Annotated in this window: 97 protein-coding genes and 2 riboswitches (2 of these 99 running past the window's edge); of the genes, 52 read left to right on the top strand and 45 right to left on the bottom strand. The window is 74.4% G+C overall.

Translation table 11 applies throughout. The features are described 5' to 3' along the window. Together IF45_RS0106575 and IF45_RS0106570 are read right to left on the bottom strand one after the other, a co-directional pair. Positions 1 to 1349: the 5' portion of an MFS transporter gene (locus IF45_RS0106575; RefSeq protein ID WP_030306160.1), read on the bottom strand. The gene continues 169 nt to the left of window position 1, outside the view; the window shows 1349 of its 1518 coding nt (coding positions 1-1349); its start codon is at positions 1347 to 1349; its stop codon lies off the left edge, out of view. A 171-nt stretch (positions 1350 to 1520) separates the two neighbouring features. Next, positions 1521 to 2120, bottom strand: a complete 600-nt coding sequence (locus IF45_RS0106570; RefSeq protein WP_030306158.1) for a TetR/AcrR family transcriptional regulator — start codon at positions 2118 to 2120, stop codon at positions 1521 to 1523. Positions 2121 to 2453: 333 nt separating this feature from the next. Next, positions 2454 to 2627, top strand: a riboswitch (cobalamin riboswitch). A gap of 187 nt (positions 2628 to 2814) precedes the next feature. On the opposite strand from IF45_RS0106570, the gene IF45_RS0106565 reads away from it, so the two are divergent. From IF45_RS0106565 to IF45_RS0106545, 5 genes are read left to right on the top strand one after another with little or no spacing between them, the layout of a single operon-like run. Then, complete coding sequence (locus tag IF45_RS0106565; protein ID WP_015506714.1) at positions 2815 to 4338, top strand: CoA-acylating methylmalonate-semialdehyde dehydrogenase; 1524 nt, start codon at positions 2815 to 2817, stop codon at positions 4336 to 4338. Between the two features lie 5 nt (positions 4339 to 4343). Next, positions 4344 to 5492 (top strand): acyl-CoA dehydrogenase family protein, encoded by a 1149-nt coding sequence (locus IF45_RS0106560; protein WP_008414799.1) that lies wholly within the window; start codon positions 4344 to 4346, stop codon positions 5490 to 5492. After that, on the top strand, positions 5489 to 6556 hold the full coding sequence (locus IF45_RS0106555; RefSeq protein WP_008414797.1) for an enoyl-CoA hydratase/isomerase family protein: 1068 nt from the start codon (positions 5489 to 5491) through the stop codon (positions 6554 to 6556). Before IF45_RS0106560 ends, IF45_RS0106555 begins: the two co-directional genes overlap by 4 nt. After that, entirely contained in the window at positions 6553 to 7449 is an 897-nt protein-coding gene (mmsB, locus tag IF45_RS0106550; RefSeq protein WP_018468824.1) for a 3-hydroxyisobutyrate dehydrogenase, read from the top strand. Before IF45_RS0106555 ends, mmsB begins: the two co-directional genes overlap by 4 nt. Then, the gene (locus IF45_RS0106545) at positions 7446 to 8249 is read left to right on the top strand and encodes an enoyl-CoA hydratase (protein ID WP_008409089.1); all 804 of its coding nucleotides are present in this window, start codon (positions 7446 to 7448) and stop codon (positions 8247 to 8249) included. Before mmsB ends, IF45_RS0106545 begins: the two co-directional genes overlap by 4 nt. Before the next feature lie 111 nt (positions 8250 to 8360). Here IF45_RS0106545 and IF45_RS0106540 read toward each other — a convergent pair whose 3' ends face one another. The 3 genes from IF45_RS0106540 to IF45_RS0106530 are packed head-to-tail and all read right to left on the bottom strand — an operon-like array spanning position 8361 to position 11967. After that, complete coding sequence (locus IF45_RS0106540; protein WP_008409090.1) at positions 8361 to 9536, bottom strand: bifunctional 2-methylcitrate synthase/citrate synthase; 1176 nt, start codon at positions 9534 to 9536, stop codon at positions 8361 to 8363. A 17-nt stretch (positions 9537 to 9553) separates the two neighbouring features. Beyond that, on the bottom strand, positions 9554 to 10459 hold the full coding sequence (gene prpB, locus IF45_RS0106535) for a methylisocitrate lyase (RefSeq protein WP_008409091.1): 906 nt from the start codon (positions 10457 to 10459) through the stop codon (positions 9554 to 9556). Beyond that, complete coding sequence (locus IF45_RS0106530) at positions 10459 to 11967, bottom strand: MmgE/PrpD family protein (RefSeq protein WP_008409092.1); 1509 nt, start codon at positions 11965 to 11967, stop codon at positions 10459 to 10461. Before IF45_RS0106530 ends, prpB begins: the two co-directional genes overlap by 1 nt. A gap of 211 nt (positions 11968 to 12178) precedes the next feature. Here IF45_RS0106530 and IF45_RS0106525 point away from each other — a divergent pair, with 211 nt between their 5' ends. Continuing rightward, on the top strand, positions 12179 to 13618 hold the full coding sequence (locus IF45_RS0106525) for a short-chain fatty acyl-CoA regulator family protein (RefSeq protein WP_008409093.1): 1440 nt from the start codon (positions 12179 to 12181) through the stop codon (positions 13616 to 13618). Positions 13619 to 13639: 21 nt separating this feature from the next. Here the strand turns inward: IF45_RS0106525 and IF45_RS0106520 are convergent, their stop codons facing one another. Continuing rightward, entirely contained in the window at positions 13640 to 15196 is a 1557-nt protein-coding gene (locus IF45_RS0106520) for a malate synthase (protein WP_030306153.1), read from the bottom strand. Between the two features lie 251 nt (positions 15197 to 15447). Continuing rightward, positions 15448 to 15569: riboswitch (cobalamin riboswitch) on the top strand. 63 nt (positions 15570 to 15632) lie between these two features. Here IF45_RS0106520 and IF45_RS0106515 point away from each other — a divergent pair. The 3 genes from IF45_RS0106515 (at position 15633) to IF45_RS0106505 (ending at position 19110) form a co-directional block, all read left to right on the top strand. Further along, positions 15633 to 16016, top strand: a complete 384-nt coding sequence (locus tag IF45_RS0106515) for a hypothetical protein (RefSeq protein ID WP_003952206.1) — start codon at positions 15633 to 15635, stop codon at positions 16014 to 16016. Further along, positions 16013 to 16738 (top strand): (2Fe-2S)-binding protein, encoded by a 726-nt coding sequence (locus IF45_RS0106510; RefSeq protein WP_051720670.1) that lies wholly within the window; start codon positions 16013 to 16015, stop codon positions 16736 to 16738. The genes IF45_RS0106515 and IF45_RS0106510 overlap by 4 nt, the downstream gene beginning before the upstream one ends. 143 nt (positions 16739 to 16881) lie before the next feature. Continuing rightward, complete coding sequence (locus IF45_RS0106505; RefSeq protein ID WP_030306146.1) at positions 16882 to 19110, top strand: serine/threonine-protein kinase; 2229 nt, start codon at positions 16882 to 16884, stop codon at positions 19108 to 19110. 13 nt (positions 19111 to 19123) lie between these two features. On the opposite strand, the gene zwf is transcribed toward IF45_RS0106505, so the two are convergent. Together zwf and IF45_RS0106495 are read right to left on the bottom strand one after the other, a co-directional pair. After that, positions 19124 to 20560, bottom strand: coding sequence for a glucose-6-phosphate dehydrogenase (zwf, locus tag IF45_RS0106500; RefSeq protein WP_030306143.1), 1437 nt, complete (start codon positions 20558 to 20560; stop codon positions 19124 to 19126). A gap of 56 nt (positions 20561 to 20616) precedes the next feature. After that, the gene (locus tag IF45_RS0106495; RefSeq protein WP_030306141.1) at positions 20617 to 22029 is read right to left on the bottom strand and encodes a sugar porter family MFS transporter; all 1413 of its coding nucleotides are present in this window, start codon (positions 22027 to 22029) and stop codon (positions 20617 to 20619) included. A 232-nt stretch (positions 22030 to 22261) separates the two neighbouring features. On the opposite strand from IF45_RS0106495, the gene IF45_RS0106490 reads away from it, so the two are divergent. The 6 genes from IF45_RS0106490 (at position 22262) to IF45_RS0106465 (ending at position 29879) form a co-directional block, all read left to right on the top strand. Continuing rightward, the gene (locus IF45_RS0106490) at positions 22262 to 23095 is read left to right on the top strand and encodes a helix-turn-helix transcriptional regulator (RefSeq protein ID WP_008405835.1); all 834 of its coding nucleotides are present in this window, start codon (positions 22262 to 22264) and stop codon (positions 23093 to 23095) included. Between the two features lie 165 nt (positions 23096 to 23260). Further along, positions 23261 to 24124, top strand: coding sequence for an ABC transporter ATP-binding protein (locus IF45_RS0106485; RefSeq protein ID WP_008405833.1), 864 nt, complete (start codon positions 23261 to 23263; stop codon positions 24122 to 24124). Between the two features lie 65 nt (positions 24125 to 24189). After that, positions 24190 to 25254: an iron-siderophore ABC transporter substrate-binding protein gene (locus IF45_RS0106480; RefSeq protein WP_030306137.1), complete on the top strand. Its 1065-nt coding sequence runs from the start codon at positions 24190 to 24192 to the stop codon at positions 25252 to 25254. Between the two features lie 23 nt (positions 25255 to 25277). After that, positions 25278 to 27350: an iron ABC transporter permease gene (locus tag IF45_RS0106475; protein ID WP_030306135.1), complete on the top strand. Its 2073-nt coding sequence runs from the start codon at positions 25278 to 25280 to the stop codon at positions 27348 to 27350. 38 nt (positions 27351 to 27388) lie between these two features. Next, a complete protein-coding gene (locus IF45_RS0106470; protein ID WP_030306133.1) occupies positions 27389 to 28447 on the top strand; it encodes a peptidase C39 family protein in 1059 nt (352 codons plus the stop codon). A 163-nt stretch (positions 28448 to 28610) separates the two neighbouring features. Then, positions 28611 to 29879, top strand: a complete 1269-nt coding sequence (locus tag IF45_RS0106465) for an MFS transporter (protein WP_030306131.1) — start codon at positions 28611 to 28613, stop codon at positions 29877 to 29879. A 34-nt stretch (positions 29880 to 29913) separates the two neighbouring features. Here the strand turns inward: IF45_RS0106465 and IF45_RS0106460 are convergent, their stop codons facing one another. Together IF45_RS0106460 and IF45_RS0106455 are read right to left on the bottom strand one after the other, a co-directional pair. After that, positions 29914 to 30612 (bottom strand): HAD family hydrolase, encoded by a 699-nt coding sequence (locus tag IF45_RS0106460; RefSeq protein ID WP_030306129.1) that lies wholly within the window; start codon positions 30610 to 30612, stop codon positions 29914 to 29916. A gap of 37 nt (positions 30613 to 30649) precedes the next feature. Beyond that, entirely contained in the window at positions 30650 to 31120 is a 471-nt protein-coding gene (locus tag IF45_RS0106455; RefSeq protein WP_030306126.1) for an Lrp/AsnC family transcriptional regulator, read from the bottom strand. Positions 31121 to 31426: 306 nt separating this feature from the next. Between IF45_RS0106455 and IF45_RS0106450 the strand changes: the two genes are divergently transcribed. Continuing rightward, on the top strand, positions 31427 to 32929 hold the full coding sequence (locus IF45_RS0106450) for an FUSC family protein (RefSeq protein WP_030306124.1): 1503 nt from the start codon (positions 31427 to 31429) through the stop codon (positions 32927 to 32929). A gap of 12 nt (positions 32930 to 32941) precedes the next feature. Here the strand turns inward: IF45_RS0106450 and IF45_RS0106445 are convergent, their stop codons facing one another. Further along, a complete protein-coding gene (locus tag IF45_RS0106445; protein ID WP_030306118.1) occupies positions 32942 to 33577 on the bottom strand; it encodes a DUF1345 domain-containing protein in 636 nt (211 codons plus the stop codon). Positions 33578 to 33723: 146 nt separating this feature from the next. On the opposite strand from IF45_RS0106445, the gene IF45_RS0106440 reads away from it, so the two are divergent. Beyond that, complete coding sequence (locus IF45_RS0106440; RefSeq protein ID WP_010640423.1) at positions 33724 to 34167, top strand: hypothetical protein; 444 nt, start codon at positions 33724 to 33726, stop codon at positions 34165 to 34167. A 4-nt stretch (positions 34168 to 34171) separates the two neighbouring features. Here IF45_RS0106440 and IF45_RS0106435 read toward each other — a convergent pair whose 3' ends face one another. The 4 genes from IF45_RS0106435 to IF45_RS0106420 all read right to left on the bottom strand — a co-directional run bounded on the left by IF45_RS0106435 (position 34172) and on the right by IF45_RS0106420 (position 39395). Continuing rightward, positions 34172 to 35101, bottom strand: coding sequence for a LysR family transcriptional regulator (locus tag IF45_RS0106435; RefSeq protein ID WP_030306116.1), 930 nt, complete (start codon positions 35099 to 35101; stop codon positions 34172 to 34174). Positions 35102 to 35110: 9 nt separating this feature from the next. Beyond that, positions 35111 to 35821, bottom strand: a complete 711-nt coding sequence (gene fdhD / locus IF45_RS0106430) for a formate dehydrogenase accessory sulfurtransferase FdhD (protein WP_030306114.1) — start codon at positions 35819 to 35821, stop codon at positions 35111 to 35113. A gap of 67 nt (positions 35822 to 35888) precedes the next feature. Continuing rightward, entirely contained in the window at positions 35889 to 37091 is a 1203-nt protein-coding gene (locus IF45_RS0106425; protein ID WP_030306113.1) for an MFS transporter, read from the bottom strand. A gap of 12 nt (positions 37092 to 37103) precedes the next feature. Continuing rightward, on the bottom strand, positions 37104 to 39395 hold the full coding sequence (locus IF45_RS0106420) for an FdhF/YdeP family oxidoreductase (protein WP_030306112.1): 2292 nt from the start codon (positions 39393 to 39395) through the stop codon (positions 37104 to 37106). A gap of 468 nt (positions 39396 to 39863) precedes the next feature. Between IF45_RS0106420 and moaA the strand changes: the two genes are divergently transcribed. The 4 genes from moaA (at position 39864) to IF45_RS0106400 (ending at position 44491) form a co-directional block, all read left to right on the top strand. Continuing rightward, positions 39864 to 40871, top strand: a complete 1008-nt coding sequence (moaA, locus tag IF45_RS0106415; protein ID WP_030306111.1) for a GTP 3',8-cyclase MoaA — start codon at positions 39864 to 39866, stop codon at positions 40869 to 40871. A 56-nt stretch (positions 40872 to 40927) separates the two neighbouring features. Next, positions 40928 to 42172 (top strand): molybdopterin molybdotransferase MoeA, encoded by a 1245-nt coding sequence (locus IF45_RS0106410; RefSeq protein ID WP_030306110.1) that lies wholly within the window; start codon positions 40928 to 40930, stop codon positions 42170 to 42172. A gap of 49 nt (positions 42173 to 42221) precedes the next feature. After that, positions 42222 to 42665 carry a molybdenum cofactor biosynthesis protein MoaE gene (locus IF45_RS0106405; RefSeq protein ID WP_008412039.1) on the top strand — a complete coding sequence of 148 codons (444 nt, stop codon included), beginning with the start codon at positions 42222 to 42224 and terminating at the stop codon, positions 42663 to 42665. A gap of 71 nt (positions 42666 to 42736) precedes the next feature. Beyond that, on the top strand, positions 42737 to 44491 hold the full coding sequence (locus IF45_RS0106400; protein WP_030306109.1) for an FUSC family protein: 1755 nt from the start codon (positions 42737 to 42739) through the stop codon (positions 44489 to 44491). A 34-nt stretch (positions 44492 to 44525) separates the two neighbouring features. On the opposite strand, the gene IF45_RS0106395 is transcribed toward IF45_RS0106400, so the two are convergent. The 5 genes from IF45_RS0106395 to IF45_RS0106375 form a co-directional block, all read right to left on the bottom strand. Then, on the bottom strand, positions 44526 to 46898 hold the full coding sequence (locus tag IF45_RS0106395) for an FdhF/YdeP family oxidoreductase (protein ID WP_030306108.1): 2373 nt from the start codon (positions 46896 to 46898) through the stop codon (positions 44526 to 44528). 150 nt (positions 46899 to 47048) lie between these two features. Then, on the bottom strand, positions 47049 to 48473 hold the full coding sequence (gene gad / locus IF45_RS0106390; protein ID WP_030306107.1) for a glutamate decarboxylase: 1425 nt from the start codon (positions 48471 to 48473) through the stop codon (positions 47049 to 47051). Beyond that, positions 48470 to 48943 carry an Hsp20/alpha crystallin family protein gene (locus IF45_RS0106385; RefSeq protein WP_236602837.1) on the bottom strand — a complete coding sequence of 158 codons (474 nt, stop codon included), beginning with the start codon at positions 48941 to 48943 and terminating at the stop codon, positions 48470 to 48472. The genes gad and IF45_RS0106385 overlap by 4 nt, the downstream gene beginning before the upstream one ends. 130 nt (positions 48944 to 49073) lie before the next feature. After that, the gene (locus IF45_RS34240; protein ID WP_037637666.1) at positions 49074 to 53714 is read right to left on the bottom strand and encodes a cation-translocating P-type ATPase; all 4641 of its coding nucleotides are present in this window, start codon (positions 53712 to 53714) and stop codon (positions 49074 to 49076) included. Positions 53715 to 53901: 187 nt separating this feature from the next. Then, positions 53902 to 54273, bottom strand: coding sequence for a hypothetical protein (locus IF45_RS0106375; RefSeq protein ID WP_030306105.1), 372 nt, complete (start codon positions 54271 to 54273; stop codon positions 53902 to 53904). A gap of 222 nt (positions 54274 to 54495) precedes the next feature. Between IF45_RS0106375 and IF45_RS0106370 the strand changes: the two genes are divergently transcribed. Then, complete coding sequence (locus IF45_RS0106370; protein ID WP_003952235.1) at positions 54496 to 55530, top strand: lactonase family protein; 1035 nt, start codon at positions 54496 to 54498, stop codon at positions 55528 to 55530. 64 nt (positions 55531 to 55594) lie between these two features. Here the strand turns inward: IF45_RS0106370 and IF45_RS0106365 are convergent, their stop codons facing one another. Together IF45_RS0106365 and IF45_RS0106360 are read right to left on the bottom strand one after the other, a co-directional pair. Then, positions 55595 to 56518: a sirohydrochlorin chelatase gene (locus tag IF45_RS0106365; protein ID WP_003952236.1), complete on the bottom strand. Its 924-nt coding sequence runs from the start codon at positions 56516 to 56518 to the stop codon at positions 55595 to 55597. Between the two features lie 227 nt (positions 56519 to 56745). After that, positions 56746 to 57786: an N-acetylglucosamine kinase gene (locus tag IF45_RS0106360; protein ID WP_030306103.1), complete on the bottom strand. Its 1041-nt coding sequence runs from the start codon at positions 57784 to 57786 to the stop codon at positions 56746 to 56748. Positions 57787 to 57921: 135 nt separating this feature from the next. Here IF45_RS0106360 and IF45_RS0106355 point away from each other — a divergent pair, with 135 nt between their 5' ends. Beyond that, positions 57922 to 58599 (top strand): uracil-DNA glycosylase, encoded by a 678-nt coding sequence (locus IF45_RS0106355; protein ID WP_003952238.1) that lies wholly within the window; start codon positions 57922 to 57924, stop codon positions 58597 to 58599. Between the two features lie 54 nt (positions 58600 to 58653). Here IF45_RS0106355 and IF45_RS0106350 read toward each other — a convergent pair whose 3' ends face one another. Further along, positions 58654 to 59739 carry a WD40/YVTN/BNR-like repeat-containing protein gene (locus IF45_RS0106350; RefSeq protein WP_008412015.1) on the bottom strand — a complete coding sequence of 362 codons (1086 nt, stop codon included), beginning with the start codon at positions 59737 to 59739 and terminating at the stop codon, positions 58654 to 58656. Between the two features lie 255 nt (positions 59740 to 59994). Here IF45_RS0106350 and IF45_RS0106345 point away from each other — a divergent pair, with 255 nt between their 5' ends. Beyond that, complete coding sequence (locus tag IF45_RS0106345; RefSeq protein ID WP_030306101.1) at positions 59995 to 61332, top strand: hypothetical protein; 1338 nt, start codon at positions 59995 to 59997, stop codon at positions 61330 to 61332. Positions 61333 to 61357: 25 nt separating this feature from the next. Here the strand turns inward: IF45_RS0106345 and IF45_RS0106340 are convergent, their stop codons facing one another. Then, positions 61358 to 62434 (bottom strand): NADH:flavin oxidoreductase/NADH oxidase, encoded by a 1077-nt coding sequence (locus tag IF45_RS0106340; RefSeq protein ID WP_030306099.1) that lies wholly within the window; start codon positions 62432 to 62434, stop codon positions 61358 to 61360. A gap of 155 nt (positions 62435 to 62589) precedes the next feature. Between IF45_RS0106340 and IF45_RS0106335 the strand changes: the two genes are divergently transcribed. Next, positions 62590 to 62931, top strand: coding sequence for an ArsR/SmtB family transcription factor (locus IF45_RS0106335; protein ID WP_003952242.1), 342 nt, complete (start codon positions 62590 to 62592; stop codon positions 62929 to 62931). Here IF45_RS0106335 and IF45_RS0106330 read toward each other — a convergent pair. After that, entirely contained in the window at positions 62860 to 64257 is a 1398-nt protein-coding gene (locus tag IF45_RS0106330; RefSeq protein ID WP_003952243.1) for a nucleobase:cation symporter-2 family protein, read from the bottom strand. The two genes, IF45_RS0106335 and IF45_RS0106330, sit on opposite strands and share 72 nt — an antisense overlap. A 121-nt stretch (positions 64258 to 64378) precedes the next feature. Next, positions 64379 to 65041, bottom strand: a complete 663-nt coding sequence (locus tag IF45_RS0106325; protein ID WP_030306096.1) for a DUF305 domain-containing protein — start codon at positions 65039 to 65041, stop codon at positions 64379 to 64381. A gap of 239 nt (positions 65042 to 65280) precedes the next feature. Between IF45_RS0106325 and IF45_RS0106320 the strand changes: the two genes are divergently transcribed. Together IF45_RS0106320 and IF45_RS0106315 are read left to right on the top strand one after the other, a co-directional pair. Next, the gene (locus IF45_RS0106320; RefSeq protein ID WP_242534226.1) at positions 65281 to 66732 is read left to right on the top strand and encodes an LVIVD repeat-containing protein; all 1452 of its coding nucleotides are present in this window, start codon (positions 65281 to 65283) and stop codon (positions 66730 to 66732) included. A 185-nt stretch (positions 66733 to 66917) separates the two neighbouring features. Next, positions 66918 to 67163, top strand: coding sequence for a DUF2630 family protein (locus IF45_RS0106315; protein ID WP_010640382.1), 246 nt, complete (start codon positions 66918 to 66920; stop codon positions 67161 to 67163). Here IF45_RS0106315 and IF45_RS0106310 read toward each other — a convergent pair. Next, the gene (locus tag IF45_RS0106310; protein ID WP_030306092.1) at positions 67151 to 67873 is read right to left on the bottom strand and encodes an HAD family hydrolase; all 723 of its coding nucleotides are present in this window, start codon (positions 67871 to 67873) and stop codon (positions 67151 to 67153) included. The two genes, IF45_RS0106315 and IF45_RS0106310, sit on opposite strands and share 13 nt — an antisense overlap. Before the next feature lie 434 nt (positions 67874 to 68307). Between IF45_RS0106310 and IF45_RS0106305 the strand changes: the two genes are divergently transcribed. Further along, a complete protein-coding gene (locus IF45_RS0106305) occupies positions 68308 to 68817 on the top strand; it encodes a GNAT family N-acetyltransferase (RefSeq protein WP_030306090.1) in 510 nt (169 codons plus the stop codon). A 79-nt stretch (positions 68818 to 68896) separates the two neighbouring features. Here the strand turns inward: IF45_RS0106305 and IF45_RS0106300 are convergent, their stop codons facing one another. From IF45_RS0106300 to IF45_RS0106290, 3 genes are all read right to left on the bottom strand, one after another. Next, a complete protein-coding gene (locus IF45_RS0106300; RefSeq protein ID WP_037637664.1) occupies positions 68897 to 69595 on the bottom strand; it encodes a phosphatase PAP2 family protein in 699 nt (232 codons plus the stop codon). A gap of 75 nt (positions 69596 to 69670) precedes the next feature. Next, the gene (locus IF45_RS0106295; protein ID WP_026235082.1) at positions 69671 to 70606 is read right to left on the bottom strand and encodes a M56 family metallopeptidase; all 936 of its coding nucleotides are present in this window, start codon (positions 70604 to 70606) and stop codon (positions 69671 to 69673) included. A 105-nt stretch (positions 70607 to 70711) separates the two neighbouring features. Next, positions 70712 to 71278: a DUF5134 domain-containing protein gene (locus IF45_RS0106290; protein WP_030306087.1), complete on the bottom strand. Its 567-nt coding sequence runs from the start codon at positions 71276 to 71278 to the stop codon at positions 70712 to 70714. A gap of 231 nt (positions 71279 to 71509) precedes the next feature. Here IF45_RS0106290 and IF45_RS0106285 point away from each other — a divergent pair, with 231 nt between their 5' ends. Together IF45_RS0106285 and IF45_RS0106280 are read left to right on the top strand one after the other, a co-directional pair. Further along, positions 71510 to 73204, top strand: coding sequence for an FUSC family protein (locus tag IF45_RS0106285; RefSeq protein WP_030306086.1), 1695 nt, complete (start codon positions 71510 to 71512; stop codon positions 73202 to 73204). After that, the gene (locus IF45_RS0106280; protein WP_008417060.1) at positions 73201 to 73731 is read left to right on the top strand and encodes a MarR family winged helix-turn-helix transcriptional regulator; all 531 of its coding nucleotides are present in this window, start codon (positions 73201 to 73203) and stop codon (positions 73729 to 73731) included. The genes IF45_RS0106285 and IF45_RS0106280 overlap by 4 nt, the downstream gene beginning before the upstream one ends. A 27-nt stretch (positions 73732 to 73758) precedes the next feature. Here IF45_RS0106280 and IF45_RS0106275 read toward each other — a convergent pair whose 3' ends face one another. Further along, complete coding sequence (locus IF45_RS0106275; RefSeq protein WP_003952254.1) at positions 73759 to 74151, bottom strand: VOC family protein; 393 nt, start codon at positions 74149 to 74151, stop codon at positions 73759 to 73761. A gap of 126 nt (positions 74152 to 74277) precedes the next feature. Here IF45_RS0106275 and IF45_RS0106270 point away from each other — a divergent pair, with 126 nt between their 5' ends. Then, positions 74278 to 74829 carry a GNAT family N-acetyltransferase gene (locus tag IF45_RS0106270; protein WP_008417058.1) on the top strand — a complete coding sequence of 184 codons (552 nt, stop codon included), beginning with the start codon at positions 74278 to 74280 and terminating at the stop codon, positions 74827 to 74829. On the opposite strand, the gene IF45_RS0106265 is transcribed toward IF45_RS0106270, so the two are convergent. Further along, positions 74813 to 75514: a glycerophosphodiester phosphodiesterase gene (locus IF45_RS0106265; protein ID WP_010640369.1), complete on the bottom strand. Its 702-nt coding sequence runs from the start codon at positions 75512 to 75514 to the stop codon at positions 74813 to 74815. The two genes, IF45_RS0106270 and IF45_RS0106265, sit on opposite strands and share 17 nt — an antisense overlap. 333 nt (positions 75515 to 75847) lie before the next feature. On the opposite strand from IF45_RS0106265, the gene IF45_RS0106260 reads away from it, so the two are divergent. Genes IF45_RS0106260 through IF45_RS0106250 form a run of 3 tightly spaced genes read left to right on the top strand, consistent with a single transcriptional unit; the run spans position 75848 to position 79136 of the window. Further along, positions 75848 to 77296: a DUF6421 family protein gene (locus tag IF45_RS0106260; RefSeq protein ID WP_003952257.1), complete on the top strand. Its 1449-nt coding sequence runs from the start codon at positions 75848 to 75850 to the stop codon at positions 77294 to 77296. A 5-nt stretch (positions 77297 to 77301) separates the two neighbouring features. Beyond that, positions 77302 to 78069, top strand: a complete 768-nt coding sequence (locus IF45_RS0106255; protein WP_030306084.1) for an SDR family NAD(P)-dependent oxidoreductase — start codon at positions 77302 to 77304, stop codon at positions 78067 to 78069. After that, on the top strand, positions 78066 to 79136 hold the full coding sequence (locus IF45_RS0106250; RefSeq protein ID WP_030306082.1) for a threonine aldolase family protein: 1071 nt from the start codon (positions 78066 to 78068) through the stop codon (positions 79134 to 79136). Before IF45_RS0106255 ends, IF45_RS0106250 begins: the two co-directional genes overlap by 4 nt. A 115-nt stretch (positions 79137 to 79251) precedes the next feature. Here IF45_RS0106250 and IF45_RS0106245 read toward each other — a convergent pair whose 3' ends face one another. Further along, the gene (locus tag IF45_RS0106245; protein WP_008408053.1) at positions 79252 to 79983 is read right to left on the bottom strand and encodes a lysophospholipid acyltransferase family protein; all 732 of its coding nucleotides are present in this window, start codon (positions 79981 to 79983) and stop codon (positions 79252 to 79254) included. A 270-nt stretch (positions 79984 to 80253) separates the two neighbouring features. On the opposite strand from IF45_RS0106245, the gene IF45_RS0106240 reads away from it, so the two are divergent. From IF45_RS0106240 to IF45_RS0106220, 5 genes are all read left to right on the top strand, one after another. Further along, complete coding sequence (locus IF45_RS0106240; RefSeq protein ID WP_008408054.1) at positions 80254 to 80610, top strand: thioredoxin family protein; 357 nt, start codon at positions 80254 to 80256, stop codon at positions 80608 to 80610. An 84-nt stretch (positions 80611 to 80694) separates the two neighbouring features. After that, positions 80695 to 81279, top strand: a complete 585-nt coding sequence (locus IF45_RS0106235; protein ID WP_030306079.1) for a flavin reductase family protein — start codon at positions 80695 to 80697, stop codon at positions 81277 to 81279. Between the two features lie 201 nt (positions 81280 to 81480). Continuing rightward, complete coding sequence (locus IF45_RS0106230; protein ID WP_003952263.1) at positions 81481 to 82266, top strand: electron transfer flavoprotein subunit beta/FixA family protein; 786 nt, start codon at positions 81481 to 81483, stop codon at positions 82264 to 82266. A 93-nt stretch (positions 82267 to 82359) separates the two neighbouring features. Continuing rightward, entirely contained in the window at positions 82360 to 83322 is a 963-nt protein-coding gene (locus IF45_RS0106225; RefSeq protein ID WP_030306077.1) for an electron transfer flavoprotein subunit alpha/FixB family protein, read from the top strand. Positions 83323 to 83505: 183 nt separating this feature from the next. Then, positions 83506 to 84807: a DUF6986 family protein gene (locus IF45_RS0106220; RefSeq protein ID WP_030306075.1), complete on the top strand. Its 1302-nt coding sequence runs from the start codon at positions 83506 to 83508 to the stop codon at positions 84805 to 84807. 25 nt (positions 84808 to 84832) lie between these two features. Here the strand turns inward: IF45_RS0106220 and IF45_RS0106215 are convergent, their stop codons facing one another. Further along, positions 84833 to 85873, bottom strand: coding sequence for a LacI family DNA-binding transcriptional regulator (locus tag IF45_RS0106215; protein ID WP_003952266.1), 1041 nt, complete (start codon positions 85871 to 85873; stop codon positions 84833 to 84835). Between the two features lie 256 nt (positions 85874 to 86129). Here IF45_RS0106215 and IF45_RS0106210 point away from each other — a divergent pair, with 256 nt between their 5' ends. The 3 genes from IF45_RS0106210 to IF45_RS0106200 all read left to right on the top strand — a co-directional run bounded on the left by IF45_RS0106210 (position 86130) and on the right by IF45_RS0106200 (position 89317). Then, positions 86130 to 87101 carry an ROK family protein gene (locus tag IF45_RS0106210; protein WP_030306072.1) on the top strand — a complete coding sequence of 324 codons (972 nt, stop codon included), beginning with the start codon at positions 86130 to 86132 and terminating at the stop codon, positions 87099 to 87101. A gap of 202 nt (positions 87102 to 87303) precedes the next feature. Further along, positions 87304 to 88326 (top strand): NUDIX domain-containing protein, encoded by a 1023-nt coding sequence (locus IF45_RS0106205; RefSeq protein ID WP_008416247.1) that lies wholly within the window; start codon positions 87304 to 87306, stop codon positions 88324 to 88326. A gap of 10 nt (positions 88327 to 88336) precedes the next feature. Beyond that, entirely contained in the window at positions 88337 to 89317 is a 981-nt protein-coding gene (locus tag IF45_RS0106200; RefSeq protein ID WP_030306070.1) for a threonine ammonia-lyase, read from the top strand. A gap of 47 nt (positions 89318 to 89364) precedes the next feature. Here the strand turns inward: IF45_RS0106200 and IF45_RS0106195 are convergent, their stop codons facing one another. Beyond that, on the bottom strand, positions 89365 to 90732 hold the full coding sequence (locus IF45_RS0106195) for a dipeptidase (protein WP_030306068.1): 1368 nt from the start codon (positions 90730 to 90732) through the stop codon (positions 89365 to 89367). 160 nt (positions 90733 to 90892) lie between these two features. Between IF45_RS0106195 and IF45_RS0106190 the strand changes: the two genes are divergently transcribed. Next, the gene (locus IF45_RS0106190) at positions 90893 to 92116 is read left to right on the top strand and encodes a geranylgeranyl reductase family protein (protein ID WP_030306067.1); all 1224 of its coding nucleotides are present in this window, start codon (positions 90893 to 90895) and stop codon (positions 92114 to 92116) included. A 454-nt stretch (positions 92117 to 92570) separates the two neighbouring features. Here the strand turns inward: IF45_RS0106190 and IF45_RS0106185 are convergent, their stop codons facing one another. Beyond that, positions 92571 to 93248, bottom strand: a complete 678-nt coding sequence (locus tag IF45_RS0106185; RefSeq protein WP_030306064.1) for a response regulator — start codon at positions 93246 to 93248, stop codon at positions 92571 to 92573. Then, a complete protein-coding gene (locus IF45_RS0106180; RefSeq protein ID WP_037637697.1) occupies positions 93245 to 94222 on the bottom strand; it encodes a sensor histidine kinase in 978 nt (325 codons plus the stop codon). The genes IF45_RS0106185 and IF45_RS0106180 overlap by 4 nt, the downstream gene beginning before the upstream one ends. 337 nt (positions 94223 to 94559) lie before the next feature. Between IF45_RS0106180 and IF45_RS0106175 the strand changes: the two genes are divergently transcribed. Then, entirely contained in the window at positions 94560 to 95207 is a 648-nt protein-coding gene (locus IF45_RS0106175; protein WP_030306059.1) for a hypothetical protein, read from the top strand. 264 nt (positions 95208 to 95471) lie between these two features. Here IF45_RS0106175 and IF45_RS0106170 read toward each other — a convergent pair whose 3' ends face one another. Then, the gene (locus IF45_RS0106170; protein ID WP_015506691.1) at positions 95472 to 96689 is read right to left on the bottom strand and encodes an MFS transporter; all 1218 of its coding nucleotides are present in this window, start codon (positions 96687 to 96689) and stop codon (positions 95472 to 95474) included. Between the two features lie 131 nt (positions 96690 to 96820). Here IF45_RS0106170 and IF45_RS0106165 point away from each other — a divergent pair, with 131 nt between their 5' ends. Beyond that, positions 96821 to 97480 carry an alpha-ketoglutarate-dependent dioxygenase AlkB family protein gene (locus IF45_RS0106165; protein WP_030306056.1) on the top strand — a complete coding sequence of 220 codons (660 nt, stop codon included), beginning with the start codon at positions 96821 to 96823 and terminating at the stop codon, positions 97478 to 97480. Between the two features lie 51 nt (positions 97481 to 97531). After that, a complete protein-coding gene (locus tag IF45_RS0106160; RefSeq protein WP_030306054.1) occupies positions 97532 to 98770 on the top strand; it encodes an ROK family protein in 1239 nt (412 codons plus the stop codon). Between the two features lie 88 nt (positions 98771 to 98858). Here the strand turns inward: IF45_RS0106160 and IF45_RS0106155 are convergent, their stop codons facing one another. Both IF45_RS0106155 and IF45_RS0106150 read right to left on the bottom strand, forming a co-directional pair. After that, a complete protein-coding gene (locus tag IF45_RS0106155) occupies positions 98859 to 99395 on the bottom strand; it encodes an ATP-binding protein (protein WP_008416226.1) in 537 nt (178 codons plus the stop codon). A gap of 246 nt (positions 99396 to 99641) precedes the next feature. Then, positions 99642 to 99962 carry a hypothetical protein gene (locus IF45_RS0106150; protein ID WP_003952279.1) on the bottom strand — a complete coding sequence of 107 codons (321 nt, stop codon included), beginning with the start codon at positions 99960 to 99962 and terminating at the stop codon, positions 99642 to 99644. A 324-nt stretch (positions 99963 to 100286) separates the two neighbouring features. Between IF45_RS0106150 and cds1 the strand changes: the two genes are divergently transcribed. Continuing rightward, on the top strand, positions 100287 to 101423 hold the full coding sequence (gene cds1 / locus IF45_RS0106145) for an L-cysteine desulfhydrase Cds1 (protein ID WP_030306052.1): 1137 nt from the start codon (positions 100287 to 100289) through the stop codon (positions 101421 to 101423). 11 nt (positions 101424 to 101434) lie between these two features. On the opposite strand, the gene IF45_RS0106140 is transcribed toward cds1, so the two are convergent. Then, positions 101435 to 102241 (bottom strand): DeoR/GlpR family DNA-binding transcription regulator, encoded by an 807-nt coding sequence (locus tag IF45_RS0106140; protein WP_008416220.1) that lies wholly within the window; start codon positions 102239 to 102241, stop codon positions 101435 to 101437. 267 nt (positions 102242 to 102508) lie between these two features. Between IF45_RS0106140 and IF45_RS0106135 the strand changes: the two genes are divergently transcribed. Next, positions 102509 to 104947, top strand: a complete 2439-nt coding sequence (locus tag IF45_RS0106135; RefSeq protein WP_030306050.1) for a hypothetical protein — start codon at positions 102509 to 102511, stop codon at positions 104945 to 104947. On the opposite strand, the gene IF45_RS0106130 is transcribed toward IF45_RS0106135, so the two are convergent. From IF45_RS0106130 to IF45_RS0106115, 4 genes are all read right to left on the bottom strand, one after another. Continuing rightward, complete coding sequence (locus IF45_RS0106130) at positions 104917 to 107346, bottom strand: right-handed parallel beta-helix repeat-containing protein (protein ID WP_003952283.1); 2430 nt, start codon at positions 107344 to 107346, stop codon at positions 104917 to 104919. The genes IF45_RS0106135 and IF45_RS0106130 overlap by 31 nt on opposite strands. 126 nt (positions 107347 to 107472) lie before the next feature. Beyond that, a complete protein-coding gene (locus tag IF45_RS0106125) occupies positions 107473 to 108078 on the bottom strand; it encodes an Rv1733c family protein (RefSeq protein WP_030306048.1) in 606 nt (201 codons plus the stop codon). Positions 108079 to 108164: 86 nt separating this feature from the next. After that, positions 108165 to 109034: an MOSC domain-containing protein gene (locus IF45_RS0106120; protein ID WP_030306045.1), complete on the bottom strand. Its 870-nt coding sequence runs from the start codon at positions 109032 to 109034 to the stop codon at positions 108165 to 108167. Positions 109035 to 109109: 75 nt separating this feature from the next. Continuing rightward, positions 109110 to 109631, bottom strand: coding sequence for a DUF6643 family protein (locus IF45_RS0106115; RefSeq protein ID WP_003952286.1), 522 nt, complete (start codon positions 109629 to 109631; stop codon positions 109110 to 109112). Between the two features lie 333 nt (positions 109632 to 109964). On the opposite strand from IF45_RS0106115, the gene IF45_RS0106110 reads away from it, so the two are divergent. From IF45_RS0106110 to IF45_RS0106095, 4 genes are all read left to right on the top strand, one after another. Then, positions 109965 to 111143 carry a TerD family protein gene (locus tag IF45_RS0106110; protein ID WP_030306044.1) on the top strand — a complete coding sequence of 393 codons (1179 nt, stop codon included), beginning with the start codon at positions 109965 to 109967 and terminating at the stop codon, positions 111141 to 111143. Positions 111144 to 111233: 90 nt separating this feature from the next. Further along, positions 111234 to 112019, top strand: coding sequence for a glutamate racemase (locus tag IF45_RS0106105; protein ID WP_008416204.1), 786 nt, complete (start codon positions 111234 to 111236; stop codon positions 112017 to 112019). A 60-nt stretch (positions 112020 to 112079) separates the two neighbouring features. Next, positions 112080 to 112676: a hypothetical protein gene (locus IF45_RS0106100; RefSeq protein ID WP_008416202.1), complete on the top strand. Its 597-nt coding sequence runs from the start codon at positions 112080 to 112082 to the stop codon at positions 112674 to 112676. 67 nt (positions 112677 to 112743) lie between these two features. Further along, positions 112744 to 112841, top strand: partial view of a DEAD/DEAH box helicase gene (locus IF45_RS0106095; protein WP_030306041.1) — the beginning only. Its footprint extends 1339 nt past the window's final position; 98 of the gene's 1437 nt are visible here — the first part of the coding sequence; its start codon is at positions 112744 to 112746; its stop codon lies beyond the right edge, outside the window.

Here is a 112841-nt window from a genome sequence, read left to right as displayed (position 1 = left end):
AGGGCGGTGGTGTAGGCGGAGCCCTCGGGGACGTTGCCGCCGGGCGGGGTGTGGGCGAGCAGGACGGCCGAGACGGCGGCGCTGCCCACGGAGCCGCCGACCGTGCGCAGGACCTGGTTGAAGCTAGTGGCGCTGGCGGTCTCGGACGGCGGCACGTGCCGGACGATGAGCAGCGGCATCACCGCGTACGCCGCCCCCACACCCGCCCCCAGCAGAAAGGTGCCGAGGGCGAGTACGGCCACGTGGTCGCGCCACAGGGCCAGCATGAGCAGGTCGGCGGTGACCACGAGGGAGCCCACGGGAAGGACCTTGTACGGCCCGAACCGGGAGACCAGCGCCGAGGCGGCGCGATTGGCCGTCAGGCTGCCGAGGGAGATCGGCAGCAGCACCAGCCCCGTCGCGGTGAGGGAGAGGTCGAAGCCGTATCCGGAGCCGGAGGGGACCTGCGTGTAGAGGTTGACCAGGGACAGCACGCCGAACATGCCGATGCCGGTGAGCAGCGCGGTCGCGTTGGCGGCGAGGACGGCACGGTTGCGGACCAGGCGGATGTCGACCAGCGGCGAGGGGGTCCGCAGAGCCTGGACGGCCCAGACCACGAGCACCACGGTGCCGCCGCCGAGGCAGCCGAGGGTCGCCGCCGACGCCGGACCCCACGCCATGCCCTGGCTCAGCGCCAGGAGGATCAGGGCCAGGCCCGAGCAGAGCAGGGCCGCGCCCGTCACGTCGAGCGGACGCCGGGGGTTGCTCGATCCCACGGGCACCACCCACCCCACGACCACCAGCGCGAGACCGCTCAGCAGCGCGGCGAACCAGAAACCGGCGCGGTAGTCGAGGTGCTGGGCGATGACGCCGGTCAAGGGGTAGCCGATCCCCGCGCCCACGGACGTCGTGACCGAGAGGGAGGCGATCCCGGAGCGCATCCGGTCGGCGGGCAGATGTTCCCGGGCCACGGAGATCGCCAGCGGCAGCAGCCCCATGCCCACGCCCTGCAGGACCCGCCCCACCAGCAGCCAGGCGAAGCCGGGAGCCGCCGCCGCGAGGACACTGCCGGCCAGCACGCTGGCCAGGGCCCCCTGGATGGCACCGCGCCGCCGCGGCCCGTCGCCGAGCCGCCCCAGCACCGGACCGGCGACGGCTCCGGCCAGCAGGGTCGCGGTCAGCATCCACTGGGCGGCGCTGAGGGAGACGTGCTGCTCGCGGGCGACGGTCGGCACCATGGGCGCCCCCAGCGTGCTCACCACGGAGACGGTCAGCGCGGTGAACATCAGCGAGGGGAGGAGGAACCGCCGCCGGCCCGTCTCGCTCCGGCGGCCCTCGACGGGGGCCCTGTCCGCGTGCGGTACGGCCATGTGCGGGGTGTCCTTCCGGTGGGGCTTCTGGCGTGGGGGTTCTGAGGGCGATGACCTCCACGGAATGTCATCAATGGATGTCATCGGTCAATGACATAAGTTACCGGACGTGGATCCCGGGCCGGCCGGGTGGGGCGGGGGCGGTCGGTCGGAATCCGCCCCGCCCCGCCGTCACCGCCGGGCGGCGGAGGTGAGTGCGGGGGAGGCGTCGAACAGGGCGTGGACGGCCCCGGTCACCTGGGCGGTGACGGCCTCGGGAGTGGAGGAGTCGAGCTTGCCGTCGAGGTGGAGGAAGGCCAGGCCGTGGACGAGCGCCCAGACCGTGGTGGACAGCGCCTCCGCGTCGGCCCCCGGGAAGGTGGTGCGGACGATGGAGCGGACGTACTCGTGGATGGCGTTGGTGGCGGCGACCCGTTCCTCGCTGGCCGGGTCGCAGGGCTCGGCGAACATGGCGCGGAACAGTGCCGGGTGGTCCAGAGCGAACCGCACGTACGCGACGGCGACCGTGGCCAGTTCGTCGGGGGTCGAGGGGGTGGGGTGGGCCCCGGCCAGGTGCTCGGCGAGCTCGCGGTAGCCCTCGGCGGCGACGGCGGAGACCAGGGCCTCGCGGTCCGCGTAGTGACGGTAGGGCGCCGTCGCCGACACCCCCGCGCGCCGGGCGACCGCGCGCAGGGAGAGGCCCGCGCTGCCGTCCTCCTCCAGGAGCTCGCGCGCCGCTCGCAGGCAGGCGGCGCGCAGATCACCGTGGTGGTAGGCGCTGGTCCTGGCCATGGGGTCACTCCTTATGTGTGCAGAGTTCACATTCCCTGCGCGATGTGAACGATGCGTACATCGTAGTCGATCGACGCGAGGGCCGACCTGTGTGCGGTCCGGCCGGCCGGGGTGGCTCAGGCCGTGCGGCGATCACGCGCCCGGGTGCCGGTGCCGGCGGAGCGGCCGGTCGTCGCCGCGGTCGCGGTGGCCGGCTGTCCCGGCCGTGGGCGTGCTCGCCTCGCGCGTCTGGGTGGCGGTGGGTGCTCGATCCCGTCCCGGAGGCTCGCGAGGCTGCTGACGGCGCCTCGGGAGTTGCGGCGCTCTGGATTTAGTAGGACGTCCAACTATATAGTCGCGGCGAAGGCCCGCGGTGCAGGGAAGTCGGTGTGAATCCGGCACGGTCCCGCCACTGTGACCGGGGAGTGCGCTGTCGAGCGGTACGCCACTGACGAGCTGGATGTCGGGAAGGCGGACGGCGCGCGTCGATCCGGGAGTCAGGATACCGGCCGCGGGATGTTCCGTGTTGTCCACGAGGATGGAGCTGACACGCATGGCACCGGTGTGTACCCACGACCCTGGTGAGCCCGCCGTCTGACGGGGCCTCGGCCATACGCGATCTCGCACCCCTTTCGTACCCGCGCGCCCGTTCGCGTCCGGGTGCGGGTGGGCGTGCGCCATCCCCGTGTCCCTCCTGACGAGAGCAGGCAGAGTCATGGTCCGTGAGCACGAACACGCCGCGGTGCGCGAGTTGACGCACTTCGTCGGCGGCAAGCACGTCCCCGGAACCTCCGGGGCCTACGGAGAGGTGCACGACCCCAACACCGGGGAGGTACAGGCCCTGGTACCCCTCGCGAACCGGGCGGAGACCGAGGCCGCGATCGCCGACGCGGTCGTGGCGCAGCGGGAGTGGGGTGAGTGGAATCCGCAGCGCAGGGCCCGGGTGCTGCTGAGGTTCCTCCAGTTGGTGGAGGGGGAGAGGGACGCGCTGGCCCGGCTGCTCTCCGCCGAGCACGGGAAGACGGTGGCCGACGCGCACGGGGACATCCAGCGGGGTCTGGAGGTCGTCGAGTTCGCGGCGGGCATTCCGCATCTGCTGAAGGGGGAGTTCACCGACAACGCGGGGACGGGCATCGACGTCCACTCGCTGCGTGCTCCGCTCGGGGTGGTCGCCGGCATCACCCCGTTCAACTTCCCGGCGATGATTCCGCTGTGGAAGGCCGCCCCCGCCCTGGCCTGTGGGAACGCCTTCATCCTCAAGCCGTCGGAGCGGGACCCCTCCGTGCCGCTGCGGCTCGCCGAACTGTTCCTGGAGGCGGGTCTGCCGCCCGGCGTGCTGAACGTGGTCAACGGCGGGCGGGAGAGCGTCGACACGCTGCTCGAGGACCCCCGCGTCGCCGCGCTCGGCTTCGTCGGCTCGACGCCGGTCGCCGCCCACGTCTACGCCACCGCCGCCGCGCACGGCAAGCGCGCCCAGTGCTTCGGCGGTGCCAAGAACCACATGATCGTGATGCCGGACGCCGACCTCGACCAGGCCGTCGACGCGCTGATCGGCGCCGGTTACGGCTCGGCCGGTGAGAGGTGCATGGCGATCTCGGTCGCCGTCCCGGTGGGCGAGGAGACCGCGGACGCCCTGGTGGCGCGGTTGAAGGAGCGGATCGCCGGGCTGCGCATCGGCCGCAGCGACGATCCGGAGGCCGACTTCGGCCCCCTCGTCGGCCAGGACGCCGTCGACCGGGTCCGTTCGTACGTCGGACTCGGGGTCGAGGAGGGGGCGGAACTCGTCGTCGACGGGCGGGACTTCGTCCTGGAGGGGCACGAGGGCGGCTTCTTCGCCGGGGCCTCGCTCTTCGACCGGGTGACGCCCGCCATGCGCATCTACCAGGAGGAGATCTTCGGGCCGGTGCTGAGCGTGGTGCGGGCCGCCGACTACGAGGAGGCCCTGCGCCTGCCGAGTGAGCACGTCTACGGCAACGGCGTCGCGATCTTCACCCGGGACGGCGACACCGCCCGCGACTTCACCCGCCGGGTGAACACCGGCATGATCGGCGTCAACGTGCCCATCCCGGTCCCGGTGGCCTACCACACCTTCGGGGGCTGGAAGCGGTCCGGCTTCGGCGACCTGAACCAGCACGGGCCCGACGCCGTCCGCTTCTACACCCGCACCAAGACCGTCACCTCGCGCTGGCCCGCCGGGCTCCGGGAGGGTGCGAGCTTCACCCTCCCGACGATGGGGTGAGCGCGATGACCGCGACGCTCCTGACCGAGGACCAGCAGGCCCTCGTGGAGACCACCCTCGACTTCGCCCAGGACCACCTAGCCCCGCACGCCCTCGACTGGGACCGCGACAAGCACTTCCCCGTCGGCGTCCTGCGCAAGGCGGCCGGGCTCGGCCTCGGCGGCGTGTACGTCCGCGAGGAGTCCGGCGGTTCCGGGCTCAGCCGGGCCGACGGCGTACTCGTCTTCGAGACGCTCGCCTCCGGCTGCCCGTCGATCGCCGGCTACCTCTCGATCCACAACATGGTCGCCTGGATGATCGACCGGTACGGCGACCCCGACCAGCGCGAACGCCTCCTGCCCCGGCTCTGCGCCATGGAGGACCTGGCCAGTTACGCCCTGACCGAGCCGGGTGCCGGTTCGGACGCGGCGGCGCTGACGACCCGGGCCGTGCGGGAGGGGGACGGCTGGACGCTCACCGGCGTCAAGCAGTTCATCTCCGGTGCCGGCGCCGCCCAGGTGTACGTCGTGATGGCCAGGACCGGGGGCGAGGGCGCCGAGGGGATCTCCGCGTTCCTCGTCGACAAGGACGATCCCGGCGTCACCTTCGGGCCCAACGAACGGAAGATGGGGTGGAACGCCCAGCCCACCCGCCAGGTGATCCTGGACGGCGCGCGCCTGCCCAGAGGCCGGCTGCTCGGCCGGGAGGGCGAGGGCTTCCGGATCGCCATGAACGGCCTCAACGGCGGCCGCCTCGGCATCGCCGCCTGCTCGCTGGGCGGTGCCCGCAGCGCCCTGGACCGCAGCCTCGCCCACCTCGCCGACCGGGAGGCGTTCGGCACCCGCCTCCTCGACGCGCAGGCCCTGCGGTTCCGGCTCGCCGACATGGCGACCGAACTGGCCGCCGCCCGCGCCCTGGTCCAGCAGGCGGCCCAGGCACTCGACCGGGGCGACCCGCAGGCGCCGTACCTGTGCGCGATGGCGAAGCGGTTCGCCACCGACACCGGGTTCTCGGTCGCCGACCGGGCGCTCCAGCTGCACGGGGGCTACGGCTACCTCAGCGAGTACGGCATCGAGAAGATCGTCCGCGACCTGCGGGTCCACCAGATCCTGGAAGGCAGCAACGAGATCATGCGCGTCATCGTCGCCCGCGGACTGACGGAGGCGTTCCGGTGAGCGGCGTGCGGTTCCGCCGGGAGGGCCGCGCCGGTCACCTCGTCCTCGACCGGCCCGAGGCGCTCAACGCCCTCACCCACGCGATGGTGCGCGCCGTCGACGCGAAGCTCGCCGCCTGGGAGCACGACCCCGGCGTCGCCACGGTCGTCCTCACCGGCGCGGGGGAGCACGGCCTGTGCGCCGGCGGGGACATCCGCGCCATCCACGACGCCGCGCGCTCCGGTGACGCCACGGCGGCGACCGCGTTCTGGCGCGACGAGTACCGCCTCGACGCGCGGATCGCCCGCTACCCCAAGCCCTACGTCGCGGTCATGGACGGCATCGTGATGGGCGGCGGCGTCGGCCTCTCCGCCCACGGCTCGGTGCGGATCGTCACCGAGCGGTCCAGGATCGCGATGCCCGAGACCGGTATCGGGTTCGTCCCGGACGTCGGGGGGACCTACCTGCTCGCCCTCGCCCCCGGCGAACTGGGCACCTACCTGGCGCTCACGGGTACGCCCGTCGGAGCGGCGGACGCGCTGCTCTGCGGGCTCGCCGACCATTACGTGCCGTCCGCCTCGCTCGGGGCGCTGGTCGCGGACCTCGCCGAACTGCCCGTGGGGGAGGCGCTGGCCCGCCACGTCCAGCCGCCACCGCCGGGAGAGCTGGCCGAGCGGCGGGACGCCGTCGACGCCTGCTTCTCGGCCGGCACCGTCGAGGAGATCGTCCGGCGCCTGAAGGCCCGGGGCACCCCGGCCGGCACGGAGACCGCCACGACCCTGCTCGCCAACTCCCCGACCGCGCTCAAGGTCACCCTGGCCGCCCTGCGACGGGCGCGCCGCCTCGGCCCGCTGGAGCGCGTCCTCGACCAGGAGTACCGGGTCTCCTGCGCCACCCTCACCAGCCCCGACCTGGTGGAGGGCATCCGCGCCCGGGTCATCGACAAGGACCGCGCTCCCCGCTGGTCGCCGCCGACGCTCGGCGAGGTCGGCGACGCGGACGTGGAGCGCTTCTTCACCCCCCTCGGCGAGCGCGAACTCGGCCTCGCCGCCCCATCCGACACCAGCGAGGAGGTGGTCTGGTGAGCCGGACCGTCGCGTTCATCGGGCTCGGGCACATGGGCGGCCCGATGGCCGCCAACCTGGCCGCGGCCGGCCACCGGGTACTCGGCCACGACCTCGTCCCCGAGGCCCTGGCGGAGGCCGCCGCGGCCGGGGTCGAGCCCGCCGCCTCGGCGGCCGGGGCCGTCGCCGTGGCCGACGTGGTCCTCACCATGCTGCCCGCCGGAGGCCATGTCCTCGGCCTCTACGACGAGGTGCTCACCGCCGCCCGGCCCGGCACCCTCTTCGTCGACTGCTCCACGATCGACGTCGCCGACGCCCGGGCCGCCCACGAGCGCGCCGTCGCCGCGGGGATGCGCGCGGTCGACGCGCCCGTCTCCGGGGGAGTGGTGGGCGCCGAGGCGGCCACCCTCACCCTCATGGCGGGCGGCGGCGAGGCGGAGTTCGCCGAGGCCCGCCCCCTGCTGGAGGCGATGGGCAAGAAGGCCGTGCACTGCGGCGGGCCCGGCGCCGGGCAGGCCGCCAAGATCTGCAACAACATGATCCTCGGCATCTCCATGATCGCCGTCAGCGAGGCGTTCGTCCTCGGCGAGAGCCTCGGCCTCTCCCACCAGGCGCTCTACGACGTGGCCTCCACCGCCTCCGGCCAGTGCTGGGCGCTGAGCGTCAACTGCCCCGTCCCCGGCCCGGTCCCCACCAGCCCCGCCAACCGCGACTACCGCCCGGGCTTCGCCGCCTCCCTGATGGCCAAGGACCTGGGCCTCGCGGCCAACGCCGTACGACAGGGGCAGGTCAACGCGGAACTCGGCCTGCGGGCGGCCGAGTTGTACGCGGCCTACGCCGAGCGGGCCGGTGACACCGAGGACTTCTCCGGCATCGTGCGCACCGTCAGGAACCAGAGCGGAGGAACACCATGACCACCACCCCCACCGATCCGGCCGCCGACGGGTACGAGACCGTCCTGGTCGAGCGACGGGGCCGCACCGCCCTGCTGACCCTGAACCGGCCGAAGGCCCTCAACGCGCTCAACCTCCAGGTGATGCGCGAGGTGGTCGCCGCCGCCGAGGCGCTCGACCGGGACCCGGAGTGCGGCTGCATCGTGCTCACCGGTTCGGCCCGGGCGTTCGCCGCCGGCGCCGACATCAAGGAGATGCAGCCGCGGGGCTACCTGGACATGTACCTCGCCGACTGGTTCGCGGCCTGGGACCGCCTCGGCCAGCTCCGGACGCCGACCGTCGCGGCCGTCGCCGGGTACGCCCTCGGCGGCGGCTGCGAACTGGCGATGCTCTGCGACATCCTGCTCGCCGCAGACACGGCCGTCTTCGGCCAGCCGGAGATCAAGCTCGGCGTCATCCCGGGCATCGGCGGCTCGCAGCGGCTGACCCGCGCGGTCGGCAAGGCCAAGGCCATGGAACTGTGCCTGACCGGGCGCACCATGGACGCCGTCGAGGCCGAGCGCGCCGGACTGGTCTCGCGGATCGTCCCCGCCGACGAGCTGGTGGAGGAGGCGATGGCCGTCGCCGAGACCGTGGCGGGCATGTCCCTGCCCGTGGCGATGATGGCCAAGGAGTCGGTCGCCAGGGCCTTCGAGACCACGCTCGCCGAGGGCGTCCGCTTCGAACGCCGCCTCTTCCACGCCGTGTTCGCCACCGCCGACCAGAAGGAGGGCATGGCCGCCTTCACCGACAAGCGGCCACCGGTGTTCGGGCACCGCTGACGTACGGGGCGCGCGGTCGGGTACCGATGGCCAGGTACTCCGCCGTGCGGACGACGCGCTCGCGGTCCGCGAAGGAGGCCGGCTCCTCGCGGACCGCGCCGCCGGGCGACGCTACGCGTCCGGCGCCCCGGCGCCCCTCTGGCGCGCCCGCGAGGCGGGTTCCGGCACGGGCCGCTGCCCTCGGCCGTCGTAGGAGGCCAGCGGTCTGATGAGGGCGTTGTGGCCGAGCTGTTCGGTGATGTGGGCGGTCCAGCCGGTGATGCGGCTCATCACGAAGATGGGGGTGAAGGCCGGGATGTCGAACCCCATCAGGTGGTAGGCGAGTCCGGCGGGGTAGTCCAGGTTCGGGTGGATGCCCCTGCGGGTGAGCACGGCCTCGCGCAGGGCGGTGTGCAGGGCGGCCAGGCGGGTCGCCTCCGGGGTGGCCGTGCGGGCGACCAGCCGGTCCAGGGCCTCCTGCATGATCGGTACGCGGGAGTCGCCGTGCCGGTAGACACGGTGGCCGAAGCCCATGATCTTCCGCTTGGCGGCGAGCGCCTCCGCCAGCCAGGCGCCGGCCCGCGCCGGTTCCCCGATCTCGTGCAGCATGTGCATCACAGCCTCGTTGGCCCCGCCGTGCAGGGGGCCCTTCAGGGCGCCGATGGCGGCGGTGACCGCGCTGTAGAGGTCGGAGAGGGTGGAGGTGACCACCCGGGCGGTGAACGTGGAGGCGTTGAAGCTGTGTTCGGCGTAGAGGATCAGGGAGATCTCGAAGCAGCGGACCACCTCCGGGTCCGGCACCGAGCCGAAGCACATGTGGAAGAAGTTCTCCGCGTACCCGAGAGCGGGGTCGGGCGGGATCGGTGGCAGATCCCGGCGGCGGCGCTGGTCGGCCGCGACCACGGTGGGCAGCCTGGCCAGCAGGGTGAGCGACTTGGCGTGGTGGGCGGCGGGGCTGCCGTCGTCCTCGGTGGGGTCCTCGGCGCCGAAGAAGCTCACGGCGGTGCGCAGGACGTCCATCGGGTGGCACGTCCCGGGCAGCCGGGTGAGCAGCTCCAGCGTGGTCCGGTCCAGCGGGCGCAGGGCGCGTTCGCGGGCCTGGAAGGCGGTGAGCTGGGCCGCGTCGGGGAGTTCGCCGTACCGGAGCAGGTACGCCACCTCCTCGAAGGAGCGGTGGGCGGCCAGGTCCTGCACCGGATAGCCCCGGTAGGTCAGGGAGTTGGTCTCCTGGATGACGGTGGAGATCTCCGTGGTGTCGACGACGACACCGGCGAGGCCGCGGTGGATGCCGGGCGCGGGGGTGGTCATGGGGGCCTGCCTTCGGGTCAGGTGCCGGGCGGGAGGGTGAAGTCGTGGACGGCCGAGTCGAAGGCCGCGTAGTCGGCGTAGCCGAGGTGTTCGTAGAGGCGGGAGCGGGTCTGCATGCGGGGCAGCAGGGACTCCTGGGTGCCCTCGGCGGCGAGGGTGCGCAGCCCGTCCTCGACGGCGCCCATGGCGAGCCGGAGCAGGGTGACCGGGTACAGGGCGATGTTGTAGCCCAGGTTCTCCAGGGTGCGGGTGTCCAGCAGCGGGGTCCTGCCGAACTCGGTGAGGTTGGCGAGCAGCGGCACGTCCACCGCCGCGCGGAACGCCTCGTACTCGGCCTCGCCGGTGAGGGCCTCGGGGAAGATCGCGTCGGCGCCGGCGTCGACGTACGCCTTCGCCCGGTCGACCGCCGCCGCCAGACCTTCGACCGCGCGGGCGTCGGTGCGGGCCATCAGGAGGAAGTCCGGGTCGCGGCGGGCGTCGACGGCGGCCCGGAGGCGGCGGACCATCTCCGTCCGGGAGGTGACGCTCTTGCCGTCCAGGTGGCCGCAGCGCTTGGGGTTGACCTGGTCCTCCAGGTGCAGCCCGGCCAGCCCCGCGTCCTCCATCAGCTGCACGGTCCGCGCGGCGTTCAGCGGTTCGCCGAAGCCGGTGTCGGCGTCGATCAGGACCGGCAGGTCGGTGACCCGGGTGGTCTGCTGGGCGCGGGCGGCGACCTCGGTGGAGGTGGTCAGGCCGATGTCCGGCAACCCCAGATCGGCGGCGAGCACGGCGCCCGAGAGGTAGGCGGCCTCGAAGCCGGCGTCCTGGATCAGCCGGGCGGAGAGCGGGTTGAGCGCTCCCGGCATGCGCAGCAGGCGGCCGGAGGCGAGCTGTTCGCGGAAGGCCCGGCGCCGCCCGGCGGGAGTGGTGCGGGTGTGTCCCATCAGAACAGTCCCTTCGGCAGAGCGGCGTCGTAGGCGTCCACGGCCCCGGTGTCGACCACGGGGAAGAGCCCGTCCAGCCCGGCGGGCGAGAGCCCGGCGAGACGTTCGGCGGTGTCGAGGAACGGGCCGGTCGCGGCCGGGGCGACGAGGCCCTCGGCCAGCGTGCGGAACTTGTCCGCGTACTGCTGGCGTCCGAAGGGGCGGGCGCCGGCCGGGTGGGCGTCGGCGACGGCCAGCTCGTCCTCCAGGACCGTGCCGTCCTCCAGCGTGATCACCACCCGGCCCCCGAAGGCCCGCTGCTCCGGGTCGGGGTGGTGGTAGCGGCGGGTCCACTCCGGGTCCTCGACCGTGGTGATCTTCTGCCAGAGCGCCACGGTCCGCGGACGGCGGGCCCGCTCGGGCGCGTAGGACCGCTCGTGGTGCCAGACGCCGTCCTCCAGCGCGACGGCGAGGATGTACGGCACCGAGTGGTCCAGGGTCTCCCGGCTGGCCGTCGGGTCGTACTTCTGCGGGTCGCCCGCGCCGGAGCCGATGACGTGGTGGGTGTGGTGGCTGGTGTGCAGGACGACCGAGCGGACCTTCTCCAGAGGGCCGGCCTTCTCCCGCAGCCGGCGGGCCAGGTCGATGACGGCCTGGGCCTGGTACTCGGCCGAGTACTCCTTGGTGTAGGTGTCCAGGATCGCGCGCCGCGGCTCGTCCGGGCCGGGCAGCAGCACGGTGTACACGGCCTCCGGCCCGTCGAGCATCCAGGCGAGGAAGCCGTCCTCGCCCTCGTAGACCGGTGAGGGGGAGGTCTCGCCGCGCATCGCCCGGTCCACCGCCTCGACCGCGGCCTTGCCGGCGAAGGCCGGGGCGAACGCCTTCCAGCTGGAGATCTCCCCCTTGCGGGACTGCCGGGTGGCGGTGGTGGTGTGCACGGCCTGCTGCACCGCCTGGTACACCGTCCCGGTGTCCAGCCGCAGCAGGGCGCCCAGGCCGCAGGCGGTGGCCGCGGACAGGTGGGCGACGTGGTCGATGCGGTGGGCGTGCAGGCAGATGCCGCGCACCAGCGCCACGTGCACCTCGTACGCCGCGACGATGCCGCGCAGCAGGTCGGCGCCGGAGCGGCCGGTGTGCTGGGCGACGGCGAGCAGCGGGGGGATGGTGTCCCCGGGGTGCGCGTAGTCGGCCGCCAGGTAGGTGTCGTGGAAGTCCAGCTCACGCACGGCGGTGCCGTTGGCCCAGGCCGCCCACTCCGGGGAGACCCGCTCGGCGCTGCCGAAGACCGAGGCGCCCGGGGCGCTCGCGCCGTGGGCCACGGCCTGGGCGCGGGCGACGGCGACCGGGCGGCGGAGCAGGGAGGCGACGGCGACCGAGGCGTTGTCGATCACCCGGTTGACGGCCATCGCCGCGCTGTCGGCCTCCGGCACCCCGGTGGCGGTGGCCACCTCGGCCAGCTTCCAGGCGAGCTGCTCCTCCCGGGCCAGCCGGTCGGCGCTGGGGTGGACACGGACGTGGTGCTCGATCACGGGACTCCTCGTGGTCTCGGGCGGTCCTGACGGATACGGACGTGATCAGAGGCTGCCCCGTCGACACCCCCCGGACCACCGGGCCAACCTGCGGAATCCCTACAACGGGCGGCTGCGAATCGGCGGAAGACGCGAAGAGTGCGGATGCTAAGTTCGCAGCGCGCGGCCTCGCCGGAGCCCCCTCCGCACGGCCACCACCAGGAGGTGCGCCATGGCCCGGAAACCGCTCGGCCGGAAGATCTACGCCCACGCCAAGCTGCGCCGGCTGCGCCGCGAGAGGGAGATGAACCAGGTCGAGATGGCCCGCGCTCTGGGCATCTCCACCAGCTACGCCAACCAGATCGAGCAGAGCCAGCGCCCGCTCACCGCGCCCGTGCTGCTGCGGATCGCGGAGGTCTTCGGCGTCGACCCGGAGTTCTTCTCCGAGGCCGAGGAGGACCGGCTCGCCGCCGAACTGCGGGCCGCCCTCGCCGACGAGGCGTGCGGGGTGCCGCTGCCCGAACCGCAGGAGGCCGCCGAGGCCGCCCGCGACCACCCCGAGGTGGCCCGCGCCCTGGTCGCCCTGCACCGCCGCTACCGCGACACCACCGAGCAGGCCGCCGCCCTCGCCGCACCGAGGTCGGGCGGGCCCCTGCCGACCTCCGGCGAGCCCCACGACGAGGTCCGGGACTACTTCTACGCCCACCACAACCACTTCGGGTCCCTCGACACCGAGGCCGAGGCGACCGCCGCCACCCTCGGCCTGTGGCCGGGCCGGGCGGCGGAACCACTGGCCGCGCACCTCGCCGAGCGGCACGGCGTCAAGGTGGTCCAGGCCGCCCCCGGCCACGCCTACGACGCCCGGCGCTACGACCCGCGCACCGGACTGCTGCTCCTCTCGCCCTGGCTCAGCGACGGCCAGCGGGCCTTCCAGCTCGCCACCCAGCTCGCCCTGCTGGAACAGGGCCCGCTGATGGACGCCCTCGCCGGCAGCGCCCCCGAACTCGCCTCACCCGAGGCCGCGGCCCTGGCCCGCATCGGCCTGGCCAACTACTTCGCGGGCGCGCTCCTCATGCCCTACACCGACTTCCACGCCGCCGCCGAGGAGGTCCGCTACGACGTCGAACTGCTCTCCGCCCGGTTCGGCGTCGGCTTCGAGGCCGTCTGCCACCGGCTGAGCACCCTCCAGCGCACCGGCCGGCGCGGTGTGCCCTTCTCGTTCCTCCGCGTCGACCGGGCCGGCAACATCTCGAAGAGGCAGTCCGCCACCGACTTCCACTTCTCCCGGCTCGGCGGCACCTGCCCCCTGTGGACGGTGTACGCGGCCTTCTCCTCGCCCGGGCGGATACTCACCCAGGTCGCCGAGATGCCCGACGGCAAGCGGTACTTCTGGATCGCCCGCACCGTCACCCGGGGCGGCTTCGGCCACCGCGCGCCCCGGGCCGAGTTCGCCGTCGCCCTCGGCTGCGAACTCCGCCACGCCCACCGGCTCGTGTACGCCGAGGGCGTCGCCCTGGACGACCCCCGCGCGGCCACCCCGATCGGCCTCGGCTGCCGCATCTGCGAACGCCGCGACTGCGCCCAGCGCGCCCGGCCCCCGGCCGGAGGCCGCCTCGCCATCGACCCCGACCGGCGCACCTATGTGCCGTACCCGGTGGAGGGGCGGGGCTGAGCGGGGGTGCTCACCCGCGTGTCACGCCCGCACCCCGGCCCGCCGCACCAGGTGCCGCGCGTAGGCGTCCGGCGTGAAGAACGCGGGCAGTCCGGCGGCGAGCGCGGTCCGTTCGAACAGGTCGCGGATGTCGTCCAGGGGCGCGAACGGGTACGTGGCGACGAGGGCGTCGAGTTCCTCGTCCAGCAGCCGCAGGACGGTGTCGCGTTCGACCACCCGGTGGCGCAGCCACTGCCAGATCTGCACCCGGGCGATCTCGGCGATGGAGGCGTCCTCGACGAAGCCGTCCAGCTCCACGGAGCCCTCCCCGCGCAGCCAGGCGGCGAAGTAGCGCAGGGCCACGGTGACGTTGGCGCGCACGCTCCGCTCGGCGGGCGGTGTTCCGGTACGCCGCACCGACAGCAGGCCGGCGGCGTCCACCCGCACCTCGTCGCGGGCGCGGTCGAGCTGGTGCGGCCGGTCGCCGAGGGCCGCGTCGAACACCTCGCGGCAGAGCGGGACCAGGCCCGGGTGGGCGGCCCAGGTGCCGTCGAAGCCGTCCGCGGCCTCCCGTTCCTTGTCCCGGCGGACCCCGGCGAGCGCAAAGGCGCCGGAGTCCGGCCCCCGGCCGGGCACCTGGGCGGACATGCCGCCGATGGCGTGGGCGCCGCGCCGGTGGCAGGTGCGGACCAGCAGGTCGGTGCAGGCCCGCAGGAACGGCTCGGCCGTCGTCACCTCGGCCCGGTCCGCCAGCAGGAAGTCCGTACGGTGGCCGAAGGTCTTGATGACGCTGAACAGGTAGTCCCAGCGGCCCGCGCCGAGCCCGGAGCTGTGTTCGCGCAGCTCGTACAGGATCTCCTCCATCTCGAAGGCGGCGGTGACGGTCTCGATGAGGGCGGTGGCGCGGACGGTGCCCCGGGGGAGGCCGAGGAGTTCCTGGGCCAGGAGGAAGACGTCGTTCCAGAGCCGGGCCTCGTAGCGGTTCTCCAGCTTGGGCAGGGAGAAGTACGGCCCGTGCCCGGCGTCCGTCTGCCGCCGGGCGCAGTGGAAGAAGTACAGCCCGAAGTCGACGAGGGCGGCGGGGACGGGGCTCCCGTCGTACTCCAGGTGCTCCTCCTCCAGGTGCCAGCCGCGCGGGCGGACGGCGGTCGTGGCGAGCCGGTGGCCGAGCCGTCCCTCGGCGGCGTCGAGCAGGGTGAGCTGGCCGCCGACGATGTTGGCCCAGGTGGGGGAGGTGCCGTCCTCGAAGTCCGCCACCCACACCTGGGCCCCCGAGGCCAGGGCCTGCACGGCGGTGCGGCGGTCCGGCGGGCCGACGATCTCCACCCGCCGGTCCTCCAGTCCCGGGGCGGGGCCGGCCACCCGCCAGGCCGGGTCGGCGCGCACCGCCGAGGTGACCACGGGGAAGTCCAGCGGGATCCCGTCGGCGAGCCGCCGGGCCTGACGGCGCCGCTCCCGGAGCAGTGCCTGCCGGCGGCCGGCGGAAGCCGCGGTCAGCCGGCCGACGAAGTCGAGGGCGGCCGGGGTGAGGATCTCGTCGTGACGGGCACCGGGTGCCGCGAGAACGCGGACGCGGTGGCTCAGAGCGGTGGCGGGCATGGCGTCTCCTGCGAACTGGGGGAGGGCATCCGCTGGGCACGGTCGGCCAGTTGGGCGCTGGTGGACCAGCTGCCGGGGGCGGCGATACGGAGACTCTGGCACTGGCACTGAGTGCCATCAATCAGTGAGGGCTGCCAACTTGTGCCCATCTTCCCGGCCGTTTCCGCCAAGGTTGCGAAGGCCGGGGGCCCTGGCGGACGCTCTGCCGCGCCGGATGGAAGGATGGCCCGGCAAACAGGCGACGGCGGACGAGGAAGCCGGTGGAAATCCGGCGCGGTCCCGCCACTGTGATCGGCGAGCCCGTTCCGCACATGCCACTGCCCTGCCGGGCGGGAAGGCGCGGAGCGGGCGGCGAGCCGAGAGCCAGGAAACTCACGCGGTCGCCTCCTCGACGGATGACCGGGGCGGATCTCCCCGGAGAGAGGAACGATGCCGCGTGCCCGCCGACATCGCCCCCGTCCCACCCGGCCGCGAGCCGGTGCCCTGCCGCGTCGTCGTGTGCCGGGACTGCTGCTGCGGCACCCCGAAGATCACCGGGGTCGACCACGCGGCCCAGACCGCGCGCCTGCGCGCCCTGGTGCCGGTACGGGTCTCCGAGTGCCTCGACGTGTGCGAGCAGGCCAACGTCGTCGTGGTCCAGCCCTCGGCCGAGGGGCGCGCCGCCGGTGCCCGGCCGGTCTGGTTCGGGCTGGTCAACGATCCGGAGGCCACCGAGGACATAGCCGCCTGGGCCCTCGCCGGCGGCCCCGGCGTCGCACCCCTGCCGGACATCCTCGACCTCTACACCCTCACGCCCCCGCGTCGGCGTACGCCGTCGTGACGGGGCCGGATTCCGTACGGCTGCCCGATACCGCCCGCGCCCCGGCCGGGGCCGTCGCCGACGCCCTCACCGAAGTGGCCCGCCTCGGCGGCTTCTTCGTGCTGCGCGTGGGCGGCCCCGGGCGGGGCTGGCAGCCGCTCGACCGTTCCTGTGCGGCGGGCTTCACCGACCTCGCCGAGGCGGTCGCGCGCCGCCACCGCACCGACGAGCCGCGCGTGGGCGTCTCCATCGCCCAGCTCGGTCACGCCGCCCGCCTCTGGTCCCCCGCCCTCGCCACCCTCGTCCGGCACGGGATCGTGCTCGACCTCGCCGGCCTCCAACGGGCCGACGACGGACCGGCGCTGCGGCTGCAGAGGGCGGCCGGCTGGTACGCCGACGCGCTGGACGACCTCGCCGTACCCGCTCTGTACGCGCAGGTGACGCGGCACCTCCGGGCGCTGGCCGACGGCCTGCGCGTCAAGGTCGCCCCGCGCCTGCTGGACGGGAACTCCGCCTCGGCCCTGGTGGAGGCGGCCCGCGCCCTCTCGGCCGCCGACCCCGCCGTACGCGAGGCCCTCACCGGCCTCACCACGCGCCTGCTGGACACCGGGCACCTGCGGGGCACCGGTGCGACGACCGGCCCCGGCCTCGGATTCCGCCGCCGCAGCTGCTGCCTGTACTACCGCGCGCCGAACGGGACGAAGTGCGGCGACTGCGGGCTGGCGGGGACGGGCCCGCGCTGACCTGGACCGCTCGGCGAGCGGCGGGGGAAGCCGCCCCGCACACCCGCGTTGCCCAGGAGGAGCGCGCTCCGGCTAGTTTGGGGCGAGACAGGTACGCGGCCCCGTGGTGGCAGAGCTGCACGGGGGAGGGGAGTTCCGGAAGAGTGTCGCTGCGCGGGAGTGACCCGGCCGAGATCGGTGGCTATCCGCTCGAGGCGCGGCTCGGGTCGGGGGGAATGGGCACGGTCTTCCTGGCCCGGACGAGTTCGGGGCGGCCCGTCGCGATCAAGCTGATCCACCAGCAGTTCGCGGGGGACGAGGAGTTCCGCATCCGCTTCCGGCAGGAGGTGGCCGCGGCGCGGCGGGTCAGCGGCGCGTTCACCGCCGCCGTCGTCGACGCCGCCCCCGAGGCCGAGCAGCCCTGGATGGCGACGACGTACATCGAGGGGCAGACCCTCGCCCAGCACATCGCTGCCGCCGGACCGCTGGACGGCGTGGAGCTGCGGCGGCTGGCCATCGGGCTGGCGGAGGCGCTGCGCGACATCCACCGGGTGGGCGTCGTCCACCGCGACCTGAAGCCCTCCAACGTCGTGCTCTCGGCCGAGGGCCCGCGCGTCATCGACTTCGGCATCTCGCGCGCCGCCGACCAGCAGACCCTGACGATGACGGGCCGGGTCATCGGGACGCCGCCCTTCATGTCGCCCGAGCAGCTGCAGGCGCCGCGCGGGGTGGGGGCCGCCTCCGACATCTTCTCGCTGGGGACACTGCTGGTCTACGCGGCCACCGGCAGCGGGCCCTTCGACGCGGACAGCCCGTACATGACGGCGTACCAGGTGGTGCACGAGGAGCCCTCACTGGGGGCCGTGCCCGAGGCGCTGCGGGCGGTGGTCGGGTCGTGTCTGGACAAGGAGCCCGCGGGCCGCCCCTCCGCCGACGACCTCCTCGTCCTACTGCGGGACCTGCCGGCGGACCTCGGCGGAGCCGGGCCCACCGGGACGCGGGCGGGGCGGACCCGCGACGTGATCACCCAGCACCACGACGCGCTGCCCACCCCGGCGTCCACCGCCGTGGCCGAGGCGGGCACGACCGGCACCGGCACCTCCGTCGGCCGCCGGCTGCGCGACCGGTGGCGGCCGGTCCTCGCGGCGGCGGTCGCGGTGGCGGCCATCGCCGGGGGCGTGGCCGTGCTCCAGTCCGGCGACCGGGCCGGGGGAGACGGCGGCGACAAGGGCGGGAACGTGGCCGAGCCGGGGGCCTCGCTGCCCGAGGGCTTCGCGCCGTGGCACAAGACCGTCGCGGGCGGCCGCGCGGACATCGCCGACGAACTGCGGTGCGTGGCGCGGGGCAAGGCGCTCTTCTGCGGGGGCGGCGGCGTCGTCGCGGCCCGCGTCGACGCCCGAGACGGCTCGCGCGAGTGGACGGCGAAGAGCCCGGGCGTCCCCGTGCAGGGCACCTCCCTGGTCGGGGCCACCGACGACACGGTGCTCGGCTACCGCTTCGCCGCCGAGGACGCACCCGAGGACCCGCGGAGCGAGGTCGTCGCCCTCGACGCGGCGAGCGGCCGCGAGCTGTGGTCCGCGCCGACCGGCGCCCAGTCCACGGCGGTCACCGGCCGGAACCAGGACGCCGTGGTGTCCGGTTCCACCGTCCTCATGGTCGACGCGGCCAACTCCCGCCTGGAGGCCCGGGACGCGCGCAGCGGCGAGGTCACCTGGGCGACACCGTTCCCCTCGGGGACGCGCTGCGCCCCCGTCCCGGCCGGGAGCCACCCCCTCGTGATGTGCGCCCCCGACGCGGAACTCGCCGAGTCGAAGGTGAGCCACCCCGTCGTGCACCCCCTCGACCGCGCCTCCGGGAAGCTGGGCCGGCCTCTCGCCGTCAAGGGCCCGGCCGCCGTGGTGGGCGACGCGGACGGCGAACTCGTCCTCCTCCAGGAGCACTGGGAGGGCCCCGCCATCACCGGGTACGACGGGATCGCCCGCGTGGACCCGGCCTCCCGCGAGGTCGCCTACGCCCGCCTGAAGGACACGTACGCGGGGACGCCCGGCATGGCGGACGGCACCGTCCACCTGAGCGGGGCGACCGGGCGGATCACCGCGTTCGACCCCGCCACCGGCCGCGAGAAGTGGGCGCGGCAGACGGCGGTGGAGGGGGCCTCCGGGCCCACCGCCGGGGAAGGGGCGCTCTACTTCAGCTCGTCCACCGGCCGGGTGGTGGCGCTGGACCCGGACGACGGGACGATCCTGTGGTCCACCGACCCGCAGGCCGACGGGCTCACCGGTGAGCAGGGCGCTAGTCCCCGCGTGACCCTCGCCGGGCGGGCGGTGGTCGTGGCCGCCGACGACAACACCCTCTTCGCCTTCGACGCGCGGAACCCGCCGGAGCAGGGCTGACCCACCCCGGCGGTCACCCGCCCGACTCGTCGCCGAAGAGGCGCGGGGAGGGCTGGTGCCACTGCCGGAGGCCGGGCAGGCGGGCGGCCTCGGCCGGGCCCCAGCTCCCGGGCGCGTAGGGGAGCGGGGGCTCGGGCGGGTCCAGGACGGGGTCGACGATCCGCCAGGACTCCATGATGGTCGGGAAGAAGGCGAAGTACTCGGCGTTGCCCGCCGTGGCGCCGAGCAGGACCGCCTCGTAGGGCAGCTGCTGGCGGCCGAGCACCCGCTCGAAGTCGATGCCGACGGGCACGGTCACCGGGGTGCCGTCGGCGTCCGGTTTGCGGAGCATCAGCTCCGCGCGGATGCCGGTGTCGCCGTCGACGCGGAAGCGGATGATGTTGGCGGGCGTGCCGCCGCTCTTCGCCCCGAAGAGCTCCAGCGGCGGCTTGCGCAGTTCGACGACGACCTCGGTGGCGGTGACCGCGAGCGCCTTCCCGCTGCGCAGGTAGAAGGGGACGCCCGACCAGCGCCAGTTGTCGACGAAGACGCGGGTCGCCACGTACGTCTCCGTGGTGGAGCCGGGGGCCACCCCCTCGATCTCCCGGTACCCCTCGTACTGGCCGCGCACCGTGTCGGCGGGGTCCATGGTGCGGGTGGCGCGCAGCACCCGCCACTTCTCCAGCCCCAGCGCGGAGCTGTCGTCGGCGCCCGGCGGCTCCATCGCCAGATAGGTGAGGATCTCCAGCATGTGGTTCTGCACGACGTCCCGCACACAGCCGACCGCGTCGTAGAACGAGCCCCGGTCGGCGACGCCGAAACTCTCGGCCAGGGTGATCTGGACGTTGTCCACGTACTTGCGGTGCCAGATGGGGGCGAGCAGCGTGTTGGCGAAGCGGCCCACCATCAGGCCCTCCACCGCCTCCGAGCCGAGGATGTGGTCGACCCGCAGCAGGTGCGCGCTGTCGAAGTACCGGCTCAGCTCGTCCTGGAGCTCCCGTGCCGAGGCCGAGTCGTGCCCGAACGGCTTCTCCACGACGAGGCGTGCCTGGCGGTTGAGGCCGGCCCGGGCCAGCGCGGCGGCCACCGTGGTGAACAGCTTGGGCGGGACGGCCAGGTAGTACGCGACGAAGCCGAACCCCTCCACCGCCGTGCGGAGCCCGGTGAAGGTGGCGTCGTCCGTGATGTCCCCGGAGACCATGGAGAGCCGGTCCGCCAGCCGGTCGAGGACCGCGGGGTCCGCGTCCGGGACGGCCTCCACGACGGCCTGGCGCGCGTGCGCCCGCAGCGCCGCGTCGTCCCACCCGGTGGAGGCGACGCCGACGACCGGCACGGTGAGGTCGCCCCGCGCGGTCAGGTGGTAGAGGGCGGGCAGCAGCATCTTGCGCGCCAGGTCACCGGTGATCCCGAACAGCACCAGGGCGTCGGCCCGTTCAAGGTCGAACGGGGTGTACTGGGTGTCTTCTCGCATCGGGGCTCTTCCTTCCACTTCTCCGGCCGGCGGGATGTGCCCGTACGCCGCGGCCGCTACGGCCGCGACCTGAAGCGCTGGTGGAGGGCCCGGTCGATCTCGTCGGCGTCGCGGCCCTTGGTCTCCGGGAGGTACCTGGCGACGAAGAGGAAGGCGAGGACGCAGATCGCGGCGAAGATCCAGAAGGTCTCGCCCTGGCCGAGCGCGGAGGCCAGGGGGAGGAAGGTCAGGCTCACCGCGAAGTTCGACACCCAGTTGACGGCGGTGGAGACACTGGAGCCCTCGGCGCGTACGGAGGGCGGGAAGATCTCGCCGATCAGGGTCCAGAACACCGGGCCCAGACCGCCCGCGTAGGCCGCGATGTACACCACCATGAAGAGCAGCGTCAGCCCCGAGCCCAGCTCCACGACGAACGACAGGCCCAGCAGGAAGACCGAGACCGCCATCAGCGCGAGCGAGACCAGCACCATGGGACGCCGCCCGGCCCGGTCGACCAGGCGGAGCGCCACCAGGGTCATCACCAGGTTGATCACGCCGATGCAGACCGAGTACAGGATCGAGTTGGACGAGCTGAGACCGGTCTGTTCGATGATGGTGGGGGCGTAGTAGATGATCGTGTTGATCCCGCCCAGCTGCTGGACCGCCGCGAGGGTCAGGCCGATGACCAGGGCCGGTCGCACGTCCGGTGCCAGCAGCTTCTTGCGGCCGGCGTTCTTCTCCCGTGCCGCGCGCTCCTCCTTAGCCCGCCGCTGTGCGCGGTGGACGATCTCGTCGGCCGCGTCCTTCCCGATGAGCGCGGTGATGCCCCGGTGCGCCACCTCGGCCCGCCCGTGGGTGATGAGCCACTGCGGCGACTCCGGCAGCAGCCAGAGCGTGGCGGCGACCAGCAGCGCCGAGGGGACCGCGCCCACCGCGAACATCGCCCGCCACTGCTCACTGGCGGAGAAGGCGAGGTTGACGAGGTAGGCGACGAGGATGCCCACGGTGATCATCAGCTGGTTGAGGGTGAGCAGCCGCCCGCGGATCGCCGGGGGCGAGATCTCCGAGAGGTAGACCGGTACCGTCGCCGAGGCGGCGCCCACCGAGAGCCCGAGCACGATCCGGCCGGTCAGCAGCATGAGGAAGCCGTCGGCGAGGGTGACGACCGCCGTCCCGCCCAGGAAGACCAGACCGACCAGGCCGAGGGTCCGGCGCCGGCCGATCCGGTCGGCCAGCTTGCCGCTCAGCATGGAGCCGACGACCGCGCCGATCAGCAGCACGCTGACGACGCTGCTCTGCTCCAGGGAGCTGAGCGCGAAGTCCTCCCGGATGTAGAGCAGCGCGCCGGAGATGACACCGGTGTCGAAGCCGAAGAGGAAGCCGCCCAGCGCGATCGCGACCGCCCACAAGGTGATCTTCCGGGCCGCCCGCTTCGGGACCTCTTCGAGGGGGCCGTGCGTACCGGGTTCGCGGGAGAAGCCCTGTGACATGTCCCGTCCCTCGCTCGTCGGCTCGGACACCCTTGGGTTGCATCCTGACCACAGAAGCGGCGGGCGGGAAAGCGGGGTGGCCGGATCGGGCTAACGTCCCCGGCGCCGTGGCCGGCCGTCCTCCGCCTCAGCCTTGCCGAAGGTCCTCGCAGGCCAGGGCCCCGGTCCCGGCACGGGGGCCGATAGACTCGGCCGCATGGTCGGTCCGTCCCCCGCAGAGGCGAGCCCCGGGATGTGGCGGCGTGAGGAGGGCACCGAGGTGCGCCGGGCCGTGGCTCTCCCGGAGCAGGCGCCCTTCGCGATCCTCTCCGAGTTCCAGGTCCCCCGCGTCCCCACCGAGTGGTCCCCGCACGCGCACCCCCGCCACGAACTGGTCTGGGTGCGCGGGGGCACGCTGACCTCCCGCGTGGCCGACCGGATCTTCACCGTCTCCGAGGGGCACGGGCTGTGGATGCCCGCCGGAACGGTGCACGGCGGCCGGGCGACGGCGGGCGCGGAGTTCCACGACGCCTTCTTCGCCCCGGAGCGCACCCCGTTCGCCTTCCGGGAACCGGTGGCGATCACCATGACGCCGCTGCTCGAATCGCTCCTGGCCCACCTGGCCCGCACCGACCTGGAGGCGGCGGCCAGGGCGCGGGCGGAGGCCGTCGTCTTCGACGTGCTCCAGCCCTCGGAGCACCAGTTCGCGCTGCAACTGCCCGGCGACCCGCGCATCGACCCGATCGCCGAGGCCCTGCTGGACGATCCCGGCGACGGCCGTTCGCTTCAGGAGTGGGCGCGCGAGCTGGGGACCAGCGACCGCACCGTCACCCGTGCCTTCCGCCAGGCGACCGGTCTCTCCTTCGCCCAGTGGCGCCAGCTCCTCCGCGCCCACCAGGCGCTGATGCTCCTCTCCGCGGGCCACGAGGTGACGACCGTCTCCGAGCTGCTCGGCTACGCCCAGCCCAGCTCCTTCATCGCCGCCTTCCGCCGCGTCATGGGGACCACGCCCGGCGCCTTCTTCGGCGGAGCCGACGGCGAACCCGGGCATGTCCGGAATCCCGTATCGGGTGTCCAGAACTCCTGATTGTCGACACGGCAAGCGGAATATAACCTTCTCGGAGTTAGGTGACCCTTAGTTGTTGCTCGCCGCGCCGGGTGCTGCCCGTGCGCGGCGCAGTCCGCGGCCCGGCCGGTGACGGCCGGACGGAGGGTGCCGCACTCCCGCCCCTCCGACCCTCCGGACCCCGCCATGCTCACCAGCCCCTCCCGGCCCGCCGGCCGCCCCGGCGCCGGCCCCGCCGCACCGGCCACCGCCCTGCACGGCCGCGACCTGCTGCTGCGGTACGGCGGAACGCCGGTCGTGCACGGTGTCTCCCTCACCCTGGAACGCGGCCGTGCCACCGCCCTGGTCGGCCCCAACGGCAGCGGCAAGTCCACCCTGCTGCGGGCGCTCGCCCGGCTCCACCGCGTGGAGGGCGGACGGGTGGCGCTCGGCGCCGCGGACGGAGCCGTCGAGCGTGACGCGGCCCTGCTCAGCTCCCGCCAGTTCGCCCGCGAGGTCACCCTCTTCTCCCAGTCGCGCCCCGCACCCCAGGGGCTGACCGTCCGCGAGGTGGTCGCCTTCGGACGCCACCCCTACCGGCGGGGCTTCGGCGGCACGACCCCCGAGGACCGCGCCGCCGTCGGCCACGCCATGGACGTCACCGGCGTACGGGGGATGGCCGACCGGCAGGTCGGGGAGTTGAGCGGCGGCGAGATGCAGCGCGTCTGGCTGGCCGCCTGCCTCGCCCAGGACACCGGCGTCGTCCTGCTGGACGAGCCCACCAACCACCTCGACCTGCGCTACCAGTTCGAGACGCTCGACCTGATCCGCGAACTCGTCGACGAGCACGGCATCGCGGTCGGCGTGGTCCTGCACGACCTCGACCACGCCTCCCGCGTCGCGGACAGCCTCGTCCTGATGCGCGCCGGACGCGTCCACGCCGCCGGCGCCCCCGCCGAGGTCCTCACCGCCGAGAACATCGCCGAGGTCTACGACATCCGCGTCGAGGTCACCGCCGACCCCCGCACCGGCCGCCTCCGCATCGACCCCATCGGGCGGCGCTCCTCCTGAGGCGGCCCCGCCGCCCGGACGCGCCACCCCCCCTCGCCAGAGAACAGAAGAAAGAGGACCCTCCCATGAACCGTGCCCGTCGCCTGGCGGCGTCAGCCTCCACCGGGCTCGCCCTCCTGTTCGCAACGGCCTGCGGCACGACCGACGTCGACCAGCCCGAGGCCGCGGCGAGCGCCGACGCCGCCCCCGCGTCGAAGAGCTGCGCCGACGACACCACCGCCACCTCGACCGGGCCCGTCTCCCTCAAGGACGGCGTCGGCCGCACGGTGAAGCTCGACAAGCCCGCCGAACGGATCGCGGTCCTCGAATGGCAGCAGGTCGAGGACGCCCTGACCCTCTGCGTCACCCCCACCGCCGTCTCCGACGCCAAGGGGTACAGCACCTGGGTCAGCGCCGAGAAGCTGCCCGACGGGGTCACCGACATCGGCACCCGCGAGGAGCCCGACCTCGACACCCTCTACGCCGCCAAGCCCGACCTCATCGTGGTCGAGGCCTTCGACGCGGACGACGAGACCATCGCCAAGCTGGAGAAGCGCGGCGTGCCGGTGATGGCCACCCGAGGCGCCGACCCGAAGGACCCGATCGGCAACATGCGCGAGGTCTTCAGCATGATCGGCGAGGCCACCGGCCGTACCGAACGCGCCGACCAGGTGCTCGAGGAGTTCGACGAGCACCTCGCGACGGCCAAGCAGAAGGTCGCCGACGCCGACCTGCCCACCAACGACTTCCTCTTCTTCGACGGCTGGCTCCAGGGCGGCAACCTCACCATCCGCCCCTACAGCGACGGCGCCCTCTTCACCGAGATAGGCAAGGAACTCGGTATGAAGCCCGCCTGGGACGCCAAGGTCAACAAGGACCACGGCGACGGCGGCGTCGACCCCTCCTACGGCCTCGCCCAGACCGACGTCGAGGGCCTTGCCGCCGTCGGTGACGCCAACCTCTTCTACGCCAACGACGAAGGTGCCGGCGGCTACGTCGAGGCGCTCGGCAAGAACCCGATCTGGAAGAGCATCCCGGCCGTCAAGGAAGGCCGCGCCCACGCCTTCCCCGCCCGGGTCTGGGGCGCCGGCGGCCCCCGCTCGTGCGCCCAGGCGATCGACGCGTACGTCGACGTCCTCGACAAGAAGTGAGCACAGCACCGACCACGGCACCCGTGACGGGGCCGGCGCCGCGCACCGAGCGCGGCGGCGGCCCCGCCGGGGTGGCCGTCCTCGCCGTCCTCGCCCTCGCCACCGTCCTGGTCGGCCTGTGGCACCTGACGCAGGGCACCTCGGGCGTCGGCTTCGGCGACCTGCTGGGACACCTCCTCGGCGAACAGCACACCGGCGGGGCACCGGTCGGCGAGATCTTCACCGGCTCGCGCCTGCCCCGCCTGTTCGCGGGCGTCGCGGTGGGCTTCGGGCTCGGCTGCGCCGGCGCGCTGCTCCAGTCCGTCACGCGCAACGCGCTCGCCTCGCCCGACACCCTCGCGGTCACCGCCGGGGCCTACTTCACGCTGACGCTCGTCGCCGCCTTCGGCCTCGCCGTCCCGCTCTGGGCCTCCGGCGCCGCCGCCTTCGCCGGCGGCCTGGTCGCCGCCGCCCTCGTCCTGCTCGTCGCCGGGCGCGCGGCGGGCACCACCGGGACCCGCCTCGTCCTCGCCGGATCGGCGATCGCGATGGCCCTGGACGCGGCCACCGGCATGCTGCTCATCCTGTTCAACCAGAACACCACCGGGCTCTTCGCCTGGGGCAGCGGCTCGCTCGCCCAGCTGAACATCGACGCCTCCCTGCGGGCCTTCCCGCTGATCGCCGCCGTGGTCTGCGTGGCGCTGGCCCTCTCCCGGCGGCTGGACGTGATGAACCTCGGCGACGACGCCGCGTCCACCCTCGGCGTGCCGATCCGGACCACCCGGGTGGTCGCGGTGGTCTGCGCGGTCCTGCTGACGGGCACGGCGGTCACCCTCGCCGGGCCGATCTCCTTCGTCGGCCTCGGCGCCCCCGTCCTCGCCCGCCTCATCGCCGGGCGGGTCCACGCGCTCAGCCGCCACCTGCTGCTGGTGCCCGCCGCCGGACTCCTCGGCGCCCTGCTCATCCTGCTCGCGGACGCGGTCCTGCGCGCCGTCCAGGGCGCGGACGGGGCCGCCGCCATCCCCACCGGCGTGCCCACCGCCCTGCTCGGCGCCGTGGTCATCGTCGTCCTCGCGCTGCGCCTGCGCGACACCGGACAGGTCCGGCAGCCGCCCGCCGCCAAGGTCGCCGCCCGCTCCCGCCGCGGCTTCCTCCTCGTGGTGGCGGGCTCGGTCGTGGTCCTCGCCGGGGCGGCCCTCGTCGCCGTCCTGGCGGGCAGCCTCTGGCTGCGGACCGGGGACCTCGCGCTCTGGCTCGGTGGAACCGCCCCGGAGCTGATCGGGCAGGCCCTCGACGACCGGGTCCCGCGCGTCCTCGCCGCCGTCCTCGCCGGCGCCGCCCTCGGCCTCGCCGGCTGCGTCGTGCAGGGCGCCGTCCGCAACCCCCTCGCCGAACCGGGCGTCCTCGGCATCACCGCCGGCGCCGGGCTGGGCGCGGCGGCCGTCGTCACCTCGGGCCTGCCCGGCGGACGCCCGGTGCTCATCATGGTCGCGGTCGCGGCGGGGCTCGCCACCTTCGCGGTGATCGCCCTGCTGGCCTGGCGCGGCGGCTTCCTGCCGGACCGGTTCGTGCTGATCGGCATCGGCTGCGGCTACGGCCTCAGCTCCGTCACCACCTTCCTCCTGCTGCGCGCCGACCCGTACAACACGCCCCGGATCTTCACCTGGCTCTCCGGCACCACCTACGGACGCACCCTGCCCGACGTCGTCCCGGTCGCCGTCGCCCTGGCGCTGGCCCTGCCCCTGCTGCTGGCCATGCGGTCCCGGCTCGACCTGCTCGCCGTCGACGAGGACACCCCGCGCATCGTCGGCGTCAAGGTGGAGCGGACGCGGGTGGCCGCCCTGGCCGTCGCGGCGGTGCTCGCGGCGGTCAGCGTGGTCGCGGTCGGTGTGGTCGGCTTCGTGGGGCTCGTCGCCCCGCACCTCGCCCGCGCCCTGGTGGGCGCCCGCCACGGCCGCTCGATCCCGGTCGCGATGCTCCTCGGCGCCGTGCTGGTCTGTGTCGCCGACACCCTCGGCCGTACCCTCGTCGCCCCCGCCCAGCTGCCCGCGGGCCTGATGATCGCCCTGGTCGGCGCCCCGTACTTCGTCTGGGTGCTCCGGCGGTCCCGCGCGTGACCCCCTCCCGTCCCCTTCGTCCCGTCAGGAGTCCCGCCATGCCTTCCCCGCAGGAAACGACCGTGCGGAGCGTCGTCGTCCCCTTCACGCCCGACGCCCCGCCGGCCGTGCCGGCGAAGCTCGGGGGAGCGGTACCGGAGCGCTGGCACACCGTCGACCGTTCCGCCCACGCCCCGCACCTGGTGGGCGTACCCGGCGACGACGGGGAGTGGAAGGCGGCCGCGCTCGTGTCGGCGCGCCCGCACACCTCCTACCTGAAGATCGTCGACGCGGTCGGCGACGTACCGGCGGCCGTCGAGGCCGTCGTGGCCCACGCCCGCCGCCGGGGGCTCGCCCAGGTCAAGTGGGAGGGGTGGACGGCCACGCCGGAGCAGGCCGCCGCGGCCGGCTTCACCCCGCTCCGCCCTCCCGTCACGCGCGAGCAGGCCGGGCCGGAGACCGGATACGTGCGCCTGCTGCACGACGGTGCCGTGGCCGAGCCCCCCTACTACGGCCAGACCACCCACTTCACCTGCGGCGCCGTCACCGCGCTGGTGGCGCAGGCCCACGCGGGAGTGCTGGAGCCGGAGGCGCTCGACCGGCGGGCCGAGCTGACGCTCTGGCGCGAGGCCACCAACTTCCCCGTCTGCGAACCGGTCGGACTGGGGGTGGCCGTGCGGCGCGCCTGGCCCTCCTGCCCCGTGGAGGTCCGCCTCGACACGGACGGGCCCGTCCTCGTCGGCCACCACCCGCAGAGCGAACAGGAGTGGCGCGCCGACCTCCAGCGCATGTCCCGCGAGGACGCCGCCCGCACCGGCGTCCCCGTCGACCCACGTCCCCTGACCGCCGGCGAGATCCGCGAGGCCGTTGGGCGGGGCGAGCGGGTGCTGCTCCTCGTCTCGCTCACCAGGATGCAGGGATTCGACGTGCCCCACTGGGTGCTCTGCCACGGGGCCGTACCGGGCGCCCTGGTCATCGAGGACCCGTGGACCGGCGCCGAACGGGGGGAGAGCTGGGTCGACGCCCACCTCCTGCCCGTCGCCGACGCCGAACTCGACGCGATGTCGGCCTTCTCCGCCGACGGCCTCCACGGCGCCGTGATTCTCGGCCGCCCGTGAGGGAGCGGCCGTTCCTCCCGCGTGTCAGCTGAGGGGCGGGAGGGGCCACGTACGGGGGACCGGCAGCGTGTTCCCCGGCGCGCCGGGCGCCGCCGGGGCCAAGATCTGCTCGGCGTCTCCGGGCGGGCCGGAGTCCGCCACCCGGCGCGGAGGAGGACGGCCCATGCGGACGGAGAAGGCGGCGGGGTGGCGTACGGCGGTCGCCTCGGCCCTCGGCCTCGCCTGCGGGCCCAGCGTGCTCGCGGTGATGACCTTCGGGATGTTCATCGCCCCGCTCCACCAGGAGTTCGGGTGGCCGGTGCCCGCGATCGGCGTCGGCGCGTCCCTGCTCAGCCTCACCATCGTCGTCGTCTCGCCCGTGCAGGGGATGCTGGTCGACCGGTTCGGCGGGCGCCGGGTGATCCTGTGCAGCGCCCCGCTCTTCGCGCTCTCGCTCGCGGCGATGGCCCGGCTCCCCGACAGCCTGCTCCTGTTCCACCTGGGCTGGGTGCTGATCCCGCTCTGCGGTACGGGCCTGTGGCCGGTCTCCTACCTCCGCGTCACCGCGGGCTGGTTCGACCGCAGGCTGGGCCTGGCCCTGGGGATCGCCAACTCCGGCATCGGCGTCGGGACCGTCCTCGTCCCCGTCCTCACCGGGGCGCTGATCGGCGCCTTCGGCTGGCGGACCGCCTTCCTCGGACTGGCGGCGGTCGCGCTGGCCGCCTTCCCGGTCGCCCTCTTCCTCCTGGCCGAACCGGGTCCGCGTGCGGCCCGCGTCGCGACGGACGGCGACACCCTGCGCACCGCCGCGACCCGCCGCCCGTTCTGGCTCGTCCTCGCCGCCTTCCTGCTGCTCGGCGCGGTCGGCACCGGCGTCATCGTCCACCAGATCCCGCTGCTGCTCGACGCGGGCATCGCCCCGAGCACCGCCAACCTGGTGCCGGTCGCCCTCGGCCTCGCCCTGGTCGCCGCCAGGATCGTGACCGGCTGGCTGCTGGACCGCTTCACGGTGGCCCGGGTCATGACGGTGCACCTCCTCGGCGGCGTCGTGGCGGTCCTGCTCTTCGCCTCGGGGCCCGGCCTCCCGGCGGCCCTGCTCGCGGCGGCGCTGGCCGGGATGCTGATCGGCGCCGAGTTCGACGTCCTCAGCTACCTGGTGCCCCGCTACTTCGGGCGCCGCGCCTTCGGCCGGATCTACGGCGTCGCCTTCTCCGTCTTCCAGATCGGCGGCGCGGTGGCCGCCACCGCCGTCGGCGTCAGCCGCGAGAGCCACGGCTCCTACGCCCCGGCGATGCTGGCCCTGGCCGCCGCCTGCCTGATCTGCGCTGCCCTCTTCCAGGGCCTCGGCCCCTACCGGTACGAGGCGACGGAGGCCGCCAAGGTCCACCTCCCGGAGCCCGCGCACCCCACGCACTGCGAGCCCGGAGACGCCCCGTCCGCGCCGGGACGGTGAGACCCGCCGGGCCGGTCCGCCCCCGCGCCGTGGCTCAGGCCGGGACCCGCATGATCCAGTCGTATGTCTCCGCAGCGCGGAACGAGGGCTGGCCGTCGGGGAAGAGGAGGCCGGCCGCCGAGAAGACCGGGTCGTCGGCGGCGGGCGGCACCGAGGGCACCGCGACGCAGCGCATCCGGGCCGCCAGCGCCGCCGCCACGCCCGGTTCCGCGTCCTCGACCACCACGCAGTCGACGGGGGCCGCGCCCAGCCGCCGGGCCGCCTCCAGGAAGACGTCCGGGGCGGGCTTGCCGCGGGGCACCTCCTCGGCGGAGACGGCGGGGCCGAGCAGGTCGTCGAGGCCGGTGCCGGTGAGGACGGCGGTGATCGCGGAGCCGGAGGAGCCGGAGGCGACCGCCATCGGCACCCCGGCCCGGTGCAGTCGCTCCACCAGCAGCGCCATCTGCTCGAAGACCGGCGTGCCGGCCCGGGCCAGCGCGAGGTAGCGGTCGTCCAGCTGCTCCGCCAGCGCGTCCAGGGAGGCGCCGAGCCCGTACAGCCGCCGCCAGTCGGCGAGCGTCTCCCGGGTGCTGACCCCGATGTACCGCTCGTGGTCGGCCCAGGTGAAGCCGGGCACGCCGTGCTCCTCCAGGAGGGCCCGGCCCGCCTCGAAGTAGTTCGGCTCGCTGTCCACCAGCGTGCCGTCCAGATCGAAGACGACCGCCGGGAGTGCGGCCTCGGTCACGTTCGCCATGGCCCCAGCATGGCAGAAAGGGGCCGGACCGCCCGGCTCACCTGCGGGCGGCGACCGAGGCCACCAGCGGCAGCACCCGGTGCGCCACCCGCTCCCGCAGGGCCACCTCGGTCCGGGTCCGCACCACCCCCGGGAGGTTGATGAGCTGCTGGATGACGTCCTCCAGGTGGCCGTTGTCCCGGGCCGCGACCCGGGTGAGCAGGTCGCCGCCGCCGGTGATCGAGAACGCCTCGATGATCTCCGGCACCGCCGCCAGCGCGTCCCCCACCTCGTCGAGATGGCCCTGCGTCACCTCGATGTGCACGAAGGCGAGCACCGGGTGGCCCAGCGCCGCGGGCGAGAGCGACGGCCCCGTCCCGGTGATGACCCCGTCCCGCTCCATCCGGTCCAGCCGGGCCTGGAGGGTGCCCCGGGCGACGCCGAGCAGCCGCGCGTACTCCCGCACGCTGGTCCGGGGCTGCTCCAGCAGGAGCGTCAGGATGCGGGTGTCCAGCGCGTCGACCACCATGGTCCGTTGGCCTCCTCGTGGTACGGATCTCCTGCCCGGGACTGTACCAATGGCCCACTCCTCGGGACTCCGGTTGAGCCACTGCCCGCCAGGATGCTTCTCTAGGTGTCCTACTGGCGCCGCAGCGTGCCGGGACGGCGAGGAAGCCGGACCGGACCAGCGGCGCCTTTTCGATGCCGCGAGGCGACCGGCGCCCGGCGCCGCGCCACGGAACAGGGGTGGACGCACACGGTGGAGCAGCGGAAGAACGGCGTGGGCCGGGGGACGGGCAGGGGGCTGGACGCGCCGCGACCTCCGAGGACGCGGATGATCAGGAAGTTCGTCGCCCCCGACCCGGGGCTGGTCCGGATGCGCAGCGCGGCCCGGGCGGTACTCGGCATCGGACTGGCGGCGACCGTCTCGGGCACGGCCGGGCAGTCGCTGACGATGGCCGTCGCCGGCGGGCTCGCGGCCCTCCTCGCCCTGTTCACCGTCACCGACGCCACCGTGCGCGGCCAGGCCCTCACCACCGCCCTGCTCCCCGCCGCCGGCTTCCCCGTCCTCGCGCTGGCGGTCCTGCTCCACGACCGGCCGCTCCCTCGCGACCTCGCCTTCCTCGCCGTGGCAGGCCTCGGCGTGTACGCCCGCAGGTGGGGCCCGCGCGGCAACGCCCTGGGCATCTTCGCCTTCATGAGCTTCTTCCTAGCCCAGTTCCTGCACGCGGTCCCCGCCCAGCTGCCCCAGCTCGCCGCTGCCGTCGTCCTGGCCCTGCTCACCTCGTCCGCCGTCCGCTTCGGCCTCTGGTGCTACGAGCGGCGCCTGCCCGCACCCAGGCCCGCCCCGGCGCCGCTGGGCGGGCGCGGACTCTCCCGCCCCACCACCCGGCAGGCCGTGCAGGCCACCGCCGCGAGCGCGATCGCGCTCGCCGCCGGGCAGGCCCTCTCCGACGAGCGCTGGTACTGGGCCGTCGGCACCGTCTGGTGGATCTTCGTCAACACCGCCTCACGCGGCGAGACGCTGGTCCGCGGCTTCCGGCGGGTCCTCGGCACCGCCGCGGGCGTCGTGGCCGGTCTCGGCGTCGCGATCCCGCTGCACGGCGACCCTGTCGCGGCGGCCGTCCTGGTGGCCCTCTGCGTCGGCGGGATCTTCTACGTGGCCGCCGTCTCCTACAGCTGGATGATCTTCTTCGTCACCGTCCTGGTCGGCGTCCTCTACGGCATGCTCGGCACCGTCGACCCCGGCCTGCTGGCGCTGCGCCTGGCCGAGACCCTCGCGGGTGCCGTCGGCGCCGCCCTGGCCGTCCTCCTCGTCCTGCCCGTGACCACGCACACGACCACCGACGCCTGGGTCCGGCGGGCGTTGCGCTGCGTCCACCTCTGCGCCGTCGAGGCGGCCGGCCGGCTCGCGGGCTCCCCGGGCGCCGACCCCGCCCCGCGCGTCGCCGAACTGGAGGCGCTCCTGGAGCGCGTACGCGTCTCCGTCGCCCCGCTCGTCCACCCCCTGAGCCCGCTCGGCCACCGCAAGGCCCGGGCCCGCCGGGTGCTCGCCCTGCTCGACGCCTGCGCCCACGAGGTGCGCGGCCTCGCCGCCGTCGCCGCCGACCCGGAGGGCTCGCGGACCGACCGCCTCACCGTGGCCTGTGTACGGGTGGAGGCCGCCGTGCAGGCCCTCATCGCCGACGGCACCACCCGGGCCCACCCGCCGCGCTCCCCGGCCCACGCGCCGGCCGACGAGCCGGCCCTCACCCACCTGCACGGCCTGGAGCGGGCCCTCGCGGAACTGGCCGAACCGCTCCGGGGGACCCGCCGCCCGGCCCTCGCCGCCCGGTGACGAACCTCCCGGTCACCCGCCGACGATGCCGATGACCAGGTTGATGGCGGTGGCCAGGATGCCGGTCCCGAAGACGTACGACAGCAGGCAGTGCCGGAGCACCACCGAGCGGACGGTGGGGTCGGAGACATTGGTGTCGGAGACCTGGTAGGTCATGCCGAGGTTGTAGCTGAAGTAGAGGAAGTACCGGTACGTCGGGGGCCGCTCCTGGTTGAAGTCGATGCCGCCCTGCTCGCCGAGGTAGTACAGGTATCCGTAGCGGGTGGCGTACATCAGGTGGACCGCCGCCCAGGCCATGAAGACGCCGCCGAGGGCGGTGGCCGCGGCGGCGTGGCCCCGGGCGGTGTTGCCGATGAGCAGCAGGATGACGATGCCGACCAGCCCGCACAGGGCGGTGGCCACCACGGCCAGTTCCTCCACGAGCGGGCGGAAGTTCTCGCGCCGCGCGTTGTGATGGGTGGCCGGCGCGTCCATCCGCCACAGCACCGTCCAGCCCGCCAGTACGAAGACCGCCTCCGTCGCGCCGATCGCCGCCAGCACGGCCAGCACCGGGTCGACCAGCAGGCCGACCACCACACCCACCACCGCCCCGACGGCGATCGACACGGCCAGCCTGGGAACCGCGGGGAGCGGCAGCACGATACTCATGGCGGCAAGATAGTCGAGAACCTCCCAAAGCCGGGCAGAAGGGGCGCATAGCTCCGCTGAACGGCCGTCACACCGTTCCGGCACCGCCTCCGCTACGCTCCGCCCGGCACCTCCGCGCGCAGGCGGAGCGACGGGGAGGGCGGGGGATGGGCAGAGTCCAGGAGCTGTGGGCCGCCGGGGAGATGCCGTTCGGCGACGCCCTGTACCGGCCGGACGACACGGGGCTGGCGCTGCGGGTGGAGGGCCCCGGCGCCTACCACCCGGAGGCGGGTCGGCCCATCCCCTTGCGCGTAGGCGGCCCGGTCGACGTGGCCCGGATCATCGCGGAGGACGGCACGCTGGAGGCCGACCCCTGCTTCGGGAGCCCGCTGCCGGACGGGTCGGGCCACCTCACCGGCGGAGGCGGCGGCATGGGGAACATCGGCCACCTGGCCCGGCTCGCCCCGGACGGCGCCCTGTGCTGGGTCGCCGTCATGTACCTCTCCAACCCCTTCGTCGCCGTGCGCTTCGAGGGGAGCCGCGCCGTCTTCACCAACGACTGGCGCAACCTGCTCACCCTCGACCTCGCCGCCCCGCCCTTCGCGCCCTGATACCTCAGGGAAGGTCCGGGGCCCCGGGCAGGCGCTCCAGCGCCCCCGCCACGTCGGTGTGGCGGGCGACCTCGGTCAGGGCCCGGGCCATCGCCGAACCTGGTTCGCGGGCGGTCACCACCAGGCCCACCGGGACCGCCCGCACCGGGTCGACCAGCGGCAGGGCGCGCATGCCGTGCGGCACCCCGAAGACGTGCAGCCAGGTGTGCGGCACGACGCTGGCCCAGTTGCCGGTGCGGACGTGGGCGAAGAGCGTCGCCACCGAGTCCGTCTCGACCCGGGGCACGGGCCGCAGCCCCGCCTCGGCGAAGACCTGGTCCACCACCTGGCGGCCCTGCATGGCCTCGGTCAGCAGGCACAGCGGCAGCAGCGACGCCTCCGCCCAGGTGGCCGAGGCCCGCCGGGCGAGATCGTCGGCGGCGCTGGTGAGCAGCACGTACCGCTCCTGGTAGAGCGGGAGGGTGGCGACGTTCTCCGGCAGGCCCGGGCGGAGATAGGTGATCCCCGCGTCGATCTCGAAGTTCCGCAGCTGCCGCAGGATGTCCTGCGAACGCAGGTCGGTCACCACCTCCACCGTCACCAGCGGGTGGGCGGCGGTGAACGGCGCGGTCAGCAGGGAGACCGCGCCGGAGGCGGTCGGCACCGAGCCGATCCGCATCCGGCCGCTCAGCCCGGTCCGCAAGGCCCCGACCTCGTCCTTGAGGGCGTCCCGGTCGGCGAGGATGCGCTGCGCCCACACCACGATCCGCTCGCCCTCGGGGGTCAGCCCCTCGTACTTCCGGCCCCGGCGGACCAGTTGGACGTCGAGTTCCTCCTCCAGTTTGCGCAGCGCCTCGGAGAGCGCCGGCTGGGAGACGTGGCACGCCTGGGCGGCACGGGCGAAGTGGTGCTCCCGGGAGAGGGCGACCAGGTATTCGAGTTGACGGAACAGCACGCCACGGGTCTACCCGACCGCGCGCCCCGGCGCCAGTCGGGGTGCCCCCGGCCCGCCCGTCAGCAGCCGCCTGGCCCCCGTGTACACGTTCATCGACGTGCCGCGCAGGAAGCCGACCAGGGTCAGCCCGGCCTCCTCGGCCAGGTCCACGGCGAGGGAGGAGGGCGCCGAGACGGCGGCCAGCACCGGGATGCCGGCCATCGCCGCCTTCTGCACCAGCTCGAAGGAGGCCCGGCCGCTGACCATCAGCACCGTTCCGCGCAGCGGCAGCAGCCCCGACCGCAGGGCGTGGCCGATCAACTTGTCGACGGCGTTGTGCCGCCCGACGTCCTCACGCAGGCAGAGCAGTTCGCCCTCGGCGGTGAACAGGCCGGCCGCGTGCAGCCCGCCGGTGGCGTCGAAGACCCGCTGGGCCGCCCGGAGCCGCTCGGGCAGCGCGGTGAGCGTCTCCGTGTCCAGCCGCAGCGGGTCCCCGGCGACCGGCCAGGTCACCTTGGTGCGGACCGCCTCCAGACTCGCCCTGCCGCACAGCCCGCAGGCGGAGGTGGTGGTGAAGTTCCGCTCCAGCGAGGGGTCGGGGGCGGCCACGCCGCGCGCCAGGACGACGTCCACGACGTTGTACGTGTTGCCGCCGTCGGAGGTGGCCCCGGCGCAGTACCGGATACCGGCCACTTCCCCGGCCGCGTGCAGCACCCGGCGCCGGGCGGTCACACGACCCATGGTCCGACTCCTCTCCTCGGCGCGGGCCGCCGAGACACTCCGGTGGGGGAAGGGGTATGCCCGGCCGTCACTGCGGATTGCCCCGGCTGAACCGGGCCGTGACCCAGAGGCAGAGCAGCCCCACCACCGCCATGCCGGTGAGCAGCGCCGGGTACGGGGCCGCCCCGGCGGTGACGGCCAGCAGCAGCGGGGTCAGGAAGCCGCTGTAGGCCGCGCCCTGGTGGAGGAAGGCGGTGGAGGGCAGCGCGCTCGGCGGAGCCAGCCGCGCGATCTCCAGCAGCCCCGAACCGAGCGTCAGCCCGTACCCGGCCCCCAGCAGCACCGCCGCCACCAGCACCAGCGCCACCGAGTCCCCGTACGCGGCCAGCGCGCCCACCAGCAGCCCGCCGATCACGGTGACCATGCCGGCCAGCGTGGCCCGCGCCGTGCGGGCGTGGTGCAGCCGCACCGCCAGCGGCTGCGCGACGACGCCCACCGAGAGGGTCAGCGCCGCGACCACGCCGCTGAAGAGCGGCGCGTACCCGGGGACCTCGTCGGCGACCAGCGGCGGCAGCACCACGTACGCCACGGTGGCCGCGCCGAAGACGGCCGGGCTGGCCGGGAGGACCACCCAGACGAAGCGGGGGTGGCCCACGGTGCGGCGGCACCAGCCGCCGAGCCGGAGCGGCGCCCCCGCCGTGCCGCCCGTGGTCTCGGGTGCGCAGGTGGTGGCGGCTAGCGCCAGCAGGGCCAGTGCCGCGTGGACCAGGCAGGGCAGCACCGTCGGCGCCGGCAGCCACTCGGCGAGCATCCCGGCGGCCAGTGCCCCGCCGGCGAGCCCGGCCCCGGTGGCGTAGGCGGCCCGGCGCTCCCCGGCCCCGGACCGCCCGGCGGCGGCGCAGAGTTCACGCAGCCAGCGGGTGCCCGCCGACAGGGCGAAACCGGCCGCCACCCCGGTCGCCAGGCGTCCGGCGCAGACGGCGGCGGGGGAGGGGGCGGCGGCCGTCGGCAGGGCGCTGGCGGCCGCCGACAGGAGCAGGGCCGCCCGCACCACGCGCCGGCGCCCGAACCGGTCGGCCGCCGGGCCGCCCAGCAGCAGCCCGGGCAGCAGCCCCGGCAGGTAGGCGGTGAACAGGACGGTGACCAGCACCGGATGCCACTGCTCCTGGGTGCGGTGGACCGCCGCCAGCGGGGTGAACTGGTTGGCACCCCACCCGGCGGCGGCCAGCGCCGCTCCCGCCGGGAGCCAGCGAGGGACGGCGGGTGGGGCCGTCGCGGGGGAGGCCTCCATCGGCGCTCGCCCTCAGCCGCCGGCGGCCGTCGGTTCCAGCCGGACCACGACCCCCTTCGAGGTCGGGCAGTTGCTGATGTCGGCGACGCTGTCGAGGGGGACCAGGACGTTGGTCTCCGGGTAGTACGCGGCGGCCGAGCCCGGGCTGGTCGGGTAGGAGACGACGCGGAAGGCGGGGGCGCGGCGCTCGCGGCCGTCCTCCCAGACGCCGACCAGGTCGACCAGGTCGCGGTCGGCGAGGCCGAGGGCGGCCAGGTCGGCGGGGTTGACCAGGACCACCCGGCGGGCGTTGTGGATGCCGCGGTACCGGTCGTTCATCGCGTACGGGACGGTGTTCCACTGGTCGTGGGAGCGCAGGGTCTGGAGGATGAGGTGGCCCTCGGGGGCCCGCAGCATCGTGAACTCGTTGCGGGTGAAGACGGCCTTGCCGCTGGGGGTCGGGTAGACGCCCTCGTTGACCGGGTTGGGCAGGGTGAAGCCGCCGGGGCGGTCCACGCGGGCGTTGAACTCCTCGAACCCCGGTACCACGCGCGATATCCGGTCCCGGATCGTGCCGTAGTCCCGCTCGAACTCCTCCCAGGGGATGGCCGGTTCGTCGCCGAGGGTGCGGCGGGCCAGGCGGGAGATGATCGCGACCTCGCTGAGCAGGTGCGGGGAGGCCGGGGCGAGGCGGCCGCGTGAGGCGTGCACCTCGCTCATCGAGTCCTCCACCGTGTAGAACTGCAAGCCCCCTTCCTGGACGTCCCGGTCGCTGCGGCCCAGCGTCGGCAGGATGAGCGCCGTCTCGCCGCACACGGTGTGCGAGCGGTTGAGCTTGGTGGAGATCTGCGCGGTCAGCCGGCAGCGGCGCAGCGCCGCCTCGGTGACCTCGCTGTCGGGGGTGGCGCGGACGAAGTTGCCTGCCACCCCGAGGAAGAACGAGGCCCGGCCGTCGCGCATGGCGCGGATCGAGTCGACCGCGTCCAGGCCGTGGTGGGCGGGCGGGGTGAAGGAGAACTCGCGGCCCAGCGCGTCCAGGAACTCCTGCGGCATCCGCTCCCACACGCCCATGGTGCGGTCACCCTGCACGTTGCTGTGGCCGCGCACCGGGCAGACGCCCGCGCCGGGGCGCCCGATGCTGCCGCGCAGGAGCAGGAAGTTGACGATCTCGCGGATGCTCGGCACGCCGTGCTTCTGCTGGGTCAGCCCCATCGCCCAGCAGACGATGACCTTGCGGCCGGCCAGGACGCGCCGGTGGACCTCCTCGATCTCCTCGCGGGTCAGGCCGGTCGCCTCCAGCACGTCCTCCCAGCGGGTTTTGCGGGCGTGCTCCGCGAACGTCTCGAAGCCGGTGGTGTCCGAGGCGATGAAGGCGTGGTCGAGGACGGTGCCCGGCGCCTCGTCCTCCGCCTCAAGGAGCAGCAGGTTGAGGGCCTGGAAGAGGGCGAGGTCGCCGCCGGCCCGGATGTGCAGGAACTGGTCGGCGATCTCGGTGCCCCGGCCGATCACCCCGCGCGCCTTCTGCGGGTGCTTGAACCGCATCAGCCCGGCCTCGGGCAGCGTGTTGACCGCCACCACCTGCCCGCCGTTCCGCTTGGTCTCCTCCAGCGCGGAGAGCATCCGGGGGTGGTTGGTGCCCGGGTTCTGCCCCATCACGAAGACCAGGTCGGCCTCGTGGATGTCGTCGAGCGAGACGCTGCCCTTGCCGATGCCGAGCGTCTCGCCGAGCGCCGAACCGCTCGACTCGTGGCACATGTTGGAGCAGTCGGGCAGGTTGTTGGTGCCGTAGGCGCGGGCGAAGAGCTGGAGCAGGAACGCCGCCTCGTTGTTGAGCCGCCCCGAGGTGTAGAAGAGCGCCTCGTCCGGGGAGGCGAGGGAGCGCAGCTCGTCGGCGAGGATGCCGAACGCCTCGTCCCAGCCGACCGGTTCGTAGTGCGTGGCGCCCGGGCGCTTGACCATGGGTTCGGTCAGCCGGCCCTGCTGGTTCAGCCAGTAGTCGGACTTGGCGTCCAGCTCCGCGATCGAGTGCTCGCGGAAGAAGCCGGCGGTCACCCGGCGCGAGGTCGCCTCGTCGGCGATGTGCTTGCCGCCGTTCTCGCAGTACTCGTTCCTGTGCCGCTTGCCGGGGGCGGGCTCCGGCCAGGCGCAGCCCGGACAGTCGAAGCCCTTGGCCTGGTTGATGTTGAGCAGGGTCAGCGCGGTGCGGCGCACCGACGTCTGGCCGAGCGCGTACTCCAGGGCGTGCGTCACGGCCGGGACACCGGTCGCCCACGTCTTGGGCGGGGTGACCGACAGGTCGTCCACCGGGTCCTCGATGCCGCTCATGATGCTGGTCCGCCTCTCGTCGCTGCTTGCGGGGCAGCCGGTGACCGGAAATTCGGAATACGGAAACGCGGAATGGAGGAACGCGTTTCCCGCTCCGGAAGCGATGAATTGCCGCCCCTGGCCGGGGAAGCATCCAGCAGCCCGGCGGGCCGAGTCAAAGAGGTCGCGCCGATGACGTGATCGGCGTGACCTATCAAAAGCGCTGCTCGTGGCGACCGCTCTCTCTGCGGCCTTCGCGCACCGCCCGCACCACCTGGGTACATGGAAGCTGTTCGGTAGACCGTACTTATCGTGCCATCGAAGGGTCCGCTTTGACTTGCGGGCGGCGATGGCCGATGGTGAAGAGCGTCCGGGAAAGACGGAAAAACGGAAAGGCAGATCGGCCTTTCGCTTTTCTCCCGTTCGGCGGCGCGTCATAAGGCGCCGGCCCACCGATGACTGCCCAGGGCAGAGGAAGAAGGCAGACCCGTGCGTCACGCCGACGCCCCGTCCCCGCTGGTGGACCGGTTCGGCCGGGTCCACACCGACCTGCGGGTCTCACTCACCGACCGGTGCAACCTGCGGTGCGCCTACTGCATGCCCGCCGAGGGCCTGGACTGGCTGCCCAAGGCCGGCCTGCTCACCGACGACGAGGTGGTCCGCCTGGTCTCCACCGCCACCCGGCGGCTGGGGATCACCGAGGTCCGGCTGACCGGAGGGGAGCCGCTGCTCCGGCGCGGCCTGCCCGCCCTGGTCGCCCGGCTCACCGCCCTCGACCCCGCCCCCGAACTCTCCCTCACCACCAACGGCATCGGCCTCGCCCGCTGCGCCGAGGCGCTGCGCGAGGCGGGGCTGAGCCGGGTCAACGTCAGTCTCGACACGCTGCGTCCAGAACGCTTCGCCGCCCTCACCCGGCGCGACCGCCTCCCCGACGTGCTCGACGGGCTCGCCGCGGCCCACGCCGCGGGACTGGCACCGGTCAAGGTCAACGCCGTACCGGTCCGGGGCGTCAACGACGACGAGATCGCCGATCTGGCCGCCTTCGCCGTCGAGCGCGGCTACCGGATGCGGTTCATCGAGTCGATGCCGCTGGACGCCCAGGGCGCCTGGGAGCGGGACCGGATGGTCACCGCCGAGGAGATCCTGGACCGCCTCGGCCGCCGCTTCGACCTGGTCCCGGTCGAGCGGCAGGACCACGCGCCCGCCGAGGAGTGGCGGATCGCCGGGACCGACGCCCGGGTCGGGGTAATCGCCAGCGTCACCCGCCCGTTCTGCGGAGGCTGCGACCGGGTCCGGCTCACCGCCGACGGGCAGTTGCGCACCTGCCTCTTCGCCACCGAGGAGTCCGACCTGCGCGCCCTGCTGCGCGGCGGCGCCGACGACGACGCCCTGGGGGCCGCCTGGCGCACCGCCCTGGCGGGCAAGGGCCCCGGACACGCCATCGGCAGCCCGGAGTTCCGCCGCCCCGACCGCCCGATGTCCGCCATCGGCGGCTGACCCGCCGCCCGGCACCGACACCGGGCGGACCGGAACGCGAAGGAGAGGGACGCCTCATGACGCCGCACCACACCACCGCGCCCGCGCGGCGGAGCGCGCCCCGGGCCGACCGGCCAGCCGTGACCTGGGAGCAGGCCCGCGCGACGGCCCGGGACGCCGTACAGCCGCTCCCCGCCGCCGCGCTCGCACCCGCCCAGGCGTTGGGCCACGCCCTCGCCGCACCCCTGGCCGCCCGCACCGACCTGCCGCCGTTCGACACCTCGGCGATGGACGGCTGGGCCGTGGCGGGCCCCGGGCCCTGGCGGCTGGAGGACCGCACGCTGCTGGCCGGGACCCGGCCCGCGCCCCTGCGCCCCGGTGCCGCCGCGCCCATCGCCACCGGCGCCCGGCTCCCCGCCGGAGCCACCGCCGTCCTGCGCCGCGAACACGGCGCGACCGACCCGGCCACCGGCACCCTGCACGTCCGGTCCGCCGCACCGGGGGCGGCACCCGGCACCGACATCCGCGTCCAGGGCCACGAGTGCCGCACCGGGGACCCCCTCCTGCCGGCCGGCGCCACCGTCACCCCGGCCGTGCTGGGCCTGGCGGCCGCCGCCGGCCACGACCGGCTGAGGGTGCACCGGCGGCCCACCGTCGAACTCCTCGTCCTCGGCGACGAACTGCTGACCTCCGGCCTCCCCGGCGACGGCCGCGTCCGCGACGCCCTCGGCCCGCTGCTGCCGCCGTGGCTGCACGCCCTCGGCGCCGAGGTCACCGGCCACCACCGCGTCCCCGACGCCGCCGCACCGCTGACCGAGGCCGTCCGCCGGTCGCCCGCCGACGTCGTCGTCACCACCGGCAGCACCGCCGCCGGGCCGGTCGACTTCCTGCACCGGGCGCTGCGGGCGAACGGCGCCGAGCTGCTGGTCGACTCCGTCGCCGTCCGCCCCGGCCATCCGATGCTGCTGGCCGCGCTGCCGGGCACCGGGCCCCGCCCCGCGCGTCACCTCGTCGGCCTGCCCGGCAACCCGCTCGCCGCCGTCGCCGGACTGGTGACGCTCGCCGCCCCGCTGCTCGGCCGCCTCGGCGGCCGCACCCCGGACGCACCGCACCGCGCCAGGGCCGCCGCCGCGCTGCCCGGCCACCCGGCGGACACCCGGCTCGTCCCGGTGCGCCGCGCCGAGAACGGCGTCACCCCGCTCCCGTACGACGGACCGGCCATGCTCCGCGGTCTCGCCCGCGCCGACCACCTCGCCGTGCTCCCGCCCGGCGGCGCCACCGAGGGGGAGTACGTGACGGTGCTGCCCCTGCCCACCGGTTGACCCGGCCCGCCGCGCACCACCCCTCCCTCCCTTCCTCCAGGACCACGCCATGCCCCACCCCCGGACGCTCACCGACCCGATCCGCCTGCTCGCGCTGCGGGACACACCGCTCTCCCCCGACGAGGTGTACGCGGCCGTCGGCGACGACGCGGCCGGAGCCACCGCCCTCTTCGTCGGCACCGTCCGCGACCACGACGGCGGCAGGGCGGTGGACGCGCTGGAGTACAGCGCTCACCCCCACGCCGAACGGTTCCTGCGGGAGGTGGCCGGGAAGGTCGCAGCCAACCACCCGGTGCTGGCGCTGGCCGTCGTGCACCGGACCGGTCTGCTGCGGATCGGCGAGGTCGCGGTGATCGCCGCCGTCTCCTGCCCGCACCGCGCCGAGTCCTTCGCCGCCTGCGCCGACCTCGTCGAGCGCGTCAAGCACGACGTACCGGTCTGGAAGCACCAGCTCTTCGCCGACGGCACCGAGGAGTGGGTGGGCGCCTGCTGAACCGGCCGGACCCACCGGCTCCCGCCCCGGCACGACCCGATCAGCAGCGATTCAGGTGGTATACAGCGGATATGCGTCGTTCGCGCACCTCCCAGCCCGCGGCGGCCACGGCCGGACGGCGGCGCTCGGTGGCACGGGTGCTCTCGCCCCGTGGCGCCTTCACCCTGCACCAGGTGGACGGCGCCTTCACCTTCGCCCTGCGCGCGGCGCTCGCCATGGCCCTGGCCGCTCTCCCGCTGGTGGTCGCCGGCCGCCCCGAGGACGCCGTCTACGGGATGCTCGGCGCCTTCACCACCACCTTCGGCCGCAACCTCCCCTACCCCCGGCGGGCCCGCGCCCTCGCCCTGGTGGCTCTGGCCGTGACGGCCTGCGTGGCGGGCGGTTCGGCGCTCGCCGCCTGGGCCCAGCCGAGGGAACAGGCCGGGGGCGCCGCCGTGGTCATCGCGGCGACCGCCCTGGTGGCGGGGGCCGCCAAGTTCGTCTGCGACGCGACACGGCTGCGGGGGCTCGGCGCGGTCCTCCTCCTCTTCGCCTTCGCGGTGGCCGCCAACAGCACCCCCGCCTACGAGTCCATCCCCCGCTACACCGCGCTGACGGCGCTCGGCGCGGCCGCCGCCTGGCTGCTGGCCGTCCTCGGAGTGCTGGTCCACCCCGACCGGCCGCAGCGCCTGGCGGTCGCCGCCGCCCTGCGCTCCCTCGCCGCGCTGCGCGAGACGCCCCTCTCCCAGGACCGCGAGGGCGCCGCCCGCACCCGCGCCACCGCCGCCGTGCTGCGCGCGTACCAGTCGGTGGGGCTGGGACCGCCGGCCCCGGCCGACCCGGAGGGCCGCGGCGGGGTCTGCGTCCGGCTCACCGACCTCTCCTGGTCGCTGCTGATCGGCTCCGGACTCCACCGGGAGAACACCCCGGTGGGCCTCGCCCACCTGTTGCGCGCACAGGCCCGCCTCCTGGCCGACCGGCGCCGCCGCACCGCCGTGCTGCTGCCGGAACTGGCCCGCCTTGACGCGGCCGCGCCGACCGGCGCCGGGGCCCCGTCCCCCGCCGGCCGGGCCCGCGGCCGGTTCACCGAACTGCGCGCCGCCCAGCTGGCCCTGGGCCCGAGCCCCGGAGACCTCCGGGACCGCCTGCGCGTCCTGGTCGTCCCCGCCCTGCGGATGGTGCTCGGCACCGGACTGGCGGGCGGGACCGCGCTCGCCCTCGACCTCGGGCACGGCTACTGGGCGGCCGTCTCGGCCGCCGCCGTCCTGCACTCCGTCAACGTCCGGACCGCCTCCCAGCGGGCCGTCCAGCGGGCCCTCGGCACCACGGCCGGCCTGCTGATCGCCTTCGGCGTGCTGGCGGCCGGCCCCACGGCCCGCACACTGATCCTGGTGATCGTCGTACTGGAGTTCCTGCTGGAGTACGTGGTCGCCCGCAACTACGGACTGGGCATCGTCTTCCTGACACCGCTCGCCCTGCTGCTCAGCGACCTCGCCGCCCCCGAACCCGCCGGAGCCCTCGTCCTGGACCGGGCGGCGGGCAGCGCCATCGGCATCGCCGTCGGGCTGGCCTGCGCCCTGCTGGTCGTCCACGACCACGCCTCCGTGCGGGCGGTCCGGGCGCTGGCCGCCTGCGAACGGGCCGCCGACCGCGCCCGGGACGCCCTCGCCGACGGCCTGGTGGGCACCTTCCCGGTGGCACAGGCCCGCCTCGCCGCCGCCGTGGTGGAGCTGCGTGAGGCGGACGACGCGGCGGCGGGCGAACTCCTGCCCGCCGAACTCGACCCGGCCGCGCTGGCCGCCGCCGAACAGCGCGCGTACCTGCTCCTGGAACGCCTCGCCCGCTGAGCGGCCGAGCCGTTCCAGGAGCCACGACGGCCCGTCAGGAGGCGGGCAGCACCATCGGCCGGGCGGGCACTCCGCTGGGCGTGACCTTCACCCGGACGTTCTTCATCAGCGGCTGGTCGCTCTGGGTGCTGTAATCGGCCTTGCCGATGAGCACGTTCATCTCCGGCATGTATCCGGCCGCGCAGCCCCGGGGCATGTCGTAGGCGAGCGCCCGGTACTCGTTCAGGGTGCGGATGCTGCCGTCCTTGGAGGTGGCCGCGATGTCGACCAGGCTGCCTGGGGAGATGCCGCGGGCCCGCATGTCGGCGGCGTTCATGAGGATCAGGGTGCGCAGGTTCTTGATGCCCCGGTACCGGTCGTCGTCGGAGTAGATCGTGGTGTTCCACTGGTCGTGCGAGCGCATCGTCTGGAGGATCAGCACCTCCTCGTCCCGGGGCACCACGTCCGGCAGCGGCGCGGTGGAGAACTCGGCCCGCTGCGACGGCGTGAAGAAGATCAGCTCCCGGGCCGGCTGCTTGATGCGGAAGCCCAGCGGCAGCCGCACCCGCCGGTTGAAGTCCTCGAAGCCGTCCAGCGCCACGGACATGGTGTCCCGGATGCGGTCGTAGTCCTCGACGTACTTCTCCCAGGGCGTGGCGCTGTCGGGCAGCGTCGCCCGCGCCATCCCGGCGATGATGGCCGGCTCCGAGAGCAGGTGCGGGGAGGCCGGGCGCTTCATGCCGACCGACAGGTGCACCATGCTCATCGAGTCCTCGACCGAGGTCGACTGGATCCCCCGGCGCTGGTGGTCCTTCTCGGTGCGCCCCAGACACGGCAGGATCAGCGCCTTCCTGCCGTGGACGACATGGCTCCGGTTCAGCTTGGTGCTGACCTGCACGGTCAGCTCGCACTTGCGCATGCCCTCGGCGGTGTACGGGGTGTCGGGCGCCGCCATCACGAAGTTGCCGCCCATGCCGACGAAGACCTTGACCTTGCCTTCGTGCATCGCCGCGATGGTGCCCACGGTGTCGAGGCCGTGCTCGCGCGGCGGGTCGATGCCGCACGCCTCGGCGAGCATGTCCAGGAACTCCGGCGCCGGGCGGTGGTCGATGCCGGAGGTGCGGTTGCCCTGGACGTTGCTGTGCCCGCGCACCGGGGAGGGACCAGCGCCCTCGCGGCCCAGGTTCCCCCGGAGCAGCAGCACGTTGACGATCTCCCGGACCGTGTCCACCCCGTGCTCGTGCTGGGAGACGCCCAGACACCAGCTGATGAGGGTGCGGTCGGCCCGCGAGTAGACCTGGGCCGCCTTCAGGATGTCCTGGCGGCTGAGCCCCGACTGCCGCTCCAGCTCCTCCCACGGCGTCGCCTCGCACAGCGCCCGGTACTCCTCGAAGCCGTGCGTGTGGCGGTCGATGAAGACCCGGTCCAGGGCGTTGGGGTCGGTCGCCGACTCCTCGAGCACCGCCTTGGCCATCCCGCGCAGCAGCGCCATGTCACCGCCCGCCCGCACCTGGAGGTTGAGGGTGCTGGTGCGGGTCGGCTTGAAGAGCGCCATGTCCAGGAAGTCGTGCGGCACGATGGTCCGGGTGGCGGCCGCCTCCACCAGCGGGTTGACGTGCACGATCTGCGCGCCCCGGTCGTACGCCTCGGCCAGCGCGGTGAGCATGCGCGGGGCGTTGGAGGCGGCGTTGACGCCCATGATGAAGAGCGCGTCGGCCGACTCCCAGTCCGCGAGGTCCGCGGTGCCCTTGCCGGTGCCGAGGGCCGCGGTGAGGGCGCGGCCGGACGCCTCGTGGCACATGTTGGAGCAGTCGGGGAGGTTGTTGGTGCCGAACTCGCGGGCCCACAGCTGGTACAGGAAGGTCGCCTCGTTGCCGAGCCGGCCCGAGGTGTAGAAGGACGCCTCGTTCGGGTCGTCCAGGGCGCGCAGCTCCCGGCCGACCAGCTCGAAGGCGGCCTTCCAGGTGATCGGCTCGTAGTGGTCGGTCTCCGGGTTGTAGACCATCGGCTCGGTCAGCCGGCCGGTGTCCTCCAGCGCGAAGTCGGTCCAGGTGGCCAGCTCGGAGACGGAGTGCCTGGCGAACAGCTCGCGCCCCGCCCGCTTGGGCGTCATCTCCCAGGTGACGTGCTTGATGCCGTTCTCGCAGATGTCGAGCTTGAGTCCCTTGGTGTCGTCCGGCCACGCGCAGCCCGGGCAGTCGAAACCGCCGTTCTCGTGGTTCATCTTGAAGATGGCGCGTGGGCCGTCGACGAAGGCCCGCTCCTTCGCCAGGACGTGCGTCACGCTCTTCGCCGCGCCCCAGCCCGCGGCCGGGTGGTGGTAGTGGCGCTGTACGGGGGTGCCCTCGTCGGCGGGCCCCTCGCCGCCCTCGGGCGGCGGGGCGTCCGCGCCGCCGGGAGGGTTCTGGCCTGCTTCCGCCGTGGTCATCCTGATCAGCCCTTCGTCCGGTCGCCCGACGGCGTGTTCCCCGGCCGGGCCGCGACCGGCACGCTACCGCCGTCGCGCGGGCTTCCGGCGGCCCCGCGCGGGACGCCACCCGGGTGGACGGCGTCCCCCGCCACCCGCACGGCGGGACCGCTACCGGCCCCGCTCCGCCGAATGGTGGAAGGCCGTGCTGGGCGACGGCCGCTCCCCGGGGTGCGGGGACTGGCGCCGCAGCTCCGGCAGCAGCCGCCCCAGGTCGTGCAGGAGCATGTCCGCGAGGTCGCGGGTGAAGCCGTTGCGGCAGACGATCCGCAGCACGGAGAGGTCCTGACGGTGCGGCGGACAGGTGTACGCGGGCACCAGCCACCCGGTCTCGCGCAGCCGCCGCGACACGTCGAAGACGTCGTACGCCCGCACGTCCGCCCCCGTGGTGAAGGCGAAGGCGGGCAGCTGGTCGCCCCGGGTCAGCAGCCGGAAGTCGCCCAGTTCCTCGATGCCGTGCGCCAGGTGCGTGGCGATGTCGCGGCCGGCCTGCTGCACCTGGCGGAAGCCCTCACGCCCCAGCCGCAGGAAGACGTAGTACTGGGCGGCCACCTGGGAGCCGGGGCGGGAGAAGTTCAGGGCGAAGGTGGGCATCGTCCCGCCGAGGTAGTCGACGCGGAAGACCAGGTCGTCCGGGAGGTACTCGGCGCTGCGCCACACCGCCCACCCCACGCCGGGGTAGACCAGCCCGTACTTGTGGCCCGAGGTGTTGATGGAGACGACCCGCTCCAGGCGGAAGTCCCAGACCAGGTCCGGGTCGAGGAAGGGGGCGACCATGGCCCCCGACGCCCCGTCGACGTGGACCGGCACGTCCCAGCCGGTGCGCTCCTGGAGAGCGTCCAGCGCCGCGCAGAGCTCCTGGACCGGCTCGTACGAACCGTCGTACGTGGAGCCGAGGATGCCGACCACGCCGATGGTGTTCTCGTCGCAGAGGTCGGCGGCGGCCTGCGGGTCGAGGTGGAAGCGCTCGCCCTCCATCGGCACCATCCGGGGCTCGACCTCCCAGTAGTCGCAGAACTTCTCCCAGCAGACCTGGACGTTGATGCCCATGACCAGATTGGGCCGGGCCGAGGCGGGATAGCGGTCGCCCTGCCGGTGCGCCCAGCGCCGCTTCATCGCCATCCCCGCGAGCATGCACGCCTCGCTCGACCCGGTGGTGGAACAGCCCACCGCCCGGTCCGCGTCGGGGGCGTGCCAGAGGTCGGCGAGGATCGCCACGCACCGGCGCTCGATCTCCGCGGTGCGCGGGTACTCGTCCTTGTCGATGAGGTTCTTGTCGCGACACTCCGCCATCACCGCCGCGCCCTCGGGCTCCATCCAGGTCGTCACGAAGGTGGCGAGGTTCTGCCGCGCGTTCCCGTCGAGCATCACCTCGTCGTGCACGATCCGCCGGGCCACCTCCGGCGGCAGCGAATGGGCGCTGAGCCTCCTGACCGGCGGCACCGACAGCATCGCGGCGGCCGGGTCGGCCGCCAGGTGGAACGGATTGAGGGAGAGCCGCGCGCCGTCCGACGTCTCCCCGCCCGCCGCGCTCACCCGCCGACCGCCGTACCGACCGCGACGGGGCGCGTGGCGCGCTCCCCGGACTTGGTGAGCCGGACGGTCAGTACGCCGTCCACCAGGTCGGCGCGGACCTGGTCGTGGTCGGCGTCGCCGGGCACCCGGACGCCGAAGGAGAAGGTGCCGATCCGACGGCCCAGCGCGTTCTGGGCGGAGGACTCGTCGAGCGTCCCGGAGATGTACAGCTCGCGGCCGTCCGTCTCGACCTTCACGCACTCCCGGGGAATGCCCGGCAGCTCGGCGCGGACGAGGTACGCGTCGCCCGCGTCGGCCTCCTCCACCGTCGGCATCCAGTGCCGGACCGCCGGTTCGCCGCCGTGTTCGACACGTTCGGCCAGCCGCCTCAACTCACCGCACAGACGCCCCAGTTCCCGGCTCGGATCGTGCTCGGACCACCAGGAACCCCGTGCTGCCCCGGGCCGCCCGGTGGACGCGGAACGGCTCATCCGCTGACTCCCTCTGTCGACCGGCACCCGGAGCCGAGGCGCCCGCACGCCGGTGTTGGTCCCCCCGCCCCTCCACCCTCGGCGGGCCCAGGGCGCCGGGCCACCGCGCGTAGGCCGTTCGGACCGGCCCTCACACCGGTGCGGGGACCGGGTCCGGGGCGGCTGCCGCCTCGGACACCGGCGCCGGGGCCCGGCGCGCGAGCAGCCCCTGGGCGAGCGCCGCCGCCAGGGTCGCCGCCGTGGAGCAGGCGGCGACCGTGGTCCAGGCGACCGGGCCGAGCGGGGTGCAGCCGAAGAAGTGGCTCACCCCCGGCGTCTGGATCACCCCGGCCAGGACGACCGTGGAGGCCGCCCCGGTGAGCAGCACCAGCGGACTGCGCCAGTCCGTGGCGAGCGTCTGGCCCAGCTGTGTGCCCACCAGCGCGGCCAGCCCCATGGTGTTGGCCCGCACCGCGCGCCCGCTCATCCGCCCGAGCTGCCAGGCGGTCACAGCGCCCAGCGCGGTGGCGGTCCCGCGTACGGCCAGCACCCGCCCCAGCTCCCGCGCGAGCGAGTCGGTCGCGTGGCCGTTCCCGGCGGCCTCCTCGTCGCGGGCCGCCCGGCCGGGGGCCATGGCGAGGGCGAGGGCGGGCAGCATGTCGGTCAGCAGGTTGACCAGGAGCAGCTGACGGGTGCCGAGCGGGGCCCGCCCCGACAGGGCCGTGCCGAGGACGGTGAAGGCGACCTCGCCCGCGTTCCCGCCGACCAGGATGCCCACCGCGTCGCGGACCCGGCGCCACAGGGCGCGTCCCTCCAGCAGCGCGTGGACCATGTTCTCGGGGGAGGGGTCGGTGAGGACCAGGTCGGCGGCGGCGCTGGCCGAGCGGGAGCCCGGGGCGGAGAGGCCGATACCGATGTCGGCGAGTTTGATGGCGGCCGCGTCGTTGACGCCGTCGCCCGTCATCGCCACCACGCGGCCCGCGCGCTGGAGGTCCTTGACGATCCGTACCTTGTGCTCGGGGGAGACCCGGGCGAAGACGGCCGAGTCCAGCACCTTGGCGATCCGCTCGGACTCGGGGAGCGCGTCCAGCTCCGCCCCCGTCACCACGGCGTCCGCCCCCGGGATGCCGAGCCGGGCGGCGATGGCCCCCGCCGTCGTCGGGTGGTCACCGGTGATCATGGTGACGCGTACGCCCGCCTCCTGGAGGTGCGCCAGGGTCTCGGAGGCGCCGGGGCGCGGGGTGTCGCTGATCGCGAGGAAGCCGCGCAGCGTCAGCCCCGTGACCTGCTCGGGCAGCTCCTCCGCCGTCAACGAGGCGTCCTCCAGCGGGCGTTCGGCCACAGCCAGTACCCGCAGGCCCTGGGCGCCGAGCCGGTCCACAAGACGCCTGGCCTTCCGCCGCAGGGCCGCGTCGAGCGGGAGGGAGCCGGTGCTCCCCGAGGCCGACGGCGTGACCGCGTCGCACCGCTCCAGGATCTTCTCGGGCGCGCCCTTGACCGCCAGGATTCCGCCCTCCGGGGTCTTCCCGGCCGAGGCGGAGTAGCCCCGCCGGGCCTCGAACGGCAGCTCCCGCGTCAACTGCCAGTCCCCGTCCGGGAAGGTACCGGCCGTCACCGCGTCCAGCACCGACTGGTCGGTGGCGTGGGCGGCGGGCCTGCCCTCCTCCGGCCGGGGGCAGGCGCGGGCGGCGAGGCCGAGCAGGTGCTGGCCCGCCTCGCAGGACGGCTCCTCGTCCCCGTCCAGGAAGGCGACACCGGTCACCGACAGCCGTCCCTCGGTGAGCGTGCCGGTCTTGTCGTAACAGACCACGTCCACCCGGCCGAGGGCTTCGAGGACGCGGGCGGAACGGGTGAGGATGCCGTACCGGGAGAGCCGGTGGGCGGCGGCGCTCTGGGCCATGGTGGCGACCAGCGGCAGTCCCTCGGGCACCGCCGCCACCGCCACCGCGACGCCGGAGGCGAGCGCCTCGCGGACCGGGACGCCGCGCAGCAGCCCGAGGACGGTCACGGCGGCGCCGCCGATGCCGACGGCCGGCAGGGCGATCCGGCTGAGCTGGGCGAGGTGGCCCTCGATCCCGGTCGGCCGGGGCGCCTCGGCCGCCAGCTCCGCCGCCCGGCCCGCCTCGGTCTGCGTGCCGGTGGCGACGACGACCGCGTACGCCGAACCCGTGAGCACGGTGCAGCCCTCGTAGACCATGCAGGTGCGCTCCGCGAGGTCGGCGCCGGGGACGGCGTGCGGGTTCTTGCCGACCGGTACGGATTCGCCCGTCAGGGTCGACTCGTCGACCTCCAGGGCGTCGCACCACAGCAGCCGGGCGTCGGCCGGGACCACGTCGCCGTCGCGCAGGGCGATCACCTCGCCCACCCGCAGCTCGCCGGAGGAGACGGTGGTGTGCGCGGCCGTCTCCCGCACCGCGGCGAGCTGAGCCTCGGTCACCCCGGCGTCCGGGGTCCACTCCACCCGGCAGGCGGTGACCTGCTCGGTCAGCAGCAGCTTGCGCATCGCCTCCTCGACCCGCATCCGCTGCGCGCCGCTGATCAGCCCGTTGCCGACCATCACGCCGCCGACCAGCGCCGAGTCCACGGTCGAGCCGACGGCGGCGGAGGCGGCCGCGCCGAAGGCGAGGATCGGGGTGAGCGGGTCGCGCAGTTCCTCACGCACCGCCCGCAGCAGCCTGGCCGTGCCGTCGGCGGCGGCGCCGAGGCCGGGCACCTCGGCGAGCGCGTCGTACCCGCGCACCAGCCAGTCGGCGGACGGCTCCTCCCCCTCCGGTTCCGGGGCGCCCGCGTACGCACCCCGGCGGTGCAGGGCCCGCAGGACCTCGACGGCCCCCAGCGCGTGCCAGGGCTCGCCGCGCAGCCTCGGCTCCGGCAGCGGCTCGCGGGCCAGGCGCCGGCCCGCGCTGAACCCCATCCACTGGGCCATGAACGCCGCCCCGTAGACCGGCGTGGTGGTGAGCGCGACCATCGGCGGGCGGGACCCGGCGGCGGCCACGAGCGCGCCGAGTGCCGAGCCGCCCACCGCCAGGCGGGCCGCCTTACGGCTGACCGTACGCGCGGTGTCCACCGCGTTCAGCACCCGCCACAGGGAGGCCAGGCCGGGGCCGCAGACCAGGTCGGCCGACCAGTGGGCGGCGGTGTGTCCCGCGCGGGCGTGCGGCAGCACCGCCACGCCCACGTCCGCCGCCGCGAGGGCGCGCGGGTTGCCGGCGCTGACCAGCAGCACCACCTCGCCGCGCTCCTGAAGGTCCGTCACCTCCCCGGCCAGGCAGGTGTCCGCGCCGAGCACGGTGTCGGCCCAGGGGAGGAGTTCCGCGGTGGCCGCGTGCGCGGTGAGGTGGAGCCGGGTGCCGCCGGCCCGCGCCGCCGTCACCACCGCCTCGGCGAGCGGGTCGAGTTCGACCCCGACGACCACCTCGCCCCACCACTGGCCCTCGGGGTCGCAGACCTCCAGCCGCAGCCCCTCGGGCCCGCCCGGTCCTGAACTGTCGGTGGTGGCGAGGGCGGGCCGCTGGAGCCGCCAGCCGCCGTGCGTCCACGGTCCGGGCCCGGCCAGCTCCTGCGGGCTGTGCGCGGCGACCACCGCCTGCGCCGCGCCCCACACCTCGGCCTCGTCGATCGCCCCGGCCACCTGGACCGACATCAGCCGGGGCCGGGTTCCGCACAGCACGTCGGAGTCGATCACCGCCACCGTCACCCGGTCCAGCACCCGCAGGGTCGCGCCGTCCAGCGGCACCACCCCCGCGTCGGCCAGGTCGCGCCCGAGCCGCGCGCAGAACAACTCCCGCCCCATCCGGGCCGCCTTGGGCGGCGTCGCCAGCACGGCCCGCGCCGACGTGGCGGCGTCCCGGGTCCAGGCCAGCACCGCCCCGGCGCCGAGCACCGCGGCCGCCGAGGTCCGCTCCGCGTACTTCTCCACCTCCCCGTCCGGCAGCGGTACGGGCCGGACGGGACGGGGCGTCAGATGCGCGGGCATCCGCTCGCCGTCGCCCACCAGCTCCCGCTCCCGCCGTGCCCAGACCTCCTGCCGTCCCCGGAACTCGGCGAGCTGGCCCAGGCGTTGGCAGGCGTCCAGGGCGAGCGGTGTCACGCCGTGCGCGAGGGCGTGCGCCGCCGCCCCGGCGAGGCTGATCGCGGTCTCCGCCTGGTGCTTGCCCAGCCTGTTCTCCAGCAGCCGCCGCAGGCGGGGCTGGGACTCGGTCACCACCACCGGGAGCGGCAGCATGGTCAGCGGCTTCATCCCCCGGGCCGCGGCGAAGGCGATGCCCACGCAGTCGGAGACCAGCGACATCTTGGCCAGCGCCGCCGGCGCCGTGTCGTACGGGGGCAGCGGCCGGCCGCCGGGGAAGTCGTCGGCGCCGGTGCCGTGCTCCGTCTCCAGCCGCTCCACCAGGTCCAGCAGGTCGCCGACGTCGAGTCCGTTCTGCTCGTACCCGACCACCAGCTGGCCGGCGGTGGCGTTGATCTCGGCCCAGTGCACGGACTGGAGGGCGCGTGCGGCCGTCGTCAGCGCGTGGCAGAGGGCGTCCGCCCGCGGGCTGCGTCCGCAGAGCCCGCGCACCTCGATGTGGGCCCGTCCCCCGCCGGACCAGACATGCCGGCGCCGCCGGTCCGCGCCCCCGTCCGCCAGCACCGACACGGCCTCCGCCAGATCGGCGGGCAGCTCACGCAGGGCCTCGTACGCGGCCTGCCCGCCGCGCCGTACGCGGTCCTGAGCCTCCCTCGCCCCGTCCGCCAGCGCCCGCGCGGGCGCCGACGCCAGTTCCCGCACCCGACTCAGTGAGGTCAGCACCCGTTGCTCCTGTCCCGGTGTCCGGTACCGGGCCCGCCGCCGCACCCCTGTACGCCACGGGGGAGCGGGGGCCGCGGTGTGGCCGCAGGACCACTCTGGTGACAGAAGGACCGGACCGACACCCAGGGGGCTCCGGGCGGGTGAGGTGAGCGCCCGGAGCCCCCTGGGTGCCGGTCCGGCACAGGGGTTACGCGGTTTTGGCCTGCTCGGGCGGGTCGTCCAGCATCCCGGTGCGGCGCAGCACCGCGTATCCGACCCCGATGCCCGCCGCGACCGGCCACTGGAGGACACCAGCGATGCCCAGCGCTCCGAGCCCCGCGTACATGGGCAGTCCGCCCTTGGCGGGCACTGCCTTGCGGGCTGCTCCGACCGGCGCCGACACCAACTGGGTCACCTTCTCGGCGGCCTTGCCCACCGGGATGGTCACCGTGAGGTCGCGCGGACGGTGCTCCTCCGCGCCTCCCTGCCGCTTCTGCGGGCCGGTACCGCTCTTGGCCGCCTTGGCCGTGGGCGTACCGGACTTGGTGGTCGTGGCCTTGCGCGTCTTCGCCGTGGGCATACCGACCTCGCTCTCCCCGAAATGTCCTGTCGGCACAGACGGTTTCGCCATGTGCCGTAAAACCCTATAAGTAACGATTCTGCCGCCGTGTGCCATGGTGTTCATCTCGGCGGAGGCCGGACGGGAAGGTCTCCGGCGCGCGGTCGGGACCGCCATGGTCTAGACCTGCTAACGTCGCGGGCGCGCCGGACGGCGCGGCAACTGCGGAGAGGGGACAGGCCAGTGGGTGGCGGAGAGCGGACCGCGCGGGCGTACATCGGATCCTTCACGGCGGCGGGCGGCGCGGGCGTGGTCACCGCCGCCGTCGGCCCCGACGGCGGCCTCACCGTCCTCGGCGCCACCGCCGAGGTCCCCGACCCCTCCTACCTGGCCCTCGGCCCCGGCGGTGACCTCCTCTACGCGGTCAGCGAGACCGCCGACGGTGCCGTCGCCGCCTTCGACCCGGCCGGCGACACGGCCCGGCTCCTCGCCCCGCCCGCCCCGGTCGCCGCCGAGGGGCCCACCCACCTGTGCGTGCACGGCGGCCGCGTCTTCACCGCCAACTACGGCTCGGGCAGCGTCTCCGTCCTGCCGCTGCGCGCCGACGGCACCCCCGCCCCCGCGGCGCACGTCCTCAACCACCACGGCTCCGGGCCCCACCCCCAGCGCCAGCAGGGCCCGCACGTCCACCAGGTCCTGCCCGACCCCAGCGGCCGCTGGCTGGTCGCCGTCGACCTCGGCACCGACTCCGTGCGCGTGCACGCCCTGCGCGACGGCATGCTGACCCTGCACCGCGAGTTCGCGCTCCGCCCCGGCTCCGGCCCCCGCCACCTGGCCTTCCACCCCGACGGCCACCACCTCTACGTCCTCAACGAACTCACCCCCACGCTCACCGTCTGCCGCTGGGACGCCGACGGCGGCGACCTGCGCCCGGTCGGCGAGACGGCCGTCCTCCCCGGAGCGCCCGGGGCCGACGCCTACCCCTCGGAGGTGGTGGTCTCGCCCGACGGCCGCTTCCTGTGGACCGCCACCCGAGGCGAGGACGTCCTCTCCGTCCTCGCCCTCGACCCGGCCGGCGACGCGGCCCGGCTGCTCACCACCGTCCCCTGCGGCGGGCACTGGCCCCGCGACCTCGTCCTCTCCCCGCAGGGCCTGCTCTACGCCGCCAACGAACGCTCCGGCGACGTCAGCTGGTTCACCGTCGACGCCGACTCCGGCACCCCGTCCCTCGCGGGTTCCGTCCCCGCCCCGGCCGCCTCCTCGGTCCTCTTCGGCTGACCCGGAAACGGCTTCGGGCCCGCTCCCCGTGGGGGAGCGGGCCCGAACCATGAGCCGGCGAACCTCAGTGAGCCGGAACCCCCGGAGCCGGCTGCGGCGTGATGCCCAGCGCCGTCGTGTACTGCGCGAGCGCGAGCTTGCCGATCGCCGGGTACGCGCCCAGCGCCTCGGCGGAGGCGCACTCCGCCTCCTTCGCCGCGAGGTCGAGCAGCCCCTCGCCCAGCTCGGGACCGATCAGGTACGGCGCCAGGGCGAGCTGCGTGGAGCCCGAGGAGCGGAGCTGCTCGGCGGTGGCCGCGATGGCCCCCTCCTGGTCGAGCGCGGCCGCCATCACCGGCACCGCCAGCCGCGCGGCCAGCAGCATCCCGGTGATCCCGGCCGCCTGTACGGCCTCCTCGCCGCCGACCGTCGCCAGGATGATGCCGTCGGCCGCGGTCGCCACCGTGAACAGCCGCGCCCGGTCCGCGCGGGCCAGCCCGGCCTCGGAGAGCCGCACGTGCAGCGCCTCCGCCAGCAGCGGGTGCGGGCCCAGCACGTCGGTCAGCTCGACCGGCGCCCGGCTGTCGATCACGGCCTGCCGGATGCGGCGGGTCAGGGCGCTGTCCGGGCCGGCCAGCAGCGGCACGACCACCGCGACCGGGCCGTCCGGGTCGGCGACCTCGGCCCCGGCGGCACGCGCCTGCTGGACGCGGGCGGTCCGCTCCTCCGCGGCGTGCGCGAGCACCGACTGGAGGGCCGGGAACTCCTGGTCGTCGCCCTCCAGGAAACCGATGCGGGCATCCAGGCCGGGAAGCTCGGAGCGGGCGATGCTCACGACCTCCTCGGCGAGACTGCGGGTGGGTGCGCCGGGGACCCCGGGGACGGCGAGAACGAGGGCGGGCGCGCCCTCGGGAGCCACCACCGGTTCCGGACGGCGGTGCCGACCGGACTGGCGGGGTCGCGGCATTCGTACAGGCAGGCCGGAAGCGGGCCCAGTGGGGGAGCTCATGGCGCCGCATGCTACTGGTTTCCCGTCCGCCCCTGTTCGGGGAGGGGGCGGCTGTAGGGCATCCGTCCGTATTTATCCGTTGCAAGTGCCCGGCTCAGGTGCCCTTTTTGGGGTTGTGTGCACCGATGTGGTGAACTCTGCGACCGTGCTGCCCTGTTGTCCGGCTCCCGGGTGACAACTCCGCGTGACGTGCGGGCCACTCAGGGGATTCGCGCACCGAACCCGCCTCAGATCTCCACCCCGCCGGGGCCCGACGCACTCGTGGCACACCACAGCAGCCGCCCGTCCACCGGCAGTGCCTGCGTCCCCGACCCCAGGGCCGAGGCGAGCACCACGGCGCCGTGCAGGGGATCGCCCGCCGCCGGCACCACCCGCGCCCCGGGCAGCCTGCGCGTCAGCTCCTCGCCCACCGGCTCCGTCAGCGGAGTGCCCAGCCGCAGCAGCCCGCCGGTGCACGCGACCTCGCCCTCCCGGCCGGGCAGCACCGCCTCGACGGCGTCCACGACATGGCTCGCCGCCCCGGTCAGCAGAGCCGCCGCCGTCGGGTCGCCCTCGCCCGCGCACCGGGCCACGTCCGGCGCGAACGAGGCCAGCACCGCCGCCCGGTCCGGCCGGGGGTAGACCTGGGCCGGAAGCCCCGGCAACGGCCCGAACCGCTCCTCGGCCGCCGCCAGCAGCGCCTGCGAACCCCCGGCGCGCCCGTCGAACGCCCGGTACGCCGCCTCCAGGCCGGCCCGCCCCAGCCACGCGCCCCCGCCGCTGTCCCCCAGCAGATGCCCCCAGCCGTCCGCCCGCCGCCAGTCGCGCAGATCCGTGCCGAGCGCGATCATCCCGGTGCCCACCGCGACCACCGCCCCCGGCCGCACCCCGAGCGCCCCCGTGTACGCGGTCACGGCGTCGGCGGCCAGCGCGAGCGGCCCCGTCATCCCCTGCGCCGCCAGCGCCCCCGGCAGGGTGGCCCGCAGGTCGTCGCCGAGCGTCGCCATCCCGGCCGCACCCACGGCCACGGCCAGCGGAGGCTCACCCTCCGGTGCCACCCGCTCCCGCAACTCCCGCACCAGCGGCAGCAGCAACTCCAGGAAGTGCCCGGCGTCGATACCCCGCGCGGAGGTCCGTACGGGCTGCGAGCCGCTGACGGCCACCGCCTCCCCGGGCGCCCCCGCCGGAGCGAGCGCCGCCCGGAGCCCCGAGCCGCCCGAGTCGACGCCCAGCACCGTCCCGGCGCGGGCGGAAGTGCCGGGCGTACGCGAGGTGTTCAGCGGGGGCAACGGCTGCCTTCTCTCTTCCTCGGACCGGGTGCCGGGACTACGACGAGGCGAAGGGTAGCCCCGCCGGAGGGCCCGCGTCGCGCGGGACGACGGCTCGGTGTGGGGTGACGCGCCGATTGTCGCTAGAGTCCCCCTGTGGCACCACGACCTTTGCATGAATTGGTGGAAGCGGGCTGGGCGAAGGCCCTCGAACCGGTGGCCGGGCGCGTCGCGGAGATGGGGGAGTTCCTCCGCGCGGAGATCGGCGCGGGACGCACCTACCTCCCCTCCGGGCCGAACGTCCTGCGCGCCTTCCAGCAGCCGTTCGACGAGGTACGCGTCCTGATCGTCGGGCAGGACCCCTACCCGACCCCCGGCATGCCGATCGGGCTGAGCTTCGCCGTCGCCCCGGAGGTCCGCAGGCTCCCGCCGAGCCTGGTCAACATCTTCCAGGAGCTGCAGAGCGACCTCGGCCTGCCGCAGCCCTCCAACGGCGACCTCACCCCCTGGACGAGCCAGGGCGTCCTGCTGCTCAACCGGGCCCTGACGACCCGTCCGGGCTCACCCGGCTCGCACCGCGGCAAGGGCTGGGAGGAGGTCACCGAGCAGGCCATCCGCGCCCTCGCCGAGCGCGGGACGCCCCTGGTCTCGATCCTCTGGGGCTCGGACGCCCGCAGCCTGCGCCCCTTCCTCAGCCGCTATCCGGTCATCGAGTCGGTCCACCCGTCCCCGCGCTCCGCCGACCGCGGCTTCTTCAACTCCCGCCCCTTCAGCCGCACCAACGACTTCCTCGCCCAGCAGGGCGCGGCCCCGGTGGACTGGCGGCTGCCGTAGCCGCCCGGAGAGCCTTCTCCCGCCCCTGCCCGGCGAGGTGACCCTGGCCCCGCCTCACCCCACCACCCCCGCCCGTACGCACAGCACGTCCGGCAGGTGGGCGGCGAGTTGCCGCCAGCTCTCGCCCTCGTCGGCGCTGGCGTACAGCTCGCCGTTGCGGTTGCCGAAGTAGAGGCCCGCCGGGTCGGCCGCGTCGGTGCACAGGGCGTCGCGCAGGACCGTGCCGTAGTGGTCCCCGGTGGGGAGGCCCGCGGTCAGAGCTTCCCAGTGGGCGCCGCCGTCCGTGGTGCGGAAGAGGCGGCACCGGTGCTCGGCCGGGACCCGGTCGCTGTCGGCGGTGATCGGGAAGACGTACGCGGTGTCCGCGCGGGACGGGTGGGCGAGCACGGTGAAGCCGAAGTCCGAGGGGAGGCCGTCGCCGATGTCCGACCAGTGGGCGCCGGCGTCGTCGCTGCGGTAGACGCCCCAGTGGTTCTGGAGGTAGAGCCGGTCCGGGTCGGCCGCGTCCCGGGCGATCTTGTGCACGCACTGGCCGAACTCCGGGTGCCGGTCGGGGAGGAAGACCGCCGAGACCCCGTCGTTGGACGGGGCCCAGCTCGCGCCGCCGTCGTCGCTGCGGAAGACCCCGGCGGCCGAGACCGCGACGGTGAGCGCGTCGGCGTCCCGGGGGTCCGTCACCACGGTGTGCAGTCCCTCGCCGCCGCCTCCCGGCTCCCACCGGGACCGCGTCGGATGCTCCCAGAGCGGGCGGACCAGCTCGAAGGAGTCGCCGCCGTCCCGGGAGACGAAGAGCGCGGCCGGCTCGGCCCCCGCGTACACGACACCCGGCGCCTCCGGGCCGGCCGGCTGGAGCTGCCAGAGGCGCTCCAGGGAGGTGCCGGTGTCCTTGGGGAACCGCACCGTGGGCGAGGCCGGTTCCTGCCAGCTCGCGCCCAGGTCGTCGGAGCGGAAGACCGACGGGCCCCAGTGCGCGCTGTCCGCCCCCACCAGCACGCGCGGCACCGGCCCGCGGAGGTCTAGCCCCACCGCGTACACCGCCTCGCCGGTGAAGTGCGGGCCGTCGAACTCCCACGTCCCGGCGCGCCGCCGCCCGAGGAAGAGCCCCTTGCGCGTCCCGACCGCCAGCAGTACGTCCGGCATCCCGCCACCTCCGCGAAGTGCGTCACCTGTCCCGGCCAGTCTGCGCGCCCCCACCGACAACGGCCCGGAACCACCCTCGACCAGGGCGGACGCCCACCCGGTCGGCGCGCACGGCGGGCGCGGGCAGGGTGCGGGCGCGGTCGTCCATGGACTGGATCAAGCCCTCCTCTGGCCGAATCGCCGCGTCGGAGCCGAGCTGTTCATCTGATCGGCTACGGTGAGTAGTCGGATGAGTGCGGAGAGGGGGCGGCCGTCATGAGGTCGACCGAAACGGAGCGGATGCTACGGCTGCGCGATGTCGCGCGGCTGCCCGCCGAGGTGCTGGTGAAGCGGTTCGAGGAGGACTTCGGCAATCTCGTCACCGCGGCCGTGGCCGACGCCACGCGCCGGCTGCCGGCCCCCGTCCGCAGGCTGCTGGACGGCCTCGAATGGCATCTGGACTGGGCCGACGCGCTGGTCTGGGCCGAGGGGGAGCTGCAGGTCTCCGCCGAGCGGATGACCCTGCTCGGCGACCCGCGGCTGCGGCGCGTCGAGGGGCAGCTCCGCCAGGTGCGCGTCCGCCTCCACGAGGCCCGCTGCGTCGCCGCCGACTACCGCCGCCAGGACCGCGAGCGACTGGAACAGGGCCGGCTGCTCACCGCCCGCGCCACCGCCCTGAGCTGGCTGGGCAAGGCCCTCCCCGAGGAGTACGCGGCCCTCTTCGCCGCCCGCGTCGCCGAGCTGGGCATCCCGCCGCTGCGCCGCCACACCGCCTCCCGGGACGTCTTCGACTCGATCGAGCAGGCCGTCGCCCAGGGCCGCCTCCGGGTCACGGCCGGGCCCGAGGTGACCGCCCTGCTGGAGCTGCCCGACGACACCTTCCGGGCCGCCGTCGCCGACGACGTCCGCGAGCAGAACGCCCGGAACGTCCTGCTCCGCCACCCCCTGGTCCTGCGCCGCTGGCACGCGGGGCTCGCCCGTCTCTGCGAGCTGACGGTCGGCCCCGCCCGCGCCTCCTCGGCCACCGCCCTCGGCCGGCTCCCCGTCGACCTCGCCGGACTGCCCCGCCAGGAGGCGATGCAGATCATCAACGCCCGGCGGTTCTTCTGCGCCGTCCAGCAGCGCCGCCTGGACTGCGACCGGACCGTCCGCGGCCTGATGGCGGAGATCGTCCGCCGCGAGCGCGCCGACCCGGTCAACACCGCCCGCCGCGAGGCCGGCGTCCACGCCCGGCTCCGCCTCGCCGAGGCGCACCCCGAGGCGTACGCCCGCATCCGCGAGGAACTGCGCGCCTACGAGAGCGAGCCGGGCCATCTCGACCCGGCCCGGCTCACCTCCGACGTCCGGGGCGCCCTCAAGGCAAGGCTCCTGGCCGAACTGGGCACAGGCCGCGGCGCTCCGGCGCCGGACCCGCCCGCCGCCCAGCCGTCCCCGGCGCCCCGGCCCGCCCCCAGGCCGAAGCCGGGGGCGCCGGAGAACCGGCCGGGCCGGGACCGCCCGGGCCTCGGGCAGGGGCGCGCACCGCGCCCCGTCCCCGGGCCTCCGGCGCGGACGGCCACCGGGCACCCGTCGCTCCGCAAGGCCGCCTGCCGCCGAGCCGAGCCGAGCCGTTGAAAACGCCCCCGGTCGTCGCGGGGCTTCAGCTCCGGCCGTACTGCTGCGGCACGCGCACCGTGCCGCCGAGCTCGCGGGCGGCGCGGCGGGGCCAGGCGGCGTCGCGGAGCAGTTCGCGGCCGAGGAGGACGGCGTCCGCCTCGCCGTTGGCCAGCACCTTCTCGGCCTGCTCCGGCTCGGTGAGCAGCCCCACGGCGGCCGAGGGCAGGCCGGCCTCGTTGCGGACGCGGGCGGCGAAGGGGACCTGGTAGCCGGGGCCGACGGGGATGGCGACCTTGGCCACGTTGCCGCCGGTGGAGGCGTCCAGCAGGTCGACGCCGCGCTCCTTGAGGAGCGGGGCGAGGCGGACCGTGTCGTCCGCGGTCCAGCCGCCCTCGTCCAGCCAGTCCGTGGCGGAGATGCGGAAGAAGAGGGGCTTCTCCTCCGGCCACACCGCGCGCACGGCGTCGACGACCTCCAGGGCGAACCGCGCCCGGTTCTCGAAGGACCCGCCGTACTCGTCGGTGCGGTGGTTGCTGTGCGGGGAGAGGAACTCGCCGATCAGGTAGCCGTGGGCGCCGTGGATCTCGACCACCTCGAAGCCGGCCTCCAGCGCCCGGCGCGTCGCCTCGGCGAACTGCCGGACCACGCCCTGGATTTCGTCGGCCGTCAGCTCGTGCGGGACGGGGCTGTCGGCGTCGAAGGGCACCGGGCTCGGGCCGACCGGCTGCCAGCCGCCGTCGGCGGGGTCGATGGCCTTGCCGCCGCGCCAGGGCGCCTCGCAGGACGCCTTGCGCCCGGCGTGGGCGAGCTGGATTCCCGGCACCGTTCCCTGCGAGGTGAGGAACGAGGTGATCCGGCGCAGCGCCGCCGTCTGCCCGTCGTTCCACAGGCCGAGGTCCCAGGGACTGATCCGGCCCTCGGGCGCCACGGCGGTCGCCTCCAGCAGGATCAGGCCGGCGCCGCCCGCCGCCCGGGCGCCGTAGTGCTGGAAGTGCCAGTCGGTGGGCCGGCCGGCGGTGGGGCCGGTCGCCGGGGCCGAGTACTGGCACATCGGCGCCATCCAGATGCGGTTCGGGAGGGTGAGGGACCGCAGGGTGAGCGGGTCGAACAGGGAGGGCATGGCGTACTCCATCGCGTCACGGGAACCGAACGATGCCAGTACGATAGTCTTCGTAGTACGCCAGATGTCAAACTACGGCTCTCTTCGTACAATGCGGAGTCCGCGCCGCCGGGCGAAGGCCCCGCGCACCGTGCCAGCCATGAAGGACGACCGAGATGACCACCGCCGAGAGCTCCCGCACCCTCGCTCACCCGGAGCGCGACCGCATCCGCCTGGAGGAGGTCCTGCACGCCCTCGCCGACCCGATGCGGCTGCGGGTGGTGTGCGCGCTGGACGCCGGTGACACCGAGCAGTCCTGTACGGAGCTGCAGCTTCCGGTGACCAAGTCGACCAGCACGCACCACTTCCGCGTCCTCAGGGAGAGCGGCGTGATCCGCCAGACCTACCGGGGGACCGCCAAACTCAACGCGCTGCGCAGGGAGGACCTAGACCTGCTTTTCCCCGGTCTGCTCGACAGCGTCCTCGCCGGGGCCGCCCGCCAGGGCGACGGGGGCTGACGCCTCGGGAGCGGCGGCCGCGCTCCGGCCCGGCAGGTGGTTGAAGAGCAGGTTCAGCACGATCGCCGTGACGCACCCGGCGCTGATCCCGCTGTGCATCACCGTCTGGAACCAGTCCGGGAACTGGTCGTAGACGGTCGGCACCCCCACCGGCAGCAGACCGACAGCCACCGAGATGGCCACCACGGTCAGGTTGTGGTTGTCCCGGAACTCCACCTGCGCGAGGGTGCGCAGCCCGCTGGCGGCCACGGTCCCGAACATCACCAGCCCCGCCCCGCCGAGGACCGGCGCCGGAATCGCCGCCACCACCGCGCCCAGCTTCGGCAGCAGCCCGAGCAGGACGAGCATGCCGCCCGCCGCGGCCACCACCCAGCGGCTGCGGACCCGGGTCATCCCCACCAGCCCGACGTTCTGGGCGAAGGCGGTGTAGGGGAAGGTGTTGAAGACGCCGCCCAGCACGGTCGAGAGGCCGTCGGCCCGCAGCCCGTCGGCCAGCCCGCGCGGGTCGACCTTGCGCCCCGTCATCTCCCCGACCGCGATGAAGTCGCCGGAGGTCTCCGTCATGCAGACCAGGGCGACGATCAGCATGGAGACGATCGCGCCCGTCTCGAAGGTCGGCAGGCCGAAGTGGAACGGGGTGCTGACGCCGATCCAGTCGGCCTGGGAGACGCCGCTGAAGTCCGTGAAGCCGAGCGGCACCGCCACGGCCACCCCGGCCGCGATGCCGGCCAGGACCGCGATCCGGCTCAGCAGCGGCGGGCCGAAGCGCTGCGCGACCAGGACCACGACCAGCACGAAGGCGGCGAGCGCGATGTTGGCGGGCCGGCCGAAGTCCTCGGCGCCCGCGCCGCCCGCCACCCAGTTGCCCGCCACCGGCATCAGGGAGAGGCCGATGATGAGGATCACGGTGCCGGTCACCAGCGGCGGGAAGAACCGGAGCAGCTTCCCGAAGACCGGGGCCAGCAGGATCATCGCCACCCCGGAGACGATCACGGAGCCGTAGATCGCGGGGAGTCCTCCGCTGCCGGTGCCGATCATCACCATCGGGGCGACGGCGGCGAAGGTGCAGCCCTGCATGATCGGCAGCCGGATGCCGAACCGCCAGAAGCCGACGCACTGGATCAGCGTGGCTATGCCGCACATCAGCAGGTCGGCGGTGATCAGGTAGGCGAGGTCCGCGGCGGAGAGCCCCATCGCCCCGCCGACGATCAGCGGGACCGCCACCGCGCCCGCGTACATCGCGAGGACGTGCTGGAGGCCGAAGGCGCCGAGCTGGGCGAGGGGCGGAACCTCGTCGACGGGGTGGACGGGAGGTGAGGCGGCCATGGGCACTCCAAGCGCGAGCGGTGGGACGGTGCAGTGCGGGAGACGCTAAGTGCCTTGCACGTTTTGTTGATTACGCCGCTGTTGCCGCTGTGTGTCCTGCCCGCGGGGCCGTCCGCCCCGGTCAGGGCAGGTCGCGCATCCGGTCGATCTCGGTGGTCTGGGTCGCGATCACGTCGTTGGCCATCTCCTCGACCAGGACGTTGTTCCCGGCGCCCAGCACCTCGGTGGCCATGGTGACGGCCCCCTGGTGGTGAGTGGTCATCAGCTTCAGGAAGAGCCGGTCGAACTCCTCGCCGTCCGCCCTCTCCAGCTGTTCGAGCTGCTTCGGCGTCGCCATCCCGGCCATCGCCTCGTGGTCGTGCCCCTTGCCGCGCGGCCCGCCGTTGTTCTTCAGCCATGCCTTCATGGCGCCGATCTCCGGCTTCTGCCCCGCCTCGATGCGGTCGGCGAGCGCCCGGACGCGCTTGCTGTGGACCCGCCCGGGCACCAGCCGGGTCATCTCCAGGGCCTGCCCGTGGTGGTCGATCATCATCTGGATGTACGTGAAATCCGCCGAGTTGGGGCTGTCGTCCGGCTTGCGGCGCTCCGCCTCCTCGGGGGACAGCGTCTCCGCCTCCTCGCCCGGTCTGCCCGGCGCGATCACCGAAGGGCCCGCGGCTGATTTCGCCTCCGCCGCCGGCTCCGGGGCGCTGGAGCATCCGGTGAGCAGAGCCGCCGCGGCGAGCGCCGCCAGGGCGAGCGGGGTGCTACGGCGGGGCGCGGCGGTGGAGCGGGATATCGGCACAACTGCCTCCTGAAGTGCGAGGAAGGGGTGGGACTGTCCTAACACGGCGTCACGGGCGGGCGGCCGGAAAGTTTGATGACAAGTATGTTGCCACCTGTTGATCTGTGCATGATGAAAGCGATACTGCGGTGATCCGTGCACCGTTCGAGCGAACGGCGACTAGGGAGGACGCAGTGACCCTGTTCAACACCCCCCGGTCGAGGCGTAGACGCCTCACCGTTGCTGCCGCGGCAGTCGGCATGCTCGCGTCCCTGCTCACCGCCGGGCCCGCCATGGCCGTCCCGGGCCCGGGGGACACCCCCGAGGTCGCGGAGCGCGTGAGCAGGAGCGAAGCCGCCGACACCAAGGAGGCCATCTCCGCCGGCGACATCCCCGGTGTGGACGAGATCGTCCACACGGAGAACATCAAGCACCTCGCCAACATCCCCAAGGGCGCGCTCTCCGGCACCAACTCCGACCTGGCCTTCCAGGGCAAGTACGCGTTCGCCGGCAACTACGACGGCTTCCGCGTCTTCGACATCAGCAACCCGAAGAAGCCCAAGACCGTCTCCCAGGTCCTCTGCCCCGGGTCGCAGAACGACATCTCGGTCTCCGGTGACCTGCTCTTCCTCTCCACGGACTCCTCGCGCAGCGACGACTCCTGTGCGAGCACCAGCCAGCCCGCCACCGAGAAGTCCTCCTGGGAGGGCATGAAGGTTTTCGACATCAGCGACAAGCGCAAGCCGCGCTACGTCGCCGCCGTCGAGACCGCCTGCGGCTCGCACACCCACACCCTGGTCCCGGAGCGCAAGAACGTCTACGTGTACGTCTCCTCGTACTCGCCGAGCGCCGCGTTCCCCGACTGCCAGCCGCCGCACGACGGCATCTCCGTCATCAAGGTGCCCCGCAAGGCGCCGCACCAGGCCGCGGTCATCGACTTCCCCGTGCTGTTCCCCGGTGACGGGCCGGACGGCGGCGGCAACCCCGGCGCGCCGACCAACCCGGGCGTCTCCAAGACCACCGGCTGCCACGACATCACCGCGCTGCCGCACAAGGACCTGGCCGCCGGCGCCTGCATGGGCGACGGCATCCTCCTCGACATCAAGAACCCCGAGAAGCCGACGGTCATCGACCGGGTCCAGGACAACGAGAACTTCGCCTTCTGGCACTCCGCCACCTTCAACCAGAAGGCCGACAAGGTCGTCTTCGCCGACGAGCTCGGCGGCGGCGGCGCGGCCACCTGCAACGAGGAGATCGGCCCGAAGCGGGGCGCCGACGGCATCTACGACCTGGTCCGCAAGGGCAAGGACAAGACGCCCAAGCTCGTCTTCCGCAGCTACTTCAAGATCGACCGCCACCAGGCCGACACCGAGAACTGCGTCGCCCACAACGGCTCGATCATCCCGGTCAAGGGCCGCGACATCATGGTCCAGGCGTGGTACCAGGGCGGTGTCTCCGTCTGGGACTTCACCGAGTCCACCAAGCCCCGTGAGATCGCCTACTTCGAGCGCGGCCCGCTGAGCGAGGACACTCTCGTCGGTGGCGGCTCGTGGTCGGCCTACTACTACAACGGCTTCATCTACTCCAACGACATAGCCAAGGGCTTCGACGTCCTGAAGCTCGACGACCGGCGCACCGACCCGGCCAAGAAGGTCAAGCTCGACGAGTTGAACGTCCAGACCCAGCCGGACTACTTCGACCGGTCCCGCTAGTCCTGGCACCCGTTCCCGGCCCTGCCCGGGAACACGCACCAACCTGACCGGCCCCCGTCCCCGGAGCGGCGTACGCCCGCCCGGGGACGGGGCGTTCCCGGGGGCCGCCCGGCCGGACGCGCTCCGATCGCAGGACTGCGGGCCCCTTCCTAGAGTGGGCACAGGGGGTCGAGGAGGCAGCCGACATGGACCAAGAGGACATCCTGCGCCGCATCACCGGGATGGTCGACGACGAGAAGCGCCTGCGGGCGTCGCTGGAGGCCGGGGAGATCGACCCCGCCACCGAGCGCGCCCGGCTCGCGGCCCTCGAACGCGAGCTGGACCAGTGCTGGGACCTGCTGCGCCAGCGCCGCGCCAAGGCCGAGTTCGGGGAGAACCCCGACACCGCCCGGGCCCGCCCCGTCGGCGAGGTCGAGGGCTACGAGTCCTGAGCCACGCCCGCCACCAGCTCCAGGACCGGCAACAGGCCGCAGGGCCGCTGATCCACGGGCAGGTGGTCCACGAAGTGCACCGCGCAGCCGAGCGCGGCCGCACCCCCGTCGGCCCGCCGGTCGTCCCCGACCATGAGCGCGGCCCCGAGAGCGACCCCGATCCGCTCGCAGGCCAGCGCGAAGAGCCGCGCATCGGGCTTCTGGACGCCGTGCTCGTACGACAGGACGCTCGTGTCCGCCCACCGCTCCAGCCCGTGGGCGCGCAGCACCGGGCGCAGGTCCCAGCCGATGTTGGAGACGACCGCCACGCGCACGCCCCGCTCGCGCAGCGTGCGCAGCACCTCGGCGGTGTCCGGGTAGGGCCGCCAGGCGGCGGGCGTCATGTGCCGCTCGTAGAGGACGTCGTGGAGCGCGTCGGAACCGAGCTCCACCTGGCGTGACAGACCGGTGAAGACCGCGCGGTGCTCGCGGGCGCTGCGGTCGCGGTGGTCCCAGAGCGCCGAGAGGTGGTCCGGGACCCGCTCCGGCGAGGGCCCGCCCGGCTGGGCGCCCACCCGTGCCAGACGTGCGGCCGCCGCCCCGAGGTCGCCGTCCGGCAGCAGCTCCGGGCCCGCCCCCAGCTCCGCGAGTCCGCCGCGCAGCCACTCCTCGGGGGACTCGATCCGCATCAGGGTGCCGGAGAAGTCGAAGAGGACACCGGTGATCGCCATGCCCCGGATTCTGTCCGCGGCCGGACCGGCTCGGCAAGAGGTCACCGTGCTAGCGTGGGCGCGCTCCGCCCGTCCCAGGACCCGGCGGAACGGGAAGACGTACGTACCGCGAGGGAGAGGGAGGTGGGGAGATGACTGTCCAGGCATGTGCTGCCGAGCGCGGCACCCGGACCTTCCCCGCATCCCCGGTTCCCGGTTCGATCTGACCCCTCGCCCCACCCGCGGCCGCCGGCCGCGACGACGGTGCGGCCTGTCACCGGTCGTCCCCGGGAACCCCCACCGCAAAGGGTTTCCCCTTGTCCGACAGACCACCGCTGCGGCCCGTCGCCGATCCCCGCGATCAGGCCGATCCCGGACGCCCGCACCGTCGCGGCCGCGGCTCCCGACCGGTCGGCCCCACCTCCCCGCTCACCACCCCGCAGAACGGAACCGCCGTGCCCACCTGGACCACCCGCCCCGAGACGCCCGCCGACATCCCCGCCGTACGGGAGATCGTCACCGCCGCCTTCCCCACGGCGGAGGAGGCCGATCTCGTCGACGCCCTGCGCGCCGACCCGCAGGCGTGGATCGACGGCCTCTCCGTCGTGGCCGAGGCCGCCGACTCCACGCTCGCCGGGCACGCGCTGTTCACCCGGTGCCACGTCGACGGCGCCCCGGCGCTCGCCCTCGCCCCCGTCGCCGTCCTCCCCGCCTTCCAGCGGCAGGGCGCCGGCGCGGCCGTCATCCGCGCCGGGCTCGACACGGCGAGGTCCCTGGGCGAGAACCTGGTCCTCGTGCTCGGACACCCCGAGTACTACCCGAAGTTCGGCTTCGCCCCGGCCTCCCGCTGGTCGGTCCGCGCCCCCTTCGAGGTCCCGGACGAGGCGCTGATGGCCCTCACCCTGGCCCCCGGCCGCCCGGTGCCGTCCGGCGTGATCGCCTACGCGGCGGCGTTCGGCGTCTGAGAACGCGGCTGGGCGGAAGCGCGCGCCGCTCCCGCCCAGCCGCGGCACCGGTCCGGCCGGTGTCCTCACGCCGTAGCCGTCACTGCCTCCGGTCCGCCGCCTCCACCCGCCGGTAGGCCAAGGCCGCCAGGGCCACCGTCAGCCCGCCCAGCAGCCAGCCGCCCAGGACGTCGGTGGGCCAGTGGACGCCCAGCCACACCCGGGTCAGGCCGACCCCGGCCACCGAGACCACCGCCACCGTCCAGGCGGCGACCAGGACGGGACGCGCCGCCTTCACCCGGTGCAGCACCCAGACCACCAGGCCGCAGACGACCGTGGCGGTCATGGCGTGGCCCGAGGGGTACGCCGCGAAGTGCGCCGTGTCGACCGGGTCGGGCCACTCCGGGCGCTCCCGGCCGACGGCGGCCTTGAGGAGCTGCTGCGCCGCGGCGGCGCCCAGGCAGGCCACGCCCACCGTGACTGCCAGACGCACCGTTCCGCGCCGCCAGAGCCACAGCACGGTCACGGCGGCGAGCGCCCGCATCGTCCACGGGTCCCACACCCAGTCGCTGAACACGCGGTTGGTCCGCGTCGTCCCCGGGTGGGCGAGGGCCGCCTCGTGGGCGCGGGCGGCCACCGAGGCGTCCCAGTCGGTCAGCGGCGGCCAGTCGGCCGCGACCAGCGTCAGCAGCAGGGCGGAGAGGCCGGCCAGAGTCACCGCCCACAGCCGGACGGTCGGCGGGGAGCCGGGAGGGCTCTCGGGAAGCGGGGAGCGGGGTGCCATGGTCACGATGGTCACCTACCCGATCGGACCCGGACATGCCCGCCTCACGCACCCGCGAACCGCGAGGGAGAACGGGGCGGGGGAGTGGGGTCAGTTCAGGGCGAGGAGGCCGGGGCCGAAGGTGACCACCAGGGGCACCACCGGGACCACCGCCGCCGCCGCGGTCAGCCGGAGCCGGTGCAGGGGCGCGAGCCGGGCCTGTGGCGCCAGCAACCGGTGCACCCGCTGCGGCAGATGGGCCTCGGGGGCGGGGCTCGGGCCGAACACGCCCCGGTCCTCGTTCAGTTCGACCAGGGCGAGGGCCGTGGTGAGGCGGCCGAAGCGGCGGGAGGCCATGTCGTCGGCGGCCAGTTCCACCAGCCGGTGCATCTCGTCGCGGAACGCCGCGAAGAACGCGACCTGCGGGAAGCCGTGCGCCAGGGCGGCCGAGATGTGACGCAGCCAGTCGTGGCGCATCGTGGCGTGGCCCTGCTCATGGGCGGCGATGGCGTCGAGCTGGCGGCCCTTGAGTCGGCGCAGTGCCGCCGTGGTGATGACCAGCTGGGGGGAGGGCCCGGGAAGCCACCAGGCGTCGGGCCGGTCGCCCTCCAGCACCACCAGCCGCTCCTGGTCGCGCTCCTCGCCCGGCAGCAGGGGCGAGCGGACCAGCAGGTCGGCCCGGCGCTGCCGGCGGCGCGAGCGCGCCCGGGCGATCTCGCGGACCAGCATGGCGACCGTCCACACCCCGCCCAGCGCCAGCACCACGGCGGTCGCCGGCGCCCAGGGGCCGTAGGCGCCCAGCGCGTACGCCTCGACGACGGCGTGCGGGGCGGGGGCGAAGACGTGGCCGCGGACCAGGTGCCAGGCGGCGGCGCCGGTGAGCGCCATCGCGAGGAAGCAGCAGAGCAGCACCCCGGCGACGACGCACTGCCACACCCAGAGCGCGACGACGGGCTCCCTCTCCCGCCAGTGCGCCCGCGCGAGAAGGCGCGGAGCGAGCGCGGCGGTCAGGGCACCCAGCAGCAACAGCGCGACGGGGAGCATCATGTCCACAGCATAGAAGTGGCTTCCGCCTCGGTACCCCGCCGTGCGGCGCCAAGTGACACACGACACGTTTGCCGTCGGAGCGGAGACCTGCCCCGTCGCCGCCGCTCACATGGCGAGCAGCATCGACACCATGGCTATCGCCATCGTGAGGCGGCAGACGAGCGCCAGCTCCGCGCGCTCCCCCCACCCCGACGGCCCGGATACCGTTCCGGCGCTTCCCGGCGCGGCGGCCGGGGCCGGTATGAGGCGCACACCGGCGAGCAGGGCGTACCCGGCGAAGTAGACGAGCAGCAGCCCGGTGACGGCGGGCAGGCCGCCCGCGCCCGCGTGCCGGCCGTGGTGGAGGGCCGGGGCGGCGGCCATCACCAGGGACATGTAGACCATCGCCGCCGAGCCCACGAGGTGGTGCAGGTGGTGCGGGCTGCGCCGGGCCGTCAGGGCCGCGTGGACCCCGGTGGCCGTGAAGGCGGCGGCACCGGCGAACCACGCCGCCGCGGGCAGCGTGACGAAGGCGGCCGGGACCGCCATCACCGCCATCCCGAACCCCATCAGCGCCTCGCCCGCCGCGCCCTGCCCCTGCGGGCCGCGCGTGCGCATGCGCAACAGGCAGTACGCCCCGCTGGCCAGGCAGAGCGCCACCAGCAGCCAGGCGGCGGAGACGGGTCCGTGCACGGTGACGACCTCCCCGGTGGTGCGCTCCGCCCCCGTCGGGCGGTGTCGCAGGTGGTCATGCCCGGGGCTGACCCGCCCCACCCGGGCGCACGGATGTGCGAAGGGGGGCGCACGGGGTGGCTCGGTGAGCCAGGCGTGCGCCCGCAATCCTCGGCTGCTCGTGCCCGCCGGCCTCAGCGATAGGTGTAGCGAGAAATGTTTCGCGAGTAAAACACCTGCTAAGGTTTTTGTATGAGCAGCACACCGCCCTCCACCCCGCACACCGTCCCCGCGCGGCGCGTCCACCGTCTCCCCCTCGCCGGGCTCCTCACCCTCGGGGCGCCCGCCGACATCTGGTACAAGCGGGCGTACAGCGTGGTGGTCGCGGCGGGGCTGCCCAACATCACGCTGCTGCTCCTGGGCCGGATCGACCTCGCGATGTTCACCATGGCGGGCTCCCTCTGCGCCCTCTACTGCCACAACCTCCCCTACGCGGCCCGGGCGCGGACCCTCGCCGGCGTCTGCGCCGGAATGATCGGCGGCTTCGCGCTGGCCCTGGTCGTGGCCGCCCTCACCGACTCGCCGTACGTGCTCATCGCCGTCGGCGCGCTGATGGCCGCCGTGCAGAAGGGGGCCTGCGACGCCTTGCGGATCGGCCCGCCCGGCCAGCTGATCCTCACCTTCATCTCCTCCGCCACCCTCTTCACCCCCTCCACCCTCGGCCAGGTGCCGGGCCGCGTGGCGCTCGCCGCGGGCGGCGCCGTGCTCGCCTGGGCGGTCTGCATGGCCCCGGCGCTCGTCCGCCGGCACGGCCCCGAGCGGATCGCGGTGAGCCGCGCGCTCCGCGCCACCGCCGCCTACGTGGCCAGGACCCGGGAGGCGGGAGCGGAGCACGCCGGCGGGCCGCGCGGCCAGGCCGCCGGCGCCATCCACGCCGCCTGGCAGTCGCTCCTCGCCACCGGCACCCGCACCCCGGTCCGGCGCGACCTCGAACACCTCCTCGTCCACGCCGAGGCCGCGCTGGCCCGCCCGGACGAGAGCGACCCGGCCGTCCTGCGCGACTGGGCGGACCGCACCACCGGCGCCGGGCCCGTGCCCCGCCCGGCCGACGCGGCCGGAACCGCCGACGAACTCGCGGGCCTCGCCGTCGAACGCGCCTACCGGGCCAGGTCCGGCGGTGCGCTGCTGCGCGGATTCCGCCCCGGCTCGCCCCTGCTGCCGATCATGCTGCGCTCCGCCGTGGGCTGCGCCCTCGCCGGATACGTCTCGTACGCGCTCGGCGTCGGCCGGCCGTACTGGGCGATCGTCACCGCCGCCTCGATCTTCCAGGCCAACATCACGCTCACCTGGTCCCGGGGCGTCCAGCGGGTGTTCGGCAACCTCGTCGGCGTGGCCCTCTTCGTCGCCATCGCCCCGCTGAGCCACCTCAACCAGGCCGCCCTCGTCCTGTGCTGCCTCGCCTTCAACTTCGGCGCCGAGGCCCTCATCGGCCGCAACTACTGGCTCGGGACCGTCTGCGTCACCCCGATGGCCCTGCTCATCACCGAGTTCGGCCACTTCCAGAACACCGGGGAACTCGCCCTCGACCGGGTCGTGGACACGCTGGTCGGTGCCGCCGTCGGCATCCTCGCCGCCGTCCTCGTCACCAACCGGCGCGCCACCAGCCTCATCGGCGACGCCCTCGCCGCCACCGCCCGCGCCCAGGCCGAGGCCGACGCCGCGCTGGCCGCCCCGGACGCCGATCCGGTCACCCTGGAGGGCCGGCGCCGCCGCCTCACCGGGGCCCTGGTGGAGCTGCGGAACACGGTCGACGCGGCCTCCGGCGAATGGTGGCAGCGCGCCCTGCCCCAGCAGGAGGTTCTGCTCGCCGAACAGGCCGCGCACCGTACGCTCGCAGCGACAGTACGACGGCAGGGGCTCCCCGTCCCGAAGGGTGCGAGCACATGAACACCGGTACGGCAGCGCAGCGGCGGCGGGACGGCGACACCGTCGCCGGGGTGATCCGGCAGTGGCAGAGCGTGCACCCCGGTCTCGACACCGGTCCGATGGAGATCATCGGGCGTGTCAACCGCTGTGCCGCCCTCCTCCAGCAGGCCGAGGACGCGCCGCTGCGCCGGGCGGGGCTGAGCCGTGCCGAGTTCGACCTGCTGGGCGCGTTGCGCCGGACCGGCGACGAGCTGACCCCCGGGGAGCTGGCCCGGGAGACCTTCTCCTCCGGCGCCGCCGTGACCAAGCGCGTCAAACAGCTCCAGGAGCGCGAACTGGTCGAGCGCCGCGCCGACACCCGTGACCGCCGCGTCGCCCGGGTCCGCCTCACCGACGCCGGGCGGGCGCTGGTCGACGGCATCCTCCCCGAGCAGCTGGCCTACGAGAAGGCCGTCCTCGCCGGACTGGACGAGGACGGCCACGAGGAACTCACCGGTCTGCTCTCCGGCCTCCTCCTCCAGCTCGAAGGGCGGCTCGGCGGCCTGTAGGGCCCGCGGGGCGACCGGTCGAGGCGGTCAGATTCCGGGGCGGTACCGCAGCGGATGCTCCGCCGGGATCTCCACCAGCACGATCCGGGTGCCGTCCGGGTCGGCGATCCACATCTCGATCAGCCCCCAGGGCTCCTGGCGCGGCTCCCGCAGGATCTCCACCCCGCGCTCCGCCAGCTCCTGGTGGGTGGCGGCCAGGTCGGCGACCTGGAGCCAGAGGCACAGGCCCGGAGGGACCGGCTCCGAGGAGCGGCCGGAGACCTCCAGGAAGCCGTTGCCGAGGAAGTACACCGTGCCCCGCTCGGGCCCGGTGCCGAACTCGCGGTGGACGGCGAGCCCGAGCGTCTCGCCGTAGAAGCTCCGCGACCGCTCCGGGTCGGCGGGGCGCAACAGGGTCCGGCTGCTCAGCACATGCACCATGCGGCCGAGTCTAGGGGCCCGGCGGACCACGTGCCGGACCGGCCGACGGGCGGCCGGGGGAGCGCGTTACTCTCGGCCGTGCCCGCCCGCGGCGTGCGCCCCGACTCCTCACGAAAGGCCCGCTCCATGGACACCGTGCCCGCCCCCGCCACCGGAGAACTGCTCTACCGTGACGCCACCGAGGCCGACGTGGAGCAGCTGGTGGCGCTGGTGGAGTCGGCGTACCGGGGCGTGTCCAGCCAGCTCGGCTGGACCACCGAGGCCGACCTGCTCGAAGGGCAGCGGACCGACAGCCAGGGCGTCCTGGACATCGTCCGGAGTGAGGGCAGCCGCCTGCTCATGGCCGAGCGGAACGGCGAGCTGATCGCCTGCTGCCAGCTCGCCCACCGCGGCGACCACGCCTACTTCGGCATGTTCGCCGTCCGCCCCGGCCTCCAGGGCGGGGGAGTGGGCCGCCAGGTCCTCGCGGAGGCGGAGCGCCTGGCCGTCGAGAAGTGGGGCGTACGCGCCATGCACATGACGGTGATCTCCGCCCGCGAGGAGCTGATCGCCTGGTACGAGCGGCGCGGGTACCGGCGCACCGGTGAGACCACGCCGTTCCCGTACGGCGACGAGCGGTTCGGCCTGCCGCTCCGCGACGACCTCGCCTTCGAGCTGCTGGTCAAGCCGATCGGCTGACCCCGCGCAGCCGGGCGGCCGCCTCCTTGATCTCCGGGAGGTCGGTGGTGACGCCGTCCGCGCCGAAGGCGAGGGCCAGCCGCAGCTGCTCTTCGGTGTTGACCGTCCAGGTGAAGAACCGCAGGTCGGCCTTGTGTGCCCGCTGGGCGATCTCCAGCGTGAGACGCCGCAGGTTGAGCACGAGGGCGGTGGCGCCGACGGCCAGCGCCCGGTCCACCACATCGGTGCCGTAGCGGCTGGCCACCAGCGCGGTCCGGACCCCGGGCAGCAGCCGGGCGGTCTCGGCGAGCGCCTCGTCGTGGAAGGAGATGACCTCCACCCGGTCGGTCAGCTGCCGCTCGGCGAGCACCTCGGCGAGCGCGCGGGCCGCCGCCACGTCCTTGATCTCCGCCTGGAGCGGGGCGCCGACGGCCTCCAGCACCTCCTCGAAGACCGGGACGCGTTCCCCTTGGCCGGCGTCGAGTTCCCGCAGCTCGGCGAGGGTCTTCTCGGCGATCGGGCCGCGTCCGTCGGTGGTCCGGTCCACCTCCGCGTCGTGCATGACGACCAGCGCGCCGTCCTTGCTCAGGTGCAGGTCGAGTTCGATCAGGTCGACGCCGGACCGCTCGGCCCGGACGAAGGACCGCAGGGTGTTCTCCGGCTCGTGGCCCATGGCACCCCGGTGGCCGATGGTGAGGAAGTTCAAGATCCGCTCGTTTCGTCGACGGCTGTGCCGCGGCCCGTACCCCTCAGGTGCCGCCTCGGCATGCAGCCTAGGCCCTGACCGGCCCTTCTCCCTCGGACGTGGGCGTGTCGCCGTCCCCGGCTTGACGTGCGGGAAAGGCCGGCCGGGGCCACGCTGGAGCTAGCTCCCGCACTACCGGGCAGGAGGGTCCCGTCTTTCGACGAGCGGAGGGTGACAGGAAAAACAGCGGCGATCAAGGGATGTGGCCGCAGTTTTTTCGGCATCCCTTGTGTTGACGCGAGAGGTCTGCCTACGGTGAGCCGTACGTGAAGTTCTTCCCGGGAGGTACGAGGCATGACGGAAATTCTTGCGCAGGACGCCGTGCGGGAGGGGCAGACGTCCGGTGACTCGGCTCCCCGCGTCGTGGACGACCCCGCCTGGCCGCTGCTCAAGGAGGCCGTCGAAGAACTGCGCGTCCTCCAGCAGGCCGACGGCTCCGTCGACCTCGCCGCCGACGGCGCGCCCGCCCCGGAGGCGGTCCGCGCCCTCGTCGAGCGGGTGATCGCCGGCGTCGAGGCGCTCGCCCCGCTCCTGCCGCACGACGCCGCGTACCACCGCGCCCTCGTCGCGGACCTCCGCCGCTGGGCCGACGACGGCTTCGGCGTGCCGGACTTCCTGGAGGCGCTGCTCGCCTTCCAGCCCGCCGCCGGGCGCGCCGACGGCCTCCAGCACCTCGTCGTCTTCCCGATGTACACGCAGAACGGCAACCCCGACCGCAACTTCGAGGCGGTCGTCCTGCGCATGGTCTGGCCCGACTGGCTGGCCGAGCTGGAGCGCACCCGCTACGACAACCCGCTGTTCTGCGGCATCACCTTCGAGGACTTCACCTCGGGCTACGACACCAACTCGGCGGTGCTCTTCCCCGAGACCGTGGCCGTCCGCGAGGCCCCCGAGCGCTTCACCTGGGGCGGCATCTTCTGCGACCGCGAGGCGGCCCGCTTCCGCAAGGTCACCGAGGCCGCCGTGGACATCCTCGGCCTGGAGCTCCCCGACGACATCCGCGCCCTCGTCGCCGACCAGGACCGCAGCCAGCAGGCGTTCGTGCTGTGGGACATGGTCCACGACCGCACCCACAGCCACGGCGACCTGCCCTTCGACCCGTTCATGATCAAGCAGCGCCAGCCGTTCTGGATGTACGGCCTGGAGGAGCTGCGCTGCGACCTCACCGCCTTCAAGGAGGCCGTGAAGCTGGAGGCCGACGGCTTCCCGCAGGGCCGCGACGTGCAGTACGCGGTCCTCTTCGACCGCATGTTCCGCTTCCCGGTCACCGGCGAGCGCAACCGGAACTACGACGGCCTCGGCGGCCAGCTCCTCTTCGCCTACCTCCACCGCCACGACGTCGTCCGCTGGACCGACAACCGGCTCAGCATCGACTGGGAGCGGGCCCCGCAGGTCACCAACCAGCTCTGCGCCGAGATCGAGAAGCTCTACCGCGACGGCATCGACCGCCCCAAGCTCGTCCACTGGTTCGCCGCGTACGACCTGGTCTCCACCTACCTCGCACCGCACCCCGGCTCCCGCTGGGCCAAGGGCCCCGACGCCCTCGACCTCACCCTCCCGCCGCGCAAGCTCGTCGACGACGTGCTGCCCGACGAGTTCCCCCTGAGCATGTTCTACGAAGCCCTCAAGAAGAAGCTCAAAGGTGTGATCGCCGCCACGAAGGGGATCACTGCCCAGGACCCGGCAACGGCCGGGGCCGCCAGTGAGACCGGTGCGGACGCCCCCGCCCCGGCGGGAAGGTGACGGCCATGAACGACACACAGCACAGCGCGACCCCGCAGTCCCTCGAAGGAGCCGTCGTCGCGGTCGCCGGCGCGGCCGGACCCGCGGGCCGGGCCACCCTGCTGCGCCTGGCCGAGGCCGGCGCCACCGTGATCGGCGCCGACGCCGACGTCGAGCGCCTGGCCGAGGCCGTCGACGCCGCCCGCTACGCCCACGGCGGCGCCACCGTCATCGGCGAGACCATCGACCTCCTCGACCTGCACGCCACCCAGGACTGGGCCGACCGCGTCCAGAAGGACTTCGGCCGGCTCGACGGCCTCGTCCACCTGGTCGGCGGCTGGCGCGGCGGCGCGGACCTCACCGACTCCGCCCTCCAGGACTGGGACCTGCTGGAGAAGCTCCTCATCCGCACCGTCCAGAACACCTCCCTGGCCTTCCGCCCCGCCCTGGAGCGCAGCGACCGCGGCCGCTACCTGCTGATCAGCGCCGCCGGAGCCAGCAAGCCCACCGCCGGCAACGCCGCGTACGCCGCCGCCAAGGCCGCCGCCGAGGCGTGGACGCTCGCCCTCGGCGACGCCTTCCGCAAGGCCGGGGGCGAGGACGGGCCCCGCGCCGCGGCTGCGATCCTGGTGGTCAAGGCGTTGGTCCACGAGGCGATGCGCGCCGAGCGCCCCAACGCGAAGTTCGCGGGCTTCACCGACGTGACCGACCTGGCCCAGGCCATCGTCGAGACCTGGGGGAGCCCGACCAGGGAAGTGAACGGAAACCGTCTGTGGCTGACCGAGAAGCCGTGAACCCGCCCCGCACCGACGCGCGACGCCGCCACGACCCGCAGCTCCGCGGGTTCGCCAGCGACAACTACGCCGGCGCCCATCCCGAGGTCATGGCGGCCCTCGCCCTGGCCAACGGCGGGCACCAGGTGGCGTACGGGGAGGACGACTACAGCGAGCATCTCCAGCAGATCGTCCGGAGCCACTTCGGCGGCTCGGCGCAGGCGTTCCCCGTCTTCAACGGCACCGGCGCCAACGTCGTCGCCCTCCAGGCGCTGACCGACCGCTGGGGCGCGGTGATCTGTGCGGAGAGCGCCCACATCAACGTCGACGAGTGCGGGGCGCCCGAGCGCGTCGGCGGGCTGAAGCTGCTCACCGTCCCCACCCCGCACGGCAAGCTCACCCCCGAGCTGATCGACCGCGAGGCGTACGGCTGGGACGACGAGCACCGGGCCATGCCGCAGGTCGTCTCCCTCACCCAGAACACCGAACTGGGCACGGTCTACACGCCCCAGGAGATCCGCGCGATCTGCGACCACGCCCACGAGCGGGGCATGAAGGTCCACCTCGACGGCGCCCGGATAGCCAACGCCGCGGCCTCCCTCGACGTCCCCATGCGCGCCTTCACCAACGCGGTCGGCGTCGACGTGCTCTCGTACGGCGGGACCAAGAACGGCATGCTCTTCGGCGAGGCGGTGATCGTCCTCGACCCGGACACCGCCCGCCACATGAAGCACCTGCGGAAGCTGTCGATGCAGCTCGCCTCGAAGATGCGGTTCGTCTCGGTGCAGCTGGAGGCGATGCTCGCCAAGGACCTCTGGCTGCGCAACGCCCGGCACGCCAACGCCATGGCCCGCCGCCTCGCCGAGGCCGTCGAGACGGTCGACGGCGTGGAGATCGTCCACCCGGTGCAGGCCAACGCGGTCTTCGCCCGGCTCCCGCACGACGTCTCCGAGCGCCTCCAGAAGCGCTTCCGCTTCTACTTCTGGGACGAGCAGGCGGGGGAGGTCCGCTGGATGTGCTCCTTCGACACCCAGGAGGCGGACGTCGACGCCTTCGTGGCCGCCCTCCGCGAGGAGATGGGCCGCTGACCCCGGCACACTCCTAGGGCTCGTACCTGTGCGGCCACCCGTGAACGCATTGCACACGGGTGGCCGCTCGTTCTGGAGCACTTGGCCCGTCCGGCGGGGAAGGGCCGACGTGGCGTCAGTCCTTCTGCTCGGCCTCGCGTACCGCCTCCGGGGTCGGCGCGGTGCCGCCCAGGTGGGCCGGCATCCACCAGGTGTCGTCAGGACCCTTGGGGCGTACCGGGTAGGCGCGCTGCGCCGCCTCCAGCAGCTCCTGCATCCGCTCCCGCAGCCGGCGAGTGATCGCCCCGGCGTACTGGTCGGCGGGCGCCTCCAGCGGCTCACCGACACGGATGGTGATCGGGATGTGGCTGCGCCGGAAGTTGCGCGGGTGGCCCTTGGTCCATATCCGCTGGGTGCCCCACAGGGCCATCGGGATCAGCGGGACCCCGGCCTCCTGGGCCAGGCGGGCCGCGCCGGACTTGAAGGACTTCAGCGTGAACGACTGGGAGATGGTGGCCTCGGGGAAGACACCGATGATCTCGCCGGAACGCAGGGAGTTGAGCGCGTGCGCGTAGGCCGCCTCACCCTTCTTGCGGTCGACCGGGATGTGCTTCATGCCGCGCATCAGCGGACCGGAGATCTTGTGGCGGAAGACCGAGTCCTTCGCCATGAACCGCACCAGCCGCTTCTGCGGCAGCGCCGCCAGGCCGTTGAAGATGAAGTCCATGTAGCTGATGTGGTTGCTGACCAGCACCGCACCGCCGACGCGCGGGATGTGCTCGGAGCCCCGGCACTCGATCTTCAGGTCAAGTGCCTTGAACATCGTTTGCGCGGCACCGATGACCGGTCGATAGACGAGTTCTGCCATGTAAGTGGGGACCCTTCTGTACCCGGGGAGGGCTCTCCCGGTGGAAGTTACGGAGCCGTAGGTTTTCGGCGTTGCGCAGATCGTGCCCCAAGAACGGGCCGGAGACCAGCCCCGGTTCCGGTACGCCGAGAGAGCTTCGTCACGTCTGACCTGGTTCTTCCGCGCCCGGACGGTGAAACGCGTGGCCTTCGTGGGGGGAATCAGGAGTGCTCGTCACCGGTTCGGCAGGATGGACGTGACGCGTGGGACGAGACGGGAAGTGAGGCGGCCATGGCGGACGGGCAGGAGACCGCGACCGGCGGAACGGCCGGGAACGGTGCCGAGGTGCTGGACGCCGCCCTGCTCGGGGCCGAGCTGGGGGAGCGGGCGACGCTGGTGCAGTTCTCCACCGCCTTCTGCCAGCCCTGCCGCGCGACCCGGCGCGTCCTCGACGATGTCGCCGCCCTGGTCCCCGGGGTCCGCCACGTGGAGATCGACGCCGAGGCCCACCTGGGCCTGGTCCGCGCCGTGGGCGTCGAACGGACGCCCACCGTGCTGATCCTGGACAGCCGGGGCCGCGTGGCCCTCCGCGCCACCGGCGCGCCGCGCAAGGCGGAGGTCCTGGCGGGGCTCGCCCAGGCCCTGTGACCTCGGCGAACGGCCACGCGCCCGACGGGTACGGCCGCCCGGTTCCGCTTGACGTGCCGCCCCACCTCTCGTCAGGGTGACGTCATGCCGCCCGCCGAGAACCGCACCGCCCCCCGACTCCCGTCGCCTTCCTCGCCGGATCCCGGGAGCCCGCGCGGCGGTACGGACGGGAGCGCGGACGCCCGCGCCCCGCTCGACGGTTCACCGGAACTGCTGCGGGCCGCGTTCCGGCGCCACCCGGCCGGTGTCGCGGTGATCACCGCACGCGGGAGCCGGCTCGCCGGATTCACCGCCACCTCGCTGACCTCGGTCTCGGCGGAACCGCCGCTGGTCTCCTTCGGCGTCGGGACGGCCTCCGGCAGCTGGCCGGTCATCGCCGAGGCGGAGCACGTAGGCGTCCATCTGCTCGGCGAGCACCAGCGCGAGCTGGCCGGCCTCTTCGCCCGGAGCGGAGCCGACCGGTTCGCGCCGCCGACGCGGTGGCGCGAGGGGCCCGAAGGGGTGCCCCTGCTGGAATCGGTACCCGTGTGGCTGGTGTGCCGTGTGGTGGCGCGGGTCCCGGCGGGGGACCATCGGGTCGTGGTGGCCGAGGTGGTGGCCGGAGACCCGGCCGGACCCGGCCGTCCGCTGGTCCATCACGACGGGTGCTACAACGCCCTGCGGGACTGAATCGTTCCGGGTTGGCCGGCCTCGGCCGGGGTAGGCCAGATCACAGTGCAAAGCGCTTGCTTACCGGGCAGGAGCTGGGTGTACTGACGAGTAATATTTCGGTCGGAGCGCGGTCCGCCCCCATCGGGATTCGCCTCTTCAGGCGCCTATGCTGCGTTCCAGTACGCAGCCAAGAAATGACGATGCAGTAGGAGAGCCGGCGTGAGCTTGAGGATCGTTGTCTGTGTGAAGTACGTGCCCGACGCCACCGGCGACCGGCACTTCGCCGATGACCTGACCCTGGACCGTGACGATGTCGACGGTCTGCTGTCGGAGCTGGACGAGTACGCGGTCGAGCAGGCGCTCCAGATCGCGGACGAGGCGGACGACGCGGAGATCACCGTGCTGACCGTCGGCCCCGACGACGCGAAGGACGCGCTCCGCAAGGCGCTGTCCATGGGCGCCGACAAGGCCGTCCACGTCGAGGACGACGACCTGCACGGCACCGACGTCATGGGCACCTCGCTGGTGCTGGCCAAGGCGATCGAGAAGACCGGCTACGACCTGGTCATCTGCGGCATGGCCTCCACCGACGGCGTCATGGGTGTCCTCCCGGCCGTCCTGGCCGAGCGCCTGGGCGTCCCGCAGGTCACCCTCCTGTCCGAGGTCTCGGTCGAGGACGGCACCGTCAAGGGCCGCCGCGACGGCGACACCGCCACCGAGCAGCTGGAGGCCGCCCTCCCGGCGGTCGTCTCGGTCACCGACCAGTCCGGTGAGGCCCGCTACCCGTCCTTCAAGGGCATCATGGCGGCCAAGAAGAAGCCGGTGGAGTCCCTGGACCTGGAGGACCTCGACATCGAGGCCGACGAGGTCGGCCTGGAGAACGCCTGGACCAAGGTCGACTCCGCGACGGAGCGCCCGGCCCGCACGGCCGGCACGATCGTCAAGGACGAGGGCGAGGGCGGCAAGCAGCTCGCGGCCTTCCTGGCGGAGCGGAAGTTCGTCTGAGGCGCAGCCTCACCGGCCGCAGCGCGCGCCACGGCGCCGGGACCGGCCACCCCACCGCCCTCTCACCCTTCGCAAGCAGGAGATTGAAGTCCCATGGCTGAAGTTCTCGTCTACGTCGACCACGTGGACGGCGCCGTCCGCAAGCCCACCCTGGAGCTGCTGACGCTGGCCCGCCGCATCGGCGAGCCCGTCGCCGTCGCGCTGGGTGCCGGTGCCGCCGACACCGCTTCCGCGCTCGCCGAGCACGGCGCGGTCAAGGTCCTGACCGCCGACGCCCCCGAGTTCGCCGACTACCTGGTCGTCCCGAAGGTCGACGCGCTGCAGGCCGCGTGCGAGGCCGTCTCCCCGGCCGCCGTGCTGCTGCCCTCCTCGGCCGAGGCCAAGGAGATCGCGGCCCGCCTGGCGCTGCGCATCGGCTCCGGCATCATCACCGACGCCGTCGACCTGGAGGCCGGCGACGAGGGCCCGGTGGCCACGCAGTCCGTCTTCGCGGCCGCGTTCACCACCAAGTCCCGCGTCTCCAAGGGCACCCCGGTCATCACCGTGAAGCCCAACTCCGCCCCCGTCGAGGCCGCCCCGGCCGCCGGCGCCGTCGAGGCGCTGTCCGTCTCCTTCTCGGAGAAGGCCACCGGCACCAAGGTCGTCTCGCGCACCCCGCGTGAGTCCACCGGCCGCCCCGAGCTGACCGAGGCCGCGATCGTCGTCTCCGGCGGCCGTGGCGTCAACGGCGCGGAGAACTTCGCGATCATCGAGGCGCTCGCCGACTCGCTCGGTGCCGCCGTCGGCGCCTCGCGTGCCGCCGTTGACGCCGGCTGGTACCCGCACACCAGCCAGGTCGGCCAGACCGGCAAGTCGGTCTCGCCGCAGCTCTACATCGCCAACGGCATCTCCGGTGCGATCCAGCACCGCGCCGGCATGCAGACCTCGAAGACCATCGTGGCCGTCAACAAGGACGAAGAGGCCCCGATCTTCGAGCTGGTCGACTACGGCGTGGTCGGCGACCTCTTCGAGGTCGTCCCGCAGCTCACCGAGGAGGTCAAGGCCCGCAAGGGCTGACGACCCCGCGCAGTACGCCCTGAGCCCCCGCCTCCGGCCCACCCGGCCGGTGCCGGGGGCTCCGGCGTACCGTCCACGGGGTGCCCGCCGTCGCCGGACCGGTGTTGACCGGAGCAGATCACCCGGATAACTTCGCAGTGCGGATCTTTGATTCCGAGAAGCGGAAATGAGGAGAGTGTGGGCATGGGTCAGCACGAGCAGGCGGCCACCAGTTTCGGCAGCGGTCTCACCGAGGAGATCGGAGCCCTGCTGGCCCCGGTCGACGCGGAGCTGGAGCGCCGCTACCCAGGCGACCCCGGCACCCGCCAGCCCGTCCACACCGTCTACGTCCCCGCCGACGCCTTCGGCCCCGCCACGCTGCGCGACTGGGGCGACGAGGCGCTCGACGCCCTCGACGCGCACGCGCCCGACGCCGGCTCCTTCGCCGCCGTCCTCGGCCTCGCCGACGACCTGGCCGCGCCGGTCTACGACCGCGTCCGCGCCAAGCTCACCCGCGAGCCCGTCGAGGACCTGCGCATCGACTTCGAGGACGGCTACGGTCCCCGACCGGACGCCGAGGAGGACGAGGCGGCCGTCCGCGCCGCCCGTACCGTCGCCGCCGCCTACGCCGACGGCAGCGCCGCCCCGTACATGGGCATCCGGATGAAGTGCATGGAGGCCGCCGTCCGCGACCGCGGCATCCGCACCCTCGACCTCTTCCTCACCACCCTGCTCGCCTCCGGACCGCTCCCCTCCGGCCTGGTCCTCACCCTCCCCAAGGTCACCTACGCCGCCCAGGTCACCGCCATGGCCCGGCTGCTGGAGGCGTTCGAGAAGAGCCACGGGCTGGACGCCGGACGGCTCGGCTTCGAGATCCAGATCGAGACCAGCCAGTCCATCCTCGGCCCTGACGGGACCGCCACCGTCGCCCGCATGATCGACGCCGCCGAGGGCCGCGCCACCGGCCTGCACTACGGCACCTTCGACTACAGCGCCTGCCTCGGCGTCGCCGCCGCCCACCAGGCCAGCGACCACCCGGCCGCCGACCACGCCAAGGCCGTCATGCAGGTCGCCGCCGCCGGCACCGGAGTCCGGGTCAGCGACGGCTCCACCAACGTCCTGCCCGTCGGCCCCACTCCCAAGGTCCACGACGCCTGGCGCCTCCACTACGGCCTGACCCGCCGCGCCCTGGCCCGCGCCTACTACCAGGGCTGGGACATGCACCCCGCCCACATCCCCACCCGCTACGCCGCCGTCTTCGCCTTCTACCGCGAGAGCTTCGAGCAGGCCGCCGCCCGCCTCGCCGCCTACGCCAACCGCACCGGCGGCGACGTCATGGACGAGCCCGCCACCGCCAAGGCCCTCGCCGCCCACCTCCTGCGCGGCCTGGAGTGCGGTGCCCTGGACAACGGCGAGGTGGCCCGCCTCAGCGGCCTCACCCGCGCCGACCTGGAGGCGTACGCCCGCCCCCGCCGCGCCGAACTCGGCGCCGGGCGGGGAGCCTGACGGAGCGCCGGGGGAGCGGGACGGCCTACCGCCCGGCGGGCGGCAGCTCCCCCGAGCCGCGCACGATCAGACGGGTCGGCAGTTTCACCTGGCGGGGCCGCGCGGGCTCCCCCTCCAGGCGTCCGAAGAGGAGGTCGGCGGCGGTGCGGCCGATCAGGGCGGCGTCCTGGGCCACGACCGTCACCCCGGGGCGGAGCAGGTCGCCCAGTTCGATGTCGTCGAACCCGACCAGGGCGACGGGCTCCTCCCGGTCGGCCAGTACCCGCAGGGCGGTGACGGTGACCCGGTTGTTGCCGGCGAACAGGGCGGTGACCGGCTCCGGGCCCGAGAGCAGCCGCGCGGCCTCGGCCGCCACCCGCTCGGCCCCGGTCGGCCCCATCGACACCCAGCGCTCGTCCACCGGCGCCCCCGCCTCCGCCATCGCCTCCCGGTAGCCGCGCAGCCGCTCGGCGGCGGTGTGGATGTGCGGCAGGTCGCCGACGAAGCCGATCCTGCGGTGGCCGTGGGCGAGCAGGTGGGCGACGCCCTCGCGGGCTCCGCCGGCGTTGTCGGAGAGGACCGCGTCGGCCTCGATGCCGCCGGCCGGGCGGTCCACGAAGACCGTGGCCACCCCGGCGGCGATCTCCGGCTCCAGGTACCGGTGGTCCTCGCCCGCCGGGATCACGACCAGGCCGTCCACCCGGCGGGCGCACAGGGCGAGGGCCAGTTCCCGTTCCCGCTCGGGGTCCTCGGCGCTGGAGCCGTTGATGAGCAGGGCGCCGTGGGCGCGGGCGACCTCCTCCACGGCCCGGCTCAGCGGCCCGTAGAAGGGGTCGGCGAGGTCCTCCAGGATCAGGCCGACGCTGGCGGTGCGGCCCTTGCGCAGGACGCGGGCGCTGTCGTTGCGCCGGAAGCCGAGGGCGTCGATCGCCTCGCGGACCCGCCGCTCCGTCTCCACCGTCACCCCCGGTTCGCTGTTGACCACCCGGGAGACGGTCTTCAGCCCCACCCCCGCCCGGGCGGCCACGTCCTTCATGGTCGGGCGGTTGCCGTAACGCGGTGCGGGGCGGCGGACGGTCTGGGCCACAGTGCGCTGTCCTGTCCTCGGGCCGGACGCCGGTCCGGGCCTGACGTGGCCAGGCGCCCGGGTGCCTGGCCCGCCTGCTGCGGGTCGCACGCCCGGCCCGGTCGCGCGAACGGCCGGTCTGGCCCGGCCTGTCGGGGCCGTGGCGTCGAGCATAGAGTGTGGACAACGTTGTCAAACCGGGGGGACAATGGATCAGGACCAAGAGACGTACTCAGGGGTGCCCGCGACGGCCGGTGCCTCCACAGGAGCTCCGACCGTGACCCGTACCGAGCTGACCGCCGCGCTGGACATCGGCGGCACCAAGATCGCCGCCGCCCTCGTCGACCGGGAGGGGCGCATCGTCCTGCGGGCGCAGCGGCCGACCCCCGCGGACCAGGACGGCGAGCGGGTGGTGGCCGCCGTCCACGCGGCGCTCGGGGAACTCGCCGCGCACCCCGACTGGGAGCGGGCCGGCGCGCTCGGCATCGGCAGCGCGGGACCGGTCGACGCCTCGGCCGGCACGGTCAGCCCGGTCAACATCCCGGGCTGGCGCGACTTCCCGCTGGTCGAACGGGTCCGGGAGGTGGTGGGCGCGCGGCCGGTGCGGCTGATCGGCGACGGTGTGGCCGTCGCCGCCGCCGAGCACTGGCAGGGCGCGGCACGCGGCTACGACGACGCGCTCTGCATGGTCGTCTCCACCGGCGTGGGCGGCGGACTGGTCCTCGGCGGCCGTCTCTACGCGGGCCCCACCGGGAACGCCGGTCACATCGGCCACATCAGCGTCGACTTCGACGGCGATCTCTGCCCGTGCGGCGGCCGGGGCTGCGTCGAACGCATCGCGAGCGGCCCCCACATCGCCGCCCGCGCGCTGGCGGAGGGGTGGCGCCCGGGGCCCGACGGTGACACCTCGGCCGCCGCGGTGGCCGCCGCCGCCCGCGCCGGCGACCCGGTGGCCCGTGCCTCCTTCGCCCGGGCGGGCCGCGCGCTGGCCGCCGGGATCGCCGCCACCGCGACGCTGACCGAGATCCGGATCGCGGTGATCGGGGGCGGGGTGGCGGCCGCGGGCGACGTGCTCTTCGCCCCGTTGCGCCGGGCACTCGACCAGTACGCCACCCTCGCCTTCGTTCGCGGCCTGACGGTGGTTCCGGCGCGGACCGGGACGGACGCCGGGCTCATCGGGGCGGCGGCCTCCGTGCTCCGGGAGGACGGCTGGGGTGGATCGGCGGCCGGCCGTCGGCAGGCCGCCTGATGAGGCGTACGCCGTCACAGGTGCGGAGCGCGTGTGAGGGCGGGGCGGGGTGGGCCCGCCAGCCGCGCAGCCCCGGCGCACGGGCGCTCGGAGGGGCGCACGACCGGCGCATTCGGCGGCGGGCGGCCCTCTCTGAACGCGGTGGGTTTCCGTGGCACTGTGGGGCGGGCAAGCCACTGGCGTCTACGGATGAGGGGGAACCGTGATCATCTGGGTCAACGGTGCGTTCGGGGCGGACCAGACCGCCGTGGCGAAGGAACTGACAGAGCTGCTCCCGCGGAGTGTGCTCTTCGACCCGGAGACGGTCGAGGAGCAACTCGTCCGGCTGCTGCCACCGAAACGGCTGGCCGAGGTGGCGGATCTCCAGGAGCTGCCGATGTGGCGGCGGCTGGTCGTCGACACCGCCGCCGCGCTCTTCGCGGAGACCGGCGGCGACGTGGTCGTCCCCGGCAGCCTGCTGCGCCAGGAGTACCGGGACGAGATCTTCGGGGCTCTCGCCGCCCGCCGCATCACCGTCAGCCACGTCCTGGTCGACCCTGGGGAAACGATCCTGCGGGCGCGCTCCGCCGAGACGCCGACCGGGACCCGGACCGCCTCCCGCCCTCCGCACGACCCCGCCGCGTACGGCGCCGTGCTCTCCGCCTGGCTCGCGGCGGACGCCCACGTCCTCGACACCCGGGGACTCTCGCCCGCGCAGAGCGCGCAGCGCATCGCCGACCTGCTCCACCAAGGCGGCGCCCGCACCTGCGACATCGTCCAGACCCCCGAACCGACGGCCGAGACCGTCGCCTCCGGAGTCCTGCTCTTCGACGAACGGGAGCGGGTCCTGCTCGTCGACCCGACCTACAAACCCGGCTGGGAGTTCCCCGGCGGAATAGTCGAACCAGGGGAGGCGCCCGCCGCCGCGGGGGTGCGCGAGGTCGCCGAGGAAACGGGGCTGAGCCTGGACCAGGCGGATCTGCGCCTGCTGGTCATGGACTGGGAACCGCCGATGCCGCCCGGCTTCGGCGGCCTGCGCCTGCTCTTCGACGGGGGCCGCCTGGACAGCCGCGACGCCACCTCGATGCTGCTGCCCGGCCCGGAACTGCGGGCCTGCCGCTTCGTCGGCCTCGACGAGGCCGAGGGGTTGCTGCCACCGGTACGGTTCGAACGGCTGCGGTGGGCCGTGGCGGCGCGGGGGACCGGGGGGCCGCTGTATCTGGAGCGAGGGGTGCCGTTGAGGTGAGGGGGCGGCCGTGCCGCGGACGCGTCTCGACACCGGTCGCATTCTGGCGGCCCGCCAGCTGATCGACCCGGTCTTCCTCGACATGCCCTTCTACCGGTGCGAGGCGCTGGAGCCCCGTCTCGGGTGCGCGGTGAACATCAAGCTGGAGACGGCGAACCCGGTGCGCAGCTTCAAGGGACGCGGCACCGAGGTGGTGGCGAGTCTGCTCGCCGACGCGGGCCGGCGGGCGGTGGTGTGCGCCAGTGCGGGCAACCTCGGGCAGGCCCTCGCCTGGTCCGGACGCACCCGGGGCGTCGACGTGACCGTGGTGGCCTCCCGCAGCGCCACCACGGCCAAGCTCGACCGCATCCGGGCCCTGGGCGCGACGCTGGAACTCGTCGACGGCGACCACGAGTCGGCTCGCGAGCGGGCGGCGTCCCTCGCCCGGAACGCGGGCATCCGTCTGCTGGAGGACAGCCTGGACCTCGAAACCTGCGAAGGCGCGGGGACCATCGGCTGGGAGCTGGTGAACTCCCGCCTGCCGTTCGACACCGTTGTGCTCGCCCTCGGCGGTGGGGCGCTCGCCACCGGGGTGGGCCACGTACTCAAGGAACTGGCGCCGCACGTCGAGGTGGTCTGCGTCCAGGCGCTGGGCGCACCGGCGTTGGCGCACTCCTGGCGCCGGCGCCGCGTCGTCACCACCGCGTCAACCGACACCATCGCCGACGGGGTGGCCGGTCGGTTTCCGATCCCGGCCGTCCTGGAGGATCTGCTCCTGGTCGCCGACGATGTCGTCCTGGTCCGGGAGGAGTCGATCGTCGCGGGGATGCGGCTGCTCCTGCACCACGCCGGTCTCGTCGTCGAGCCGTCGGCCGCGCTCGGCCTAGCCGCGGTCATCGAGGACCGCGACCGCTTCGCCGGCCGCTCCGTGGCGACGGTCGTGTGCGGCAGCAATGTCGACATGGCCGCTCATCGCCGCTGGACCGGCGGGGCACAGGCGCGCGAGTGCTGACCTGCGCCCCGAGGTGCCGGGACGGGCCCCTCCCGGCTGAGGTCCGGTCAGCCGGCGGTGGCCGTCCGGGCGTAGTTCTGGAGGAAGTACGCCTCCGTCACCGCGAGCCGCTCCAGCTCCTCCGGGGAGACCGACTCGTTCGGGGCGTGGATCTGGGCCTCGGGCTCCGAGAGGCCGATGAGGAGGATCTCGGCCTCCGGGTAGAGCGAGCCGAGGGTGTTGGTGAGGGGGATCGAGCCTCCCTGGCCGGCCTCCTGCATCTGCTCGCCGGGGTAGGCGGCGGCCATCGCCTCGGCCATGGCCTGGTACGCGGGGCTGCTCGTGTCGGCGCTGAAAGGCTGGCCCTCGCCGATCTGCTCGACCCTTGCCCGCGCGCCCCACGGCACGTGGCGCTCCAGATGCGCGGCCAGCAGCTTCATCGCCTCGGCCGCGTCCACCCCCGGCGGAACCCGCAGGCTGATCTGGGCCCGGGCGCTCGCCTGCACGGACGGCGTGGCCCCCACCACCGGCGGGCAGTCGATGCCGATGACGGTGACGGACGGCCGGGCCCAGATCCGGTCGGCGACCGTCCCGCTCCCCGTCAGCCGGACCCCGTCGAGGACCTTCGCGTCCTTACGGAACTCCTCCTCCGGGTACTGGAGGCCGGGCCAGACCGCGTCGTTCGCCAGCCCCTCCACCGTGGTGGAACCGTCCTCGTCGCGCAGCGAGTCCAGGACGCGGATCAGCGCGGCCAGCGCGTCGGGGGCGGCACCGCCGAACTGGCCCGAGTGGAGATTGCCCGCCAGCGTGTCCACGGTCAGCCGCGCCATCGCCATGCCGCGCAGGGTGGCGGTGACGGTCGGCACGCCGACGCGGAAGTTGCCGGAGTCGCCGATGACGATCGCGTCGGACCGCAGCAGCCCGGGGTGGGCCTCGGCATAACGCTCCAGGCCGCCGGTGCCCTGCTCCTCGGAGCCCTCCGCGATGACCTTGACGTGCACCGGGACCCCGCCGGCCGCCTTGAGGGCCCGCAGGGCCAGCAGATGCATGATGAAGCCGCCCTTGCAGTCGGCCGCGCCACGCCCGTACCAGCGCCCGTCCCGCTCGGTCAGCGCGAAGGGCGGGGTGACCCAGGCGGCCTCGTCCAGCGGCGGCTGCACGTCGTAGTGGGCGTAGAGCAGTACGGTGCGCGCGCCCTCGGGGCCGGGCAGGTAGCCGTAGACCGACCGGGTGCCGTCGGGCGTGTCGAGCAGAGCCACGTCCTGGAACCCCTCGCCACGCAGCGCGTCGGCCACCCAGTCGGCCGCCCCCTCGCACTCCGCACGGGGGAACTGCTCCTCGTCCGCGACCGAACGGAAGGCCACGAGTTCCGTGAGCTCCTCCTTCGCCCGCGGCATCAGCGCGGCGACGGTCTCGGCGATCGGAGTGGACGGCATGGGCACGCTCCTGGTGGGTGCGACGTTGAACGAGTGGCGCGCGGATGGGCGCGCGTCGAATGCACGGCCGATCCTCCCACAGCGGCCGGGGGACGGCCGCGGTCGTAGGATGCCCGTGGACAGGCGCGGCAGGAAGCTGGATCGGGAGCGGTAGACCATCGTGAGCAGCGAGAACTCAGCCGGTGACGACCGGCAGGTGTGGGACGCCGTCGTGGTCGGGGCAGGCCCCGCAGGAGCGTCGGCGGCCTACGCGGCGGCCGTGGCGGGGCGTCGCGTCCTGCTGCTGGAGAAGGCGGAACTGCCCCGCTACAAAACCTGCGGCGGCGGCATCATCGGCCCGTCCCGGGACAATCTGCCGCCCGGTTTCGACCTTCCCCTGCAGGACCGCGTCCGTGCGGTGACCTTCTCGCTGGACGGGCGCTTCGCCCGTACGCGCCGGTCCCGGCAGATGCTCTTCGGCCTCGTCAACCGTCCCGAGTTCGACCAGCGGTTGGTCGAGGCGGCGCAGAAGGCCGGGGCCGAGCTGCGGACCGGCGCGACCGTGCTCCGGGTGGAGCAGCACGGTCCGGCCGTCCCCGACCGGCGGACCGTCGCCGTCTTCGTGCAGACCTCCGGGCCCGGCGGCGAGCGCGAGGAGGAGACGCTGCTGGCCCGCGCCGTGGTCGGGGCGGACGGCAGTGCCAGCCGGATAGGCGCACACGTCGGGGTGAAGCTCGACCAGGTCGACCTCGGGCTGGAGGCGGAGATCCCGGTGCCCGAGACCGTGGCCGAGGACTGGCAGGGGCGGGTGCTCATCGACTGGGGGCCGATGCCCGGCAGTTACGGCTGGGTCTTCCCCAAGGGCGACACGCTGACCGTCGGTGTCATCTCCGCCCGCGGCGAGGGCGCGGCCACCAAGCGCTACCTCACCGACTTCATCGCCCGGCTCGGCCTGGCCGGGTTCGAGCCCTCGCTCTCCTCGGGGCACCTGACGCGCTGCCGGACCGACGACTCGCCGCTCTCCCGGGGGCGCGTGGTGGTCTGCGGGGACGCGGCCGGGCTGCTGGAACCCTGGACCCGGGAGGGGATCTCGTACGCGCTGCGTTCGGGGCGGCTCGCGGGGGAGTGGGCGCTGCGGATCGCCGAGGCCCATGACGCGGTGGACGCGCGGCGGCAGGCTCTCAACTACGCCTTCGCCATCAAGGCGGGGCTCGGGGTGGAGATGGCTGTGGGGCGGAGGCTTCATCAGCTCTTCGCCCGGCGGCCCGGGGTGTTGCACGCGGCGCTGACCGGGGTGCGGCCGGCGTGGAATGCCTTTGCCAAGGTGACGCGTGGGGGGACCACGCTGGGGGAGCTGATTCGGAATCATCCTGTTGCGGCGCGGATGCTCGCCGGGCGGGAGTGAGGCTGGCGCCTCGTTCTCCGGCTGGGGTCCGCTTCGGCTGGGCCCTGTCTTTGCCGTGCCGGTCGCTGACTGGCCTCAGGCGCCGGCCGGGCTGTCTTCGGCTGGGCTCCGTCTCGACCGTGCCGGTCACTGACTGGCCTCGAACGCCGGCCGGGCTGTTGTGTGTGCCGGGCTCCGCCCCGACCTTCCGGCCGTGCCCCTGCGGGTCACCGATTGGCCTCAATCGCCGGCCGGGCTATGGGGTTCGCGGTTCCTCCGGTGCGTGGGTGGGGTGGGGCCGCGCCGGGGTACCTCCTCACAAACTGCAGGGTGCGGGGTCAATTGGAGCAAGGCGGCCGTGTGTGCAGTTTGCTGCGGGGGCACCCCGACACGACCCCACCCCACGGTCTCGTACGCGGCCGACCGCCGGTGGGGGAGTAGGGCCGGTCCTGTGTAGGTCGTGCTCGCGGTTCGGCTAGTTCTGGGGGGTTGGGTTGGCCAGGCCGTTTTCCCATGTCCAGGCGGCGATGCCGACGCGGTTGCGGGCTTTCAGTTTGGTCTGGATGTTGGCGATGTGGGTTTTGGCGGTGCCCGGGGAGATGGAGAGGGTCGTGCCGATCTCGGCGTTGGTGTGGCCCTGGGCGACCAGTCGGGCGATCTCGGTCTCCCGGGCGGTGAGAGGTGTGAGGCGTGTGGGGGGTGTGGGGGCCGAGGGGGTGAGGGTCTGGAGGAGGCGGACGGTGAGCTGGGGGCTGATGAGGATGTCGCCGGCCATGGCCGCTCTGACTCCCTCGATCAGCAGGCCGGGGCCGGAGCGCTTGAGCAGGAATCCGCAGGCGCCGTCGTGCAGTGCCGTGCGTACGTAGCTGTCGTGGTCGAAGGTGGTGACGACGAGGACGCGTATCGGGTCGGGCACCCCGGGGCCCGCGAGGCGGCGGGTGAGTTCGAGGCCGTCCACGCCCGGCATGCGGATGTCGGCCAGGACCAGGTCGGGGCGGAGAGTGCGGGCGAGGTCGACGGCGGTGAGGCCGTCCGCCGCCTCGCCGACCACGCTCATGTCGGGCTGCGAACCGAGGATCAGGCGGAAGCCACTGCGTACGTCCTCCTGGTCGTCGGCGATCAGGATGCGGGTCGGGCCGAGGTGCGTCGTCATGGCGTCTCTTCCGGGAGCGTGGCAGGCAGGACGGCGGTGAGCTGCCAGCCGCCGTCGCCGTGCGGCCAGGCCGAGAGAGTCCCGCCGAGGGCCTGGGCGTGTTCGGCGAGAGCGGGGAGGCCGAGGCCACCCCGGGAGGCGCGGCGGCGGGCCGGGGCGGAGCGGGCCTTGCCGTCATCGGTGCCCCGCAGCTCCACAGCGGTGGCCGTCGGGGTGAACGCGACGGTGACACGGGAGGCGTCGGGAGCGTGCCGGCGCACGTTGGTCAGCGCCTCGACGACGATGCGGTACGCGACGGAGCCCACCTCGCGGGAGAGCCCCGCAGAGACCTGGGGAGGCAGGTCCAGATGCGCCTCGGCCGCTCCCGCTGAAGTGAAGTCCTCTATCAGGGAGGAGAGTTGCGACACGCCGGGGAGCGGCTCGGTGGCAGGCGCCGCCTCCGGACCGTGCAGCATCTGGACCGTCCGGTCCATCGCGGCCAGGGCGTTCAGGCCCGCTTTCTCGATGCGTTCCAGCGCGAGGACCGCCTGAGAGGGATCGGTGGTGGCGACGAAGCGGGCCGCCTGAGCCTGGACGACGATCCCGCTGACGTCGTGGGCGACGAAGTCGTGCAGATCGCGGGAGAGCTGAAGGCGCTGGGCACTGCGGGCCTCGGCCACCGCGCTCCGGTGACGCCGTTCCTGGCGGCGGGGGTAGGCGCCGGCCCCCACCGCGGCGACCGCGGGAAGCAGCCAGAAGGTGGCGATGCCGACGGCTTCCGGAAAGGACTCACCCGCGACCAGCGGCAGCGGCCACAAGGCGACCGCGAGAGCCATCAGCGGCACGGCGACCACGCGTTCCCGCAGAGGCGACCACCGGCTGACCACGCCCAGGAGAACCAGCAGAACGGCGACCTCCGCCAACTTCCAGCCGCCCCCTGAACCCGCTGTCGGCAGGACGAAGCTGGTCACCAGCGAGAGCACCGCGCAGAACATGGCCGGGCGCGCGAGACCCCCCAGCCGCTGACGAACCGTGTCACGCGGACGCGCAACCACCCACACCACCATGACCACAGCCGCGACCAACGGCAGCGCCCCCAACACCCCGACAACCAGGCCGACTGACTCTCCTGCTTCCCCTGACTCCCCCATGGTGAGCAGCGTACGGGCGGACGACACGGCCGCACTCTCTGCCGAACGGCAGAGAAGAGCCCCCAGCAACGTGATCTCTCTGCCGACCGGCGGATGGGCCCGAAAGGACTCCAGCGGCGAGCCTTGACCCGTTCAACCGACCATCGCCACTCAAACACCCACCGCAGCACAGGAGTTCGTCATGCGCATCACCACGATCGGCGCCACCGCGACAGCCGTCGCCGTCCTCGCGAGTCCGATCACCTCCACTCCCGCTCCCGTTCTCGCAGTCCCCGCCGCGTCCGTCGTAAGCAAGCCGGCGAAGGCCGCGAGCGTGCACGGGGAGGCGCGCATCTCCTACATCGAGTCGATCCACGACGACATCCGCTTCACCATCCACGCCGAACAGACGCCGTTCACCCGGCCGATGCCCCCCACGGCCCCCGAGGGCCTGTCCACGGACGCCCGGGGCACGCTCAAGTTCTCCCACTCGCGCGGCGAGGTCACGGGATGGGCGGAGGCCACGGTGGACTGCCTGGTCACCAGCGGCCGGACGGCGACCCTGACCGCGGTCGTGACCAAGTCGAACGTCGAAGAACCCGGCGCGCGGCTGGGCATCAGCGTCCAGCAGGGCGGCAAGGGCGAGCCCGACCGCCTCGGCTTCTCCTGGGGAGTGGTGAACGTCGAGGCGGAGAACGTCGACGAGAACGGCCAACTCGTCAGGCCGCAAGCCGGTTCATGCATAGCCCCCGCACCGTTCACGACCGTGATCAAGGGCGGCTACAAGGTGGTCCACGCAGAGATCACCAAGTCCCCGACACAGCCCGAGCCGGCGCCCCACCACAGCTGACACCCCAACGAGGGCGGGGACGGGTCGGGGTGCCCCCGCAGCAAACTGCACACACGGCCGCCTTGAAGCGACTGACCCCGCACCCTGCAGTTTGTGAGGAGGTACCCCGGCCCGGCCCCGCCCGACCCACGGGGGGAACGACCGCGACCCTCACAGCCCGGCCGGCGTTTGAGGCCATCAATGACCGGCACGGGCAAGACCGGCAGACGGCCAAAGACACCCCAGCCCCCCCGGGACCCGGCCGGAACCCCCGGCCACCCCGACTCAAGCCCGGGCGGCCCCCCGGGCCCCCCATCCCACAAAAGCAGCCACCCCAGCCAGCACAGCCACACTGACCAACGCCAACGGCAACGACCCCCACTCCGCCATGAACCCGATGGCCGGCGGCCCCAGCAGCATCCCGCCGTACCCCAGGGTAGAGGCGGCCGCCACCCCACTGGGCCCGGTCAGCGCCCCGGCCCGCTCGATCGCCACCGGAAAGAGATTGGCCAGCCCGAGCCCGGTCACCGCGAACCCGAGCAACGCGACCCAGAGCGAGGGCGCGAGCGCCCCGAAGAGCATGCCGACCCCCGCCACGATCCCCCCACCGACCAGCGTGGCGGTGCGCCCCACCCGTTCGAGCAGCGCCGTCCCGCTGAGCCTCCCCACCGTCATCGCCAGCGCGAACACCGCGTACCCGGCGGCAGCCACCCCCGGCCGGGCGGCCAGATCCTCCTGGAGGTGAAGGGCACCCCAGTCGGCCAGCGCCCCCTCGCCGTAGGCGGTGCAGAAGGCGATGAGCCCGAAGACGGCGACCAGCGTGCGGGCCCGCCCGGCGAGCGGCGCCGCCGACGCCCCCTCGGCGGGCTCGGGCCGTACGGGGGCGGGCATCGGCTGCCGGAGCAGCACGGGCGCGGTGGCGAGGGTGACCAGCAGGGTGACGACGCCGAGCAGCAGCAGGTGCCAGGTGGGCGACAGATACCCGGCCACGATCCCGCCGAGCCCCGCACCGACCATCCCGCCGAGGCTGAAGGCGGCGTGGAAGGTGGGCATGACGGGGCGTCCGAGGGCGGCGACCACGTCGACGGCGGCGCTGTTCATCGCGACGTTGATCCCGCCGTAGGCCGCGCCGAAGACGAGGAGGACCAGGCCGAGGGCGAGCGCGGAGTGGGTGAGGGGTGGCAGCGTCACCCCGAGGGCGAGCAGCAGCGCGCCGGCGACGGTGACGGGCCGGCTGCCGTACCGCCGGCAGAGCCGCCCGGTCAGCGTCATCGTCACCACCGCGCCCGCGGAGACGCCGAGCAGCGCCAGGCCGAGGTCGCTCGCCGACGCCTGGGTCTGTTCCTTGATGGCGGGGATGCGGACGACCCACCCGGCGAAGACGAAGCCGTCGAGGGCGAAGAAGACGGTGAGGGCCCGGCGGAGGACCGAGAGGGAGGAGCGGGACGAGGAGGGTGAGGAGGCGCTGCGCGGGGTGGACCCTGGTTTGTTTATGAGCGGCACAAAGTCAGGGTACGGGGTCGGGAGAGCTGGGCACAATCGGTGGGACAGCGCTGTCCCGGCCCGGTTCGGCGGCTCCTCGGGCGGGTGCCGCAGGCCGGTCGCGAGGCGCGGGCCTGTGCGAGCATTCCGGTATGGCCGCGCTCATCCCCCGTTCCCGCACCACGCCCGCCCCGGGCGCCGTGCACGTACCGGAGTGGCTGCCTGAGGAGCGGCAGCGGGAGCTGGTCGAGGCGTGCCGCGGGTGGGCGAGGGGACCGGTGCCGATGCGCCGCACCGAGCTGCCCGGGGGCGGGGTGATGTCGGTGCAGAGTGTCAGCCTCGGGTGGCACTGGAGCCCGTACCGGTACACGCGCAGGGCCGGGGACGTGAACGGCGCGCCGGTCGCGCCGCTGCCGGAGTGGCTGGCGGAGCTGGGGCGGCGGGCCGTCGCCGACGCGTACCAGGACGAGGCGGCGGGGCGGGCCTACCGGCCGGACGTCGCGCTGGTCAACTTCTACGGGACGGGCGCCACCATGGGGATGCACCAGGACAAGGACGAGCGGTCCGACGCGCCCGTCGTCTCGCTCAGCGTCGGCGACGCCTGCCTCTTCCGGCTCGGCAACACCGAGGGGCGCGGCAGGCCGTGGCAGGACCTCCGGCTGGAGAGCGGGGACCTGCTGGTCTTCGGCGGACCGTCCCGCTTCGCGTACCACGGGGTGCCCAAGGTGTACCCCGGCACCGCCGAGCCCTCCGTCGGCCCCGCCACCGGCCGCCTCAACCTCACCCTCAGGGAGACCGGCCTGCCCGGCTGAACCCCGGCGGCGGGCACGGGAGCGGCCCCCGGACATGGGAGACTCGCCGTCATGAACGGCAAGTCGGCGCCCCGCACGCTCGGCGGCACACTCCCACGGACCCGGCTCGAAAGAGGGCGCGGCGCGCTCGGCCCCGCCCTGGAACTCGTCCGCACCGGCCGCGCCCCCACCCGGGCCGTCCTCACCTCGGAACTCGGCGTCACCCGCGCCACCGCCGGGGTCGTCGCCGCCGAACTCGCCACGCTGGGCCTCATCCGCGTCGACGCCCGCCCCACCGCCGAGGGCTCCCAGGGGCGCCCCTCGCACCGCCTCTCCGTCGACCCGGAGGGCCCGGTCGTCCTCGCCGCGCAGGTGCACTCCGACGGCTTCCGGGCCGCCCTGGTCGGCCTCGGCGGGCAGATCGTCGCCACCACCCCCGGCTGCGAGACCGTCGGCGCCGACCCGGCCGAGGTGATCGGCGCCGTGGTGGACGCCGGGGCGGGGCTGCTCGCCGAGACCGGGCGGCGCTGCGTGGGCGCCGGGCTGGCGGTCCCCTCGGCCGTCGCCGAGCCCGACGGCACCGCCCTCAACCCGCTCCACCTCGCCTGGCCGCCCGGCGCCCCGGTCCGCGAGATCTTCCGCCGGTGCGTGGCCGGGGCCGGGGTGCCGGGACCGGCCTTCGCCGCCAACGACGTCAACCTCGCCGCCCTCGCCGAGCACCGCCACGGCGCCGGTCGCGGCGCCCGCGACCTGCTCTGCGTGGCCACCGGGCACCGGGGCGTGGGCGGCGCGCTGGTGCTCGACGGGCGCCTGCACAGTGGCAGTTCGGGCCTGGCCCTGGAGGTCGGCCATCTCACCGTCGACCCCGACGGCCGCCCCTGCCACTGCGGCGGCCGGGGCTGCCTCGACGTCGAGACCGACCCGCTGGCCTTCCTCGCCGCCGCCGGGCACCGGCCGGGCCCCCAGGGTTCCCTGCTCCAGCAGGCCCGCGACCTGATCGCGGCCCGCCCCGACGACCCGGCGGTCCGCGAGGCCGTCACCGTCCTCGTCGACCGCCTCGGCTTCGGCCTGGCCGGGCTGGTCAACATCCTCAACCCGGACCGGGTCATCCTCGGCGGGCTCCACCGCACCCTGCTGGAGGCCGACCCCGAGCGGCTGCGGGCCGTCGTCGCCGACCGCAGCCTGTGGGGGCGCAGCGGCAGCGTGCCGATCCTCTCCTGCACCCTCGACCACAACAGCCTCGTCGGCGCCGCCGAGCTGGCCTGGCAGCCGGTGCTGGACGACCCGCTGGCGGCCCTCGCCGTCGTCTGAGCGTCACCGTCCGGGCACCGGCGGCGGAAGAACGGCCCCGCGGGCCCCTCGGGGAAGGGGCCTGCGGGGCCGTCCGTTCACCGCGGGGTCAGCCGGCGAAGGCCGACCGGGCGGGAGCGGAGGGGCCGGCGGCGAGGCCGGGGAGGGCGCTGTCCAGGGCTGCCGGGGGGAACGGGCCGGGCGTCGTCGCGCCGTACAGGGCCGCGCCGCCCGGCTCGGCCGGGACGGGGCCGGGGGCGGGCAGGGTGAACCACACGACTTTCCCGCTGGTCTCCCAGGGGCGTACGCCCCAGCACTCACTGACGGCGGCGACCAGGGCCAGGCCGCGCCCGCAGGTGGCGTCCATGGTGGCGTCCCGGACCACCGGCAGCCGGGGGTCACGGTCGCGGACGGAGACGGTGAGGCGGTCGAGCAGGAGTTCCAGCCGCACCGTGCAGCGCTTGTCCGGTCCCGCGTGCCGGTGGACGTTGGTGAGCAGCTCGGTCACGCCGAGTGCGGCTCGGTCGACGAGCGGATCGAGATGCCAGTAGCGCAGCTGCGCCGAGACGATTCTGCGTACCTGGCCTATCCGGGGCGGCAGGGCCTGGAGCTCCACCGCGCACTGCCTGGTCGGCTGGCTGATCACGGTTGCGACTCCCCGAATTGAGTCCGGCAAAGACGGCGTTCGGATGTCGGCGGCGACCGCACCCGGCCGCTGCCTGCTCAGGGGGCCGGCGGCTGGTTCTCAGCGTGATCGCCGGTAAACCCAGGGTGATGTGTGACCAGAGTGACGCAGGGGACCGGGGCCTGCAACTCGCAAGCCCCCGGACGGCGGTGGCACTCCGTGCCCGCTCGCGCGCCGGTGCGCGCCCCCGGCGGACCGGTCGGCCGCTCAGCCCACCCCCCGGGCCTGGCCGACGGCTTCGCGGAGTCTGCGGACCGGCGACACGTGCGGCGCGGAGGCGGCCGCGGCGGGACCCCCGAGGCGCAGCCGGTACCGGGTGTCGTTGAAGGCGATCACCGCCTGGTCGTCGGAGCCGAACCAGGGGCGCTCCACACGCACTTCACGGGCCGGGGCGCTGTCGATGACCCGGCCGCAGCTGGTGAGCAGCGCGAGCCTGCCGTCCGCGACCCGGACCTGGCCGGCCCGTGTCAGCGAACGCAGCCGCCGCATGATGCCCACCCCCGTGGCCGAGAACTCCGACTTGCCCATGACGTCTCACCCCTCCAGCCCCTGGAGCCCTTCGACAGTGCCCCCCGGCGGTACGGACACCGGGACCGCACCGGGCGGAACACCACGTCCCGCCGAGTGCAGTCTGCCCAACCAGAGGGCGGCGTACCACCTCTCACGGGGGCAGCACGGGGGCGCGCCCCCCTGCCCGGCATGCGCCCCCACCGCCGGGTGAAACGCCCGCCCCAGCAGTCCCTTTGAGCGCCTCAAAGAGGTGTTTATGCAGGTGAGAAGGGTGAGGCGGGTGTCTATGATCGAGGCGTCCGCCGGCCTCGACGGCCGGGTCCCGAGCGTGAGGAGTCCGCGGTGACCACCCCCCAGCACGAGCAGGCCGCTGCCTGCCCCCTGCCCACCGCCGACGTCGACCGCAGCGACCCCGGTTACCGAGAGTGGCTGAAGGAGGCGGTCCGCAAGGTCCAGGCCGACGCCAACCGCTCGGCCGACACCCACCTCCTACGGTTCCCGCTGCCCGAGGAATGGGGCGTCGACCTGTACCTCAAGGACGAATCGACCCACCCGACCGGCTCGCTCAAGCACCGGCTGGCCCGCTCCCTCTTCCTCTACGGCCTGTGCAACGGCTGGATCCGCCCCTCACGCCCCGTCATCGAGGCGTCCAGCGGCTCCACCGCCGTCTCGGAGGCGTACTTCGCCCAGCTCATCGGCGTCCCCTTCATCGCCGTGATGCCCCGCACGACCAGCCCGGAGAAGTGCCGGCTGATCGAATTCCACGGCGGCCGCTGCCACTTCGTGGACGACCCGCGCACCATGTACGAGGAGTCGGCCCGCCTCGCGGCGGAGACCGGCGGCCACTACATGGACCAGTTCACCTACGCCGAGCGGGCCACCGACTGGCGCGGCAACAACAACATCGCCGAGAGCATCTACCAGCAGATGCGCCGGGAACGCCACCCCGAACCCGCCTGGGTGGTGGCCACCGCGGGCACCGGCGGCACCTCCGCGACCATCGCCCGGTACGTGCACTACATGCAGTACGACACCCGGGTCTGCGTCGCGGACCCGGAGAACTCCTGCTTCTTCGACGGCTGGCGGCTCGGCGATCCGGCGGTGCACTGCGACAGCGGCTCGCGGATCGAGGGCATCGGCCGCCCCCGCATGGAACCGAGCTTCCTGCCCGGCGCCATCGACCGGATGATGAAGGTCCCCGACGCCGCCAGCGTCGCCACCGTGCGGATGCTGGAGGGAGCCATCGGCCGCCGCGCCGGGGGCTCCACCGGGACCGGACTGTGGAGCGCGCTGCGCATCGTCGCCGAGATGCGCGCCGAGGGGCGCACGGGCAGCGTCGTCACGCTTCTCTGCGACCCCGGTGACCGCTACCTCGACAAGTACTACTCCGACACCTGGCTCGCCGAGCAGGGCCTGGACATCACGCCCTACGCCCGCACCCTCGACGCCTTCCTCGCCACCGGGCGCCGGCCCGCCTGACCGGGCCCCGGTCAGCCCTGCGGCCCGGCCACCACCAGCAGCCGCAGCCGCTCGGCGACCTCGGCGCGGGCCTCCTCGTCCAGCCCCTCGTCCGTCACCAGCGTGTCGACCTCGTCCAGCGTCGCGAAGGAACTCAGCCCCACCGTGCCCCACTTGGTGTGGTCGGCGACCACCACGACCCGGCGCGCCGAGCGGACCAGGCAGCGGTTGGTCTCGGCCTCCGCGAGGTTGGGCGTGGACAGGCCGGCCTCCGGCGCTATGCCGTGCACGCCGATGAAGAGCACGTCGACGTGGAGCGAGCGGATCGCCTGGTCCGCGACCGGCCCGACCAGCGAGTCCGAGGGGGTGCGCACCCCGCCCGTCAGCACCACCGCCGCCTGCCGCTCGGCCCCCGGCTGCGCCGCGTGGAAGACGTCGGCGACCCGCACCGAGTTGGTCACCACCGTCAGGTCCGCCACCCCGGTCAGCCGCTTGGCCAGCGCGTACGTGGTGGTGCCGCCGGAGAGGGCGATGGCGGTGCCCGGCGAGACCAGCGCCGCCGCCTCCCGGGCGATCGACTCCTTGGCGTCCGGCTCCAGCCCCGACTTGGCCTCGAACCCCGGCTCGTGGGCGCTGGCGTCGGCGGGCGGCACCGCGCCGCCGTGCACCTTCTCCAGCACACCCTGGCGGGCCAGCACGTCCAGGTCGCGACGGACCGTCATGTCCGAGACGCCCAGCCGGCGCGTCAGCTCGTTGACCCGGACGCCGCCCCGCCGGCGCACCTCGTCGGCGATCAGCGCACGGCGCTGCTCCGCGAGGAGACTCTGCTGCTCGCCCACCCGTCGCTCCGTCCTCCCGGTCCGGCGGCGGCCGTCCCGGCTCCGCCCTGAGCGCGCTCATCCTCCCACGCGCCCCGGAAACACCCTCCCGGACCCCGGCACGACTGGAGCATGACAAGGAGATTCGGTGACGGGAGGTGTAAGGACGGCCCCCGGCGGAGATCCTTCTTCCGCGCCGGTGCGACCACCTGCCGCGATCCCGGTACCGACCGCCCCGACCTGGGCCGTCCACCCGCGGCGACCGGCGCCCGGACTCACGGGGGAACAGTGCACCAGGACCAGCCCGCACCGCAGCCGGCCACGCCCGCGCCCGACGCCCCGCCGCCCGTCCCCGGCGGACCCTCGCCCAGCGGCGGCATCGCCGAGGACACCGCCCTCGAACTCCTCGTCCACGGCGTCGGCGGCAGCACCCCCGCCGAGATGCTCGACGACCCGTGCACCGTCCGGGTCAGCGGCGACCAGACCGCCGCCGTCCACCGCCGCGCCCAGGACGCCGACGCCGAACAGCGCCCCGAGGACTACCGCGGCAAGCCCGTCCCCGAGGCGTACGTCTGGTCCAACCTCACCAGCGGCAACGGCACCCGCGCCCTCTGGCTGCTCCTGCTGCCCTTCATGGTGGTCAACCTCGCCCACTGGATGCGCCCCTCCACCACCGGCCGCCGCACCGCCGTCCGCCTCTACGGGCTGCTGGCGCGCCTGGTCGCCCTCAGCCTCACCGTGCTGCTCACCGCCGCCGCCTGCGAGGTCGCCCTCGACCTCGTCGCCTGGCAGTGCGCCGGCACCGCGAGCTGCTCCGGCGAACGGGCCTGGCTCGGCTTCCTCGCCACCGACGCCCAGGGCAGCGGCGGCTGGTGGTCCCAGCCCGGCCGCCGCCTCGCGCTGGCCGCCCTCGTCCCCGGCGCCCTCACCGCCCTGCTCTGGTACCTCTCCCACCGCACCTGGCGCAGCTACGAGTCGCAGCAGCCGCTGCCCGCCGTCGACCGGGCCGAGCAGGAGGCCGAGGAGAACGCCCCGCACGCCGCCCTCGGCCGCCCCGGCTTCTGGTACGGCCGCCGCCTGGGGGCCCGGCTGCGCGCCGCCCACACCTCGGCCGGACTCCTCACCGTCGGCGCCGCCGTCGCCGGACCCGCCGCCGAACACGACCGGCTGCCCGGCGGCCCGGCGCTGCTCGGTACCGTCGGCTCCGCCCTCCAAGCCGCCCTGCTGGTCAGCGCCGTCGCCGTGGTCTGGGTCGTCTCCCGGCGCGGCCGGGCCGAGAGCCGCCTCGACGAACACCTCGACCGGCTGGTGCGCGTCCTGCCCCTGACCGCCCTCGCCCTTACCCTGCTCAGCCTCGGCTACGCCGCCTGGTCCCGGCCCGGCTGGCAGTCGGCCGGACGGCTGCCGGGCGACGAGACCTTCGGCACGCTCGTCCTCGCCCAGGGCGTCCTGGTCGTCGCGCTCGCCGCCACCGCCCGCCGCCTGCACGCCACCACCCCGGAGCGCCGCACCGTCCTCAAGGGGCTCGGCGGCCCCGCCGTCGCGATGCTCGCCTGCGCGCTCGGCGGCGTGATGTCCGGCGGCGTCGCCCAGCGCGTCGCCGACTGGCTCGACAACGGCTCCACGCCCGGCGCCCCCGGCGGCCCCATCCCCGGCCCGCCCGTCCTGCTCTCCTGGCAGGCATCCGTCCTCCCGCCGCTCCTCGTCATCCTCCTCGCCGTCCTCGTCTGGTACGCGGTCCGCACCCACCGCCACGCCCGCCGCGAGGAGGCCCAGGTCGCCGCCGACTACCCGGGCGAGCCCCTCGACGCCACCCGCACCGCCAGGATCGCCTCGGCCCGCGCCATGGCCGCCCTCACCGACCGGGCGCCGGTCGTCGTCGGCGTAGTCTCCTCGGTCACCCTGCTGCTCGGCGCCGGGGCCCTGCTGGGCGCCTGGACCACCGGGCGCGTCCCCGGCGAGGCCGCCCGCGAGCTGCCCGCCGTGGTCAGCGGCGCCGCCGCCACCGCGCAGGCCCTCGGCTCCTGGCTGATCGGCTTCGGCTTCCTGCTCTTCGTCACCTGGGGGCGGCGTGCCTACCGCGATCCGGCCGCCCGCCGCACCATAGGGATCCTCTGGGACGTGGGCACCTTCTGGCCGCGCGCCGCCCACCCCTTCGCCCCGCCCTGCTACGCCGAGCGCTCCGTCCCCGACCTGACCTGGCGGATCGCCTCCTGGACCCGGGAGACCGGCGGCCGGGTCGTCCTCTCCGGCCACTCCCAGGGCAGCGTGCTGGCCGCCGCGGCCGCCTGGCAGCTGCGCCCCTCGGCCCGTCGCCGGGTCGCCCTGCTCACCTACGGCTCACCGCTGGAGCGGCTCTACGGCCGCTGGTTCCCGGCCCACTTCGGCCCGGTCGCGCTGACCACCCTGCACGGTGAGGTCGACTGCTGGCGCAACCTGTGGCGGCTCACCGACCCCATCGGCGGCCCCGTCCGGGTCGGCACCGAGGGCCGGCCCGAGGTGGACCGCCCGCCGCTCGCCGACCCGCTCGCCCACGGCCGCACCGCAGCCCACCCGCTCCCGGCGCCGATCCTCGGCCACTCCGACTACCAGGCCGACCCGGCCTTCGCCGAGGAGCGGGCCCGCCTGCTCGCCCGGCTGGAGGAGCCCGCCGCCGCCCTGCCCAAGCAGCTGAACGCGGCCGAGGGGCAGCCCGCTCAGGGCAGGGCGGGCAGGTCCTCCGGGTAGAGCAGGGTCAGCTCCTCGGTGCCCGGCGCCGAGAGCTGGGCCACCCGCCCGGCGTGCCGCTCCACCATCGCCTCGAAGGTCTGCCGGGCGGTCCGGCCGTTGCCGAAGGCCGGACCCTTCGGCAGCGCCGTGAAGTACTTGTGCAGCGCCTCGCCGGTGCCGGGGCCGAGCCGGTACTCGTGCTCGTCGGCCTGCTGCTCCACGATCCGCAGCAGCTCGTCGGGGTCGTAGTCGGAGAAGGTGATGGTCCGTGAGAAGCGCGAGGCGACGCCGGGGTTGACGGAGAGGAACCGCTCCATCTCGGTGGTGTACCCGGCGACGATCACCACGACCGCCTCCCGGTGGTCCTCCATCAGCTTCACCAGGGTGTCGATCGCCTCCCGGCCGAAGTCCCGGCCGGAGTCCTCGGGCGAGAGCGCGTACGCCTCGTCGATGAACAGGACCCCGCCGCGCGCCCGGTCGAACGCCTCCTGGGTGCGGATCGCGGTCGAGCCGATGTGCTCGCCGACCAGGTCGACCCGGGAGACCTCGACCAGGTGGCCCCGGTCGAGCACGCCGAGGGCGGCGAGGATCTCCCCGTAGAGGCGCGCCACGGTGGTCTTGCCGGTGCCGGGGGAGCCGGTGAAGACCAGGTGGCGGCGGACCGAGGCGGCCTTGAGTCCGGCCTCCTGACGGCGCCGGCCGACCTCGATCATGTCGGTGAGCGCCCGCACCTCCCGCTTCACGCTTGCGAGGCCGACCAGCGCGTCGAGGTCGGCGAGGACGGTGTCGGCCGGGCGGGTCTCGGGGGCGGGCTCGGGGGCGGCCTCGGGCGCCGCGGGGGTCGTGGAGCGCGGGGAGGGGACGCCGCCCAGCAGGCCGGCGGTCTGGGTGGCCGGCGCCGGGGGAGCGGTGGCCGCCGCGGGGGAGCCCAGCTGGGTGGACTCGTCGCTGGAGCACTCCTCCACCACGGCCCCCTCGCCGTCGGCGCCGGCCTGCGCGAACTCGAAGCCGCCCCGGGCGCACCGCTCGGTACGGCACTTGCGCAGGGTGCTGCGGCAGCCGTCGATGATGTGGAAGCCGTATCCCTCACTGCCCGTCACCCGGCAGCCCTGGAAGGTGCCGCGGCCGCCGGCCGAGACGTAGAACCCGGCCTCCGTCGGGGAGGTGACGGTGGTCCGTTCGATCAGGGGGTCGGCGCCCTTGGTGACGATGACACCGGTCTGGGCCGCGTCGATGGTGCAGTTGGCGAGGGTGCCGCCGCTGCCGTGGTCGCGGAACCAGGCGCCCCGGCCCGCGCCGCTGATCCGGCAGTCGTCCAGCTCGGCGGTGGCGCCGCCGCTCACCGACACCGCGATGTTGCGCACCTGGGAGAGGTCGCTGTCGACCACGTCGGCGCGTGAGCCCCGGTCCAGCACACAGAGGGCGTCCGGCACGTCGTGGACCCGGCAGCCCTCCAGCACGGCGGTGGCGCCGTCGCTGACCCAGACGGCCGGGTAGTCGCCGGTGCCGTCGTGGATCTCGCACCGGTGGGCGTCGACCCGTGTCCCCGGGTCCCACACCGACAGGCCGTTGCGCCCGAACCGGGCCACCTCCGAGCGGGTCAGCGTCAGCACCGAACGCGAGCGCAGGTCCACCGCGTTCTCCGGCACGTCGTGGACGCGGCAGTCCGCCAGGGTCAGCACGGCGTCGGTGTCCAGCGTGACGCCGTTGCCGGTGACCCGGTGGACCGCGCAGTCGGTGAGGACCGCCGCCGCCCGGGAGGCTATCTGCACCCCGGAGCCGTTGATCTCGTAGATCTCGCAGCCCAGCGCCTCCAGGCTGGAGTGGTCGCCGGTGACCGAGAGGCCCGCGCCGGCCGCGTGGTGCACCCGGCAACGGTCCAGTCTCGGCCGTCCGCCGCCGCGCACCGCGACCCCGGACTGGCCCGCCGCGATCACCTCGCACTCCTCGAAGATGCCTCCGCCGCCGTCCACCACGGCGATGCCGACCCCGGCCGGGTTGTCGACGGTGCAGGCGCGGACGGTGGGCCGCCCGCCTCCCCGGACCTCTATCCCGGCGGCGGACCGCGTGACGATCCGCAGGCCCGTCAGTTCCGGCGTGCCGTCCTCGACCAGGACCGCCGGCACCGCCGCGTCCTGCCCCTCGATGTGCAGCCCCTGGACCTGCGCGGAGGCCCGCACCGCCAACGGGACCCCCTCCGGCGGCGCGATCCGCACCGACCCGGCCGCCCCCTCCTGCCCGAGCAGTGTCACCGCCCGGTCCACCACGAGGTTCTCCCGGTACGTGCCCGGGGCGACGGTCAGGATGTCACCGTCGGCCGCGGCCTCCAGGGCGGCGGTGAGGGAGGCGTATTCGCCCGTGCGGCGCCGCCACCGCGAAGTACCGGTGTGCGTCACCTGGACCGTGCCCTGTGCCATGGTGTTGTTGTGCCCCCACCTCGTGTACCCGGGTCCTGCGTACTGTCGCCGGACGAGCCCGGCCGGTCCACCGTAGCGCGCGCCGGATGGGGGAGTTGACCGGTCCGGGGTCGCGGTGCGCGACGGTCAGCTTCCGGTGCCGGTTCTGCCCCAGTCGGGCCCGACCCGCTCCCACTCCCGGTCCCAACAGGCGTACCGGAAGCGGACGATGCGCCATCGCGCGCCCCGGCGCACGCCTTCGACGAGGACGCCCCACGCGGTCGCCGCCCCGATCCCGGCCAGCCAGGCGTGGGTCTGCGCCATCATCGGCGGCATCGGCGGCCGGGCGGGAGAGCCCCGCAGGTCCGTCCAGATCCGGAACCGGTCGCCGGGAGCCTCCGAACCGGGCGGCGCGACGATCTTGCCGGTGCGGGCCGTGCCGTCGGGGGCGGTCCAGTGGGCGACCACCCGGATCCGGGTGTGCGGGGCCTGGGCCGTCTCGGGATCGGCGTCGTAGACGGGCCGGCCGAGCGGACGGTCGACCGTGGCGACCGTCTGCCGGCGCTGCGCCCGTTCGGCGGCGGCCGTCTCCAGCAGGGCGTGCTCGGTGGCCGAGCCGACGCTCAGTGCCACCCAGGGGGCGCCGGCCAGCAGGAGCACGCCGCAGAGCAGCGCGAGCCACGCCTCGACGCGGTCGGTCCGGCGGTAGAGCGGATTGCGGCGCCAGCGCCACAGCCCGGGAATCGTCCGCATCGCACCCCCTCTCGGTCACGTCCGGCCGTACGGTCCGCCGTGCGGGGACGGCTGCCCGGGCCGGGCGGGATCACTCCGCGGGAACCTCAACGAGTCCCGGCGGTCGCGGACACCGCTGCCACGGGCCGCCGCGCGAGGACGGTGACCGGGTCCCCCGCGCGGACCGTGCCGGTCGATTCGGGGATCAGATTCTGCCCGAAGACGAGCTGGGAACCGAAACGGCGGTGGCGCGAGAGCGTCCGCAGCGGTTCCCTGCCGCGCTCGGCGGTGCGCTGGTCGGTGGTGGTCACCACGCACCGCCCGCACATCTTGGCGACCTTGAAGGTGACCTCGCCGACCGCGACACGCGCCCACGCGTCCTCGTCCCAGGCGCCGGTGCCGGAGACGACGAGGTTGGGCCGGAAGCGCTCCATCGGCAGCGGGCCCTCCACCGCGTGGTCGCCCCCGGCGATCAGCGCGTTGAGCGCGTCGAGCGAGCCGGTGGTGGTCACCAGCAGCGGATAGCCGTCGGCGAAGCTGACGGTCTCGCCGGGGGCCGCGAACTCCTGGTCCACGAGGCGGTCCCGCGCCGGGTCGGCGAGGTGGACCAGCCGGACCTCCCTGCCGAGGAAGGAGCTGACGCCGGCGCTCGCCGCCGCGTCCCCGAGGACGGCGCGGACCTTGTCCTTCCAGATCTCCACGGTGGCGGCCGGCGCACCGGGACCGGGCACGGGCACCTCCCACGGGTCCTGGCCGGGCAGGGCCAGCCTCAGGCCGCCACCGGGCAGCGGCGTGACGGAGATCAGCGCCAGGGTGGGGAAGCCGCGCTGGGTGATGAACCGGTCCTCCGCGTCGACCAGCATCCAGCGCCGGTCACCGGCCAGCCCCCACGGCTCGACGGTGGCCTCCGGCAGCGTGAGACCGCGGGTCCCCTTGACGGGGTAGACGTGGAGCGAGGTCAGCTCGGCGTTCGGCATGGGGCCATCCTGCCACCCGCCCGCCGAGCCGTACCTCCCGTTTCGTCCGTCGCCCACCTCGGGCGGAACCACCGGTCAGTAGCCGCCTCGGTAGGGGCGGTTGTACGGGTCCTCGTACGGATGCTGCTGCTGCGGCGGGGCCGGGTTGGGCCGCGGAGCGGCCGGGCGCATCGCCTCGTACCCCGAGGGCTGGGCCGCAGGCCGCATCGCCTCGTACCCCGCCGGCGCGGGGCGCGGCTGCTGGGGCTGGTGGGGCGGCTGCGGCTGGGCGTAGGGCTGCGCGGGCTGGTAGCCGCGCGGGGGCGCCTGCTGCTGCGGGATGTACGGAGCCGGCGCCTGCTGGAAGGCGGGGGCCGGGGCCTGCGCCTGCTGCGGGTACCCGTACGCGGCGGGCTGCGGCGACGGGGCGGCCGGGAGCGCGGGGAGCGAGGAGGGCAGTGCGGGGAGCGAGGAGCCCGTGTCGTACATCGAGGGGACCCGGATCGGGGCGATCTGCGGTGTGCCCCGCTCCGCCACGAGCGAGTCGTAGATCGGGGTGTCCGGGAAGGATGGCGCGGAATAGTAGCCGCTGCCGTAGCTGGCGCGGGGGGAGGTCATGGCACCTAAGTTAAGCCCACGATGCGGTCATTGGGGAGACCGATAAGAGGGTTGTTTTCCGGTCCGGGGGCCACGCGGCCTCACCGATGTGGGTGAACATGCCGAAATCATGTCAACTCTCGGGTTTCGATGAGGTAAGAAAATCCGCCTCCAGGAGGAGGTGACGTGCCGTCTGCCAGTGATCTTTCCCCGGAAGGGCTGCTTCCGGGCGGCCGGAGGCCCTCCGTCCCCTTCGGTGCCGGACGGCTTCGGGACAACTCGCCCGCACCGGGCCTACGGTGGGCGTGATCACACGACGCAGCGACGGACGGGGAGGGCGGCATGGCAGGGGTGATGTCCAAGGGGGCCAACACACCGGTCCCGCAGGCGCCGGTCCGTCTCCGGCTGCACTGGCGGCACGGCGCGGGGGTGCCCGACGCCCGGACCGCCGCCCTCCTGGTCACGGAGGACGGCCGCGTGGCGCCCGACGGCGTGGTCGGCGGCGACCGCCCCGTCCCCGGCGGCGCGGTCCGCCACGAGGGCCGAACCGTCACCGGCGGACGCACCGCCGAGACCCTCCACGTCGACCTGCCCGCCGTCCCCGACCGGGTCGAGCGGGTCGTCCTCCTCGCCCTGGTCGCCGACGGCACCTTCGGCGCGGTGCCCGGGCTCGACGTCACCGTGACCGACGCCGCCGGCGACCACGAACTGGCCCGTTACGAGAGCCGCGACACCACCACGGAGACCGCCTTCCTCGCGGGTGAGCTGTACCGGCGGCAGGGCGGCTGGAAGTTCCGCGCCGTCGGCCAGGGATACGCGGGCGGCGCCGCCGAACTGGCCGCCGCCCACGGCCTGTCCCCGGGCCTCCTCCCCGCGCCCCGCACCCCGGCCGCACCAGCGCCCGCCCGCCCCGCCGCCGTCACCCTCACCAAGGCGGCCCCCTCCGTCTCCCTCGCCAAGCAGGGCGCCACCACCGGCGCGCTCCACGTCAACCTCAACTGGCAGGCCCCGCCCGCCCCGCGCGGCCGGTTCGCCCGCAACGCCGCCCCGCAGGCCCCGCTCGACCTCGACCTCGGCGCCCTGTACGAACTGGCCGACGGCACCAAGGGCGTCGTCCAGGCGCTCGGCAACGCCTTCGGCGACCTCGGCCGCCCGCCCTGGATCCACCTCGACGGCGACGACCGCACCGGCGCCGTCGCCGCCGGCGAGAACCTCACGGTCAACCTCGACCACACCCGCGACTTCCGCCGCGTCCTGGTCTTCGTCACCATCTACGAGGGCGCCGCCGACTTCTCCGGCCTGCACGCCACGGTGACCCTGCGCCCCCAGTACGGCGCCCCCGTCACCTTCTCGCTCGACGAGTGCGACGTCCCTTCCCCCGTCTGCGCCCTCGCCCTGCTCACCCAGGGACCGGACGGCCTCGTCGTCCGCCGCGAGGCGCGCTATCTGGTGCCCGGCCGCAGGTCCAGCCCGCAGCGCGCCCTCGACGAGGCGTACGGCTGGGGCCTGCGCTGGACGCCCGGGCGCAAATAGCCGCGGACCAGGCCCGCGGCGCCGGGCGGGGCGTTCCGCGTGCCCGCCCTCCGGCGGCGGCCCGCAGCAGGTCTCGGCTAGGGTGACCGGGTGAAGATCGCCCTCGTGGACTCAGGGATCGGCCTCCTGCCGGCCGCCGCCGCCGTGCGCCGGCTGCGCCCCGACGCCGATCTCGTCCTCTCCTCCGACCCCGACTCCATGCCCTGGGGTCCCCGCACGCCCGAGGACCTCAGCGCGCACGCCCTGGCCGTCGCCGAGGCCGCCGCGGAGCACGCCCCCGACGCCCTGGTCGTCGCCTGCAACACCGCGTCGGTGCACGCGCTGCCCGCCCTGCGCGAGCGCTTCGAGCCGGGGCTGCCCGTCATCGGCACCGTCCCCGCGATCAAGCCCGCGGCGGCCGCCGGCGGCCACGTCGCCATCTGGGCCACCCCCGCCACCACGGGCAGCCCCTACCAGCGCCGGCTCATCGCCGAGTTCTCCGGCTCCACCCCGGTGACCGAGGTGGCCTGCCCGGGCCTCGCCGACGCCGTGCAGTGGGACGACCCCACCGCCGTCGCCGCCGCCATCGCGGACGCCGCCGCCCGCACGCCGTCCACGGTCACCTCCGTCGTCCTCGGCTGCACCCACTACGAACTGGTCGGCGACGCCATCCGCACCGCCGTGGAGCACTCCGGCACCGGCCCGCTCACCCTGCACGGCTCGGCCCCCGCGGTCGCCGCCCAGGCCCTGCGCCGCCTCGGCGTCGCCCCCGACCCGGCCGCGCCCGCCACCGGCACCCTCACCGTGCTGCTCAACGGCCGCGCCGAGCCGCTGCCCGCCGCCGCCCTCAGCTACGAGCAGGGCCGCCTGCTGGCCCCCGTCGCCGCCGACCGCTGACGGACCGGGGCGGGTCCCTCGTACGCCCCGCGTGACCTGCCCCGGAACGCGAGCCTCCGTATGGTCGGCCGTATGAGGGAACCCGAGCCCGCCTCCCGGCCCGCCGACGACCCGCCGCACCTCCACGCGGCCGTCGAGACCTGGACGGGGCGCGCCTCCGGCCGCCTCCAGTGGCTGCTGGCGGTCGTGGGAATCGCCTGCCTCGCCCTCGGCGTCGAACTGGCCGTCGACTCCTCCTGGGCCTCTGGGATCACCCCGCTGGTGATGGCGGTGGTCGGCTGCATCGCCGCCGGGCTGCTCATCCTCTACGGCACCCTCGCCTTCGTCCACGTCGCCGTACGGGTCGACGACGACGCGCTGGAGGTGCGCTGCGGCCACCTCGGCTTCCCCCGCCGCCGCATCCTCCTGGGCACCGTCACCGCCGTCGACTACGCCCCGAGCGTCTGCCCGCGCCACTGGGGCGGCTGGGGGTACCGCTGGCGCCCGGAGCGGGGCATGGCCGTCGTCGTGCGGCGCGGCGAGGGCCTCGTCCTGCGCCTGGCCGACGGCCACAGCCTCACCGTCACCGTGGACGACGCCCGCTCCGCCGTACGCGCCATCCGCAGCCGCCTGCCCGAGACCGGCTCCTCCTACCAGGGGATGCCCGGCCACTCCTGAACCGGGCCGGACGACCGTCCGCCCGCCCCCGGCGCCCCGCGCGTCCTCGGTGACCGACAATGGGGCCATGAACAGTTCAGCCGGCCCGGACCGCACCCCTCGCCCCGCCGCCCCCGAGGGTGACTTCGCGCGCCCGGCCGGCGACACTCCCGGCCTCCCCGCCGC

Origin of the sequence: Streptomyces albidoflavus (assembly GCF_000719955.1) — a bacterium.
Classification (GTDB): Bacteria; Actinomycetota; Actinomycetes; order Streptomycetales; family Streptomycetaceae; genus Streptomyces; species Streptomyces albidoflavus.
The sequence above is the reverse complement of the archived record's forward strand: the minus strand, read 5'-3'. Positions and strand labels throughout refer to the sequence as shown.

Bases quoted from the DNA above. Each gene is read 5' to 3' on its own strand.
- IF45_RS0106570 (WP_030306158.1), bottom strand. From the start codon at position 2,120: ATGGCCAGGACCAGCGCCTACCACCACGGTGATCTGCGCGCCGCCTGC.
- IF45_RS0106565 (WP_015506714.1), top strand. From the start codon at position 2,815: ATGGTCCGTGAGCACGAACACGCCGCGGTGCGCGAGTTGACGCACTTC.
- IF45_RS0106560 (WP_008414799.1), top strand. From the start codon at position 4,344: ATGACCGCGACGCTCCTGACCGAGGACCAGCAGGCCCTCGTGGAGACC.
- IF45_RS0106545 (WP_008409089.1), top strand. From the start codon at position 7,446: ATGACCACCACCCCCACCGATCCGGCCGCCGACGGGTACGAGACCGTC.
- IF45_RS0106540 (WP_008409090.1), bottom strand. From the start codon at position 9,536: ATGACCACCCCCGCGCCCGGCATCCACCGCGGCCTCGCCGGTGTCGTC.
- prpB (WP_008409091.1), bottom strand. From the start codon at position 10,459: ATGGGACACACCCGCACCACTCCCGCCGGGCGGCGCCGGGCCTTCCGC.
- IF45_RS0106525 (WP_008409093.1), top strand. From the start codon at position 12,179: ATGGCCCGGAAACCGCTCGGCCGGAAGATCTACGCCCACGCCAAGCTG.
- IF45_RS0106520 (WP_030306153.1), bottom strand. From the start codon at position 15,196: ATGCCCGCCACCGCTCTGAGCCACCGCGTCCGCGTTCTCGCGGCACCC.
- zwf (WP_030306143.1), bottom strand. From the start codon at position 20,560: ATGCGAGAAGACACCCAGTACACCCCGTTCGACCTTGAACGGGCCGAC.
- IF45_RS0106495 (WP_030306141.1), bottom strand. From the start codon at position 22,029: ATGTCACAGGGCTTCTCCCGCGAACCCGGTACGCACGGCCCCCTCGAA.
- IF45_RS0106490 (WP_008405835.1), top strand. From the start codon at position 22,262: ATGTGGCGGCGTGAGGAGGGCACCGAGGTGCGCCGGGCCGTGGCTCTC.
- IF45_RS0106485 (WP_008405833.1), top strand. From the start codon at position 23,261: ATGCTCACCAGCCCCTCCCGGCCCGCCGGCCGCCCCGGCGCCGGCCCC.
- IF45_RS0106480 (WP_030306137.1), top strand. From the start codon at position 24,190: ATGAACCGTGCCCGTCGCCTGGCGGCGTCAGCCTCCACCGGGCTCGCC.
- IF45_RS0106470 (WP_030306133.1), top strand. From the start codon at position 27,389: ATGCCTTCCCCGCAGGAAACGACCGTGCGGAGCGTCGTCGTCCCCTTC.
- IF45_RS0106465 (WP_030306131.1), top strand. From the start codon at position 28,611: ATGCGGACGGAGAAGGCGGCGGGGTGGCGTACGGCGGTCGCCTCGGCC.
- IF45_RS0106460 (WP_030306129.1), bottom strand. From the start codon at position 30,612: ATGGCGAACGTGACCGAGGCCGCACTCCCGGCGGTCGTCTTCGATCTG.
- IF45_RS0106455 (WP_030306126.1), bottom strand. From the start codon at position 31,120: ATGGTGGTCGACGCGCTGGACACCCGCATCCTGACGCTCCTGCTGGAG.
- IF45_RS0106450 (WP_030306124.1), top strand. From the start codon at position 31,427: ATGATCAGGAAGTTCGTCGCCCCCGACCCGGGGCTGGTCCGGATGCGC.
- IF45_RS0106445 (WP_030306118.1), bottom strand. From the start codon at position 33,577: ATGAGTATCGTGCTGCCGCTCCCCGCGGTTCCCAGGCTGGCCGTGTCG.
- IF45_RS0106440 (WP_010640423.1), top strand. From the start codon at position 33,724: ATGGGCAGAGTCCAGGAGCTGTGGGCCGCCGGGGAGATGCCGTTCGGC.
- fdhD (WP_030306114.1), bottom strand. From the start codon at position 35,821: ATGGGTCGTGTGACCGCCCGGCGCCGGGTGCTGCACGCGGCCGGGGAA.
- IF45_RS0106425 (WP_030306113.1), bottom strand. From the start codon at position 37,091: ATGGAGGCCTCCCCCGCGACGGCCCCACCCGCCGTCCCTCGCTGGCTC.
- IF45_RS0106420 (WP_030306112.1), bottom strand. From the start codon at position 39,395: ATGAGCGGCATCGAGGACCCGGTGGACGACCTGTCGGTCACCCCGCCC.
- IF45_RS0106410 (WP_030306110.1), top strand. From the start codon at position 40,928: ATGACGCCGCACCACACCACCGCGCCCGCGCGGCGGAGCGCGCCCCGG.
- IF45_RS0106405 (WP_008412039.1), top strand. From the start codon at position 42,222: ATGCCCCACCCCCGGACGCTCACCGACCCGATCCGCCTGCTCGCGCTG.
- IF45_RS0106400 (WP_030306109.1), top strand. From the start codon at position 42,737: ATGCGTCGTTCGCGCACCTCCCAGCCCGCGGCGGCCACGGCCGGACGG.
- IF45_RS0106395 (WP_030306108.1), bottom strand. From the start codon at position 46,898: ATGACCACGGCGGAAGCAGGCCAGAACCCTCCCGGCGGCGCGGACGCC.
- IF45_RS0106385 (WP_236602837.1), bottom strand. From the start codon at position 48,943: ATGAGCCGTTCCGCGTCCACCGGGCGGCCCGGGGCAGCACGGGGTTCC.
- IF45_RS0106375 (WP_030306105.1), bottom strand. From the start codon at position 54,273: ATGCCCACGGCGAAGACGCGCAAGGCCACGACCACCAAGTCCGGTACG.
- IF45_RS0106365 (WP_003952236.1), bottom strand. From the start codon at position 56,518: ATGAGCTCCCCCACTGGGCCCGCTTCCGGCCTGCCTGTACGAATGCCG.
- IF45_RS0106350 (WP_008412015.1), bottom strand. From the start codon at position 59,739: ATGCCGGACGTACTGCTGGCGGTCGGGACGCGCAAGGGGCTCTTCCTC.
- IF45_RS0106345 (WP_030306101.1), top strand. From the start codon at position 59,995: ATGAGGTCGACCGAAACGGAGCGGATGCTACGGCTGCGCGATGTCGCG.
- IF45_RS0106340 (WP_030306099.1), bottom strand. From the start codon at position 62,434: ATGCCCTCCCTGTTCGACCCGCTCACCCTGCGGTCCCTCACCCTCCCG.
- IF45_RS0106335 (WP_003952242.1), top strand. From the start codon at position 62,590: ATGACCACCGCCGAGAGCTCCCGCACCCTCGCTCACCCGGAGCGCGAC.
- IF45_RS0106330 (WP_003952243.1), bottom strand. From the start codon at position 64,257: ATGGCCGCCTCACCTCCCGTCCACCCCGTCGACGAGGTTCCGCCCCTC.
- IF45_RS0106320 (WP_242534226.1), top strand. From the start codon at position 65,281: ATGCTCGCGTCCCTGCTCACCGCCGGGCCCGCCATGGCCGTCCCGGGC.
- IF45_RS0106315 (WP_010640382.1), top strand. From the start codon at position 66,918: ATGGACCAAGAGGACATCCTGCGCCGCATCACCGGGATGGTCGACGAC.
- IF45_RS0106310 (WP_030306092.1), bottom strand. From the start codon at position 67,873: ATGGCGATCACCGGTGTCCTCTTCGACTTCTCCGGCACCCTGATGCGG.
- IF45_RS0106295 (WP_026235082.1), bottom strand. From the start codon at position 70,606: ATGATGCTCCCCGTCGCGCTGTTGCTGCTGGGTGCCCTGACCGCCGCG.
- IF45_RS0106285 (WP_030306086.1), top strand. From the start codon at position 71,510: ATGAGCAGCACACCGCCCTCCACCCCGCACACCGTCCCCGCGCGGCGC.
- IF45_RS0106280 (WP_008417060.1), top strand. From the start codon at position 73,201: ATGAACACCGGTACGGCAGCGCAGCGGCGGCGGGACGGCGACACCGTC.
- IF45_RS0106275 (WP_003952254.1), bottom strand. From the start codon at position 74,151: ATGGTGCATGTGCTGAGCAGCCGGACCCTGTTGCGCCCCGCCGACCCG.
- IF45_RS0106270 (WP_008417058.1), top strand. From the start codon at position 74,278: ATGGACACCGTGCCCGCCCCCGCCACCGGAGAACTGCTCTACCGTGAC.
- IF45_RS0106260 (WP_003952257.1), top strand. From the start codon at position 75,848: ATGACGGAAATTCTTGCGCAGGACGCCGTGCGGGAGGGGCAGACGTCC.
- IF45_RS0106255 (WP_030306084.1), top strand. From the start codon at position 77,302: ATGAACGACACACAGCACAGCGCGACCCCGCAGTCCCTCGAAGGAGCC.
- IF45_RS0106245 (WP_008408053.1), bottom strand. From the start codon at position 79,983: ATGGCAGAACTCGTCTATCGACCGGTCATCGGTGCCGCGCAAACGATG.
- IF45_RS0106240 (WP_008408054.1), top strand. From the start codon at position 80,254: ATGGCGGACGGGCAGGAGACCGCGACCGGCGGAACGGCCGGGAACGGT.
- IF45_RS0106235 (WP_030306079.1), top strand. From the start codon at position 80,695: ATGCCGCCCGCCGAGAACCGCACCGCCCCCCGACTCCCGTCGCCTTCC.
- IF45_RS0106225 (WP_030306077.1), top strand. From the start codon at position 82,360: ATGGCTGAAGTTCTCGTCTACGTCGACCACGTGGACGGCGCCGTCCGC.
- IF45_RS0106220 (WP_030306075.1), top strand. From the start codon at position 83,506: ATGGGTCAGCACGAGCAGGCGGCCACCAGTTTCGGCAGCGGTCTCACC.
- IF45_RS0106195 (WP_030306068.1), bottom strand. From the start codon at position 90,732: ATGCCGTCCACTCCGATCGCCGAGACCGTCGCCGCGCTGATGCCGCGG.
- IF45_RS0106185 (WP_030306064.1), bottom strand. From the start codon at position 93,248: ATGACGACGCACCTCGGCCCGACCCGCATCCTGATCGCCGACGACCAG.
- IF45_RS0106180 (WP_037637697.1), bottom strand. From the start codon at position 94,222: ATGTTCTGCGCGGTGCTCTCGCTGGTGACCAGCTTCGTCCTGCCGACA.
- IF45_RS0106175 (WP_030306059.1), top strand. From the start codon at position 94,560: ATGCGCATCACCACGATCGGCGCCACCGCGACAGCCGTCGCCGTCCTC.
- IF45_RS0106165 (WP_030306056.1), top strand. From the start codon at position 96,821: ATGGCCGCGCTCATCCCCCGTTCCCGCACCACGCCCGCCCCGGGCGCC.
- IF45_RS0106160 (WP_030306054.1), top strand. From the start codon at position 97,532: ATGAACGGCAAGTCGGCGCCCCGCACGCTCGGCGGCACACTCCCACGG.
- IF45_RS0106150 (WP_003952279.1), bottom strand. From the start codon at position 99,962: ATGGGCAAGTCGGAGTTCTCGGCCACGGGGGTGGGCATCATGCGGCGG.
- IF45_RS0106130 (WP_003952283.1), bottom strand. From the start codon at position 107,346: ATGGCACAGGGCACGGTCCAGGTGACGCACACCGGTACTTCGCGGTGG.
- IF45_RS0106125 (WP_030306048.1), bottom strand. From the start codon at position 108,078: ATGCGGACGATTCCCGGGCTGTGGCGCTGGCGCCGCAATCCGCTCTAC.
- IF45_RS0106120 (WP_030306045.1), bottom strand. From the start codon at position 109,034: ATGCCGAACGCCGAGCTGACCTCGCTCCACGTCTACCCCGTCAAGGGG.
- IF45_RS0106115 (WP_003952286.1), bottom strand. From the start codon at position 109,631: ATGACCTCCCCCCGCGCCAGCTACGGCAGCGGCTACTATTCCGCGCCA.
- IF45_RS0106110 (WP_030306044.1), top strand. From the start codon at position 109,965: ATGTCCAAGGGGGCCAACACACCGGTCCCGCAGGCGCCGGTCCGTCTC.
- IF45_RS0106100 (WP_008416202.1), top strand. From the start codon at position 112,080: ATGGTCGGCCGTATGAGGGAACCCGAGCCCGCCTCCCGGCCCGCCGAC.